Below are 113,440 nucleotides of genomic sequence, written 5' to 3' on the forward strand. Positions count from 1 at the left end.
GCGCGGCGACGGTGGAGTCCATGGAGGCGCAGCTGATCTTGGTGCTCTCCGGCGCCTACATCGGCTACCTGCCCGAGCACTACGCCCAGCCTTGGGTCGACCAGAAGCGCCTGCGGGGCCTGCTGCCGGCCACCTTCGGCTACCAGGCGCCGTTCTCCATGATCCTGCGCCGGGGCCGTGCCCGCGAGCCGCTGATCGTCACCTTCCGCGACCTCCTGCGGGCCCAGTTGAACCTGCACTGAGCTGCCGCTTCGCTGGCGTTTCCCTGACGCTCGTGGGGCGCCTGATCCGTTGATGCCAAAATAATGGCTGGCGCCTCTGGCGGCCTTGCAACCCTGTGCTAGACCTAATTTCTGTGAGTCAGGAAGTACACACGTACCTATCACCAGGGATTTGCGCATGCGCCAGAATCTACCCGTCACCCAGCGTGAAAGAACCTTCCCGGCCACCGAACGCCTGATCTCTACCACCGACCTCAGCAGCAAGATCACCTACTGCAACGACGCCTTCGTCGAGATCAGCGGCTTCTCCCGCGAGGAGCTGGTCGGCCAGCCGCACAACCTGGTGCGCCACCCCGACATGCCGCCCGCCGTCTTCGGCCACATGTGGGACACCCTCAAGCAGGGCAAGCCCTGGATGGGCCTGGTGAAGAACCGCTCCAAGAACGGCGACTTCTACTGGGTCAGCGCTTACGTCACACCGGTGTACGAGAACGGCCAGATGGTCGGCTACGAGTCCGTGCGCTCGCTGCCCACCCGCGAGCAGGTGCAGCGCGCCGACGCCCTCTACGCGCGCCTGCGGGCTGGCAAGGCGCCGGTGCCCTGGATCGAGTACTGGACCTACGATCTGGTCCGTTCCTGGCCGGTGATCCTCGCCACCCTGGTGATCCTCGGCGGTCACTTGCTCATTGGCGGTCCGGCGCTCGTGGGCCTGATGCTGGTGACCATGTTCGCCCTCGGCTCCTACCAGCTCTACAGCAAGCGGCAGACCATCCGCCAGACCCTGGCCGAGCATCCCAAGGCCTTCACCAGCGGCCTGGTATCGCTGACCTATTCCAGCAACAAGGGTGCGCAGGCGCTGCTCGACATGGCCATGATCAGCGAGGAAGCGCGCCTGCAGACGGCCCTCACGCGGCTGGAGGATGCCGGCATCAACGTCAAGCTACGGGCCTCGGACTCCTCCCGGCTGTCACGCTCCAGCGCCGAGTTGCTGGAGCAGCAGCGCTCCGAGACCGACCAGTCCGCCACTGCCATCAACCAGATGGCAGCGACCATCCAGGAGGTCTCGCACAACGTGCAGAACACCGCCCATGCCGCCGAGGAGGCCGACCGCCTGGCGCAGCAGGGGCGCGGCCTGGCCGGGGATAGCCTGAGCGCCATGCAGCACATGGCCAGTGCGGTGAGCGAGATCGGCCAGGCGGTGAACGAGCTGGCCAACTCCACCCAGTCCATCGGCAGCGTGGCCGACGTCATCACCTCCATCGCCGAGCAGACCAACTTGCTGGCGCTCAACGCCGCCATCGAAGCGGCCCGGGCCGGCGAGCAGGGCCGGGGCTTCGCCGTGGTCGCCGACGAGGTGCGCTCGCTGGCCTCGCGCACCCGCCAGTCCACCGAGCAGATCCACCAGATCATCGCCTCGCTGCGCTCCGGTGCCGACCGCGCGGTGGCTACCGCCAACCGGGGCGAGGAAATCTCCCGTGACAGCGTCGGCAGCGTCGAGGCCGTCGGCAAGGCGCTCGATGGCATCAGCCAGGCGGTGACGCGCATCACCGGCATGAGCCAGCAGATGGCCGCCGCCTCCGAACAACAGAGCCACGTGGCCGACGACATCAGCCGGCAGATCACCCGCATCGCCCAGCTCTCCGACCACAGCGCCGGCCAGGCCCAGGAAGGCGCGCAGATCAGCCAGGACCTCGAGCACATGGCCGAGTACCTGCACAGCCTGGCGGAACGCTTCAACCGCTAGCGACCGAGCATGGGCGGGCGGAGCCACGCAGGAGGGCGCGGTTCCCGGGGCAGGGATGCCCCACTTTCCCGAACCCCGCCCCCGTGTCCGTAGGATGGGTCGGGCGGCGCTCCGCGAGCTCTGCGAAACCCATCATCGCGGCGTTTCAGGCACCACAACGTGCCGCGCTCGACGCCGCCCGGTGGAGGTAAAAAGCGACCTCCACCCTACGCAGCGGTCATGCCCTTCGCGATCTTGTGGGCGCGAATTCATTCGCGAAAAGGGCCCACGCCGTGCTCGGCATCCATGGCAAAATCCCCGCCCATGTCCCGCCCCCAATGCCCCCGCTGCCAACGCCCCACCAGCCATTGCCTGTGCCCGCTGATCCCCAGCCTGCCCAGCCGTACCCGCGTGCTCGTCCTGCAGCACCCGAGCGAGGTGGGGCATGCGCTGAACACTGCACGGCTGGCGGCGCTGGGTCTGGAGAACGCCGAGCTGCGGGTGGGTGAGCACTTCCCTGAGCTGGCGGCCGAACTGGCCGACCCGCGCCATGACGCGCGGCTGCTGTTCCCGGGGGACGAGGCCGTGTCGTTGGCGGAGCTGGACGGCAGCGCCGGGCGCCCCGTGCTGCTGGTGGTGCCCGACGGCACCTGGCGCAAGGCGCGCAAGCTGCTGCACCTCAATCCCGCCCTGGCGGCCTTGCCCCGGGTCACGCTGCCGGCCGGCGGCGTCTCCCGCTACCGCCTGCGCAAGGCCCCGGCGCCGGGGGCGCTGTCCACCGTCGAGGCCATCGCCCAGGCGCTGGACCTGCTGGAAGCACCGGCCCGTTTCGATGCCTTGCTCAAACCCTTCGAAGCGTTGATCGAAGGCCAGATCGCCGCCATGGGCGAGGAGACCTTCCAGCGCAACCACGGCCAGCCTCAGGCCGGTTCCCCCGCGCGGGAGAAGCCGTAGGCGCGCTCCACTCGGGCGATGCGCACCTCGAAGGCGCTGTACCAATCCGCCCGGCCCCGTGCCCGCGCCAGGCTGTGTTCGCCCTGGCGCTTCCAGGCGAGGATCGCCGCCTCGCTCTCCCAGTAGGACACCGTGATGCCCAGCCCATCCGCGCCCCGCGCCGACTCCACGCCGAGGAAGCCCGGCTGCTCGCGCGCCAGGTCCACCATGCGCTCGGCCGTGTCGCCGTAGCCGTCATCCGTGGCGGTGCGCAGCGAGGTGAAGATCACCGCGTAGTAGGGCGCCGCCGGCGTCTGGGCGAACGCCTGCCCGTCGCCGCCGCTCATTGGGCGCAGGCCGCGACGAAGGCCGCCACCAGCGCGGGCAGGCGACCGGCGAGGGCGGCACGTTCCGGCTGGAACAGCGTGGCGACGAAGAAGGGATGGCCTTCCAGCTCCACGGCACGCACCTCGCCGCTGGCATCCCGCGCGCTGGCTTTCAGCGGCCCGCCGAGCAGCGCCGCCGCGAACTGCGGGTTGAGCCCGTAGCGGCAGTGGTAGCCCTCGAAGGCCAGCTCCGCACCATAGGCCCGGGCGATGCGCGAGCCGGGTTCCAGGCGCACCGAATCGATGGCTTCCAACAGAGAGCACGACAGCGGCGCGATCACCTGGCGGGCGGCGTCGGGTGCGCTCTCGCCGTGCTCGGCATCGGCCCAGCCCAGCACATTGCGCGCGTACTCCAGCAACGCATGCTGGAAGCCGCCGCAGGTGCCGAGGAAGGGCACGCCGTTGATCCGCGCATGGCCGATGGCACGCAGCGCTGCTTCGGTGTCGCGGTAGGGGCTGCCCGGCACGCACCAGAGGCCGTCGAAACCGGCGAGGGTGGCCGTGTCGAGGGCATCGGTGGCCAGCCAGGTGGGCGCCAGGCCGATGTCCAGTGCCGAAGCGGCCAGGGACAGCGCCTCGGGAATGGCCTGGTGGGCGGTGATTTCGGGATTGCGGTCGCCGATCAGGGCGATGCGCAGGCGGGTGGCGCGGGGGAGGGTGGAAGCCATGTCCGTTCCTTGTCTGCGGCGCGATATGCGCGGTGGCAGACGGACTATATAGTTGCGTCCTGGCACTCAATATTGGCGAAAACACAATTGATCATTGCAGCTGCGCACTATCGCCTGGAGCACGGCGACCTGGCCCTGGTGCTCGCCCTGGTCCGGGGCGGCAGCCTGGCGCGGGCCGCCGAACTGCTCAAGGTGGATGTCTCCACGGTGTTCCGCGCGGTGCGCAAGCTGGAGAAGGCCCTGGGCGAGGAACTGTTCGAGAAGAGCCGCGCCGGCTACCTGCCCGGCAGCACTGCGCTGCTCCTGGCCCAGCAGGCGGAACAGGCCGAACAGGCCCTGGAGGCGGCACGGGTGGCCCTGGAGCAGGGCCGCGAGGTGCTCAACGGCACGGTGCGCCTGACCTGCACCGACTCGGTGTTGCACGGCCTGTTGCTGCCGGCCCTGGCGCGCTTCATGCCCAACTACCCGGCGCTGCACCTGGAGCTGGCCACCTCCAACGACTTCGCCAACCTCAGCCGCCGCGACGCCGACATCGCCCTGCGCCTGACCAACGCGCCGCCGCAGCACCTGGTCGGCCGCTGCCTGGGCCAGGTCGCCTACGGCCTGTGCGCCAGCCCGGCCTACCTGCAGGGGCGCGACACCAGCGACCTGGCCGCCATGGCCTGGATCGCCCCGGACGAATTCCTGCCCAACCACCCCAGCGTGGTCTGGCGTCGCCAGCGCTACCCGGCGCTGGTGCCGGCCTACCGCTGCAACAGCATGCTCTCGGTCGCCGAAATGGCCCGTGCCGGGCTTGGCGTGGCGGCCCTGCCGCGCTTCCTCATCGGCGACGGGCTGCAGGCGCTGGAGGGCGAACTGCCGGATTGCGACACCGCCCTGTGGCTGTTGACCCGTCCGGATTGCCGCGCCCTGCGCTCGGTGGTGACGCTGTTCGACGAGCTGGGTGGCGCCATCCGCCTGGGTCCCTGAAGGCCGGGGTCAGATACCCCAGCGCGCCGCCTTCAGGCTGTCCCCCAGCTGGTGCGGTTGCAGCCGTGCGGGGCGACGCTGGAGGATTTCTAGCAACTGCTGCAGGCCGTCCCCCAGGCGCTGGCGCAGGTCGTCGGCCAGGGTGCCGCCCTGGTCGTCGAAGCTCACCTGGGCGTCGATGGCGAAGATGCCGTGCAGCACCTGCTGCGCCTTGAGGGCCGAGAGCACCGGCTTCAGCGCATAGTCCACCGCGAGCATATGGGCCAGGCTGCCGCCGCTGGCGATGGGCAGCACCGGCTTGTCGCACAGGGCGCGCTCCGGCAGCAGGTCGAGCAGGGTCTTCAGGGCGCCGGAGAAGGACGCCTTGTACACCGGGGTGGCGATCACCAGGGCGTCTGCCGCAGCCACCGCCTCGATCAGCACCTGCACGTCCGGGCTGTCGAAGCGCGCGTGGAGCAGGTCCTCGGCCTTGAAGTCGTGAATGCCGAAATGGCGCACGCTGGCGCCGTGCTCCACCAGCCAGCGCTGGCCGTGGGCGAGGATCACGCCGGAGCGCGAGCGCAGGCCGGGGCTGCCGGCGAGGGTGACGATCCGCATGCTGCGCTCCTCAGGCCGCCTGGCCGGCGGTGGGGGTGTCGTGGCCGGTCAGCTCGGTGAGCAGTTCCTCCTTGAGCGTCTGCAGCAGTGGCGAGGCACGGTCGCGCGGGTGCGGCAGGTCGACCCGGATCTCGTGCTTGATGCGCCCCGGGTGGGAGTCGAGCACGATCACCCGGTCGCCCAGGTAAAGCGCTTCCTCCACGTCGTGGGTGACCATGATCATGGTGCTGCGCTGCTGGATCCAGATGCGCTGCAGCTCGCGCTGCAGGTGCACGCGGGTCAGCGCGTCGAGGGCGCCCAGGGGCTCATCCAGCAGCAGGATCTTCGGCTTGTTCACCAGCGCACGGGCGATGGCCGCGCGTTGCGCCATGCCGCCGGAAAGCTGGTGCGGCCAGGCGTTCTCGAAGCCTTGCAGGTTGACCAGGGCGATGTGCTCGGCCACCAGGCGCTCCTTCTCGGCGGCGCTGAGGCGGTGGTTCTTCAGGGCCAGGGCGATGTTCTCGCGCACCGTCATCCAGGGAAACAGGCGGTGGTCCTGGAACACGATGCCGCGCTCCAGGCTGGTGGCGGCGATGCGCTGGCCGTCGAGGAGGATCTCGCCCTGGTAGTCGTTCTCCAGGCCGACGATCAGCCGCAGCAGGGTGGATTTGCCGCAGCCGCTGGCGCCGACGATGCTGACGAACTCGCCGGGGGCGACCTTCAGGTCGATGCCTTCGAGCACCGGCAGGTCGCGGCCCTCGATGCGGTACTGCTTGCTCAGGCCGCGGATCTCCAGGGCGCCGGGCAGGGTCTGTTGCTGCCCCGTGGGGGCGTGCTGTGCGAGTGCTGTCATGGTCATCAACCTGCGTTCAACGGGTGTTGCGCCAGCGCAGCAGATAGCGCGCCAGGCGGGAAAAGGTAAGGTTCATCAGGTAGCCGAGCAGGCCGATGCAGAGCACCGCGAGGACGATCACTTCCATGCGCGAGCCAGCCTCGGCGCTCATCATCAGGTTGCCCAGGCCGGCCCCGGAGGAGAGGAACAGCTCGCTGCCCACCGCCGTCACCCAGGCGAAGGCCAGGGCGTGCAGCAGGCCGGTGGCGATGCTCGGCAGCGCGGCCGGCAGCAGCACATGGCGGAACTGCTGCAAGGGGTGCAGCTCGAAGACCCGGCCCACCTCGCGGTAGCGCTTCTCCACCTGGGTGAAACCCTCGTAGGTGTTGAGCACCATCGGGTAGAAGGCGGCCAGGGAGACGATCAGCACCTTGGAGAATTCGCCATTGCCGAACCACATGGCGATCAGCGGGATCCAGCCCAGCATCGGCACCTGGCGGATGGCATGGAACAGCGGGCCGATGAGCCGGTCGGCCACCTTCGACAGCGCCATCAGCACGCCCAGGGCGAGGCCTGCGATCACGCCGAACAGCAGCCCGCCGCTGGTGCGCGCCAGGCTGGCGAAGAGGTTGACCAGCAGCTCGCCGTTGCCCAGCAGCTCGACCGCCGCCCGGCCGATGCGGCTCAGGGGGACGAAGGCGTAGGCGTTGGCGGCGTCCTGGCGCGACAGGGCTTCCCAGCCGGCCACCAGCAGCAGCGGCAGCACCAGGCCACGCAGGCGCGGCAGCAATGAAAGGATTCGGGACATAACGGGCTCCTAGCGCGACTGCCAGCGGAACAGGCGGCGTTCCAGCAGGCGGAAAACGAAATCGAGGTTGAAGCCGATCACCCCGGTGACCAGCACGCCGACCATCACCACGTCGATGCGCAGCATCTGCCGGCCCATCTCGATCATCTGCCCCAGGCCGCTGTCGGCGGCCAGTAGCTCGGCGGCCACCAGCACCACCCAGGCGCGGGTCAGGCTGATGCGCAGGCCGGTGATGATCGGCGGCGCGGCGGCGGGGAAGGCCACCTCGCGCACCAGGGTCGGCCAGCTCAGGCGGTACACGTCGGCCACCTCGAAGTAGCTGCGCGGGATGGCCTTCACCCCCTCGCTGGCGGCCAGGGCCACCGGGAAGAACGCGGCCTTGGCGACGATGACGATCTTGAAGGTCTCCTCGATGCCGAAGAACAGCACGAACATCGGGATCAGGGCGATGCTGGGAATCTGCCGCAGGCAGTGGAATAGCGGGCCGCAATAGGCTTCCACCTGCTTCGACAGCGCCATCAGCACGCCGAAGGCCAGGCCGCCGACGGCGCCGAAGCAGAAGCCCAGGCCCAGGCGCGACAGGCTGCCGCCCAGGTGCTCCTGCAGCTCGCCGCTTTGCAGCAGCTCCTCGAAGGCCTGCAGCACGTGCAGCGGCGGGATCAGCAACTGGCGGGGGAACAGGCCGGCCTCGATCACGATGGCCCAGAGCGCGAGCAGCGCCAGGGGCGAGATCAGCCAGGTGAGCGCACCCGGCAGGCGTTTCAGGGTCGCGGTCATGTCAGGCCTCGTTCAGCAGCGAAGGGGCGGGTGCCGGGGGCCGTCGCCGGGCGCGCAGCCAGCAGGCGAGGGCGGTGGCCAGCACCAGGGGAATCCAGCAGAGGAACAGGTTGCCGAGCCCGACCAGGTGGCTGACCAGCCCGCCGAGCATGGCGCCGCCGAAGCCGCCGAGCATGGTGGCGAGGTTGAACAGGCCGGAGATCTTGCTCTTGTCCATGGCGTGGCTGGCCAGTTGCGCCATGTTCACCAGGTGCACCTGGGCCGCGGCGATGCTCAGCAGCACCGCGCCCAGGGCCAGCAGCCAGTAGCCATGGGCCAGGCCCAGCAGGGCCAGGGCCGCCACCGCCGCCAGCAGGCTGGAGCCGTAGGCGAAGGCGCGGCCGCCGAGCTGCACCAGGCGGCCGAGGCCGAACAGGGCGAGCACCGAGGCCAGCCCCTGGATCATCACCAGGCTCACCGCCTGGCCCTGGGTCAGCCCGGCCACCTGCATGGCCAGCAACAGGATGAAGGTGCCGTAGAGGGAGCCGGTGGAGGCGCTGACCGCCTCGATCAGGCAGCTCTCGCTGATCGCCGGGTTGGCCAGCATGCCGCGCACCTCGTCCAGCAGCCCGCCACCGGGTGCGCTGGCGGCGCTCTCGTCGCCGCCGTCCTCGTTCCAGAAGCCCAGGCTGTAGGCGGCCATGGCGCCGAAGCACAGGCCGATCACCACGAAGCCCAGGGTGAAGCTGCCGGTGCCGCTCAGGGCATTGCCCAGCAGCGGGCCGATCAGCCCCATGCCCAGGGTCAGCGCGCCGCGGTACCAGCCGGCCTTGGCGTGGCCGATATGGCGCAGTTGGCGGAGGAAGGCGCTGTTCATCGAAACGATGCGGAAGGGGATGCACAGGCCGATCAGCAGCCGCGCCAGCGCCAGCCACCACCAACTGGCGAACACCGGGATCAGCAGGTTCAGCAGCATCGGCCCGAGGCTGGCGAGGAAGTACACCCGCCGCGCGCCGAAGCGGGCGATGACGAAACCGGCGGGCAGGGTGACGAAGATCATCCCCAGGGACTCCATGGCGGCGATCACGCCGATCTGCATGGAGTTGGCACCCAGCTCCAGCGCATAGAGGGTGGTGACGATCTTCGCCATGCCGATGGTGGCGCCACTGAAGGCGGCCAGCAGCAGGAAATTGAACAGGAAGGCGGACGGGCGCTGGCTCATGGTCGCGCCCCGCATGGCGGGAACGATGCCGTGAAGGGCGAAGGTGGAACAGGTATCGGCTGCATGCGTGGAGTCCTGGGCGAACAGCTGGCAGTCGGTAGCGCAAGGCGCATCGACCGCATGGGCGAGATGACATAGCAGCATGCGTGCCGCTTTTTGATTTCAATTCAAGTCATTGAATTAAAAGGGATTTATTTTGATGGGCGGCGCGATTGCGGATGCCGTGCTGCAAGGCCAGCAGCCCGGTGCTTGCATGGTGTTGCTGGGGCAGCAGTGGGGCGACAGGGTGTTTTTGCCGGTGCCGCGGCGCGGTTTATGGGGGGAACTGTGTGGGCGACGCCTTGGTGCTCGGGGCGAGTCCGCTTGGTGGATAAAAGAGCGTTATCCACCCTACCCAGCGGGGTAGCCCGTGCGGGCAAGATGCATCAGGCGGTGTAGGGTGGACCCCGCTTTATCGGTCCACCAGTCGGGGTCATGCCGGGCTCCGCTGGTGGATGAAAAGAGCGTCATCCACCCTACAGGGGCAACCGCAAGGCCTCGGGATGGGAGGGCTTTTTCTGTAGGGGCGACTTCAGTCGCCAAGCAGCCCGCAGGGTTGCCCGGTGGGCCTTGGGGCAACTCCGTTGCCCTTGGGCGACTGAAGTCGCCTCTACATCGGTTCCGTGCCGCCTGCATCCCCTTCGCGAGCAGAGCTCGCTCCTACGGTGAGGCCCACGCTCATCAACTGTTGCTCCAGCAACACCTGACCAACAGATTGCCTGCTCCAGCAGCCATGAAGTGTTGGGAAAAAACTCTATCTCATTGAATTTAAATGAAATAAAAATCAGGCACGGCTTGTGCTTTGTCTCTTTGCAAGCAAGGTCGCGGGTGTTCGCGATCCAACAGCACGAGCAGAGAGCCATGTCCCAAGACGTCATTTCCGCCCCCTATGCCCTGGGCATTCCGGACGCCCACATCATCCGCAGCGATGCCGAGGCCATCGAGGTCGCCCATCGCGTGGCGGCCTTCCTGCTGGAGGGCGATGCCGAGCGCGACCGCACCCGCGAGGTGCCGCCGGAGGTGGTGGATGTGTTCTCCAACAGCGGCCTCTGGGGCATCACCGTGCCCAAGGTGTTCGGTGGCGCCGAGGTGAGCTACGCCACCCTGGCCGAGGTGATCGCCATCATCTCCGCCGCCGACGCCTCCCTCGGGCAGATCCCGCAGAACCACTACTGCCTGCTGGAAGACATCCGCCTGCAGGGCACCTATGAGCAGAAGCGCGTGTTCTTCGGCCTGGCGCTCAGGGGCAACCGCTTCGCCAATGCCCTGTCGGAAACCGGCGGCAAGAACGTGCAGGACATCCAGACGCGCATCCGCCGCGACGGCGACGCCCACGTGATCAACGGCCGCAAGGGCTACTGCACCGGCTCGCTCTACGCCCACTGGCTGGCGGTGCTGGCCGTGGACGAAGAGGACAAGGGCCAGCTGGCCTTCGTCCAGCGTGGCAGCGCGGGGCTGGTGGTGGTGGACGACTGGTCCAGCATCGGCCAGCGCAACACCTCCAGCGGCACGGTGCTGGCGCAGAATCTGCGGGTGCCGGCCGAGCACCTGTTCCCCACCTACCGCTCCTACGAGAGCCCGACCCTGGCCGGGCCCTTCGCCCAGATCACCACCGCCGCCATCGACGCCGGCATCGCCCGCGCCGCCCTGCGCGATACCCTGAGCTTCGTCCGCGAGCACGCGCGCCCCTGGATCGACGCCGGGGTGGACAAGGCCAGCGAAGACCCGCTCACCCTCATCCAGATCGGCAACCTGGGCATCCGCCTGGAGGCCGCCGAAGCCCTGCTGGAACGCGCCGGCAAGGTGATGGACGCCGCGCGCCCGGCGCCGGACGAAGACAACGTCGCCCTGGCCTCCATCGCCGTGGCCAAGGCCAAGGTGCTGACCACCGAGATCGCCATCGAGGCCGCCAACCGCCTGTTCGAGCTGGGCGGCACCCGTTCCACCCTGCAGCAGCACAACCACGACCGCCACTGGCGCAACGCCCGGGTGCACACCCTGCACGACCCGGTGCGCTGGAAGTACCACATCGTCGGCAACTGGCTGCTCAACGGCGTCAAGCCGCCGCGTCACGACTGGTCCTGAGGCGCGCGCCATGAGCAAGCAGATCCGCCTCAACGCCTTCGCCATGAACACCGTCGGCCACCTGTCCCCGGGGCTCTGGCGCCACCCGCGCGACCAGGCGCGGCGCTACACCGACATTCACTACTGGATCGAGCTGGCGCGCACCCTGGAGCGCGGCAAGATCGACGGCCTGTTCATCGCCGACGTGCTGGGCGTGTACGACGTCTACCACGGTGGCCCCGAGCATGCCCTGACGCACGCCGCCCAGGTGCCGGCCAACGACCCGCTGCAACTGGTGCCGGCCATGGCCGCGGCCACCGAGCACCTGGGCTTCGGCGTCACCGCCTCGGTGTCCTTCGAGCACCCGTACCCCTTCGCCCGGCGCATGAGCACCCTGGATCACCTGACCCGCGGCCGCGCCGGCTGGAACATCGTTACCTCCTACCTGGAGAGCGGCGCACGCAACATCGGCCTCAAGCAGCAGCTCGACCACGCGCAGCGCTACGCCCTCGCCGCCGAGTACCTGGAGGTTTGCTACAAGCTCTGGGAAGCCAGCTGGGAGGATGACGCGGTGGTCGCCGATGCCGAGCGCGGCGTCTATGCCGACCCGGCCAAGGTGCACCCCATCGCCCACAAGGGCGAGCACTTCGAGGTGCCCGGTTTTCACCTCAGCGAGCCCTCGCCGCAACGTACCCCGGTGCTCTACCAGGCCGGCGCCTCCAGCCGGGGCAAGGCCTTCGCCGCCGGCAACGCCGAGTGCGTGTTCGTCGCCGCGCCCACCCGCCACATCCTCCGCAACCAGGTCGCCGACCTGCGCCGCCAGGCCGAGGCCAACGGCCGCAAGGGCAGCGACCTGCTGGTGTTCAACCAGCTCACGGTGATCGTCGCGCCCACCGACGCCGAGGCCCAGGCCAAGCTGCGCGAATACCGCGAGTACGCCAGCCACGACGGCGCGCTGACCCTGATGTCCGGCTGGACCGGCATCGATTTCGGCCAGTACGCGCCGGACCAGGTGCTGCGCCAGGTCGAGAGCAACGCCATCCAGTCGGCGGTGGACGCCTTCACCGCCGCCGACCCGAGCCGCACCTGGACCACCGCCGAGATCGCCGACTACTGCGCCCTGGGCGGCGACGGCCCGCTGCTGGTGGGCTCGCCGCAACGGGTCGCCGACGAGTTGCAGGCCTGGGTCGAGGAAACCGACGTCGACGGCTTCAACCTCTCCAGCATCGTGGCGCCGGAAACCTTCGTCGACATCGTCGACCTGCTGGTGCCCGAGCTGCAGGCGCGCGGCCTGTTCAAGCGCGAGTACGAAACCGGCAGCCTGCGCCACAAGCTGTTCGGCCAGGGTGACCGCCTCGCCGAACCGCACCCGGCGGCGCGCCTGCGCAGAAGGGGCGGGGCATGAACGAACTGCTCGCCAACCTCGACTGGGTGGAGATCGGCCAGGCCTGCATCGACACCCTGACCATGCTCGCCCTGGCCCTCGGCTTCACCGTGTTGCTGGGCCTGCCCCTGGGCGTGCTGCTGTACCTCACCGGCAAGAAGCAGCTGCACGAGAAGCCCGGCTTCTACCGCCTCGCCTCGGCCCTGGTGAACATGCTGCGTTCGCTGCCCTTCATCATCCTGCTGATCGTGATGATCCCGCTGACCACGCTGCTCACCGGCACCTCCCTCGGCGTCGCCGGGGCCATTCCGCCGCTGGTGGCCGGCTGCACGCCGTTCTTCGGGCGCCTGGTGGAAACCGCCCTGCGCGAAGTCGACCGCGGCCTGGTGGAGGCCACCCAGTCCATGGGCGCCAGCACCTGGCAGATCATCTGGCACACCCTGCTGCCCGAGGCCCGCACCGGGCTGATCGCCGCCATCACCGTCACCGCCATCGTGCTGGTGGATTACACCGCCATGGCCGGGGTGATCGGTGGCGGTGGCCTCGGCGACCTGGCCATCCGCTTCGGCTACCAGCGTTTCCAGACCGACGTGATGGTGGTCACCGTGGCCCTGCTGGTGGTGCTGGTGCAGGCCCTGCAGATGAGCGGCGACCGCCTGGTGGTGCGCTACAGCCGTCGTTGAGTCCCTATCCCGCCGGCAGCCGGGCACCGCTGCCGAACACGGCCCCACGTCCGCCCCACGACGGCCAACCCCACATTGCCCCAGGAGCAACACCCATGAAAAAGGCTATCGCAGTACTGGCCGCCGTCGTCGCTTTCTCCGCCCAGGCGGGCGAAAAACTGGTGGTGGGCGCCACCCCCGTGCCCCACGCGGAAATCCTCGAATTCGTCAAACCCACCCTGGCCAAGGAAGGGGTCGACCTGGACATCAAGGTGTTCACCGACTTCATCCAGCCCAACGTGCAGCTGGCGGAGAAGAACCTCGACGCCAACTACTACCAGTACCGCCCGTTCCTCGATGAATTCAACAAGAGCCGCCACACCGACCTAGTGCCGGTGGTGGGCATCCACATCGAGCCCTTCGGCGCCTACTCCACCAAGATCAAGACGCTCGGCGAGCTGAAGGACGGCGCCTCGGTGGCCATCCCCAACGACCCGGTCAACACCGGCCGCGCCCTGGTGCTGCTGCACGAGGCGGGGCTGATCACGCTCAAGGACCCGAGCAACACCCTGGCCACCCAGCGCGACATCGCCGAGAACCCGAAGAAGCTGAAGATCCGCGAGCTCGAAGGCGCGCTGCTGGCCCGCTCGGTAAGCCAGGTGGACCTCGCCTTCGTTTTCGCCAACTACGCCCTGGAAGCCGGCATCGACACCAACAGCGCGCTGATCGTCGAGAAGGGCAAGGACCTCTACGCCGAATTCCTCGTCGCCCGTCCCGACAACCGCGAGGACCCGGGCGTGCAGAAACTGGCCAAGGCGCTGAATTCGCCGGAGGTCCGCCAGTTCATTCTCTCCCGCTACAAGGGCCAGATCGCCCCGGCGTTCTGACTCACCGGCCCCGTGCCGTCGGCCCTCCGGGGCCAGCGGCGCGGGGCGCAATCCGCAACCCAAGGCCACATGCATGACTAACGAAACCGAACCCAAGGTTCTTCGTGATGAAGCGCCACCGCTACTCCCGGCGGCGCTGATCGAGAACGATGCCCAGGCCCTGCTCGCCGCCCACGAAGTGGCGAAGCTGGCCAAGGAAGGGGCTGCACACCGTGACCGCGAACGCCTGCTGCCCTGGCGCGAGCTGGAACGCTTCACCCGGCTCGGCCTGGGTGGCATCCGCATCCCGCGCGCCTATGGCGGCGCCGAGGTGTCCTACGTCACCCTCGCCGAGGTGTTCCGCATCATCTGCGCGGCCGACCCGGCGCTGGGGCAGATCCCGCAGAACCAGTTCGGCCTGCTCAGCGTCATCGAGTGCGTCGGCAGCGAGGAACAGAAGCGCAAGGTCTTCGCCGGCATCCTCGAAGGGCGCCGCCTGGCCAATGCCGGGCCCGAGCGCAACACCCGGCACACCCTGGAGATCAAGGCGCGCATCACCCGCGGCGATGCCGGCCTCGAGGTCAGCGGCGAGAAGTTCTATTCCACTGGCGCGCTGTTTGCCCACTGGGTGGCGGTCAAGGCCATCGACGACAGCGGTGTCGGCGTGCTCTCCCTGGTGGAGCGCGGGGTGCCGGGGCTGGCGATAGTCGACGACTGGTCCGGCTTCGGCCAGCGCACCACCGCCAGCGGCACCGTGTTGCTGGACCGCGCCCCCGTGGCCGACGACCTGGTGTTCCACAACGGCCGCCTGGCCGAGGTGCCGAGCATCCAGGGCGCGCTGTCGCAGCTGATCCAGGCGGCCATCGATGCCGGCATCGCCGAGGCCGCCATCGACGACGCCATCGCCTTCATCCGCGAGCGCTCGCGGCCCTGGGTCGACGCCGGCGTCGAGCGCGCCAGCGAAGAGCTCTACACCATTGCCGAGATCGGCCGCCTGAAGGTCGAGCTGAACGCCGCCAACGCGCTGCTGGAACGCGCCGGGCAGGTACTCGACGAGATCGCCGCCGCGCCCATCGACGCCGCGGCCGCCGCCCGCGCCTCGATCGCCGTCGCCGAGGCCAAGGTGCTGACCACCGAGATCAGCCTGCTGGCCAGCGAGAAGCTGTTCGAGCTGGCCGGCAGCCGCGCCACCCTCGCCGAGTTCAACCTCGACCGCCACTGGCGCAACGCCCGGGTGCACACCCTGCACGACCCGGTGCGCTGGAAGGTCCACGCCGTCGGCAACTACCACCTCAATGGCGCCTTCCCGGCGCGTCATTCCTGGATATGAGGCAGCGCCCATGACCCTCCTGCAACCGCAACAGGGCCCGGCGGTGGCCATCATCCGCGACGACGCCGAGGCCCTGGCCGTGGCCCGGCAACTGGCCGAGGCATTCCGCAGCGGCGCTGCCGAGCGCGACCGCGAGCGGCGCCTGCCCCATGCCGAACTCGACACCTTCAGCCGCTCCGGCCTGTGGGGCATCACCGTGCCCCGCGCGTTCGGTGGCGCCGGGGTGTCCCGCGTCACCCTGGCCCGCGTGGTGGCGATCATCTGCGCCGCCGACAGCTCCATCGGACAGATCCCGCAGAACCATTTCTACGCCCTCGAAGTGCTGCGGGTGAACGGCAGCGAGGCCCAGCAACGGCGCCTGTTCGCCGCCGCCCTGGCCGGCGAGCGCTTCGGCAACGCCCTGGCGGAAATCGGCACGCGCACCTCCAACGACCGCATCACCAAACTGGTCGCCGATGGCGAGAACTTCCGCATCCAGGGCCGCAAGTTCTACTGCACCGGTGCGCTCTACGCCCAGCGCGTGCCGACCCTGGCGGTGGGCGAGGACGGCCACCAGCATTTCGCCTTCGTCGAGCGCAACGCACCGGGGCTTTCGATCGTCGACGACTGGTCCGGCTTCGGCCAGCGCACCACCGGCAGCGGCACCGCGATCTTCGACAACGTGCCGGTGGCCGCCGAGGACGTGGTCTCGTTCCAGGCCGCCTTCGAGCGCCCGACCACGGTCGGCCCCTTCGCCCAGATCCTCCACGCCGCCATCGACGCCGGCATCGCCCGCGAAGCCTATGAAGACGCCTTGGCGTTCGTGCGCACCCGCTCGCGGCCCTGGATCGACGCCGGGGTGGACAAGGCCAGCGACGACCCGCTGGCGATCCACGAATTCGGCCGCCTGGCCATCCGCCTGCATGCCGCCGAGGCCATCCTCGACCGCGCCGGGCGCATCCTCGACGCCGCCACGGCGGAGCCCACGGTGGAGAGCGTCGCCGCTGCCTCCATCGCCGTCGCCGAGGCCCGCGCGCTGACCACCGAGGTGTCGCTCAACGCCGGCAGCAAGCTGCTGGAGCTGGCCGGCACCCGCGCCACCCTGGCCGAGCACAACCTCGACCGCCACTGGCGCAACGCCCGGGTGCACACCCTGCACGACCCGGTGCGCTGGAAGGTCCACGCGGTGGGCAACTACTACCTCAACGAGGTACTGCCACCACGACGGGGGACGATCTGATGGCGCGCAAGCAGATCCTCCTCAACGCCTTCAACATGAACTGCGTGGGGCACATCAACCACGGCCTCTGGACCCACCCGCGCGACCGCTCCAGCGACTACCGCACGCTGGCCTACTGGACGGAGCTGGCGCAGCTGCTGGAGCGCGGGCTGTTCGACGGGCTGTTCCTGGCGGACATCGTCGGCGTCTACGACGTGTATCAGGGCAACGTCGACCTGACCCTCAAGGAGAGCATCCAGTTGCCGGTCAACGACCCGCTGCTGCTGGTCTCCGCCATGGCCGGGGTGACCCGCCACCTGGGCTTCGGCCTCACCGCCAACCTCAGCTACGACGCGCCCTACCTGTTCGCCCGGCGCATGAGCACGCTGGACCACCTCAGCGATGGCCGCGTGGGCTGGAACATCGTCACCGGCTACCTGGAAAGCGCGGCGCGGGCCATGGGCCTGACCCAGCAGGTGGAGCACGACCGCCGCTACGACCAGGCCGACGAGTACCTGGAGGTGCTCTACAAGCTCTGGCAGGGCAGCTGGGAGGAGGGCGCGGTGCTCGGCGACCGCCAGCGGCGCCTCTACGCCCAGCCGGAGAAGGTGCACAAGGTCCACCACCACGGCGAGTTCTACGACGTCGAGGGCTACCACCTCTGCGAGCCCTCGCCGCAGCGCACGCCGGTGCTGTTCCAGGCCGGCTCCTCGGCGCGCGGCCTGCGCTTCGCCGGCGAGCATGCCGAGTGCGTGTTCATCAGCGGCAACAACCGCGAGGCCACCCGCGCCCAGGTGGACAAGGTGCGCGCCGCCGCCCAGGCCGCCGGTCGTGATCCGCAGGCGGTGAAGGTGTTCATGGGCATCAGCGTGATCGTCGCGCCCACCGAGGCCGAGGCCCGCGCCAAGCACGCCGAGTACCTGGCCTATGCCAGCGCCGAGGCGGGTGTCGCCCATTTCGCCAGTTCCACCGGCATCGACTTCGCCGAGTACGGCCTGGACGAGCCCATCCGCCCGGTGAAGACCAATGCCATCGAATCGGCCACCAACAAGCTGCGGGAGAACAGCCTGACCCGCCGTCAGCTCCTGGAGCAGCACGCCCTGGGCGGTCGCTACATCCTCCTGGTGGGCTCGCCGACCCAGGTGGCCGACGAACTGCTGGCCTGGGTCGACGAGACCGGGCTGGACGGCTTCAACCTCACCCGCATCGTCACCCCGGAAAGCTACGCCGACTTCATCGACCTGGTGATCCCCGAGCTGCAGGCCCGCGGCGCCTACAAGACCGCGTATGCCGAAGGCACCCTGCGCCACAAGCTGTTCGGCGCGGGTAACCACCTGCCTGCGGACCATAGGGGTGCCCATGTTGGGGCGAATTCATTCGCCCAGCAGGCCGCAGGCCTGCCTTCCGACCTCTCAGGGAGCGCTGCGCGCTCCTTGGCGACTGAAGTCGCCCCTACACAGTGATTCTCCATTACCCGAGGAATGAACCCATGACCCGATTTACCCTCAAGACCCTCACCCTCGGCCTGCTCCTGGCCACCGGCATCGCCCAGGCCGCCGAGCAGACCCTGAAGGTGGGTACCACCGCCGCCTTCGCCCCGCCCCTGGAAGTGGCGGTGGAAGAGGCCGCCAAGCAGGGCCTCAAGGTCGAGCTGGTGGAGTTCACCGACTGGAACACGCCGAACATCACCCTGGCCAACGGCGATATCGACGCCAACTACTTCCAGCACACGCCCTTCCTGGAGAACGCCAACAAGGAAGGCGGTTTCAAGCTGAAAGCCTTCGCCCCCGGGATCATCAACAACGTCGGCCTGTATTCGAAGAAGTACAAGGCCATCGCCGACCTGCCCGAGGGCGCCAAGGTGGCCATCGCCAACGACCCCATCAACGGCGGTCGCGGCCTGCAGCTGCTGCAGAAGGCCGGCCTGCTCAAGCTCAAGGAGGGCGTGGGCTACAAGGCGACCCTGGACGACATCGTCGACAACCCCAGGCACATCGACATCATCGAGCTGGAGGCCGTGCAGCTGGTGCGCGCCCTGGACGACGTCGACCTGGCCCAGGGCTACCCGCACTACATCCGCCTGGCCGGCACGATCGACCCCAACAGCGCACTGCTCTTCGACGGCATCGAGAACAAGGAATACATCATCCAGTTCGTCACCCGTGGCGATTACCAGGACGACGGCCGCCTGGCGAAGTTCGTCGACGTCTACCAGCACTCGCCGCAAGTCCGCGCCGCCTTGGATAAGGCGCACGGAAGTTTGTACCAGCCCGGCTGGCAGTGATGCCCCTGGAATCCAGGGCTACCGGAGGCACGGTGTCATTGCTGTTTGTGGGAGCGAATTCATTCGCGAAAGGAGCGCGCAGCGCTCCCCGGGCGGCCCTGGCAGTCCTTCGGCCTGCAATCGCGGATGAATCCGCTCCCACAGGTTCTGCGTCGCTCGGCCATTGGAAATCAGCGTGTAGCCCGGGCTTCAGCCCGGGAGCGGCGTGGATCATTCCCGCGCTGAAGCCCGGGCTACTGACTCCCAAGGCTCCTGTTTTCGGGCTTTAAACATATTTTCGAGAGGCCCTTATGGTCAGTTTCAACCGCACTATCAGCCTGGACCTGCCGCACATCCGCCTGCAGGGGCTGGGCAAGGCCTACCAGGGCAACCAGGGGCCGCTGCAGGCGTTGCAGGGCATCGACCTGGAGATCCGCCGGGGCGAGGTGTTCGGCATCATCGGCCGCAGCGGCGCCGGCAAGTCGTCGCTGATCCGCACCCTCAACCGCCTGGAGAAGCCCTCGGTGGGCCAGGTGGTGATAGACGAGGAGGACATCGGCGCCTTCGACGAAAAGCAGCTGGTGCTGCTGCGCCGGCGCGTCGGCATGATCTTCCAGCACTTCAACCTGATGTCGGCCAAGACCGTCTGGCAGAACGTCGCCCTGCCGCTGAAGGTGGCGGGCGTGGCCAAGGCCGATATCGAGCGCAAGGTCGGCGAACTGCTGGCCCTGGTGGGCCTGTCTGAGAAGCGCGACGCCTACCCGGCGCAGCTTTCCGGCGGGCAGAAGCAGCGTGTCGGCATCGCCCGGGCGCTGGTGCACCAGCCGGAGATCCTGCTCTGCGACGAGGCCACCTCGGCGTTGGACCCGGAGAGCACCCAGTCGATCCTGGCGCTGCTGCGCGACATCAACAAACGCCTGGGCCTGACCATCGTGCTGATCACCCACGAGATGGGCGTGATCCGCGAAATCTGCGACCGCGTGGTGGTGCTGGAACGCGGCCGGGTGGTGGAGCAGGGCGAGGTGTGGCGGGTATTCGGTGACCCGCAGCACGAAGTCACCCGCACCCTGCTGGGCACCCTGCGCCACGAGTTGCCGGACGACCTGCAAGGCCGCCTGGCCAACGAACCGGTGGCCGGCGGCGATCTGCTGCTGGACCTGCACTTCACCGGCGCCAGCGGCCGCGAGCCGGACCTGCTGGCCATCACCCAGGCCCTGGGCACGCGGGTGAGCCTGCTGCACGGCGGCATCGACCGCATCCAGGGCCGCGCCCAGGGGCACCTGCTGGTGCGCATCAGCGATGTGGGGCAGGGCGGTGCCTGGGTGCTGGAGCAGGCCCACGGCCTGGCGGACAAGGCGGAGGTGCTCGGCTATGTCGCCCATGCTTGACCGCCTGCTGCAGGGCATTCTCGACACGCTGCTGATGATCGGCGCCTCGTCGCTGATCGTGTTCCTGGTGGGCATCCCCCTGGCGCTGGTGCTGGTCACCACGGGCCCGGGCGGGATCTTCGAGGCGCGTGCGCTCAACCGTTCGCTGGGCAGCGTGGTCAACGTGCTGCGCTCGATCCCCTTCCTGATCCTGATGGTGGCGCTGATCCCCTTCACCCGGCTGATCGTCGGCACCAGCTACGGCGTCTGGGCCGCGGTGGTGCCGCTGACCATCGCCGCCACGCCGTTCTTCGCACGCATCGCCGAGGTGAGCCTGCGCGAGGTGGACTTCGGCCTGGTGGAAGCGGCCCAGGCCATGGGCTGCCAACGCCGCCACATCATCTGGAACGTGCTGCTGCCGGAGGCGCGCCCGGGCATCGTCGGCGGCTTCACCATCACCCTGGTGACCATGATCAACTCCTCGGCCATGGCCGGCGCCATTGGCGCGGGCGGGCTGGGCGACCTGGCGTATCGCTACGGCTACCAGCGCTTCGACACGCAGATCATGCTCACGGTGATCATCCTGCTGGTGGTGCTGGTGACCCTGATCCAGTTCGGTGGGGATCGGCTGGCGCGACTGCTCAACAAACGCTAGAAAAACTGACTGCGTTGCCGCTGCGGCGTTGAGCGGCTGCTAGCCGGGCGAGGGCTCCTCGGGGACCTCGCGCTTCACGTAGCGATGGGCGCCGCAGCGTGTGCAGCGCTGGCAGAGCATGGGCTCGGCGCCCACGTCGGTTTCGTGTCCTTCGGTCCAGCTGCATCCGAACAGAAAACAATGGAGTCGCATGTAACCTCCCGGGGCTCGCCCCGTTCAACCAGGCAGGGGTTGGGGTGCAGTGCATGCGCCTTGTTGTTGTGCGTGTCGGCCAGGGGAGCATCCGCGCTGCGGTCTAGAGCGGACAACCTAAATTGCCGGCGGCGGGCGATCCGCCATTTCAGGGTGTTGCGCATCAGCGGTTCCTCTCGCGGTCCAGCAGGCCTTCCAGCCAGTCGATGAAGGCCCGCACGCGGCGGGGCAGGTGGCGGTGGGCGTAGAGCAGGTTGAGCTCCAGGGGCGGCGCCGGGTAGCCGGGCAGCAGCTCCACTAGGGCGCCGGTGGCCAGGTGCTCGCGCAGGCCCATGCGCGGCGCCTGGATCAGCCCCAGGCCGCCGAGGCAGGCGCCCTCGTAGGCATCGGCGTTGTTCACCGTGAGGTTGCCGGCCATGGGCACCTGGTGGACCTTGCCGCCCATCAGGTACTCGAAGCCGTCGGGCCGCGCGCCGAGCACCGGCAGGTAGTGCACCAGGCGGTGCCGGGCGAGGTCGTCGAGGCTGTGCGGCGTGCCGTGGCGGGCCAGGTACTCGGGGCTCGCGCAGTTGACCATGGGCATGGCGCCGAGGGAGCGCGCCACCAGGGTCTCGTCCACCAGGTTGCCGGCGCGCAGCACGCAGTCGAAGCCCTCGCGCACCAGGTCGACGCGGCGGTCGGTGCCGCTCAGCTCCAGCTCCAGGCCCGGGTGGGCGTCGAGGAACTCCCCCAGGTGCGGCATCACCACCTGGCGGGCGATGCGGCTGGGCATGTCCACCCGCAGGCGCCCGGCGAGCACTTCGCCGTCCTGGCGGAACATGCCTTCCAGCTCGTCCATCTGCGCCAGCAGCGCCTTGCAGCGTTCATACAGCGCCAGGCCATCCTGGGTCGCCTGCACCTTGCGCGTGGTGCGTTGCAGCAGGCGCGCGCCCAGCAACTGCTCCAGCGCCTGCACCTGCTCGGAGACGCTGGAGCGGGGCAGGCCGAGGCTTTCCCCGGCCTGGGTGAAGCTGGACAGCTCGGTGACCCGGGCGAAGGTACGCAACAGCTCGAGCTTGTTCATGGCCCGTTCCCGTTTGTTCGGTTGAGGCGATCAGTATTTCCGATTTCGCGGCGTTTATCAGTATTCGGCCGGACAATAAGCTGGCTCCACTTCCAATCCCCTGAGGAGCTCCACCATGACCCGCAAGATCGCACTCATCACCGGCGCCAGCCGTGGCCTCGGCAAGAACGCTGCCCTGCACCTGGCGGCCCAGGGCGTCGACATCATCGGCACCTACCACAGCAAGGCCGACGAAGCCCAGGCCGTGGCCCGCGAAGTGGAGCGCCTCGGTGGCCGCGCCCGCATGCTGCGCCTGGACGTGAGCGACAGCACGGGCTTCGGCACCTTCGCCGCCCAGGTGGGCGAGACCCTGCAGCAGGCGTTCGGCCGCGAGACCTTCGACTTCCTGGTGAACAACGCCGGCATCGGCATCCACGCCAGCTGCGCCGAAACCACCGAGGAGCAGTTCGACACCCTGGTGAACATCCAGCTCAAGGGGCCGTTCTTCCTCACCCAGAAACTGCTGCCGGTGCTGGCCGACGGCGGCCGCATCATCAACATCTCCACCGGGTTGGCGCGCTTCTCCCTGCCGGGCTACGGCGCCTATGCGGCGATGAAGGGCGGCATCGAGGTGTGGACCCGCTACCTGGCCAAGGAGCTGGGCCCGCGCGGCATCACCGTCAACGTGCTGGCCCCCGGCGCCATCGAGACCGATTTCGGCGGCGGCGTGGTGCGCGACAACAGCCAGGTCAACGACTTCATCGCCGGCAACACCGCCCTGGGTCGCGTCGGCCTGCCGGACGACATCGGCGGCGCCATCGCCATGCTCCTCTCCGACGGCGGCCGCTGGGTCACCGGCCAGCGCATCGAAGCCTCGGGCGGCATGTTCCTCTGATCGCCCCGCCGGGCGGGTGAAACCCGCGTGGCCCGATGCACGGCAGCGTCGGGCCCGACCTGCAGGCCCGGTGGGAGGCTTGGTGGGAGCGAATTCATTCGCGATCGAAGATCAACGGTTGCGTTTCTGGACACCCCGGCGGCGGTCACAGGCAAGTCCGCGCCGGGCATCCTGCCTATGGTGGCCGCTCGATTCCGCCAAGCATGGAGCTCACATGTCCGATTTCATCACCGTCCTGCGCGAAACCTGCCCCGTCCCCGTGGTCGACGCCACCAAATGGAAGCGCATCGGCGGCGACCCGCACACGGTCAACCTCAACGCCTACCTCTCGGCCGACGGCAGCAAGATCATGGGCACCTGGATCTGCACCCCCGGCAAATTCGAGGTGAACTACGAGAAGTGGGAGTTCTGCCACTTCCTCGAGGGCTACTGCATCATCACCCCGGAAGGCGAAGCGCCGGTGCACCTGCGCGGCGGCGACGTCTTCGTCATCGAACCCGGCATGAAAGGCACCTGGGAAGTGGTGGAGACGGTGCGCAAGTACTTCGTCTTCGCCTGATCGCGAAACGATGGGTGCCATGCATGGCACCCAGCTTCCCGGTGTGTAGGGTGGATGACGCTCTTCTCATCCACCAAGCGGAGCCCCAATGGGCGTAAGGGCCGGGCGGCGTTCCGCTTCAGCCCACCACTCTTCTTCGCCGGCTGCCTCAACGTCCTTCGATCATCTTGAACCGTGGGTGCGCACCATCTTCTCGGTGCGCAGCACACCCTACGACGGGGCTGCGAGCTATTCGTAGGATGGGGCGGGCGGTGTTCCACGAGCTCCGCGAAACCCATCATTGCGGTGATTGGCGTGCGTGGGCCTGCATCGTTGCGTTGGGCCTCGCTGCGCTCGGCGCCAACCTACGTCGATCTGCGGCACCATTCTTTCCAGCTTCCAGCTTCCAGCTTCCAGCTTCCAGCTTCCAGCTTCCAGCTTCCAGCTTCCAGCTTCCCGCCGCTTTCCTGCAGGCAAAAAAAGACCGTCGAAGTCGACGGTCTGAAAGGGATGGAGGCCTTGCTGCGGGGGCGGGCCTCCACCGAGCCCTGGGGTTGAATTACTGCGGTACGGTTTTCAATTCGATGCTTTTCAGCCATTTCACGTGGCGCGGGCCGGCGTGGCGGTCGCAGCCGGAGACCAGGGCGATGCGCCCGGCTTCCGGTGGCAGCGCCTCGCCGTGCTGGGCGTAGACCACCAGCACGCCGTCGCCGATCTGGGTGTTGAGCAGTTCGTTCCAGCTGAACAGCGCGATATAGGCGTCGCTGGCATGGGCGATGACGTAGGCGCGCTTCCAGCCCTTGGGGTCGTCGCCGGCCAGCGCGGCCTTCTGCACCAGTTCGCGCAGCAGCACGCCGTGGTAGTCCTTGTACTCGGCGTTGGCCACGTCGCCACCGCAGGCGGCAGCCACGGCCTTGTAGTCGTAGGAGGGCAGGCGCTTGAGGTCGTCGACCGTGAAGCGCAGCGGGTTCTGCACCTCGCCGGTCATTTCCAGGGTGTCGGTCACGTAGGTGCTGGGGTCGTCGGGGACGAATTCGGCGGCATGCAGCGCCGGGCTCAACAGGGCCAGCAGGGCGATGCGCAGGTTAAGTCTCAGGTCCATGGTCAGAACTCGTAGCGCAGGTTGGTGAAGTACTGGCGGCCGGCTTCGGCGTAGCCGTCGGACAGCTCGTAGTCCTCGTCGCCCAGGTTGCTGACACCGGCCTCGACGCTCAGCTCACGGGTCAGCGCCAGGCTGGCCTTGAGGTCGACGCGGGTGAAGCTGGAGACCTTGGCGGTGTCCGAGGACCAGCGCTGGTCGGCGTGCTCGAGCATGGCGATCAGGTGCAGGCGCTCGATGGGCGCGAAGTCGGCCCAGAGGTTGAGCCTGTTGCGCGGGGTGTCGGTGAGGCGGGTGGAAGAGCTGAGGTTGCGCCGCTCCAGGTAGGTGTAGGCGAAGCCGGTTTCCAGCTGTTCGCCCAGCTCCTGGCGCAGGCTCAGCTCGACGCCTTCATGGCGCGCCTTGTTGATGTTCTGCATCTGGTCGCGGCCGGGCTGCACGTTGCGCACGCGCTGGATCAGGTCCTCGATCTCGCTGCGGAACAGCGCCGCTTCCAGCTGGCCGCCGGCCCAGGGCTGGCCCTGGTAGCCCAGCTCGTAGTGGGTGGCGTGCTCGGGGGCGAGGCCGGGGTTTTCGATGAAGGTGCCGAAGCGCAGGGAGTAGCGGTCCTTGAGCGTGGGCAGGCGGCTCTTGCGGGCGATGCTGGCGTAGAGGCGGTGGTCCGGCGCCGGGTCGAAGTAGAGCGCGCCCTGCCAGTTGTTGGCGTGCTGCTCGTCGGGCTTGGCGTAGACGTCGGCGTCCAGCGGCTTGAGGCTGTCGCGGCTGGCGCCGAGGGACAGGTGCCAGCGGTCGGCGAGGCGGATGGTGTCCTCCAGGGCGATGGAGGTGAGGCGATCTTCCAGGCGCTTGGTGGTGCGCACGCCGTCGTCTTCCTCGTGGCGGTCCTGCTTGAGGGCGTACTGCACCTTGATCTGGTGGCCGTCGAGGCGGTCGCTCTGCAGCTGGATGGAGCCGCCGCGGCTGTGGTCGTCGTAGTTGCTGCTGCCGGTGTTGGAGAGCGACTGCGGGTTGTTGCCGCTGGTGGCCAGGCGCGTGTAGGTGGCGTTGGTGTAGCCGTCCAGGCCGTTGGCGTAGTGGTCGGCGAAGGCGCGCACGCGCAGGGTCTCGTAGTCGGTCAGGGCGTGGTTGCCGATGAAGTAATAGCTCTCCTTGTCCCAGTATGGCCAACGCCAGTAGCGCTGGGTGGCGGCCGGGTCGGTGCTCGGCGGCTGGCCTTTCTGGCCGTCCTGGCGCACGTAGCCGAAGGCGTACTCGTCGGTCTCGTTGGGGGTGAGGCCGATCTTCAGCGACTGCTTGCGGTCCTTGAAGTCGGAGTTCTCGCGCTTGTTGCCGTTCTCGCGGACGGTCGGCTCGAAGTCGTCGGAAAGGCGGTAGTAGTCGGCTTCGTCCTGGGAGGCGGAGGCCTGCACGTACCAGCTGCCCTGATTGCTGCCAAGGTTGACGCCACGGCGCAGCAGGCGGCCGCTGCCGGCGCCGAGGCTGACATCGCCCTCGAACTCGCTTACCGGCTTGCGCGTCACCAGGTTGATGGCGCCGCCCAGTGTGTTGGGGCCGTACATGGTCGAGCTCATGCCCTTGGCCACCTGGATCGCCGCGAGGTCGCCGGTGGTGAAGCGGTCGAGGTCGACGTAGCCGTCATAGGGCACGTACACGGGGATGCCGTCGATGAAGATCGGCGCCTGGCGCGAGTCGAAGCCGCGCAGGCTGATGGTCCCCTCGTTGCGTGCGTTGGTGGAGGTGCTGACGCCGCTGAGCAGGCCCAGCGCCTCGGTGACGGTGTGGCGCTCGAAGCGCTGCATGTCATGGGCGCTGACCGAGGAGGAAACCTGGTCGCCGAAGCCGTCGCTGCGGTTGGACGGCGCGCGGATCAGCAGCTCGCCGAGGCTGAACACCTGGCTTTCGGTCTGGCCGGCGGCCAGCAGCGGTGGGGCGAAGACGCTCGGCGTTAGCAGTCCCAATGCCAGGCAGCGGGAGAGGATCTTGTCGTTCATGGATGCTCGCTATGTATTTTTGTATATAGCGATTGCCGTGACTTCTACAGGGTCGGTACGACCGGCAAACGCTTGAGCTCGGGGAATGCGACCGGCGTTGGCTGACCGGCCTTGCGCCGGGAGGGAAGGCCCGGCGAGCCACAGAGTAATCGAGCCGTTTGCGCAGCGCTATATATTTTTATGCATAACGGTTTTGAAGGAGAAAGGGCCGCGAAAACCGGGCCTTCTGGGGGCTCGCCTGGGCGTCCGATCGCGAATGAATTCGCTCCCACAGGGCGGCGCTGCGCGCCGCTTGGCGACTGAGCTCGCCCCTGCGAAGGCCCGGCACGGAGATGACCGTTGTGTAGGGTGGATGGCGCTTTTTTCATCCACCAGGCGGAGTCAAGATCGGCACAGGCTTATGCCGGGGCCTCGCATTGATGGGTTTCGCGGAGCTCGCGGAACGCCGCCCGACCCATCCTAAGGTGATCACCCCAGACTCAAATTCCCCTGCTTGCAGCACCTCATCAACGCCGCTTCAAGCTTGCGATCCGGCATCGCATGGGCGCGCAGGCTGTTGACGGTCTTTTCCACGTAATCCCGGGTGGTGCCGTAGTGCCCGCAGGCCCCGGCGAAGACCTGGGTGAGCACGTGGTCCGGCAGGGCGCCGGCGTAGCAGGGGAGGTTGCGCCGCAGGACGAAGCCCAGGGCCTGCACGCGCTGGCCGTCCGCCAGGTGGCAGTTGAGCCAGCGCGGCTCGTAGCCGGCATCGGGCATTTCCCGTTGCCAGAGGGCGAAAAGGTGTTCGTGCAACTGCTCGTCGGGCAGGCGATAGGCGAAGCCGGCGCAGGAGCCGCCGCGATCGAGGCCCAGCACCAGGCCGGGGGATTCCGGGGTGCCGCGGTGGATCTGCGACCAGAGGTAAAGCCCGCGGTGGTAACCGTGGATGCGCGCGCGGCGGGTTTCCACCGTGGGGCACTCGGGGCGCCAGATCAGCGAGCCGTAGGCGAACAGCCAGACCGGCCCGCCACGGTGGGCCTTCATCGTCGCTTCGAGGGAGGCCAGCAATCCACCGGGGGTCAACCGCACCGGCTGATCCAGCTGGGGCGGGTAGGGCGGGTGAACATCGTGCTGGACTGACATGGATGACGCGTATCTCTCGGTGGTGCGCAACGCTGCTGGGGCCGCGCCTTCGTTGTACCAGTTGCGGGGCCTGTGGAGGAACGGGCAATCGTCGCCTGGGTGTGATTTTTTCGTCGGCAAGGGCCGCTGTTGCTGCCGGGTCAGTTAAACACGCGCTTATCCCCGCTACAAAGGAATGAATAGCGATGCCCTGATAACCAGGGTGCATAAGCGAAATGGGCAACTGTTGCTGGACGAACATCTGATCAGCAGGCTGTCGCTGCAGCGACAGTGGGGCGCTCCGGGGCACGTCGCTAAGCCCCGTGGGACGGGCACCGGGCCTGCTGGCACGAGTGCTGCAATATTCCTTGCAGAAAGCGAAAGCGCAGCCTGACCTTACTCGAAAGAATAAGCACGGCGCGCCGAGCCCACCCATCCAGCGGCAAGGAGCGACACCATGCACACCTTCACCTCGCGGGCCCGCAAGCCCGGCAAACTGGCCCGCTTGTTCGGCCTGCTCGGCGCTTCGGCGGCTCTCGCCTTCGGCCCCTCTGCCGCCCAGGCGGAAGCCCTGCCCAAGGAGCTACGCCTCGACTACGCCTACTACTCGCCCACCAGCCTGGTGCTCAAGCACTTCGGCTGGCTGGAACAGGAGGTGGGCGCCGGCACCCAGGTCAGCTGGGTGCTCAGCCAGGGCAGCAACCGCTCGCTGGAATACCTCAACGGCGGCAGCATCGACTTCGCCTCCACCGCCGGCCTCGCCGCCGTGCTGAGCCGCGCCAACGGCAGCCCGATCAAGACGGTGTACATCGCCAGCCGCCCGGAATGGACCGCGCTCGCCGTGCGCAAGGACTCGCCCATCCAGAGCGTCGCCGACCTCAAGGGCAAGAAGATCGCCGCCACCAAGGGCACCGACCCCTACCTCTTCACCCTGCGCAGCCTGGAACAGGCCGGGCTGAGCAAGGACGACGTCGAGCTGGTGCACCTGCAGCACCCGGACGGCCGCGTGGCCCTGGAGAAGGGCGACGTCGACGCCTGGGCAGGCCTCGACCCGCACCTGGCCGCCAGCCAGGTCCAGGCCGGCTCGCGCATCCTCTACCGCAACGTCGCGTTCAACAGCTACGGCGTGCTCAACGTCACCGAGCGCTTCGCCAAGGAGCACCCGCAGGCCATCGCCACCGTGCTCGGTGCCTACGAGAAGGCGCGCAAATGGGCCCGCGAGAACCCCGAGGAGCTGGCCCAGCTGCTGGCCAAGGAATCCGGCCTGCCGCTGGAGGTGGCGCGCCTGCAACTGTCGCGCACCGACTTCTCCAACGCCCAGCCGGGCCCGGAGCACATCGCCGCGCTCAAGGCCGCTGCGCCGATCCTGGTGACCGAGGAGCTGGTGCGCCGTGGCGTGCAGGTCGAGCAGGTGGTGGACCAGCTGATCGACCCGGCCTTCAGCGCCCAGGCCATCGCCAGGCAGTGATCCGCACGTCCGCCGGGGTGTGCGCACGCCGCCCCGGCATTGGCGCATGCGGGACCACCCCGGCGCCGGGAGCAGAGACATGAGCAAGAGCAAGACCCTGCCGGCGCCCGCCGTCGGCCCCTGGAAACCGACCTTCTCCGGCGTCGCGCTGCGGCGCCGCCTCAAGGGCCTGGCGATCCCGCTGCTGGCCCTCGCCCTGCTGGAGGTGCTGGTGCGCATCGGCTGGGTGCCGTCCTACCAGATGCCCGCGCCCAGCGAGATCTTCCTCACCCTGCGCGACCTCGCCACCGGCTCCCTGTGGAGCCACATCGGCGTCAGCCTGGCGCGGGTGGCGGCGGGCTTCGCCATCGGCGCGGTGCTGGCCCTGGGCGTCGCCGCCTGGGTTGGCCTGAGCCGCGAGGCCGAGGCCTATCTCGAACCCACCTTCGCTGCCCTGCGCGCCATTCCCAGCCTGGCCTGGGTGCCCTTGCTGCTGCTCTGGCTGGGCATCGACGAAACCTCCAAGGTGGTGCTGATCGCCATCGGCGCCTTCTTCCCGGTCTACCTCAACGGCGTGGCGGCGATCCGCAACATCGACCGCAAGCTGGTGGAGGTGGGGCAGATGTACGGCTTCGGTCCGGCGCGCCTGGCCTGGCGCATCCTCCTGCCGGCCGCCTTGCCGGGGCTGTTCACCGGCCTGCGCAGCGGCCTCAGCCTGGCCTGGATGTTCCTCGTCGCCGCTGAGCTGATCGCCGCCACCAAGGGCCTGGGCTACCTGCTCACCGACGGCCGCGAAACCTCGCGGCCCGACCTGGTGCTGGCCTCGATCATCGTCCTGGCGCTGCTGGGCAAGCTCAGCGACGGCCTGCTGGCGGCGCTGGAAACACGGCTGCTGGCCTGGCGCGACGCCTTCGCCGGCCAGGGCGGGGAGGGTTGAACATGAGTGACGCATTGCTGGATATCCAGGTCGAGCGCAAGCAGTTCGCCGGCCATACCGTGCTGCAGAACGTGCAGCTGAAGCTGCAGGAACGCGAGGTGGTCAGCCTGCTCGGCCCCAGCGGCTGCGGCAAGAGCACCCTGCTGCGCATCGTCGCCGGGCTGGAGCGCGACTACGTCGGGCGCACCCTGCGCGGCGAGGGCGAGGTTTCCTTCGTGTTCCAGGAGCCGAGGCTGATGCCCTGGCTGACGGTGGCGCAGAACATCGGCTTCGCCGACGACCGTGGCTACGACCGCGAGCGCGTGGCGCGGCTGATCCGCGAAGTCGGCCTGGAGGGTTTCGACGACGCCTTGCCCAAGCAGCTTTCCGGCGGCATGGCGCAACGCGTGGCCATCGCCCGTGGCCTCTATTCGCGGCCCCGTGTGCTGCTGCTGGACGAACCCTTCAGCGCCGTGGACGCCTTCACCCGCATGAAGCTGCAGGACCTGCTGCTGCAACTGGCGGAGCGCCATACCATCGCGCTGCTGCTGGTGACCCACGACATCGACGAAGCGCTCTACCTGGGCGACCGCGTGCTGGTGATGGGCGCCCGCCCGGGCAACGTGCGCCAGGAGCTGGCCGTGCCCCTGCCGCGCCCCCGCGACCGGCGTGACCCGGAGCTGGCACGGCTCAAGGCCGAGGCGCTGACCGAGTTGCATCTGGCGCATGTGATCTGAGGGGCGGATGTAGGGTGGATGACGCTCTTTTCATCCACCAAACAGGCTCACCGGCGGGCATGGGATTTCCATCGCGGGTTTCACCGGCCTTAGGTCGAGAGCAGGCGGGCGACCACTGTGTGGAAACGGGCTCCGTAAGGGTGGATGGGTGAAGCGTCATCCACCCTACGCAGCGGTCACGTCCATACGCTGGCACATGTGATCGGAGGGCAGATGTAGGGTGGATGACGCTCTTTTCATCCACCAAGCGTGCTCACCGGCGGGCATGGAACTTCCATCGCGGGTTTCACCCGCCCTAGGTCGAGAGCAGGCGGGCGACCACTGTGTGGAAACGAGCTCCGTAATGGTGGATGGGTGAAGCGTCATCCACCCTACGCAGCGGTCACGTCCATACGCTGGCACATGTGATCTGAGGGCGGATGTAGGGTGGATGACGCGCTTTTCATCCACCAAACAGGCTCACCGGCGAGCATGGGATTTCCATCGCGGGTTTCACCCGCCCTAGGTCGAGAGCAGGCGGGCGACCACTGTGTGGAAACGGACTCCGTAAGGGTGGATGGGTGAAGCGTCATCCACCCGCAGCGGTCATGCCCACTTGCCGTCAAACCGTCAACTGCACCACCCGCTCGCCATCGATGCGGGCGTCGTTGCCGCGGCGGTTGACCACCAGTTCGCCGATGGCGATCAGGCGGCTGCGGGTGACGTTGCGGCTGAGGCCGAGGAGGTTGGCGGTGTGCACCTGGTTGCAGTGGCAGTGGCGGTAGGCGGCGCGCAGCAGGGCGTCTTCGACCTTCTGGTGCAGGTCGCCGCCCTGTTCCTCGAACAGGCGCTGGAAGGCGTGGAGCATCTGCGCCTCGGCCGAGCCGTCGTGGCCGCGGGGTTCTTCCGGGCGTTCGATGCGCAGGTTGGAGAGGTGCAGGTCGTCGGCCTGGATCACGCCGTCGCGGCAGATCAGCAGGGTGTGGTGGATGACGTTCTCCAGCTCGCGGATGTTGCCGGGCCAGGAGTAGGTGCGCAGCTTCTGCGCGGCCTCGGGGCTGAGCTCGCTCTGGCCGTAGCCCAGGCGGCGGCTGTATTCGCCGATGAAGTGCCGGGTCAGCGGCAGGATGTCGCCAGGGCGCTCGCGCAGCGGCGAGAGTTCCAGGCTGACGACGTTGAGGCGGTAGTAGAGGTCCTCGCGGAAGTGCCCGGCGTTGATCGCCTTTTCCAGTTGCACGTTGGTGGCGGCGAGCACGCGCACGTCGATGGGGATGCTGCTGCGTGAGCCCAGGCGCACCACCTCGCGCTCCTGCAGCACCCGCAGCAGTTTCACCTGGATGGGCATGGGCAGGTCGCCGATCTCGTCGAGGAACAATGTTCCGCCGTTGGCCGCTTCGAACCAGCCGGCCTTGGCCGCCAGGGCGCCGGTGAAGGCGCCTTTCTCGTGGCCGAACAGCTCGGCCTCCACCAGTGATTCGGAAAAGGCCCCGCAGTTGACCGCCACGAAGGGGCCGTCGCGGCGCGCGCTGAGGTTGTGGATGTGGCGGGCCACCAGTTCCTTGCCGGTGCCGGTCTCGCCGATCACCAGCACGCTGGCCTCGCTCGGCGCCACTTGCTGCAGGTGTTCGAGCAGGGCCTGGGATTTCGGGTCCTCGAACACCTGGGCGGTGGCGCGCACCGAGGTGGCCAGGGCCGGGGAGGGGGGCAGGGTGAGCAGGCCGGAGCCGTTCGGACGGGGTGCTTTCATGAGTAGAAGGTCGGCTGTGGCAGGTTCTGGTTCAGGGCCCAGTCGCCCAGCTCGCGGACCTTGTAATCCACCGGGTCGTGCAGGGTCTGGGTGCGCAGGTTGCGCCAGTAGCGGTCCAGGCGCAGGGCGGCGTGGGTGGAGCGGGCGCCGGTGACCTCGAACATGCGGTTGCACAGTTCCAGGCCGTTGCGGGTGGTGGCGACCTTGGCGGTGGCGATGGCCAGGGCCAGTTCGCCGCGCTGCGCCTCGCCCAGGGCGGTGCCCTGGTTCCAGGCGGCGTCCAGCAACTGGTTGGCGCGCTGGATCAGCGCGCGGGCGCTTTCCAGGCCCACCCAGAAGTCGCCGTAGCGGGCCAGCACGTAGGGGTCTTCGCTGGCGTTCTCGACACCGGAGCGGAACCAGGGGCGGGCTTCGCGCAGGGTGTAGGCGCGGGCTTCCTCGAAGGCGCCCTCGGCGATGCCGAGGAAGATGTTGCTGAAGATCAGCTGGGCGATCAGCGGGCGCAGGCAGGCGAAGGGCGTGCTCAGCGGGCCGGGCTCCAGCAGCAGTTCGTTCTCCTCCACCCGCACCCGTTCGAAGGTGGCGCTGCCGCTGTCGGTCTGGCGCTGGCCCATGTTGTCCCAGTCCTCAGCCAGGCTGATGCCGCTGCGGGCGGTGGGGATGGCGGCGATCAGCAGCTTGCCGCTTTCTTCGTCGAGGCCGGAGGCGATCAGCATCTGCGAATCCAGGGCGCCGGAGCAGAAGCTCTTCTTGCCGGAGAACTCGCGGTAGCCGTTGAAGCGGCGCACCGTGGTGCGGGTGTCCAGCGGGTTGAGGGCGTTGCCCCAGAACCAGCGGTTGCGCGCGGTGAGTTCGAACCAGGGCTGCCACTGCTCGGGGCGGGAGAACAGGCGCACGGTGGCCAGCATCAGGTGCTGGAAGGCGAAGACGTGGGCGATGGAGCTGTCGACGCGGGCGAACTCGCGGACCACGGCGAGGGTGGTCTGCCAGTCGGCGCCGAGGCCGCCGTATTCGCCGGGGATCACCAGCGACAGCAGGCCGCTCTGGCGGATGGCGTCGCGCTCGGCCTTGGGGGTGCCGCCCTTGGCGTCGCGTTCGGCGGCGCTGAGGGCGAAGCCTGTGGCCAGCTCGCGGGCGATCTGCAGCGGCGTGGGGGTGGCGAGATGCTGAGGGGCATTCACGCTCGGGTCCTCTTCTGATGGGGGCTTGTCGGGTGCGCCCCTCCGCACAGGGAGGGGCGGGCGGTTCAGTGGGCGGCGACCTTGGTGGGCAGCACGTCGTTGGCGATCATTTCGCCGAAGGGCCCGGTGAGGTTGGTGACGCCGCGGCCGGCGAGGCTGGCGTAGGGCTCGGGCAGCAGCGGGAACACCAGCTCGGCGAAGCGGTAGGCCTCTTCCAGATGCGGGTAGCCGGAGAAGATGAAGCTCTCGATGCCGAGGTCCGCGTACTCCTTGATGCGCTCGGCCACCTGTTGCGGGTCGCCCACCAGCGCGGTGCCGGCACCGCCGCGCACCAGGCCGACGCCGGCCCAGAGGTTGGGGGCGATCTCCAGGTTGTCGCGGCGGCCGTTGTGCAGCGCGGCCATGCGCCGCTGGCCTTCGGAGTCGAAGCGCGAGAAGGATTTCTGCGCGGCCTCGATGGTCTCGTCGCTGATGTGCTCGATCAGCTTGCTGGCGGCTTGCCAGGCCTCGTCGGCGGTCTCGCGGACGATCACGTGCAGGCGGATGCCGAACTTCACCGTGCGGCCATTGCGGGCGGCGCGCTCGCGCACGTCGGCGATCTTCTCGGCCACGGCGGCCGGCGGTTCACCCCAGGTCAGGTAGACGTCCACCTGCTCGCCGGCGAGGTCGTGGGCGGCGTCGGAGGAGCCGCCGAAGTACAGCGGCGGGTAGGGCTTCTGGATCGGCGGGTAGAGCGCCTTGGCGTTCTGCACCTGCAGGTGCTTGCCCTCGAAGTCCACCGACTCGCCCTGCAGCACGCGACGCCAGATGCGCAGGAATTCGTCGGTCACTTCATAGCGCTCGGCGTGGCTGAGGTGGATGCCGTCGCCACGGTTCTCGTCCGGGTCGCCGCCGGTCACCACGTTGATCAGCAGGCGGCCGCCGGAGAGGCGATCTAGGGTAGCGGCCATGCGTGCGGAGACGGTGGGCGAGATGATCCCGGGGCGGATCGCCACCAGGTAGCGCAGGCGCTCGGTCAGCGGCGCCAGGGCCGAGGCGACCACCCAGGAGTCCTCGCAGGAGCGGCCGGTGGGGATCAGTACGCCGTAGTAGCCGAGGCTGTCGGCGGCCTGGGCCACCTGCTTGAGGTAGGGCAGCGACACCGGGCGTGCGCCCTGGCTGGTGCCGAGGAAGTGGCCGTCGCCGTGGGTGGGGAGGAACCAGAACACGTTCATGGGGCTGTCCTTCAGGCGATCTTCTTGAGGGCGTCGGCGCGGCTGCCGAAGAGGCTGGCGGCACGGTCGGCGGCCAGGGAGATACGGGCCTTCAGCGGCTCGCTGGTGACCTGGTAATCGACGAAGTCGGCCTCGGAGGCGTAGACGCCGATGGGCAGGGTGAGGGCCTGGAAGAAGCTGAACAGCGGGCGCAGCTGGTGGTCGATGACCAGCGCGTGGCGCTCGCTGCCACCGGTGGCGGCGAGCAGCACCGGGGTGTCGATCAGGGCGTTCATGTCGATCAGGTCGAACAGGTGCTTGAACTGGCCCGGGTAGGAGCCGCGGTAGACAGGCGCCGCCACCACCAGCAGGTCGGCGGTCTCGATGGCGCGCAGCTCGTGCTCGACGGTTTCCGGCAGCTCCTTGCGCGACAGCGCGCCGCCGACGGGGCGGGCGATATCGCCGAGTTCGATGATGCGCACGTTGACCGGCAGGTGCTTGCCCAGCTCGGCCACCAGGGCCTGGGTCAGCACCAGGGTGCGCGAGGGGTGGAAGGTGCCGCCGGAGACGGCGACCACGTTGATGGCGTTGCTCATGGGGTTGTCCCTTGTGATGTTGCGCTATGTACAGAGGGACAGAGCAAGGGCCGTACCAAGAGCCGAAGTGTGCGGAAACAGGGCAGTTGGGCGGGTTGGCGGCAGGAAAACCTGCCAGATGGGCAACACTTCTGCTGATCGGGTGTTGCTGGGGAAACACTTTGCAGGGCTGCAGCCATCGCGAATGAATGGGGCGTAGGTCGGGTGAAACCCGACGCCCTTGCACGTGGCCATCGCGAATGAACTCGCTCCTACAGGGATGGAGCAGGGGGGGCTGCGGGGTTGGGGCTGCTGGGTGGAGGTCGCTTTTTACCTCCACCGTGCGGAGTTCGGGGCGACATCGGCCGCATGGGTTTCGCGGTGCTCTACCCATCCTACGAAGGACGGAGGGCAGGAGTGAAAACGCGGGAGGCCGATCGCTCGGGCTCCCGCGTGGGTGTGGCGGTGGGGATCAGAAGCGGGTGGTGAGGCTGACGCCGACGGTGCGCGGGTCGCCGTAGGTGATCACGTACTGGCCGCTGCCGACGGCACCGTTGGGGCGGCCGTGGACCTGGTAGCGGCGATCGGTGAGGTTGTTGACGAAGCCGGTGACGCTGATCTTCTCGTCATGGTTGAACCAGGTCAGGCGGGCGTTGGCCAGGGTGTAGTGGGGCTGGCTCAGGGTGCTGTCGACGCTGCTCTGGCGGTCGGCCAGGAAGTATTCCTTGCCGCGGTAGCTGACGTCGCCGCCGGCCACCAGCTTGCCACCGACTTCCAGCGGGAAGGTGTAGTCGGCGCCCAGGGAGATGACCTGCTCGGGCGAACGCACGAAGCGGTTACCGCTGTAGTCGGCGGTGACCACGCCGGTGTTGGGGTTGACGTTCTTGAAGTCGGTGTACTCGGTGTCCAGGTGCGAGAGGGCGGCACGCAGGTGCAGGAATTCGGTGGGCTGGGCTTCCAGTTCCAGTTCCGCGCCCTTGACCTCGCCGGCGGCGCCGTTGGTCAGGGCGGTGGTGAGGATGCCGTTGTTGACGGTGAGCAGGTTCACCTGGATGTCGCTGTAGTCGTAGTAGAAGACGTTGGCGTTGGCGGTGAGGCGGCCGTCCAGCCACTCCGATTTCAGCCCCAGTTCGTAGGCATCCAGTTCTTCCGGGTCCACCGTGGTCAGGCCGGAGAGGCCGCCGGACAGGCCGGTGTTGAAGCCGCCGGAACGGAAGCCGTGGGCGTAGCGGAAGAACACCCGCAGGTTGTCGTTGATGCGGTATTCCGGGGTCAGGTCGTAGGTCCAGGCGTCCCAGGTCTTGTCCTTCTCGCTGGTGCCGTTGTTGTCGGCGCCGGCGATGGGGGCACCGCTGGCCAGGCGCTGGGTGAGGGTCAGGTCGATGTCCTTCTTCTCCTGGGTCCAGCGCAGGCCGCCGGTCACGCTGAACTTCTCGGTGAAGTCGTAGGTGAGGTTGCCGAACAGCGCGACGCTGTCGGTCTTGTGGGTGTAGGCCAGGTCGCGGTACACGGTGCCGGTCTGGTTGCTGCCGGTGCCGTTCGGGGTGGTCCCCGGGCGCACGTAGCGCAGGGCGTCGCTGTCGAGCTTCTCGTGGAAGTAGTGGGCGCCGGCCAGCCAGCGCAGGGCATCTTCCTGGGGCGAGGCGAGGCGGAATTCCTGGCTGTACTGGTTGTACTCGTTGTCGACGTCGCTGACGCCGTTGACCTCGTAGGGGGTGTAGTCGGCGTCGGTGAGGGCCTGGTTGCGAATGCTGTCGTAGGCGCTGATGGAGGTCAGCTTGTAGCCGCCCAGGTCCCAGTTCAGGGTCAGCGAGGTGCCGTCGTGGTCGAGCTTGTAGTCCTCGTTGACGTTGAGCTGGATCTTGCTGCCATGGGGGCGCACGTAGCCGACGTTGTAGTAGCGGCCCACCGGCAGCGAGCCGTTGCTGCCGTCGCCCTTGTGCTCGCGGCTGTGGATCTTCCACAGGGCTTCCAGGTCCGGGGTCAGCTGGGCGAGGAACTGCAGGCGCACGGCCTTCTTGTTCACGTCACCGTAGGTGTGGTCGTTGGTGAGGTTCTGGGTGAAGCCGTCTCGCTCCTCGGAGTAGACCGCCACCCGCGCGGCCAGGCGCTCGTCCACCAGGGCGCCGCCGATGGCGCCGTTGAGGATGCGTTCGTTCTTGCTGCCGAAGCCGAGGGTGCCGTAGCCGTCGGTGTCGAAATCGGGCTTTTTGGAAATGATGTTCACCGCACCGGCGGTGGTGTTCTTGCCGTACAGGGTGCCCTGGGGGCCACGGAGGATTTCGATGCGCTCCAGGTCGTAGAGCGGGCCGCCGCCGGCGATGGGGGCGTTGAGGTAGACGTCGTCGGCGTAGATGCCCACCGGGTATACGGTGGCGGCGCCGGTGTCGCCGGTGCCCAGGCCACGGATGTACCAGCGCGGGCGGCCATCGCCGTCGGGGTTCTTGGCCGCGGCGTTGGGCACGAAGGTGGTGAGGTCGCCGATGGCGCGCACGCCGTCGGTGGTGATGTGGGTGCCATTGATGGCGGAGACGGTGGTGGGCGTCTCCTGCAGGGTTTCCTCACGGTGCTGGGCGGTGACGGTGACCGTCTTCAGCGCGGTGGTCGGTTGGGCCTTGGCCTTCTTCGCATCGTTCTGTTCGGCGGCGACCAGCGAGCCGCTGGCGGCCAGCAACACGGCCAGCCAGATGCCTCGGGTAATCGGATTGGGTGTGTGCATGTTCTCTCCCCTTTTATATATAAGGCACGGGTCGCCAAATGGGCGGTCGCAAGGCGTGCCATGAATAAGCCAAGAGGGTGAGAGCAGGAGTCGTGCCAGTCTTTTGTTGGGCGGAACGGTTATTTCGTTAAATTCGCAAGATGCTGTTTTTAAAGGATTTTAATGTTTGTTATGGCGCGGATTTGTAACAACTAAGGGCGTATGGGAGTTGGCCGAATCGAGGGCCGGGAGAGGGGCTGGAAAGTGTGCATTGTCGGCAGCAGGAAGTTGCTGGGAAGTTGCTGCTGGAGAAGCAGTCACCCGGGCCTTGCTGCCCGGGCAGCAGCCTTATACGGCGACCCGCGAGGTGGAGCCGATGACCTGTTCCAGCACGCTGAAATCGATCCAGTCGCGCACGTCGAAACGGCGCGGGATGAAGTCCCAGCGGTGGAGGAAATCGGTGAAGTCCTGCAAGGCGGCGATCGAGCGTTCGTCGAGGGTGGTGCGCAGGCGCCGGTGGGCATCCTCGCCGTAGGCGGCGGCGACCCAGTACTCGCTGGTGTTGAGTTCGCGGGCGAGGAAGCGCCGGGTCTCGTCCGGGTTGGCCCAGGCCCATTGCTCGGTGCGCAGCACGGTGTCGACGATGCGCACCGAGGCATCGAAGTGCTCGTGCAGCAGGTGGGTGTCGACGGTCAGGGTGCGCGGCGTGCCGTTGTTGGAGCGGATCAGCGGGTCGGGGTGCGAGCCGGTGTCCACCACCACCTGCAGGCCGAACTCGTTGGCCAGGTGGGCGGCGTGGGCGCCCTTGAGGAAGATGGCGTCGATGTCGCCGCGCAGCAGGCCGATCAGCTCGTTGTTGCGGCGTTTGACGCGGTCCACCCCGAGGCTGACTTCGGCGCCATGCAGGTGGTGCTTCTGCTCGTCGCTGTAGGTGCCGCCGTAGGGATAGTCCACCAGCTCGACGTCCTGTACGGAGAGGCCCTCCAGGCGCAGGGCGTTCTCCAGGCCGCGCAGGGCCTGGGCGCGGGTGAAGTCGATCTGCACGTTGGCCCACTTGGGCAGGCCGAAGCGGCGGTTCTTCAGGTCGCGGATGCTGTTCACCCCGGACTCCGGCGTGGTCAGGATCAGCTGCACCTCGTCGCTCCAGGACAGCCCGACGACGCGGGTCTGCACGCCGCTGGCGTAGGCCCAGATGGCCGGGATGTTGCCGCCGTGGCGTACCGAGTTGGGCAGGTGGTGGTCGTAATGGGCTTCGCGCACCTCGCGCTCGCTGGATTCGCGCAGCGACTGGATGCTGGTGCCGAAGGGGCGGAAGGCCTCGGCCAGGCGGCCGGACTGCACCGCGATGCCGAGCCCGGTGGGGACCGGGCTGTGGGTGTACCAGAGGGTGTCGAGTGGCTTGCTCATAAGTGGCTCGGTTGAGGTCAGTAGAGCCCGGCCGATCAGCCTGCCAGCGCAGTGGCTGCGCGCAGGGAATCCAGCGGTCGGGTATCGATCCAGTCACGCACGTCGAACAGCTGCGGGATGAAGCCCCAGCGGTGCAGGAAGGCGGTGAAGTCCTGCAGCGCGGCGATGGCCTGTTCGTCCAGCTCGGTGCGCAGGCGGCGGTGGGCATCCTCGCCATAGGCCACGGTCACCCAGTACTCGCTGCTGTTGGTTTCGCGGGCGAGGTAGCGGCGGGTGTCGTCGGGGTGGGCGCGGGCCCATTCCTCGGCGCGCAGCACCGCGTCGAGGATGCCTGCGGCGGCTTGCGGGTGCTGCTCCAGCAGGTGGGCGTCGACGGTCAGGGTGCGCGGCGTGCCGTTGTTCGAGCGCACCAGCGGCTCGGGGTGCGAACCGGTGTCGATCACCGTGCGCAGGCCGAAGTCATGGGCCAACTGGGCGGCACTGGCGCCCTTGAGGAAGATGGCGTCCACCTCGCCGCGCAGCAGGCCGACCAGCTCGGCGTTGCGCCCTTCGGCACGGCGCGAACTCACCGGGGTGCCGGCCACCGCCTGCACCGGCTCGTCACTGAAGGTGCCGCCGTAGCGGTAGTCGACGCGCTCCACGTCGGTCACCTCCAGGCCCTCCAGGCGCAGGGCGTTTTCCAGGCCGCGCAGGGCCTGGGCGCGGGTGAAGTCGATCTGCGCGCCGTGCCAGTCGGGCAGGCCGAAGCGGCGGCCCTTGAGGTCCTTGACGCGTTTGATGCCGCTGTCCGGGCGGGTGAGGATCAGCTGCACCTCGTCCGCCCAGGACAGGCCAATGACGCGGGTGTCGCGGCCCTGGGCGCGCGCCCAGATGGCCGGGATGTTGCCGCCGTGGCGTACCGAGTTCTGCAGGCTGTGGTCGAAGTGTGATTCGCGCACCGCCTGCTCGGTGGATTCGCGCAGGGACTGGATGCGCGTGCCCTGGCTGGCCAGGGTCTGCTCCAGCCAGCCTTTCTGCACGGCGATGCCGAGCCCGGTGGGGACCGGGCAGCGGGTGTACCAGAGGGTGTCCAGTTGGCTCATGGTGGGGCTCCGGTCAGGCACGTTGCTTGAGGATGGCGGCGGGGCTGGTGGCGCTGCGCTGATGTACCAGCGGCAGCACTTCCTGGCCGATGCGCAGGGCTTCTTCCAGGTGCGGGTTGCCGGCGAGGATGAAGGTGGAGAAGCCGGCGTCGCGGTATTCCACCAGGCGCTCGGCGATGTTCTCGTGGCTGCCCACCAGGCCCACGGTCGGGCCGGGCTTGGCCTTGGCGAAGCCAGCCCAGAGGTTGGGGCCGAGGATCAGGTCGTCGAAACGGTCGATGTTCTGGTGGTAGGCGGTCTGGCGCGCACCGCCCACCGAGTCGGAGCCGCTGGTGAAGGTCTTCACCAGGGAGCTGGGCTTGCCTTCGAGGCGGTCGAACTGGGCACGCAGGTCGCGCCAGGCGGCTTCCTCGGTCTCGCGGGCGAAGAGGTCCACGCGCAGGCCGAAGCGCACGGTGCGGCCATGCTTGTCGGCCAGCTCGCGCACGCGCTCGATGTGCGGCTTGAGCTTGTCCACCGGCTCGGCCCAGTTGAGGTAGACGTCGGCGTGGCGCGCGGCCACTTCCAGGGCGGCGTCGGAGAAGCCGGAGAAGTACACGCCGGGCTTGCGCTGGTCATGCAGGCCGGGCGGCAGCGCGCCGTTCTCCAGCTGGTAGATGTCGCCGTCGTAGGAGAAGCGTTCGTTCTCCCAGAGGCCCTGGATGATGTCGAGGAACTCGCCGGTGCGCTTGTAGCGCAGGTCGTGCTCGAGGAAGTCGCCATTGGCGCGCTGGCTGGCCGGGTTGCCGCCGGTGATGATGTTCCACTCCAGGCGGCCACGGCTGAGGTTCTGCAGGATGGCCGCCTGCTGCGCGGCGTAGGCGGGCAGGGTCCAGGTGGCCTGGAAGGCGATGAGGAACTTGATGCGGCGGGTCTCCCGCGCCAGGGCCGAGGCCACCACCCACGGCTCGGGGCCGGTGGGCAGCAGGGCGCCTTCGAAACCGGCCAGCTCGGCGGCCTTGGCCACCTGGGCGATGTAGTCGATGTAGCCGAAACCGTCGGGCTCGCCGTTGGGCAGGCGGCCGGGGGCGATGTTGCCCGGGCGGTGCGCGTGGCTGCCACGGTTGTGCTTATCGGTGGACAGCTGCGGTCCGTCGGTGCCCAGCGGCAGGCGCCAGAAGAATTCAGTGCTCATATTCGCTCCTGATGAGGTGGCCGTGGTTCCCGCCGGGGCCGGCGAGCCACGCTGGGAAGGAGCGAGTGCAACCGCCATGCCACGGCCTGCCGGCGGGCCTGTACGCCAGGCGTGGCAAGGGCTGCGTGGGCGTCGGGCGAGGGCGTGGAGCGCCGGGGTGCGTCTCCAGCAACACCCCGCCAGCAGCCGGCTGCTGGGGGCGCAACAGAATCGCCCGCAGTGGGCCGGCGGATGGCCTGGCCGCTGCCGCCAGGCCTTGTGTTTCAAGGGGTTGAAGGAGTCGGCACAAGTCCTGCTCTGCATCGCTGCAACCGCACACTGCGGCGGCAACGGAGCTTCGTTGCAAGACCCCTTGAAGGACGGACAACCCCATGACCCAGACCAGCACCACCCTCGGCAACGCCATCCTCGAACAGGTGGAGCAGGCCAAGCGCGATTTCGCCAAGGCCTTCCGCGTGCTCCAGGAGACCCGCACCCTGACCGCCACCAACACCCTGCAGGCCTACCTGCGGGTACCCGGCACCGACCTGGTGATCGCCCTGCGCGCGCCTTCGCCCTGGGACGACGAGCCGGGCATCCGCGCCTCGGTGGTCAGCTATGACGGCGTGGTCCACCTCGACGAGACCCTGGGCCGCGCCCAGACCCTGAGCGAAAGCCGCGAGGCCGGCAGCGGCAAGCGCTACGCCCAGGTGCTGCGCGAGCGCGCCGAGGTGAATGTGGTGATCCACGTGCACACGCCCTACCTGGGTGGCTGGGCCGGCACCCATCGCGTGCTGCCGCTGCGCTACGCCGCCTCGCAACGGGTGACCCTGGCCCGCGAGCTGCCGGTGTACATCGACCGCCGCCAGCCGGAGCCGGCCTTCATCGTCGACGCCATCAAGGCCAACCCGCATACGCCGGGGCTGCTGGAGGCCAACGGCGGGGCGACCTTCTGGGGAGCCGGCATCCTCCAGGTGGCCAAGTTGGTCCTGCTGGTGGAAGAGGGCGCCTACTTCCAGGCGCTGGCGGAAAACCTCGGCGGCTCCAAGGAGTTCGGCCCCGGCGTGCTGGAGCAGCAATGGAAGATGACCGGCCTCTGGGCCGAGGGGCAGAAGCTGCTGGGCGAGGTGGCCTGACGCGGGCGGCGCGGTGCCCGTTACTGCACGGGCACCGTGGGCGTCGCGGGCGCGACGGTGGCGGCACCGATGGACTCGCTGAACTCGGTGTCGATGAGCACCGTGCGCACCTTGTAGCTGTCGAATTTGCGCGCCTTTACCGGCACCGAGAAGCGCCACGCCTGGCCACCCTCGATACCCTTTGCGCGGAAGGTCTCGGTGTCCACCAGCTTGTCGCCCTGGTAGATGTCGAACACCACCGTGACGGTGGAGAAGGACTTCTCGGTGGTGTTGGCGGCGGTGCCGTTGATGTAGCTGTCGTGCCCGGAACGGGTGAGGGCGAGGTTGCGCACCTTGACGTCATCGGCGAGGGCGCAGAGCGGAACCAGGGCCAGCAGGGCGAGGCAGGATTTACGCAACATGGCGAACGACTCGAGGCCTTAACCTGCCGTTGATACATCGGCGCAAAATCCTTGTCGACTACCGCTCGGCGCCACGTAATTCGAGGCTTACGGCTGCGACCCACGGATGTGCCTGCGGCGTGGGGTGGACCCCGTTTTATCGGTCCACCTTTCGTGCTTGTCGGCTGCTCCGCTGGTGGATGAAAAGAGCGTCATCCACCCTACGGGCTTAGGGCGTGGTCATGAGTCATCGGCTCTGCCTGTGACGATTTGAATTGAGAGCCCTGCAGGATGAACGCGTGTCGTAGGGTGTGCCGTGCGCACCTCCGCGCGGTGCTGCTAGCGAGTCCGAGGTGCGCGCAGCACACCCTACGTCCGAAGTGAGCGGCGGCTGCATGCTCCGAGGTCTGATTGCGCCCCTTCTAGGGGGCCAAAAGCAAAGCCACGTTCTGAGAACGTGGATTTTTACTCGCCTGCTTTGGGTGGGGTGAGCTCGTTAGGCCTTCACCGAGGTGCCAGCCGCGCGGGTGGACCCCGCTTTATCGGTCCACCTTTCGTGTTTGCCGGCCACTCCGCTGGTGGATGAAAAGAGCGTCATCCACCCTACAAGCGTGCCACTGCCAGGCCCAGGAGATGGGGGCGCATGGCACGCCTCGTAGGTCGGGTGAAACCCGACGTCAATGAGCCAGGCCCACTCGCGGGTTGCACCCGCCCTACAGGGCGCTTGGGCTTCGCGCTCGCTATGGGCGTGGTGCAGCAGGGGCTGAAGAGGAGAGGTGTTGCCCCGTGGTGGCGCCCTCGCTCTGCTTGGCGTTGAGGATGGCGGTGTATTCGCCCGGGTCGATGCCGTTGAGGTAGTAGTTGCCGACGTGGTGCAGGCGCCAGCGGATCGGGTCGTGGGTGGTGTGCACCCGCGCGTTGCGCCAGAAACGGTCGAGGTTCCACTTGGTCAGCGAGGCGCTGGCGCCGAGCAGCGAGAAGATGTCGCTGGAGATCTTCAGCGAAGCACCGTCGGAGTGGGCGCGGGCGGTGGCCACCGAGAGGATCAGCTCGTCCTGCAGTTCCTTGTCGTCCGGGGCCTGCTCGTGGCGGTCGAACACCCGCGCGGCATCGCGCAGCAGGGACTCGGCGGCGCGCAGGGCCACGGCGTATTCGCCGATCTGGCGGATGATGTGCGGCTCCTCGTTGGCGCGCTCGACGCCGCTTTCCACCCAGGGGCGGGAATGGTGGTTGAGGTAGTGCACGCCGGCCTGCAGCGCGCCGGCGGCGATGCCTGTGTCGATGGCGGCGTGGAGGATCTGCGGGAAGGTCAGCCCGGTGCGCTTCATCGGGCCTTCGCGGCGGGAGACGAAGCGTTCGTCCAGTTCGATGTTGTCGAAGATCACCGTGCCGCTGACCGAGTTGTTCTGGCCGAAGGCGTCCCAGTCGTCCACCAGGGTCAGGCCGGGGGTGTCGCGGTTGAGCAGCACGCCCACGCCGCCGTCATCGGAGCCGGCGGTGAGGGAGATCCACTCGGCCAGGTAGGCGCCGGTGGAGTAGAACTTGCTGCCGTTGAGGACCAGCTTGCCGTCAGCGCGGCGCTCGACGCGGGTCTTGAGGGCGAACTTGTTCTTGCCGCCGACTTCGGCCAGGGCGTTGCCGAAGCGCTTGCCGGCCAGCACGTCGGCCACCAGGCGGTCGCGCACCGCGTCCGGGTAGCCGGTGAAGATGCCGCGCAGCATCACGTTGTGGATCTGCAGCAGTTGGCCGACACCGCCGTCGGCGACGGAGATGAGGCGCACCGTCTCGACGATGGTTTCCACCGAGGCGCCCAGGCCGCCGAAGGCCTTGGGCACGCCGATGGCGGTAAGCCCGCTGTCGGACAGCAGTTGCGCCTGGCGCCTGGGCAGCTCGCGGTTCTGCGAGCTGTCGGCGGCGATCTCGGCGATCTCCCTGGCCACTTCCTTCGCCACCGCGATGGCATCCGCCTCGCTGCGCAGGATGTTCACCGCCGCGTGCGGCTGCTCCGTGGCGAAATTGCGTTCGGCCGTACTCATGGTTCACCTCTGTGGATTCAAACGTCGCGATACCAGGCCTGTGCCGGGCGCTGTGGGGGGCTTGAGCAGGTTCTATGCCAGAGGTTTCCGGCGGCCCCCGAAGCCTTGCGTGGCGCGGCTTGCACGGGATGCCGTGGCAGCACTGGAGTGGGCCGTTGCTGCTGGGGCAGCAGCGGTGCGGGGGCGGTTGCTCGGCAGGCAGCAATGGCCGCGCAACCCTGCTGGCTGGACAGCAGGGTGGCCGCCGGGGTTTCCAGGCGATCCGCTGCAGGCCATGGAACATGGGGCTTGTGGGCACTGGCACGGGCATTGCGATGGCGGGGCGAATGGCCGTGAAAGGCCGCCATGCCCCTCTTATCTGGAGCCACCATGACCCTAGCCGCCACCGCACCCGCGCAGCCGACCTTCGCCGAGAAGGCGCCGCTGGAGCAGATCTGGTTCACCCGCTGCCCGGTGCCCACCGCCTCCGGTATCGCCTACAAACTCGGCTGGCTGGCCGAGGAGTTCGCCGCCGACGGCCTGCCGGTGGCCACCCTGCAGGAGGCCCGCCAGCTCGGCCACCACCACTACGACCACGAGCTGCCCGGGCTCTTCCGTGAGGGCGGCAACGTGCCGGCCCTGGCCGCCCGCGCCGCCGGGGCGCCGAGCCGGCTGATCGGCCTGACCTGGATCGAGGAATGGCAGACCATCCTGGTCCGCTCCGACTCGGGCATCCGCAGCCCCGCCGACCTCAAGGGCAAGCGCCTGGCGCTACCAGCCTGGGGCGACAGCCGCCCCGGCAGCATCGCCCGGGCCATGAGCCTGCACGGCTACAAGGGCGCCCTGGCCCTGGCCGGGCTGGGCTTCGACGATGTGCAACTGGTGGAGGTGCCGTTGCTGGACCAGGCCGCCGCGCGCACCCCGGAGGAGGGCCTGCAACGCCTTTGGTCGGGCCTCGAACCCCTGGCCCGTGGCGAGCTGGATGCCGTTTACGTCAAGGGTGCCGCCGCTGCCGACGCGGCCCGCCGCCTGGGCCTGGTGGTGGGTGTCGACCTCGACTTGGTGGACCCGCGCCAGCGCATCAACAACGGCACGCCCCGGCCGATCACCGTGCACCAGGAGCTGCTCGACGACCATTTCGACCTGGTGGTGCGCTTCCTCGCCCAGACCCTGCGCGCCGCCGAGTGGGCCGCCGACAACCGCGATGACCTGTACGCCATTCTCGAAGTGGAGACCCGTGCCGGTCGCGAGGGCGTGGCCGAAGCCTACCGCGGTGATTTCCACACCACCCTGGCACCGGACCTCTCCGCCCAGCGCCTGGAATTCCTCGGCATCCAGAAGAACTTCCTCAACCTGCACGGCTTCCTCGAGCGCGATTTCGACATCGCCGATTGGGTCGATGCCCGTCCGCTGCAGGCCGCCCAGCAACTGCTGGCCCGGCGCCGCGCCTGATACCGCGCCGGGCCATGACCCGTGCCGCTGCGTGCACCCCCTTCAATGCAATCAAGGACACGAACATGGCTGTGAAGATTCTCTGGTACCTCACCACCCCCGATGGCCCCTATCCCTGGGAGGCCGAAGGCCGCTGGAAGAGTGATTTCCAGCACCTCAAGCAGATCGCCGTGACCGCCGACCGCCTCGGCTACTACGGCTCCCTGCTGGGCTCCAGCCCCAACGAGAGCCTGGCGGTTTCCGCCGCGCTGATCGACGCCACCGAGCGTTTGCGCTTCCTCGTCGCCCAGCACCCGGGCGAGCTGTCGCCGGCGGTGCTGGCGAAGTGGGCGCTGACCTTCGACCAGTTTTCCAACGGCCGCCTGCTGTTCAACGTGGTCAATGGCAGCGACGCCAGCCTGGCCACCTACGGCATCCACTACGGGCATGACGAGCGCTACGACTTCAGCCTGGAGTACTGGCGTGCCTTCCAGAGCATCTACGCCGGCGAGACCGGGGGCTACGACGGCCGCTACGTCAAGCTCGCACCGCGTCAGCCGGGGGCCGCCAGCCACCCGCTGGGCGGCTGGCACCCGCCGAAGCAGAAGCCCGGCATCCCGCTCTGGGGCGCCGGTACTTCCGGTCCGGGCGTGGCCCATTCGGTGCAGTTGCTGGACGTTTACCTGAGCTTCGCCGACACCCCGCCGAAGCTGGGCGAGAAGTTCGCCCGGGTGGCGGCCGAGGCGACGAAGATCGGCCGCGAGCTGACCTTCGGCACGCGCCTGCAGGTGATCGTCCGCGAGACCGAGGAGGAGGCCTGGGCCCATGCCGAGAAGCTGCTGCAGCGCGCCTCCATCGAGACCGCGCGCAACGCCATCCTGCGCCAGCTGCCGCCCGGCGAGACCCTGGACAGCTTCGTCAGCGATGACCCGCAGATCCAGCGCAACCTGGAGAGCATCCGCGCCGGGCGCCTGCCCAGCGCCCGCGAGCTGGAGATCTACCCCAACATGTGGGTCGGCCCCAGCCTGTTCGGCTTCAACATCCTCGGCCCGGCCGCCGGCACCTACCTGGTGGGCAGCACCGAGCAGGTGGCGGAGCGCATCCGCGAGTACGAACGCCATGGCACCTCGGCTTTCATCCTCTCGGGCTTCCCGCTGATCGATGAGGCCCAGCGCGTGGCCGACCTGCTGTTCCCGCTGCTGGAGCTGGACCACGGCTTTGAGGTGCCGCAACTGGGCGTGACGGCGCGGGCGCCGGAGGTGGAGCAGGTCTAGGGAGGGGATGTCCCGGGCTGAGGCCCGGGCCATCTGTGGAGGCGACTTCATTTGAACGTGGGGAACCGTGCGCAGCGCCGCACGGTGCTTCCGGCGGGTTCCAGGTGAGCGCAGCACATCCTAGGTCCGGAGTGAGCAACGAAGGCAAAGCCACGCGCCAAGGCCGTGGCTGCCTGCTCGCCTGGCGGCCCCAAGGGCGGCCAGGCGGATGTTCAAGCCCCGGCCGGGCCGCCGTTGACGGCGCGCAGTTCGATGGGGGCGTCGGTGCTTTTCACCAGGGCCGCGCGTTCGCCACGGAAGTGCGGCAGCACGTGTTCGCCCAGGCGATAGGCCTCTTCCAGGTGCGGGTAGCCGGCGAGGAAGAACAGGCCGATGCCCAGTTCGTTGTACTCGCGGATGCGCGCCACGACGTTGGCGTAGCTGCCCACCAGGGCGCAGCCCGGGGGGATGCCGATGTAGCCGAAGCCGGCCCAGACGTTGGGGTGGATGAAGAAGTCGTCGTACTGCGGGGCGGCGTCCTTCTCGGCGTAGCCGTGCTCGTAGCTGAGCTTGCGCGCGGTGCGCAGGCCGGCGTGGGCGGCGACGGCCTTGACCGCGCCACGGGCGACGCCTTCGTCGAAGAAGCGCTTGGCTTCGGCCTGGGCTTCTTCCTCGGTCTCGCGGGTGATGACATCGATGGACAGGCCGAAGCGGATGTCGCTGCGGCCGTACTTGAGGGCGCGTTCGCGCACGTCGGCGATCAGCGCGCGGACCTCGTCCGGGTGCTCGGCGCGCATCAGGTAGTAGTCGGCGTGCTTGGCGGCGAATTCACGGGCGGGGATGGACGAGCCGGCGGTGCAGATCAGCGGCAGCTCGGCCTTTTTCAGCGGGCCGCGCAGGCCACCGCCGTCGGCCTTGTAGTAGACGCCGTCGTAGTGGAAGTTTTCGTTGTGCCAGTAGCCCTTGACCACGTCCATGAATTCGATGGCGCGGGCGTAGCGGTCGTCGTGGCCGCTGTAGTCGCCGACCTGGCGCTGGATGGCGTCGGAGCCGCCGTTGATGATGTTCCACACCAGGCGGTTGCCGGTGGCGCGCTGGTAGGTGGCGGCCTGCTGCACGGCGACCCAGGGCGTGTAGTGATAGGGCTGGAAGGCGGTGACGAACTTCAGCGTGCGGGTTTCGCGGGCCAGCAGCGAGCAGACCGTCCAGGGCTCTTCGCCGGTGGGGGCGTTGACCATCAGCGCGCCGCCGAAGCCGTTGATTTCGGCGGCGCGGGCGATCTGGCCGAGGTAGTCGATGTAGGTGAAGTGGTCGCCGACGGCGAAGCCGGAGACCGCCCCGGTGCTGGGGCCGCCGCGGTGCCAGTCGCCACGGTTGCGCGGGTCGCCCGGCAGGTATTGGGTTTCGCCGTGCAGCGGCAGGCGGGTGAAGAATTCGATGCTCATGGGGTTCCTCCTTGGATTCAGTCGCGGGCGCTGATCTGGCCCTTGAGGCTGGGCCAGTAGTCTTCGAGGTGCAGGTCGATCAGGGCCTGGTTGGTGAAGCGGGTGGCGAGGGACTGGCCGATATCGACGTCCTCGCGGATCAGGCGGTTGTCCAGGGCGTAGCGGGTGAGGGCCTGGTAGTGGGCCTTGAGCTGCTGGTCGCTCTTGGGCGCCCAGCGGTCCTTCCAGGCGACCGGGTCGCCCTGGTCGTCGCGGCGCAGGACGCTCTCCGGGGTGCCGGCGCGGGAGGAGAGCTGGTAGTAGGCGTCCTGGTTCTGCTCCTGGGAGATCCACCAGGCGGCCTTGACCCAGGCGGTGGCGAGCAGCTGGGTGACGTCGGGATGGCGCTGGATGAAGTCGTCGGTGCCCCAGAGGTCGGAGACCAGGCGCCAGTCGTTGGAGCCCTGCTTGGTGGACCAGATGATGCGGCCCACGCCCTTGTCTTCGAGCAGGTAGGACTCGCTGAGCAGCACGGCGGCGTCGACCTTGCCGGCGGAGACGGCGGCGGCGCCGACCTGGGGGTTGAGGTTGGCGATCTTGAAGTCGGTCAGGGCCAGGTTCTTGCTGGCGAGGAAGTTGCTGAAGGCGAACTCCCAGGGGCGGCCACGGTGCAGGGCGATGCGCTTGCCCTTGAGGTCTTCGATGCTCTTGGCGTCGGAGTTGGCCGGCACCACCAGATAGACGTTGTTGCCGTTGCCGCCGGGGACGATCAGCTTGCCGGGCACGCCACCGGCGGCGCCGATGACCGAGGGCAGGTCGCCGCGCACGGCGAAGTCGATGCTGTTGTTGGAGAAACCTTCGTTGATCTGCGGGCCGGCGCCGGCGTGGGGGAGGGCGATCCAGTCGAGCGTGATGCCGCGCTTGTCGAGCTCGGCGGCGAGCCAGCCGTCTTCGATGACGCGCCCGGGGATGCCGCCGAATACCGGCTTGCCGCCCTGGGTGTAGGCGACGATGGCGATCTTCACCGAGGCGGGGGCCTCGCTGGCGAACGCGCCGAGGCTGAAGGCCAGGGCTGCGAGGGCCACCAGGCTGCTGCGCCAGATTCTGTTCATGGTTCCACTCCTTGCAATGCGGGCCGGTGAGCCCGGCTGATGGAGCGGCGGGAGCAGGATGCATGCCATGGAACGGGCGATAGGCCTTGGCGCCAGTGGTGGCGCGGGCTTCGCCGTGCAGGCGGTGTGGCGGGGCGGCCGCTGCATTGCTGGTGTCGACGCAGGGGGCTGCTGACGCGTTGCTGCTGCAGCAGCAATCTGCCGCCTTATATCTTTTATGGAATATATAAATGCTAATTAATAATTTTTTAGTCTATTCGGATTGATGCACTATGGCGGCGCGCCCATCTCTGCCAGGAATGCATCATGTCGCTGCTCACCCACCCCAATGCTCGCGAGCTGACCAAGTCCGTGCGTGCCACGGTGCTGGTCTTCAAGGACCCGCGCTCGCAGGAGCTGCTCAACCGTATCGAGCGGCTGGCGCCGAGTGAGGCCAATGCCCTGATCATCGGCGAGACCGGTACCGGCAAGGAGCTGGTGGCCCGCCATATCCATCATCTCAGCCGACGCGGCAAGGAGCCCTTCGTGGCGGTGAACTGCGGCGCCTTTCCCGAATCCCTGGTGGAGAGCGAGCTGTTCGGCCACGAGAAGGGCGCCTTCACCGGTGCCACCAACAGCAAGGCCGGCTGGTTCGAGGCGGCCAACGGCGGCACGCTGTTCCTCGACGAGATCGGCGACCTGCCGCTGAACATGCAGGTGAAGCTGTTGCGCGTGCTGCAGGAGCGCGAGGTGGTGCGCCTGGGTTCGCGTACGCCGATCCCGATCAACGTGCGCCTGGTGGCGGCGACCAACGTCAACCTGGCCGACGCGGTGGTGGCGGGGCATTTTCGCGAGGACCTGTTCTACCGCCTGCACGTGGCGACCATCCGCCTGCCCCCGCTGCGCGAGCGGCCGGGCGATATCCTGCCGCTGGCCGAGTTCTTCCTCGAGGAGCATTGCCAGCGCCTGGGCTACAACCGTGCCTCCCTGAGCGTGGAAGCCGAGCGCAAGCTGCTGACCCACAGCTGGCCGGGCAACATCCGCGAGCTGGAGAACGCCATCCACCATGCGCTGCTGGTGTGCCGCAACCAGCAGGTGCAACCCAATGACCTGCACCTGGTGGACATGCGCCCCGCCGGCGTGCGCCACGACGCTCACCAGGGCGTGCTGCCCGGTCCGGCCGCGCCGGTGGACCTGGAGGCGGCGCTGACGGCGCTGTTCGAACAGAATCGCCCGGACCTTTACGAGCACATCGAGGAGACGGTGTTCCGCACCGCCTACCGCTTCTGCCACGGCAACCAGTTGCAGACCGGGCGGCTGCTGGGCATCAGCCGCAATATCGTGCGGGCACGGCTGGAGAAGATCGGCGAGCTGGAAGTGAGCCCGAGGAGTGCGCGTATCGCCTGAGTGGCGGCAGGAATTCCCGGGCTGAAGCCCGGGCTACGGACGGATGGACGAGAGAGGGGCGCAACGAAGGTTGTGCCCCTTTTTTATGGGGGGGCGGGGAGGTGCTGGGGGCGTGATGGGTTGGTGCGCATATCAATGTGAGGATTCGAGCGAAGAAAGTTGGAGCAACCGCCAAACGCCCCTTCCCAGAAGGCCGAGCGAATCGTCGTGTAAGGGGTTGAGCGACATGGATGTCGCGAGAGCGATGTCGGGCCAGGGATGGCCCGTCAGCGCGTGCCCCTGGAACGATGATGGAGAGAGGGAAGTCTGGCTTCAGCCAGACCCGTATGGAGGGGCGAGCCTCTTTGGTTTCTTTCTTGGCGACTGAAGAAAGAGACTCGCCCGGGGGGCGAAACCAGAAGCATCACCAGAACTCAGCAATCAGCTGGGCTCAAGTCCTCTAGCAATACTCCACGCAGGCAGAGCCAATGAATTCGCTCCTATGAGGGCGGCAGCGAGCTGCAATCATCTACGTTGGAACATGGGTGCTTGAAATATCGAACAGTCGGTGCGTATTTTGTGCACGCCGCCATTCCGGCGTGACCGCAGTACCCACAAGGATAATAAGCATGACTACCGACGGCCCAGGTTCCCTCGCAGAACGACTGGCAGGCATCGACGAGATCGAGTGCGTCACCCCCGACCTGAATGGGGTGATGCGGGGCAAGGTGATGACGGGCGAGGGCTTCCTTTCCGGCCGCCGGCTGCAATTGGCGCGCGGCGTGTTGCTGCAATGCATCATGGGGGGCTACCCGGCGGCGAAGTATTACGGCAGCGACGATGGCGACCTGGCCCTGGTGGCCGAGCCGAGCCAGGTGCACCGCCTGCCCTGGAGTTCCAACCCCCGCGCCCTGGCCATCTGCGATGCCCAGGAGCTGGATGGTCGCCCCTCCGGCCTGTCGACTCGCGGCCTGCTGCGCCGCGTGCTGGAACGCTATGCGGCCCATGGCTGGGCGCCGGTGGTGGCGACCGAGCTGGAGTTCTTCGTCTTCGCGCCCAACCCCGATCCGCACCAGCCGTTCCTGCCGCCGCTGGGCCTGGACGGGCGCCGCGAGGATGGTTGCTCGGCTTTCAGTGTGACCTCCAACAACGGCCTGCGGCCGTTCTTCGAGGAGGTGTATGCCTGCATGGAGCTGCTGGGCATGCCCCGCGATACCTTCATGCACGAGATGGGCGTGAGCCAGTTCGAGATCAACCTGCTGCACGGCGATGCGCTGCTGCTGGCGGACCAGACGTTCCTGTTCAAGCACATGCTCAAGGAGGTGGCGCTCAAGCACGGGGTGACGGTGGTGTGCATGGCCAAGCCGCTGGCGCATACGCCGGGCAGCTCGATGCACATCCACCAGAGCGTGGTGGAGATCGACGGCGGGCGGAATATTTTCAGCGATGGGGCGGGCGAGGCGACCGATGCCTTCTACCATTTCATTGGCGGGCAGCAGGCGGCGATGGCGGATTTCACCGGGCTGTTCGCGCCGAACGTGAACTCCTACCAGCGTCTCTGTCATCCTTACGCGTCGCCGAACAATGCTTGCTGGTCCCACGACAACCGTGCGGCGGGGCTGCGCATTCCGGCCAGTGCGCCGGTGGCGCGGCGGGTGGAGAACCGCCTGCCCGGCGCCGACGCCAACCCGTACCTGGCCATTGCGGCCAGCCTGGCGGCGGGGTTGCACGGCATGGAACAGCGGATCGCGCCGAGCGCGCCCATGCAGGGCGAGTTCGATATTCCCGAATCCCTGGTCCTGCCTTGTACCCTGCATGCCGCTCTGGAGCGTCTGAAACGCAGTGATCTGGCCCGGGAACTGTTCGGGGATGAGTTCATCGAAGGCTACATCGCCACCAAGACGATGGAGCTGAGCAGCTTCTTCGACCAGATCACCCCCTGGGAGCGCCGCGTGTTGGCTGCCCAGGCGTAGCATCCCCCTTGCGGGCCGCGCGTTGCGGCCCGCCCTGTTCAAGGAGCGCATGGAAAGCCAATGGGTCGTGTCTTGAAGTCGTTTCGTGCCCTTTACTTCGCCACGCTGCTGATGCTGATCGGCTCCGGCCTGCTGAGTACCTACCTGGGCCTGCGCCTGGCCGCCGACAAGGTGGACGGGCTCTGGGTGGGCGCGCTGATGGCGGCCAACTACCTGGGCCTGATCCTCGGCGGCAAGCTGGGGCATCGGCTGATCGCGCGGGTGGGGCATATCCGCGCCTATGTCGCATGCGCCGGGCTGGTGACGGCGGCGGTGCTGGGGCATGGCCTGATCAACTGGCTGCCGGCCTGGCTGTTCATGCGCATGCTGGTGGGCCTGGGGATGATGTGCCAGTACATGGTCATCGAGAGCTGGCTGACCGAGCAGGCGGAGGCCGGCCAGCGTGGCCAGGTGTTCGCCGGCTACATGGTGGCCTCCTACCTCGGCCTGGTGCTGGGCCAGTTGGTGCTGGTGCTGCACCCGGGGCTGGGCCCCGAGCTGCTGATGCTGGTGGCGATGTGCTTCGCGCTGTGCCTGGTGCCGGTGGCGGTGACCCGCAAGATCCACCCCGCGCCCTTGCACCCGGCGCCCCTGGAGCCGCGCTTCTTCATCAAGCGGGTGCCGCAGTCGATGACCACGGTGCTGATCTCCGGCCTGATGCTGGGTTCCTTCTACGGCCTGGCGCCGCTCTATGCCACGCGCCAGGGGCTGAGCACCGAGCAGATCGGCCTGTTCATGGGCTTCTGCATCCTCGCCGGGCTGCTGGTGCAGTGGCCGCTGGGCTGGCTGTCTGACCGCCACGACCGCGCCATGCTGATCCGCACCATCGCCGCGCTGCTGGTGCTGGCGGCGCTTCCCCTGGCGCTGATGCCGCAGGTGCCGATGGAGATGCTGTTCCCCATGGGCTTCCTGGTGTGCATGCTGCAGTTCACCCTCTACCCGCTGGCGGTGGCCTTCTCCAACGACCATATCGAGGCGGAGCGGCGGGTTTCGCTGACCGCCATGCTGCTGATCACCTTCGGCGTGGGCGCGAGCATCGGCCCGCTGGTGACTGGCGCGTTGATGAAGCAGGTGGGGCCGAACATGTTCTATGCCTTTGCCAGCGTCTGCGCCCTGGTGCTGGTGCTGCGGGTACGGCCCGACAAGGTCACCGGCCTGCACCGCGTCGACGAGGCGCCGTTGCACCACGTGGCGACCCCGGAAGTCAGCTCGCCCCTGGTGGCCGCCCTCGACCCGCGCGTGGACGAGCAGGTGGTGCACGACCAGATGGGCGGCGACAGCTTCACTCCACCGCCTCCGGCGCCTGAGGAGCCCCGTCCCAGCTGAGGGTGACAGGTACTCCCTGCGGCCCCGTTGGTACCCCGGGGCCGGCCGTTCCAATCGTTACAGGCAGACGCCATGACCCACGGGCAGATCCTGGGGCGTGGCGGCCTGCGCCCCATGAAAACGGCTGCCAGTGCTGTGGGCGCTGGGTCGGCTGGAGGCTTGTAGGGGGTGTGTCGAGAGGGGAGGCGCCGGTCGCGGAGGCGAGCGGCGCGGGAGGACTAGAACAGGTCGTCCTTGTCGAAGCGGCGGGCTTCGCGCTGCAGCTGATAGACGAAGCGCTCGATCAGGCGTTGCTCCTGGCCGCTGGAGCGGTAGAAGCGCATGCCGACGAAGGTCATGTCGAGCTTCTCGTCATAGCTGGCATGGCGCAGCTCGACGGCGGCGACCAGGGTGCCCACCGGCAGCTGGGCGCTGAGGCGTTCGTAGACCTGGCCGGCTTGCAGGCGGCTGGTGAGGTCACCGGAGAAGCGCAGTTTGCAGCCGGTGGCGGAGATATCCAGCATGTGCCCAGGCAAGCCCTTGGACAGTTTGTCGCCGGCCAGTTCGATGACCACCAGCTGGCTGAGCATCAGCGGCGCGCGGAAGGCGTTGCGGCGCTGGTGGTAGATCACCTCTTCGGGCAGCGGGCACCAGTAGCAGGCGTCGCCTTCGAACTCACCGACACGGACCGGCTGCGGGCATTCCCAGGCGATGCGCACGCCATCGCGGAAACCTTCCACACGGAAACTTTCACCGTTGCGCAGGAAGCGCTCGCCATCGTTGGGAATCATCTCGTCGAGGGCCAGCAGCTTCTTGTCCTTGTCGATCTCGACCAGGTAGCTCTGGAAGCGCTGGCTGCGCTCGTGGAAGGTGATGATCAGCGGGTCGTGGTTTTGCTGCAGCAGACGAAGATTGGCGTGAATCTCCACCGGTGCCTTCAGCACCTTGGGCGGTTGCGGCCCATCTTCTTCGATAAACGCATTGGACACGGTCCAGGACTCTCCAAGCACGAAAGACTTCCGGCACTAGCATACTGGCAATTTGCCGGTAATGTCGTCGTGCCGTTGTTGTTATCAGGCCTGGCTAAGCGGGCGCTGTCGCTGGATTTTAGCGGCACCGCCACGGCTGTCATAGAGGCTGGGCGCATCCTGACCGCGGAGAATCGCCAAGGTGCTGCCAACCGAGGCCTGGTTCGCACGAATCAGCCGGCCATTGCGCTGGTTGGCGTTCTGGCACTGCTCGAGCACGGCGCTCAGTTCTTCGCTGCGGGCAATGAGATCGGCCCCCAGTGGCGAGGTTTCGGCGAGGGTGTGCAGGCCGGTGCGGTCGGCGCTGAGGCCAAGGGCCACAAGTGCTTCGGTGCGCTGCTTGCCATGGGCATCGAGCAGGGCGAGCAGGGGCTGCTTGTCGGCGAGGATTTTTTCGAGGTGGCCCAGGTCACGCTCGGTGAGGGCCTTGAATTCGGTATCGATCAGCTCAAGCAACTGCTGGGCGTGGCCGATATCGTGGGTGAACAGGTCGAGCAGGATAGTGTCTTGCATCGCGGGCTCTGGGGATTGGGCGTCCAATATCCCCAGCGCTGCCCTGAGACTAGCGCTGGGATTCGAAGTCGAGCAATTTGCTGGCCACGCGCTGACTGTCTACCTGATAGGAGCCGTCGGCAATGGCCTGTTTCAGTTTTTCGACGCGTTCCTTGTCCACGGTGGGCAGGTCACGCAGTTTGTCGGTGGCTTTCTGCAGGTTCTGCGCATCGCTGCTCAGCTGCACGTTTTCACCGGTCTTGGCGGTCTTGGCCGCATCGGCACTGGCCGTTTGCGACGGAGTCGTGGTCGAGCCTGCGACGGCTTCGTTCTTGCCGCCGGACTGGGCATTGCTCGTACGGCCCGTACCGGGCGGCGTAGCGGCGTTATTCAGCCGGTTGAAGTCGATGACCATGATGCAAAACCTCTGGGTGTTTGGACGCTTACCGACGCTATCGGCCATGCGGAAATAAACTTTAGGGCAAATTTCCGATTTTTTTTCGGCCCCCGGAAGCGACGTAGAAACGGCACTCTACACGAGATGGCGTATTTGCATACAAGACTCGTGCCTAACCAAGGTTACATCGCCACCTCGACCTGGCCGGGCCCGGTGACCCGCGCCTTGACCACTCGCTTGGACTGCAGGTTGCGCACCCTGATCTGCTGCCCGGGGGAGCCGTCGGAGAGTGCCTCGCCGGGCATGCGCACGCTGATGCTGGTGCTCTTGGCGATGATCACCACCTGGTCTCCCTTGCGGATCACCTCGGCCATTTCCAGGTGCACCGGCGCCAGCACCTGGTCGGCGACCACGGCGCGGGTGAGCTTGTAGCCCTCTACCTGTGCCGGGTCGGTCAGGTAGCCCTGGTTGAGCAGGCCCACCTCGCGTTCCACCAGGTTGTAGTCGTCCGCACTGACGACTGCCCCACGGCGCAGCGGACGGGCTACTACTATTACTTCGCGGAACAGCCGGACCTGCGCGGGGACGTAGACGCTCCATGGCGTGCTGCCTTCGCAGCGCACGCCGACGGTGACCCGACCGATGGGTTGTGCCGGGCTTTCGAGTGTGACCGTCAATTCCCTGTCGCAGGCCGCCAGGCGCAACCTGGGGTCGAGCCGGTTGATCTGGATGTCGTAACGACCGGGGATATTGTTGGTCTGCAGATAATCCTCCACCGTGAACTCAAGAAAGCCTTGGGTGGAGCCGATAAGGACTTCGGGCGATGTGAGTTCCTCCGCCGAGGCGCTGTTGTGGCCGAGGCAGAACAAAACAGGTAAAACGACCTTAAAAAGGTGGCGGCGTTGTGCCATCGTGTGTCGGAAAATCGTCGTCATAGCGTTCATATCAAGATCAAAAGCAAGGCCCGTGCCGCCTGCTACTCTAAGGCGAAGCGTGCTGAAGCTAATAACGGGAGAGTCCTGGCATGGCCGGTGTATTGGATTCGGTTAACCAGCGTACGCAACTGGTCGGTCAGAACCGGCTGGAGTTGCTGCTGTTCCGGCTGGATGGGACCCAGCTATACGGGATCAACGTGTTCAAGGTGAAGGAGGTGCTGCAGTGCCCCAAGCTCACCATCATGCCCAAGTCGAGCCCTGTGGTTCGCGGCGTGGCCAATATCCGTGGGGGCACCATCCCGATTCTCGACCTGGCCATGGCCACCGGTCGACGTGGCCTCGATGACCTGAAGAACAGCTTCGTCATCATCACGGAATACAACACCAAGGTGCAGGGGTTCCTGGTGCGCTCGGTGGAGCGCATCGTCAACATGAACTGGGAGGAGATCCATCCGCCACCCAAGGGCACCGGTCGTGAGCATTACCTGACCGCGGTTACCCGGGTCGACAAGAACCTGGTGGAGATCATCGACGTGGAGAAGATCCTCGCCGAGGTCGCACCGACTTCCGAAGTGATTTCCGAGGGCGTGATCGACCAGAACACCCAAGCCAGTGCCGTGACCAAGCGGGTGCTGATCGTCGACGACTCGTCGGTGGCCCGCAAGCAGCTGATCCGTTGCCTGGAGACCGTCGGCGTCGAGGTCACCGCGCTCAACGATGGCCGGCAGGCATACAACTACCTGCATGACCTGGTGGAGCAGGGCAAGGCGCCGGAGAAGGAGCTGTTGATGATCATCTCCGACATCGAGATGCCGGAAATGGACGGTTATACGTTGACGGCGGAGATCCGAGGCGATGCGAGAATGCAGAAACTGCACATCCTCCTGCATACTTCGCTTTCCGGCGTGTTCAACCAGGCGATGGTGAAGAAGGTCGGCGCGGATGATTTCCTCGCCAAGTTCCGACCCGATGACCTAGCTGCACGTGTGATCGAGCGGATCAGAATCGCGGATGGCGGCTGAGGGATGATTCCCCCAGGAAACAGATATGAATGAGGCGGGCCTAGTGTCTTCAGGTAACTTGGATTTCGAGCAGTTCCGGATCTTCCTGGAAAAAACCTGCGGCATCCTGCTGGGAAGCAACAAGCAGTACCTGGTATCCAGCCGCCTTAACAAGCTGATGGAACAGAACGGCATCAAGTCGCTGGGTGAGCTGATACAGAAGATCCAGGGTTCCCCGCGTGGCGGCCTGCGCGAGCAGGTCGTCGATGCCATGACCACCAACGAGACCTTGTGGTTTCGCGACACCTATCCCTTCGAGGTGTTGAAGAGCCGGGTGCTGCCGGAAATGATCAAGGCCTCGCCGAACCAGCCGCTGCGCATCTGGTCGGCCGCCAGTTCCTCCGGGCAGGAGCCGTTCTCCCTGTCCATGGCGATCGACGAGTTCGAGAAGGTCAACCTCGGCCAGCTCAAGGCCGGCGTGCGCATCGTCGCCACCGACCTGTCCAGCTCGATGCTCGCCGCCTGCAAGGCCGGCGAGTACGACAGCCTGGCGATGGGGCGCGGGCTTTCCCAGGAGCGCCTGACCCGCTACTTCGACCCCAAGGGGCCGGGGCGCTGGGTGGTCAAGCCGGCGATCCGCAACCGTGTCGAGTTCCGTGCGCTGAACCTGCTGGACAGCTACGCGGCGCTGGGCAAGTTCGACATCGTGTTCTGCCGCAACGTGCTGATCTACTTCTCCGCCGAGGTGAAGAAGGACATCCTCACGCGCATCCACGCGACGCTGAAGCCCGGTGGCTATCTGTTCCTCGGTGCGTCCGAGGCGCTCAATGGCCTGCCGGAGCTGTACCAGATGGTGCAGTGCAGCCCGGGGATCATCTACAAGGTCAAATGACCGGGTAGCGCGACATGGGAAAGGGAGGCGAAAGCCTCCCTTTTTATTGGCCTGCTTTATTTGCCTGCGGGCGGGCTCAAACCAGTGTGCGGGTGACGTTGATATTGCCCTGGGTGGCGTTGGAGTAGGGGCAGACCACATGGGCCTTGTCGACCAGGTCCTGGGCCACGGCCTTGTCGATGCCGGGCAGGGAGATGCGCAGTTCCACTTCGATGCCGAAGCCGGTGGGCAGGGTGCCGATGCCGACTATGCCTTCGATGGAGGCGTCGTCCGGCAGGCTGACCTTCTGCTTGCCGGCGACGAACTTGATGGCGCCGAGGAAGCACGCCGAGTAGCCGGCGGCGAACAGCTGCTCCGGGTTGGTTCCTTCGCCGCCCGCGCCACCCAGCTCCTTGGGCGTGGTGAGTTTCACATCCAGTACTCCATCGGACGATACGGCACGGCCTTCACGGCCACCGTAGGCTTCGGCGTAGGCGCGATACAGGGCTTTTTCGATGGGCATTTCGATCTCCTCGGGTTCGTCGATCAAGGGGCGATGGCGGCGTTGCACAGCGGCTGCCGCCAGACGGAAACCAAAGCCTAGACCACGCAGATGAAAGGAGAGGGCGGGGCGGCAATCACCGCTGCCGGCCATTGCCGCTCAGCGGCAAGACCGCTCGTCCGCGTTGCCGCCGGCACCGGCAAAAGCGGTAACGCCTTGCCGTTGCCGCCTCGGTTGCGCTGCGGATTTATCGCAAGCTATTGAAAATAAAGAGATTTATAAGTTGGCACAGCCTTTGCTGAATGTCATGCAGGTAAACCGACATTGCCAGCCGGCAAAGGTTAGAGACATGAGCATCAGCTTCGAAAGCGCCCTCGGCATCCATGAAAAGGCCCTCAGCTTCCGCACCCAGCGTGCCGAAGTGCTGGCCAACAACATCGCCAACGCCGACACGCCCAACTACAAGGCGCGTGACCTGGACTTCAAGGCTGTGCTCCAGCAGCAGGTGGAGAACAGCAAGGGCACCTTCCATGCCAACCTGACCAACCAGCGTCACATCGCTGCCGAAGGCGCCAGCCTGTTCGACGAAAGCCTGAAGTACCGGATTCCGTTCCAGCCCTCGATCGACCAGAACACTGTCGACCTGCAGCAGGAACAATCGACCTACACCGAGAACTCCATGCAGTTCCAGGCCAGCTTCACGATGCTCAATAGCAAATTCAAAGGGCTGGTCGCTGCCCTGCGCGGCGAATAAGGGAGAACACCACCATGTCACTGTCCAGCGTCTTCAACATTGCCGGCACCGGGATGAGCGCCCAGAGCACTCGCCTGAACACCATCTCCAGCAACATCGCCAACGCCGAGACGGTGTCCTCCAGCCTCAACCAGACCTACCGCGCCCGCCACCCGGTGTTTGCCACCATGTTCCAGAGCCAGCTCAACAGCGAGAGCGGCAGTGGCAGCAGCTCGCTGTTCGCCGGCGAGGACGAATCCGGACGTGGCGTGCAGGTGCTGGGCGTGATCGAAGACCAGAGCGCGCTCACCCCGCGCTACGAGCCGAACCACCCGGCCGCCAACGCCGACGGCTACGTGTACTACCCCAACGTCAACGTGGTGGAGGAGATGGCCGACATGATTTCTGCCAGCCGTGCCTTCCAGACCAACGTCGAAATGATGAACACCGCCAAACAGATGATGCAGCGCGTGCTGACCCTGGGTCAGTGAGTGCGTGAGGGAGCGACCAGATGAGCGTTGACGTAGGCGCCACTACCAGTACCTCGGTACTGGACCAGTACAAACTCAAGGACACTGCCAAGACCAAGGAGCTGGGCAAGGACCAGTTCCTTCAGTTGCTGGTGGCACAGATGAATAACCAGAACCCGCTGGACCCGCAGACCAACAGCGAATTCGTGGCGCAGCTCGCCCAGTTCAGTACGGTCGAGGGGTTGGACAACCTGAACAAGAGTGTGAACACCATTCTTTCCAGCACCCAGTCGTCCCAGGCGCTGCAGGCTTCGTCCCTGGTCGGTCGCAAGGTCATCGTCACCACCAACAAGGCGGTGGTGGACACCAGCGAGACCATGAAGGGCAGCGTCAACCTCACCGGCGCCAGCACCAACGTCTACGTCAACGTGCTGGACAGCAAGGGCAACGCCGTCAACCGCATCAACCTGGGCGCCCAGAGCGCCGGCCAGGTCAGCTTCATGTGGGACGGCAAGGATTCGAGCGGCAACGTCGCGCCCAACGGCACCTACACCTTCCAGGCCGAGGCGGCCATCGACGGCAAGACGGTGGCGATGTCCACCAACCTGCCGGCGAACGTGGACAGCGTCACCCTCGGGCTGAACGGCGGCGAGATGACGCTCAACCTCGCCGGGCTGGGCAGCGTCGCACTCTCCAAGGTCAAGGTCATCGGTCAATAATCGTCGGCGGCGCCGGCGTTACAGGAGCATCCCATGTCTTTCAATATCGGACTCAGCGGCATCCGCGCCGCCTCCAGTGACCTCAATATCACTGGCAACAACATCGCCAACGCCGGCACCGTGGGCTTCAAGCAGTCCCGTGGCGAGTTCCAGGACCTGTACTCGGCGTCCGTGCTCGGCTCCGGTAGCAAGACCATCGGCAGCGGCGTGCTGCTGGGCAACGTCGCCCAGCTCTACAACCAGGGCACCATCGACTACACCGAGAACGCCCTGGACCTGGCGGTGAACGGCAACGGCTTCTTCATCACCAGCAACAACGGCGCCATCAGCTACACCCGGGCCGGCTACTTCGGCACCGACAAGAACGGCAATATCGTCGACAACAACGGCTATCGCCTGCAGGGCTACTCGGTGGATGCCAACGGCGCGCTGCAAAGCGGTGTGGTGGGCGATCTGGTGATCCAGACCAACAACCAGCAGCCCAAGGCCACCACCACCATCACCCAGCCGTTCAACCTGAACTCCACCAACACGGTGCCCACCAAGACGCCGTTCGACCCGGCCGACCCGACCACCTACAACTCGTCGACCTCGGTGAACATCTATGACGCCCAGGGCAACGCCCACGTCATGACCCAGTACTTCGTCAAGTCGGCCACCCCGGTCAACACCTGGACCATGAACGTGCTGATCGACGGCCGCAGCCCGACCAACCCGGCCAGCACCGCGCCGATGAGCACCACCGTGGGCTTCACCACCTCCGGCCAGCTCGACACCAGCACCTTCACCAACACCGGTGGCTTTGCGGTCAATGCCGACGGCACCCTGGGCATCACCGGCTGGGTGCCGGCGCAGTCCAACGGCGCCACCCCGCCGGTATGGAGCGCCAACGGTGCCGCTGCCGCGCCGACCATCAGCTTCGATATCCGCGGCTCGACCCAGTTCTCCAACGCCTTCGCGGTGACCAAGGTCGCCCAGGACGGCTACACCACCGGCCAGCTGTCGGGCCTGGAGATCGACGACGAGGGCAACATCTTCGCCCGCTACACCAACGGCCAGTCGAAGATCCAGGGCCAGGTGGTGCTGGCCAACTTCGCCAACGTCCAGGGCCTCACCCCGGTGGGCAAGACCTCCTGGGTGCAATCATCGGAGTCCGGCGAGCCGGTGATCGGCACCCCGCGTTCCGGCACCCTGGGCGCGCTGCAGTCCGGCGCCCTGGAGGCGTCCAACGTGGACATCTCCACCGAGCTGGTCGACCTGATCGTGGCGCAGCGCAACTACCAGGCCAACGCCAAGACCATCGAGACCGAGAACGCGGTCACCCAGACCATCATCAACCTGCGTTGAGTGGTGTTTGCCGCCCGGCTCATCGGGCGGCAAACACCTTGCCGCTGGCGGCAGCCCCTCGCCGCCACGGCATTCGAAGGCCCTTTGCTCGGGCCTTTTTCTTTTCTGTTTTTCCTTTGTAATCAGTATCTTGTGGTTGTTTTTCGGGTTCTGGCACAGCAATTGCTGAATAGCCTGCAAAGAGTCAGCGGGCGTCAAAAGCCCACTCGGAGAACCCCATGGACAAGATGCTGTACGTCTCCATGACAGGCGCCAGCCAGAACACCCTGGCCCAGCGTGCCCACGCCAACAACCTGGCGAACATTTCCACCACCGGCTTTCGTCGCGACTACGAACAGGCGCGCTCGATGCCCGTGTTCGGCGAAACCTTCCCGGCGCGGGTCTACGCCATGAGCGAGCGCCCCGGCACCGACTTCACCCCCGGCCCCATGCAGGAGACCGGTCGTGACATGGACATCGCCATCGGTGGCCAGGGCTGGATCGCCGTGCAATCCGCCAATGGCAGCGAAGCCTACGTGCGCACCGCCAGCCTGCAGGTGGATGCCCTCGGCCAGCTGCGCACCGGCAACGGCTTGCCGGTGATCGGCAATGCCGGCCCCATCGCCATTCCCCCGGAGCAGAAGGTGGAGATCGGCGCCGACGGCACCATCAGCATCCGTGCCCTGGGCGAGGCCCCCAACGTGATGGCCGAGGTCGACCGCATCAAGCTGGTCAACCCCGATCCCAAGCAGCTGGAGAAAGGCACCGACGGCCTGATCCGCCTGAAGAGCGGCCAGCCGGCCGGCGTGGACGGCACCGTCCAGGTCACCTCCGGCTTCCTCGAAGGCAGCAACGTCAATGCCGTGGAAGAGATGACCGCGATCCTCTCGCTGTCCCGCCAGTTCGAACTGCACGTGAAGATGATGCGCACCGCCGAAGACGATGCTTCGGCGATGGCACGGGTCATGCAACTCAGCTAATTACCAGTACGCGGCGCCATGAAACCGGCGCCCGAGGAGAACGAAGATGCTTCCGGCACTCTGGGTCAGCAAGACGGGCCTCGCGGCTCAGGACATGAACCTGACCACCATTTCCAACAACCTGGCGAACGTGTCGACCACGGGCTTCAAGCGTGATCGCGCCGAGTTCGAGGACCTGCTGTACCAGATCCGCCGTCAACCCGGCGCCCAGAGCAGCCAGGACAGCGAACTGCCCACCGGCCTGCAGCTGGGTACCGGTGTGCGCATCGCCGGCACCCAGAAGATCTTCACCCAGGGCAGCCTGCAGACCACCGAGCAGCCGCTGGACCTGGCGGTGAACGGCCGCGGCTTCTTCCAGATCCTGATGCCGGACGGCACCGTCGCCTATACCCGTGACGGCAGCTTCCACCTGAATTCCGACGGCCAGGTCGTCACCTCCCAGGGCTATGCCCTGGAGCCGGCCATCGTGCTCCCGGCTGAGGTGCAGACCTTCACCGTGGGCGAGGACGGCACCGCGTCGGTGACCACCTTCGGCAACCCCACGCCCCAGGTGATCGGCAACATCCAGACCGCCGACTTCGTCAACTACGGCGGCCTGCAGGCCATCGGCAACAACCTGTTCCTGGAGACCGCCTCCAGCGGCGCTCCGCAAGTCGGTACCCCGGGCCTGACCGGCCTGGGCAACGTGCTCCAGAACACCCTGGAAAACTCCAACGTCAGCGTGGTCGAGGAGCTGGTGAATATGATCACCACCCAGCGCGCCTACGAGATGAACTCCAAGGTCATCTCCACGGCCGACTCCATGCTTGGTTTCCTCTCGCAGAACCTGTAATACCCCCGAGGTAAGTTGTCATGAACCGGCTGATCCTTCCTGTCTCGCTGCTCGCCGCCCACCTGCTCACCGGGTGCGTCGCGCCGGCCGCCAAACCGAACGATCCCTATTACGCCCCTGTCCTGCCGCGCACGCCCATGCCCGCCGCGCAGAACAATGGCTCCATTTATCAGGCCGGCTTCGAAACCAACCTCTACGACGACCGCAAGGCGTATCGTGTGGGTGACATCATCACCATCACCCTCAACGAGCGCACCCAGGCCAGCAAGAACGCCACTTCGCAGATCCAGAAGGACAGCACCGCCAACCTCGGGCTGACCTCGCTGTTCGGCGGCGGCGTGCGGGTCGACAACCCCAGCACCGGCCTCAATCCGCTCAAGGCGGAGAACCTGTCCATGGACGTCGGCTACAGCGGCAGCCGCGACACCAGCGGCAACTCCCAGGCGGGGCAGAGCAACAGCCTCAGCGGCTCCATCACCGTCACCGTCTCCGAAGTGCTGCCCAACGGCATCCTCGCCGTGCGTGGCGAGAAGTGGATGACGCTCAATACCGGCGACGAGCTGGTGCGCATCGCCGGCCTGGTCCGCGCCGATGATATCGGCACCGACAACAGCGTCTCCTCCAACCGCATCGCTGATGCGCGCATCACCTATTCCGGCACCGGCGCCTTCGCCGATGCCAGCCAGCCAGGATGGTTCGACCGCTTCTTCATGAGCCCCCTGTGGCCGTTCTGAGCAGGTAATTGCGAAGATGAAACGACTGACCGCTGCCCTTTGCCTGTTGCTCGCCGCCACGGCCGTTCATGCCGAACGCCTGAAGGACCTGGCGAGCATTCAGGGCGTGCGTAACAACCAGTTGATCGGCTACGGCCTGGTGGTGGGCCTCAACGGCACCGGCGACCAGACCACCCAGACGCCCTTCACCCTGCAGACCTTCAACAACATGCTGGCGCAGTTCGGCATCAAGGTGCCGGCCGGCTCCGGCAACGTGCAGCTGAAGAACGTCGCGGCGGTGTCCATCCATGCCGACCTGCCGCCCTTCGCCAAGCCGGGCCAGGCCATCGACGTGACCATCTCCTCCATCGGCAACGCCAAGAGCCTGCGCGGCGGCAGCCTGCTGATGGCGCCGATGAAAGGCATCGACGGCAACGTCTACGCCATCGCCCAGGGCAACCTGGTGGTGGGCGGCTTCGACGCCGAGGGCAGCGACGGCTCGAAGATCACCGTCAACGTTCCGTCGTCCGGCCGCATTCCCGCCGGCGCCACGGTCGAGCGTCCGGTGCCCAGCGGCTTCGACCAGGGCAACTACCTGACCCTGAACCTCAACCGCCCGGACTTCACCACCGCCAAGAACATCGTCGACAAGCTCAACGAACTGCTCGGCCCGGGCGTCGCCCAGGCCCTGGATGGCGGCTCGGTGCGCGTCACCGCGCCCATGGACCCGAGCCAGCGCGTCGACTACATGTCGGTGCTGGAGAACCTCGAGGTGGAAGCCGGCCAGGCGGTGGCCAAGGTCATCATCAACTCGCGTACCGGCACCATCGTCATCGGCCAGAACGTCAAGGTGCAGCCGGCCGCCGTCACCCACGGCAGCCTGACCGTGACCATCACCGAAGACCCGATCGTCAGCCAGCCCGGCGCCCTGTCCGGCGGGCAGACCGCCGTGGTGCCGCGCTCCAAGGTCAATGCCGACCAGGAAGCCAAGCCGATGTTCAAGTTCGGCCCCGGCACCACCCTGGACGAGATCGTTCGCGCGGTGAACCAGGTGGGCGCGGCCCCGTCCGACCTCATGGCCATCCTCGAGGCGCTGAAGCAAGCTGGCGCCCTCCAGGCCGACCTGATCGTGATCTGAGGAGGCGACCATGGACTCCAAGTTTTCTGCCGGCCTCGGGGGCTCCAGCCCCGTCGACTCGGGCGCCTATACCGACCTCAACCGCATGGCCCAATTCAAGGTGGGCAAGGGCCGGGACAGCGACGAGAACATCAAGAAGGTCGCCCAGGAGTTCGAGTCGCTGTTCCTCAACGAAATGATGAAGGCCATGCGCTCGGCCAACGAGGTGTTCGCCGAAGGCAACTTCCTCAACAGCAACGAGAGCAAGACCTACCAGGACATGTACGACCAGCAGCTGGCCGTGACCATCTCCAAGGGGCAGGGCATCGGCCTGTCCGACGTGCTCACCCGCCAGCTGTCGAAGAACAAGGGCGCGTCTAAGTCCACCGGGCCCAACCCCTTCGCCCAGGTGGCCGAGACCAACGGCATCAGCTGGCCGCAGAAAGGCAGCAAGCTCGAAGCACCGGCTGACGGTCGCGACGACTCCAAGCTGCTGGCCATGCGCCGCATCAGCCTGCCGGGCAAACTCACCGACCGCCTGCTGGCCGGCATCGTGCCGTCCGCCAGCGCCGGGGAGGGCGCAGCAGCCCAGGCGGCCCAGGCGGCCGTCGCGCAGAACCAGGCCCTGGCGGGTGCCGACTGGGTGCCGGCCAAGTCCTATGGTGCGCCGGAGAGCGGCGCCACGCGGGTGGACGGCAATGACGCGGTGATCGGCCGGCGCATCGCCCAGCCGCCGCTGGCGCCGGGCAAGTCGGCCTTCCGTTCGCCCCAGGAATTCATCGACACCATGCTGCCCATGGCCCAGGAAGCGGCGAAGAGCATCGGCGTCGACCCGCGCTACCTGGTGGCCCAGGCCGCCCTGGAAACCGGCTGGGGCAAGTCGATCATCCGCCAGCAGGACGGCAGCAGCAGCCACAACCTGTTCGGCATCAAGTCCCACGGTTGGGACGGCCAGTCGGCCCGCGCCCTGACCACCGAATTCAAGGACGGCCAGGCCGTCAAGGAAGCGGCATCGTTCCGCGCATACGACTCCTATCAGCAGAGCTTCCACGATTATGTGAACTTTCTGCAGGGGAACGATCGATATCAAGAGGCACTGGAAGTAACCGACAAGCCTGAGCGATTCGTCCGCGAACTGCAGCAGGCCGGCTACGCGACCGACCCGCAGTACGCGCGCAAGGTCGCCCAGATCGCCCGGCAGATGCAGACCTATCAGGCTGTAGCGGCGGGCGATGCGGTGGTGCCGCGTTCATGAGGATGAGACATGGCTGACCTGTTATCCATCGGACTGTCGGGCCTGCGTACGTCGCAGACCGCCCTGACGGTGACCGGACACAACATCAGCAACGTGAACACCCCCGGCTACTCGCGGCAGCAGGCGGTGCAGCAGACCAACGTCCCGCAGTTCACCGGCGGCGGCTACATCGGCTCCGGCAGCCAGGTGGTCGACGTGCGCCGGCTGGCCAGTGAATTCCTTACCTCGCAATTGCGCACTGCCACCAGCCAGAACAGTGAGCTGCAGACCTTCAAGAGCCAGATCGAACAGCTCGACGGCCTGTTGTCCAACACCACCACCGGCATCAGTCCGGCGTTGAAGAGTTTCTTCACCTCGCTGCAGACCGCGTCCCAGGACCCATCCTCGGTGGCCGCACGCGAGGCGGTGCTGTCCCAGGCCAAGGGGCTGGAAGACGCGTTCAACACGCTCTACGACCAGCTGGACAAGCAGAACAGCCAGATCAACGACCAGCTCGGCGCGCTGACCACTCAGGTCAATTCCCTGGCGGCCAACGTGGCCAACTACAACGATGCAATCGCCAAGGCCCGCGCCAGTGGCGCCGAGCCCAACGACCTGCTGGACGCCCGCGAAGAAACCATCCGCCAGATTTCCGAAATGATCGGGGTCAAGACCCTGGAGCAGAACGACGGCAGCGTCAGCCTCTTCGTTGGCACCGGCCAGCCCCTGGTGGTGGGCAACACCGCCTCCACGCTGCGCGCCAAGCCCGGTGTCGACGACCCGTCGCGCTACCAGATCGACCTGGTCACCGGCGGTGTGTCGCAAACCATCACCACGCAGATTTCCGGCGGCGAGATGGGCGGCCTATTGGCCTACCGCGATACCACGCTGGACCAGTCGTACAACAGCCTTGGCCAGTTGGCGATCACCATCTCCGACACCATCAACAAGCAGCTGGGGCAGGGCCTGGACTCCGCCGGTCGCGCCGGCAGCCCACTATTTGGCAACATCAACGACCCCCAGGACGCCTCGCTGCGGGTGCTGTCGAACGTCAACAACACCGGCACCGCCAGCGCGGCGCTGAACATCACCGATACCAGCAAGCTGGGCACCAGCGACTACCGACTGGATTACGACGGCACCAACTTCACCGCCACGCGCCTGTCCGACAACGCGCCGATGACTGTCTCGGTGACCGGTACCGGGCCGTACACACTGAGCTTCGCCGATGCGGCGGGCAACAGTCAGGGCTTCCAGGTGCAGATGAGCACCCTGCCGGCGGCCAACGATCGTTTCACCCTGCAGCCGACCCGGCGCGGCGCCACGGATTTCGAGAGCACGCTGAAGTCGTCCGACCAGCTGGCCTTCTCCGGCTCGGCGCGGGCCGAGGCGACCACCAACAACCGGGGCACGGGCACCATCGGCCAGCCCGGGCTGGTCAGCGGGCCGTCGCCCATCGACATCACCGACCTGCAGGACCTGTTCGGCGCCAATGGCATTTCGCTGACCTTCGATGCCGCCACCAACACCCTCAACGGTACCCTGCCGGCCGGCGCGACCCTGAGCTACGTCTCGCCTTCGACCACCGCGCTGACCCCGGGGCAGACCAACACCCTGCGTCTGAACTACACCGACCCGTCGACCAACAACAGCTACACCTACGAATTCACCATGGGTGGCACGCCGCAGAGCGGTGACAGCTTCAGCCTGGCCTTCAACAACAAGGGCACCGGCGACAACCGCAACGCCCTGGCCCTGGTCGGCCTGCAGACCAAGCCGGTGGTCGGCAACGGCACCACCGGCGCCACCTACACCGACGCGTACAGCGGGCTGGTGGAGCGGGTCGGTTCGCTGACCGCCCAGGTGCGGGTCAATGCGGATGCCGGCGAGGCGGTGCTGAAGCAGGCGCAGGAAAACCGTGATTCGCTATCGGGCGTGAACCTGGACGAAGAGGCGGCGAGCCTGATCCAGTTCCAGCAGTACTACAATGCCAACGCCCAGGTCATTCAAGTTGCGCGCGCGTTGTTCGATACATTGATCGGCGCCTTCAATTAAAGGCTGATGTGACATGAGAATCTCGACTATCCAGGCTTTCAACAACCAGGTCGCGGGCTTGCAGAAGAACTACGGGAACGTGACCCGGACCCAGGAACAGATCAGCACCGGCAAGCGCATCCTTACGCCTGCCGACGATCCGGTGGCCTCGGTGCGTCTGCTGCAATTGAGCCAGGAGGAATCCCTCAATGGGCAGTACAAGTCGAACATCACGGCGGCGAAGAACAGCCTGAACAGCGAGGAGAGCATCCTCAATTCCATTGGCAACGTGATGCAGCGCATCCGCGAGATCGCGGTGGAGGCGGGCGACGGCGCCCTGGACTCCACCGACAAGGCCTCCCTGGGCACCGAGCTGCAGCAGCGCGAAGACGAGCTGATGAGCCTGCTCAACAGCAAGGACGCCAGCGGCAAGTACCTGTTCTCCGGCGCCCAGGCCGACACCCAGCCCTTCGTGCGCAACGCCGACGGCACCTACAGCTATCAGGGCGACGAAGGTCGCCGCGAGGTCCAGGTGGCGAGCAGCACCTTCCTGGCCCTGGGCGACAACGGCAAGGACCTGTTCGAGAACGTGTTCAACGCCAACCGTGTGACCACCTCGAAGAGCGCGACCGGCACCGGCAGCACCGCGAGCATTTCCCAGGGCCTGGTGATCGACAAGACCGACTACGACACCGTGTTCCCCGCCAGCAACCCGCCGGCGGCGACCGATGCGATCGGCATCCACTTCCTCGATTCCCAGCGCTACGTGGTCTACGACCCGGCCACCCTGCCGGTGGGCTATGACTGGAACACCTACAACCCCGCCACGCCGCCCGCCGGGCAGCTGGCCACCGGGGCCCTGGACACCAACTCGCAGACCTCCGACTTCATCACCTATGGGGGGGTGAAGGTGCAGATCGACGGCACTCCCGTCGCCGGTGACGACTTCTCCGTCAACCGCAAGCCGGACGCCGAGAAGCGCAGCCTGCTCAATGTGGTTTCGGACCTGCGCAAGGCGCTGCAGTCCTCCGCGGACACCCCCGAGGGCAACCGGCAGATCCGCGACGCCGTGGCGGTGGCTACTTCCAACCTCGACGCGGTCAACACCAAGGTGCTGGGCGTGCAGGGTTCGGTGGGTGCGCGCCTCAACACCCTGGACACCACCGAGGGCTTCGTCGATGACGTGAGCCTGGTGAACAAGTCGGTGCAATCCTCCCTGGAAGACCTCGACTACGCCGAGGCCCTGTCGCGCCTGACCATGCAATCCACCATCCTCCAGGCGGCGCAGCAGAGCTACGTGAAGATCAGCGGCCTGAGCCTGTTCAACTTCCTCAACTGACCCCGCCGTCGCCTGACCCCTTGCCGACCCGCCTTGCATTTCAACGGGTTGGCACCATGCTTGCTTTGGGTCTCGACATCAAAAGCGAGTGCCATAAAACTGTCGGCAATAAAGGCAGCGCGCTCATCCGGCGCAGGGCCGGCTGATATGGGCAGGGGAGAGCAGCATGTTCGATGGCAAGTCCGTATTCGTTTCCGGGGGCACCGGCTCGTTCGGTCGCGCGTTCATCCGCACCCTGCTGGCGAACTACCAGCCCAAGCGGGTGGTGGTGTTCTCCCGCGATGAGCTCAAGCAGTACGAGATGCAGCAGGAGTTCAACGCCCCCTGCATGCGCTATTTCCTGGGTGACGTCCGCGACGCCGAGCGCTTGCAGCAGGCCATGCGCGGCATCGACCTGGTGGTCCACGCCGCCGCCCTGAAGCAGGTGCCGGCCGCCGAATACAACCCCACCGAATGCATCCGCACCAACGTCAGCGGTGCCGAGAACATCATCAACGCCGCCCTGGCCAACGGCGTGCAGAAGGTGGTGGCGCTGTCCACCGACAAGGCCTCCAGTCCGGTCAATCTCTACGGCGCCACCAAGCTGCTGAGCGACAAGCTGTTCGTCGCCGCCAACAACATCACCGGTGACCACCAGACCCGATTCGCCGTGGTGCGCTATGGCAACGTGGTCGGCTCGCGTGGCTCGGTGCTGCCGTTCTTCCGCCGCCTGCTCGCCGATGGCGCCCGCGAGCTGCCCATCACCGACCCGCGCATGACCCGCTTCTGGATCACCCTCGACGAGGGCGTCGACTTCGTCCTGCGCAGCTTCGAGCGCATGCACGGTGGCGAGCTGTTCGTGCCGAAGATCCCCTCCGCGCGCATCACCGACATGGCCGAGGCCCTGGCGCCCGGCATGCCGCACAAGCTGGTGGGCATCCGTCCCGGCGAGAAGCTGCACGAGATGATGATCTCCCGCGATGACAGCACCCACACCTTCGAATTCGACCGGCACTTCGTCATCGCCCCGTCGATCACCTTCAACACCGAATACGACTACACCCGTGATGGCCTGGGTGGCCAGGGCGTGGCGGTGGAAGAGGGCTTCGAATACGTCTCCGATAGCAACCCCCACTACCTGAGCGTGCCCGAGCTGCGCCAGTTGGCGGACACCTGGGCCTGACCATGATTCCTTATGGTCGGCAGAACATCTCCCAGGCGGATATCGACGCGGTGGTGGACACCCTGCGCTCCGACTGGCTCACCCAGGGGCCGGCGATCGAGCGCTTCGAACAGGCCGTTGCCCAGCGCTGCCAGGCTGGTCATGGCGTGGCCGTGAGCAACGCCACCGCCGCGCTGCACATCGCCTGCCTGGCCCTCGACCTGGGGCCGGGCGACCGGCTCTGGACCAGCCCCAACACCTTCGTCGCCAGCGCCAACTGCGGCCTGTACTGCGGCGCGCAGGTGGACTTCGTCGACATCGACCCGGCCACGCTCAACCTCGACGTTGGCCAGTTGGAAGCCCGCCTGGAGCGCGCCGAGCGCGACGGCACCCTGCCCAAGGTGGTCATCCCCGTGGCCTTCGCCGGGCAGAGCTGCGACATGGCGCGCATCGGCGAGCTGGCGCGGCGCTACGGCTTCCGGGTGATCGAGGATGCCTCCCACGCCATCGGCGCCAGCTATGGCGGTCGGCCGGTGGGCTGCTGCGAGCATGCCGATATCACCGTGTTCAGCTTCCACCCGGTAAAGATCATCACCACGGCGGAGGGCGGCCTGCTCACCACCAACGACCCGCAGCTGGCCGAGCGCCTGCGCCGCCTGCGCAGCCACGGCATCACCCGGGACCCGGCCGCCATGACCGGGCCCAGCGAAGGCCCCTGGTACTACCAGCAGCTGGAACTGGGCTTCAACTACCGCATGACCGACCTGCAGGCCGCCCTCGGCCTGTCCCAGCTGCAGCGCCTGGACGCCTTCGTCGCCCGTCGCCGGCAACTGGTGGCCCGTTACGGCGAGCTGCTGGCCGGCTTGCCCCTGAGCCTGCCGCAGCTGCAGGCGGGCGCCGAGCCGGCCTGGCACCTGTACCCGGTGCGCCTGCGCCTGGAGCGCCTGCAGCGCAGTCACCGTGAGATATTCGAGGCCCTGCGCGGCGCCGGTATCGGCGTCAACCTGCACTACATCCCGGTGCACCTGCAGCCCTATTACCAGCAGCTGGGCTTCGCCCCGGGTGACTTCCCCGAGGCCGAGCGCTACTACGCCGAGGCCCTGAGCCTGCCGCTGTTCCCCGACCTGACCGACGACCAGCAGGACCAGGTGGCGAGCACCCTCGCCAGCGTCCTGCAGTGACTGGAGAAACCCGTGCGTGAGCTGACCGAGCAAGAACGATTCTGGCAGGGCGAGTTCGGCGACCAGTACGTCGACCGCAATGACGGTGATGTGCCCGTGGCCAGCGCCACGGCCTTCTTCGCCCAGGCCCTGCGCCGGGCGGGGCGCATCGACAGCCTGCTGGAGCTGGGCACCAACCGGGGCCTCAACCTGCGCGCGCTCAACCGCCTATTACCCCAGGCGACGCTGCTGGGCGTCGAGCTCAACGCCAAGGCCCGGGAGATCGCCCAGGGCCTGGGCATCGCCGAGGTATGGCACGGCTCGCTGTTCGACTACCCGGTGCAACAGCAGGTGGACCTGGCCTTCACCCGTGGCGTGCTCATCCATCTGTCGCCGGAACTGCTGCCCCAGGCCTATGCCAAACTCCATGAGGCCAGCCGCCGCCATGTGCTGATCGCCGAGTACTACAGCCCCTCGCCGGTGGAGATCAGCTACCGCGGCCATGAGGGCAAGCTGTTCAAGCGCGATTTCGCCGGTGAAATGCTCGACCTGTACCCCGACCTGCAGTTGGTCGACTACGGCTTCGTCTATCGGCGCGACGTCAATTTCCCGACCGACGACATCAACTGGTTCCTTCTGGAAAAACGCCCATGAGCAAGGTCGCCATCATCCCCGCGCGCGGCGGTAGCAAGCGGATTCCGCGCAAGAACATCCGGCCCTTCCAGGGCCAGCCGATGATCGCCTACTCCATCCGCGCGGCCCTGGCCTGTGGCCTGTTCGAGCGCGTGGTGGTGAGCACCGATGATGGCGAGATCGCCGATGTGGCTCTGGCCCTGGGCGCCGAGGTGCCCTTCGTGCGCCCGGCCTCCCTGGCCGATGACCATGCCGGCACGGTCGAGGTCATCCAGCACGCCCTGCGTGAACTGGCCGCCGCCGGCTACCACCCCGACTACGCCTGCTGCCTCTACGCCACCGCGCCCTTCGTTTTGCCGGAGAAGCTCCGCGAGGGCTTCGAGCTGTTGGCTGCGCGCGCGGACAAGGACTACGCCTTCACCGTCAGTGACTATGCCGCGCCGGTGCAGCGCGCCCTGCGGGTGAATGCCGATGGCGGCGTCGAATCGCTCTACCCCGAATACCAGCAGACCCGCTCCCAGGACCTGGAACGCGCCTACCACGACGCCGGGCAGTTCTACTGGGGCCGGGCTGCCGCCTGGGCCGAAGGCAAGGCGCTGCACGGTTCGCATTCCCTGCCACTGGTGCTGCCGCGCTATCTGGTCCAGGACATCGACAACCCTGAAGACTGGCACCGCGCCGAACTGATGTACGCCAGCCTCCTGCTGGAGGGGGACATCTGAAATGCGCGTGCTGTTTCGCGCGGATGCCTCACTCAGCCTGGGTTATGGGCACGTGATGCGTTGTCTGACGTTGGCGAAGGCGCTGCGTGAGCTCGGGGCGGAGTGCCATTTCGCCAGCCGTGCCCTGTGCGGCGGCCTGGGCGCGCGGATAGCCGAGGATTTTCCACTGCACGAGCTGCCGGCCACCTATGCCGGGGAACAGACCAGCGGCCTGGCCGAGGCGCCGATCCCGGAGAAGGAAGACCTGGACCACCTGGGCACGGTGCTGGAAGGGCAGCGTTTTGACTGGGTCGTGCTTGATCACTACGGCCTGGGCATGCAGTGGGAACGCGCTGCCCAGACCTTCGCACCCCGCCTGCTGGCGATCGATGACCTGCCCCAGCGCCGCCATTGCGTCAATGCGCTGCTGGACCAGAACCTGCTGGCCGATGAGGCCGAGGCGTATCCGCCATCGCGCGGAGAAGAGCCCGCCATCAGGCTGTTCGGGCCTGGCTACGCACTGTTGCGTCCGGAGTTCGCCCGCTATCGCCGCAAGCCCCGGCCAGCCGCAGACGGCAAGCCCAGGCTGTTGCTGTTCTTCGGCGGCGGGGAGGGCAGCCGCGCGTTGCCCGGCGTCGTGCGCGAGCTGCTGCCGTTGCCGGTTTCCATCGACGTGGTGGTGGGCGGGGCTTCGGCTGCACTGGCCGAGTTGTGCGCGCTGGCGGCGGTCGAGCCCGCCTTGCGTCTGCACGTCGACACGCAGGAGATGGCGGCGCTCATGTGGCACGCCGATCTCTATCTGGGCGCGGGTGGTTCCGTCACCTGGGAGCGCGCCTGCCTGGGCTTGCCCGGTGTGGTGGCCGCCTTCAGTGAGAACCAGGTGTCGATCGGGGTGGCGGGCGAGCGAGCGGGCATCCAGCGCTACCTGGGAATGGCCGATGCACTGCCTGGCAGCGCCTGGCGTGATGCCGCAGCTGACCTGCTCGCCGACACCGGGGTTCTGCACGGCATGCGCACCCGTGCCGCGGCCCTGTGCGATGGCGCCGGTGCCGAGCGGGTGGCCCGCATGATGTTCGAAGCCGGAGGCGCCGATGCGCATTGATGTCCTGTGTTCCGACCCGCGACACCCCATCCTGCCGGGGCTCGTCCAATGGTGTGATGCCCATGGGGCGACCCTGCACAGCGACATGGGCACCCTGGAGGGCGGCGATTTCCTCTTTCTGATTTCATGCCAGCAACTGATAGGCCCGGCCTTGCGCGCGCGTTATCGCCACACGCTGGTGCTGCATGCCAGCGACCTGCCGGCTGGGAGGGGCATGTCCCCCCATGTATGGCAGGTACTGGAAGGGGCAGGGCGGATCACGGTCACCCTGCTGGATGCGGCCGACCCGGTCGACTCCGGCGATATCTGGCAGCAGCTGGCGTTCACCCTGGATGGGCACGAGCTGTGCGACGAGATCAACGCCCGCCTGTTCGCTGCCGAGTTCGAGCTGATGGAGTGGGCGCTGGCCCATTGCGACAGCTGTGCCGCACGCCCCCAGGCAGGCGAGCCGAGCCATTACCGTCGGCGCCGGCCCGAAGACAGCCGGATCGACCCCCACAAGCCGCTGGCGGAGCAGTTCAACCTGTTACGGGTCGCCGACCCTGAGCGTTATCCGGCGTTTTTCGAATTGCACGGTCATCGCTACGAGATCGTGCTGCGCAAGGTAGGAGAGGTGGAATGACTTCTTTCATGATTGGTAAGCGTCACATCGGTGAAGGTCATCCGCCGTTCGTCATTGCCGAGATGAGCGGCAACCACAACCAGTCCCTGGAACGCGCGCTGGCGCTGGTCGACGCGGCCGCGGACGCCGGTGCCCACGCCCTGAAGCTGCAGACCTATACCCCGGACACCATGACCCTGGACCTGGACGAGGGCGACTTCCACATCGGCGACCCCGACAGCCCCTGGACCGGTACCTCGCTCTACCGCCTGTATGGCGAGGCCTATACGCCCTGGGAGTGGCACGAGCCGATCTTCCAGCGCGCCCGGGAACGTGGGCTGGAGGCCTTCTCCACCCCGTTCGACGCTTCGTCGGTGGACTTCCTCGAGTCCCTCGGTGTGCCGGCGTACAAGATCGCCAGCTTCGAAAACACCGACCTGCCCCTGATCCGCCGCGTGGCGGCCACCGGCAAGCCGTTGATCATCTCCACCGGCATGGCCTCCCTGGCGGAAATCCAGGATTGCGTCGAGGCGGCGCGGGGCGCGGGTTGCCAGCAGCTGATCCTGCTCAAGTGCACCAGCACCTACCCGGCCAGCCCGAGCAACACCAACCTGCGCAGCATCCCGCACATGCGCGAGCTGTTCGGCTGCGAGATCGGCCTGAGCGACCACACCCTGGGTGTCGGCGCCTCGGTGGCGGCGGTGGCCCTGGGGGCCCGCCTCGTGGAAAAACACTTCACCCTGAGCCGCGCCGACGGTGGTGTGGATTCGACCTTCTCCCTCGAGCCGGCCGAGCTGGCGTCGCTGGTGGCCGAGACCGAGCGGGCCTGGCAGGCCCTCGGCCAGGTTCACTTCGGGCCGACGCCGGCCGAGCGCAAGTCGCTGGTATTCCGTCGCTCCCTCTATGTGGTACGCGACATGGCCGCCGGCGAGCCGTTCACCCCCGACACCGTGCGCGCCATCCGACCCGGCTTCGGCCTACCGCCCAAGCACCTGGATGAGGTGCTGAACTGTGTCGCCAGTGAGCCGCTCAAGCGTGGCCAGGCCCTGGCATGGCGGCACCTGCTCGGGGGCGATCGATGAGTCGGGTGTGCATCCTCGACTACGGCTCGGGCAACGTGCGTTCGGTCGCCAACCTGTTCGCCACCCTGGCGGAGACCCAGGTGTCCAACGACCCGGCGGCCATCGCCGATGCCACTCACCTGGTGCTGCCCGGCGTGGGTGCCTATGGCGCGGCCATGGCGCGCATCCAGGGCAGCCTGCCGATGGAGGCCGTGCGCGAGGCGGTGTTCACCCAGGGCAAGCCCTTCCTCGGCATCTGCGTGGGCATGCAGGTGCTCAGTGACGAGGGCATGGAATTCGGTGCCACCGCCGGGCTGGGCTGGATTCCCGGCCGGGTGGAGCGCCTGGAGGCCCCCGGGCTGCCGCTGCCCCACGTGGGCTGGAACGATATCCGCGAGGCGCGGCCGCACCCCTTGCTGGCCGGGCTGGAAGGCACGCCGGACTTCTATTTCGTGCACAGCTACGCCTTCCAGGCGGCGGAGCCTGGCGACGTCATCGCCACGGTGGAGTACGGCAGCCGCTTCGCTGCGGTCATCGGCCGGGATAACGTGCTGGGCGTGCAGTTCCACCCGGAGAAGAGCCAGCGTGCCGGTGCGCAGCTGCTGAAGAACTTCCTGGAGCTGGCATGAAGAAGAAACGCCTGATCCCCGTCCTACTGTTGAAGAACGGCCAACTGGTGCAGAGCAAGCGCTTCTCCCGCCACCAGGTGCTGGGCAACCCCTCGGCGGCGGTCAAGCGCCTGAGCGACTGGGCGGCGGACGAGCTGATCTACCTCGACATCAGCCGCGACGACCATTACGACATGGGCCGCGATGACCTGGGCAGCGGCAACCTGCGCGACATCGACGCCATCGTCGCCGAGGTGGCGCGGGCCTCCTTCATGCCCATCACCCTGGGTGGCCGCATCCGCAGCCTCGACGATATCGCCCGGCGCCTGGCCACCGGTGCCGACAAGGTGACGCTGAACACCGCCGCGCTGGATAACCCCGGCCTGATCGAGGCGGCCAGCCGCGAGTACGGCTCCCAATGCATAGTCGTGTCCGTGGACGTGGCCCGGGAGGAGGGCGGCTACCGGGTCTTCGCCGAAGGCGGCAAGCGCCCCACCGAGCGCTTCGTCGCCGACTGGGCGAGCGAGTTGCAGGCGCGCGGCGCCGGCGAGGTGATGATCAACTCCATCGAACGCGATGGCGCCCGCCAGGGGTACGATCTGCAACTGCTGGACATCGTCTGCCAGCAGGTGAGCATCCCGGTGATCGCCCTGGGTGGCGTGGGCGAGTGGGAGCACCTGGCCCAGGCCCTGGAGCAGACCGGGGTGGACGCCGTGGCCGCCGCCAACGTCTTTCATTACACCGACCAGAGCGTCTATCTGGCGCGCCAGTATCTATTCGATCGCGGGCTCAATGTGCGCAGCCCGCAATTGCTGAGTCTTTAGGAGAGTTCCGTGGAATATTGCAGCCGCTGCGTGTACCCGAGGGCCAGCGTCAACCTGATGCTGGATGAGCACGGGGTCTGTTCGGCCTGCCAGGTGGCCGAGCAGTTCGCCCAACTGACGGACAGCTTCTGGGACGAACGCCGCAAGCGCTTCGAACGGGTGCTGGAGGAAACCGGCGCCGGCAAGCGCAACGACAACTACGACTGCATCATCCCCGTCAGCGGTGGCAAGGACAGCTACTACCAGGCCCATGTGATTGCCGCCCAGTACGGCCTCAAGCCGCTGCTGGTGACCTACCACGGCAACAACTACCTGCCCGAGGGCGACTATAACCGCGACCGCATGCGCCATGTGTTCGATGCCGACCACATGGTCTTCGGCCCCAGCGTCGAGGTGCTCAAGCGCCTCAACCGCCTGTGTTTCCGCAAGATGGGCGACATGAACTGGCACGCCCACTGCGGGATCATGACCTACCCCATCCAGATCGCGGTGAAGTTCGACATTCCGCTGATCATCTGGGGCGAGACCGCCTGGGACATCTCCGGGATGTTCGACCCGGACGACTACGTCGAATTCAGTGCGCGGGTCCGCCATGAGCACGCCCTGCGTGGCTTCGAGTGGCACGACATGCTCGACGACCCGGCCGAGCCGCTGCGCGAGAAGGACCTGCTCTGGGCGCGCTACCCGGGCGATGCGGAGATTCTCAAATCCAAGGTACGTGGCATCTACATCGGCAACTTCTTCCCCTGGGACGCCAACCAGCACACGCGCCTGGTGCAGGAGAACTACGGCTGGAAGATGGCGGACAAGCCCTTCGAGCGCACCTACCGGCAGATGTCGAACCTGGACGACCGCTACGAGAACGGCGTGCACGACCTGCTCAAGTTCATCAAGTTCGGCTACGGCCGGGCCTCCGACCATGCCTCCAAGGACATCCGCGCCGGCTACATGACCCGCGAGGAGGGCGTGGAGATCGTGCGCAAGATGGACCACGTGGTGTCCAGCGACCTGCAGCACTGGCTGGACTACGTGGGCCTGACCGAGCGCGAGTTCTGGGAAGTGGCCGATACCTTCCGCTCGCCGCGCGTCTGGTGGATCGAGGACGGCCAGTGGTGGAAGGACAATATCTGGGGCGAAGCCAGCGCCTACGGGCCGGTGCACCTGCCGGAAGACCAGCAGCAGAAATACCGCCGGGCCAACTGAGCAACGGGAGGAGGGGACATGAAAGAAGACGACATCCGACCTTCCCGCCTGCAGGCGGGGCAGCGCGTGGCCCTGCTGCGCGACATCGCCATGCTGCTGGCGCGCAACGACGAGTTCGTCGAGGCGGCCTGCCCGGCGTGCGGTTCCCGCGAGGCACGCTTCAAGTTCGAGAAGAATGGCTTCCGCTACCAGGACTGCCAGGCCTGCACCACCTTCTACGTCAACCCGCGACCGGGGGAGGCGCTGCTCGGCGACTTCTACCGCAGCAGCGAGAACTACGCCTATTGGGCGCGGCACATCTACCCGGCGTCCGCCGCCGCACGCCACCAGTCGGTGATCGTGCCGCGCGTGGAGCGGGTGCTGGAGCTGTGCCATGAAGTCGGCCTGCCGTTCGGCGAGATGCTGGAGATCGGCGCCGGCTACGGCTCCTTCTGCAGCGAGATGCAGCAGCGCGGGTTGTGGCGGCACATCGTCGGCATCGAGCCCACGCCCGACCTGGCGGGCATCTGCCGCGAGCAGGGCTTCGAGGTGGTGGAGTCGCGGGTCGAGGATTTCGCCGCTACGACCGACCGCCGCTTCGACCTGATCGTCGCTTTCGAGGTCATCGAGCACCTGTTCGACCCCGGCCAGGTGGTGGCCAGCCTGGAATGCCTGCTGCGCCCGGGCGGGGTGCTAATCCTCACCTGCCCCAACGGCGCCGGCTTCGATGTGCAGCAACTCGGCCCCGACAGCCCCTGCGTCGATCACGAGCACCTCAACTACTTCAATACCCGTTCGCTGCCCCTGCTGCTGGAGCGCCACGGCCTGGCCACGCTGAAGTGCATCACCCCCGGCAAGCTGGACGCCGAGCTGGTGCGCAAGGGCATTGCCGCCCAGGGACGCGAGGGGCAGCTCGAGCCCTTCCTCCATGAGGTGCTGTTCGAGCGCTGGGACGAGCTGGGCGCTGCCTTCCAGCGCTTCATCGCCGATGCCGGCATGTCCTCCCACATGTGGGTGATGGCCCGCAAGCCGGGCGCTGCCGATGTCTGACTACGAGGAGTTCGCCCGCGCCCTGCGCCAGACCTACCAGGACAACGGCTTCGCCCTGATCAAGCAGCTGCTGTCGCCTGAGGTGGCGCAGCGGCTGCGCAAGGAGCTGGCGGTGCTGTTCGAGCGGGAGCCGCGCTATGCCGGTGACATCTACGACAACCCCGGCCTGGGCGACATCCGCATCGACGTGTTCAACCGCTATCCCTCGGTGTGGAAGGCGATCTTCGACAGCGAGATCCTCGCCGTGCTGAAGATCCTCCTGGGCGAGGACTTCGTGGTCCTGCCGGAGACCGCGTTGCACCGCAAGGGCTATGGAACCTGGCATAAGGACACCGACTCCCAGCAGAAGGCCGGGCATCGATTCCATTGGGAGCCGGACTGCGACATTGTGCAGATCGCCTTCTATCTCCAGGCCAATACGCCCGAGCACGGTGGCGGCCTGGAGGTGATCCCCGGGTCCCACCGGGTGGACATGCGCTGGTACGAGGAGAGCCAGAAGGGCCTGCGCGTGCTGAGCGAGGCGGGGGACATGGTCATCTTCAACACCCGCCTCGATCACAAGGCCTGCTGGCCGGTGCAGCCGGTGCCCGAGGGCCAGGAAAAGTACGCGGTGTTCTTCATGGCGTCGCGTAACAACGATCACGCGCGGCGCTACATCGACTTCATCCGTGGCCGGCCGGGCTACCTTTTCATGGATGGCTTCAGCTATCCGGCCGCGCTGCAGAGCCTTGCGCGCCAGGCAGGTGTCAACTTGCTGGTGTGAATCTTGCTGCAGCGCGGGATACGTCAATTTTCCGTTCAGGTCGGGCCGCCCGCCGGGCCGCCTGAACCGCTTCCAGACAGGTAGGTTATGGTCGGACTCGTGCTCCCCTCCTCGATGCAAGGCAAGCCCGTGTGGCGCAAGTTGCTGCCCACAGGCTTCAGCGGGTTCGACCCCGAGCAGCCGTGCGGCTACTGGCCCCTGCTCTGGCAGCGCTGGCTGGGCTACCGCGAAAGCGATGCGGCGTTCGGTGATTTCCTGACGTTCCTCGAGTCCCTGCCCAGTGGCCCGGCCCTCGACAGCGAGGCCCTGGCGCAGCAACTGCAACCGCACCTGGCACGGCCGCGCAACCGCTTCTTCCTGTTCATCCTCTGGTTCTTCCGCGAGGGGCCCCGGCCCACGCCGCTGGCCGAGTTGCCCGACCTCGAGACGTTGCTCGGGGCGGAGCACTGGGCGCACTTCACGCGCTGGCACCGCAAGTACCACACCGACTTCGTGGCGCTGGAGTGCCTGCTCGCCTGGCAGCAGCAGCCGGAGGTTCGCGCTGCCTACCTGTATCGCGGCGTAGAACTGCAGGGCGTGCTGGATTACCCGGCCTTCCCGCGCATTCTCGATTCGCTGTTCCACGCCTTCACGGACGAGTGATACCCATGTCCCAGCCCTTGCGCGCGATCATTACCCAGCTCTGGACCAAGAACGTTCCGTTGCTGGAGCAATACCTGGCCGACTACGGTCCCCGTACCGTCCTGACCTTCCAGGGCTGCGTCACCCCCGAATTCGAAAGCATGCTGGAACGCCACGGCAGCGACGTGGTGCTCATCGACTCATTGCTGGAAAGCATGGTCACCGCCACCACCGAGACCTTCGACGAACGGGCCGCGTTGCCCTTCAGCGATACCGTGCGCCAGGGCATCCAGCCGCAGCTCGAGGCCGCCGGCCTGACCTGGGAGGACTGGGTGCGCACCCTGCAGGACGTCGCCACCCGCACGCTGCCGGTGTCCTTCGCCCTGGTGGACGCGCTGGACCGCCTGGCGACCCTGTATGAGATCGAGCTGATCGCCGTCAACGAAGACTGGATGTTCGGCTCCAAGACCCTGGTGGCCTGGGGCAAGGCGCGGGGCATCCCCAGCCTGCACGTCGAGCACAACCCGACCCTGTGCTACCCCTACACCGTCCACGACCAGCAGAACGCCGACCGGATGGTGGTGTGGAGCGAAGACAGCCGCCGCCTGTACGGCGACGCCGGCTACGACACCGAGCGCCTGCAGGTGATGGGCCTGCCGCAGTTCGACGACCTCTTCGCCGTGCGTGGCGAACGCCAGGCCAGCCGTGAAGCGCTGTGCGCGGAGATGGGCCTGGACCCGTCCCTGCCCATCGTCGTGCTGGGCACCACCCTGCTGGCCGAGCATGCGCTGCCGCCTGAGCTGAACATCGATGAGCAGGTGCTGCGTGCCTACCTCGGTGCGATCGGCACCCTGGGCAAGGGCGTGCAGGTGGTGATCAAGGGGCGCAGGCCCCAGGGCCGTTTCGGCGCCGAGCAGGTGGCCGTGCTGGCTGCCGAGTACGGCCTCACGGCCGCTGACTACCGGTACGCCGATGGCGCCCCGCTGCCGTTCCTGCTGTCGGCAGACGTGCTGGTGGCGGTGGATTCCGGCCTGCAGGTGGAGGCGATGCTGGTGGGTACGCCGGCACTCAACCTGATGACCGAGACCGGCTTCTTCTATGGCCCCGGCCTGGTGCCGGGGCAGGGCGTGGACACGGTGGACGGCGATGAGCTGGCGCCCGCCATCCGCCGACTGCTGGACGACACGGAGCACCGGCAGCGCATGCTCGAGCGGGCCAATGCCTGCATCGAGCAGTTGCCTCGGGGTTCCACCGCGGCCATCGCGGCGTTCATGTCGCAGTTGGCGTTGCGCACGCCGCGCCGCCTACAGGCCAGCGATCAGTTGATGGACTGGCTGGAATCCGCTGCGCCGACCGGCAATGCGCTGAGGATCATCCTCGACCACCTCGCCGCTCACAGTCCCCGGGCACCGCAGCTGGGCGTCCTGGTGCTGGACCGCCAGGGCAGCCTTGACGATGTGATCACCACCGTGGGCAGCCTTGCGCAAAGCCGCTACCCGGAGCTCGTGCCGATGCTGGTGAGTGCCAATGCCGAAGTCGTCGGTGAGGCGAACATCCCCGCCCGGCTGGTGCAGGACGGCAGCCATGTCGAGGCGATCAACGAACTGGTGGCGGGCGCGGACCTGGACTGGATACTGGTGGTGGATGCCGGAGTGGCGTTCACCTCCACCGGCCTGCTCGCCATCGCCCAGAGGGTCGCCTCCGACCCGCAATGCCGAGCGCTCTATGCCGATGAGTTCCAGCTGACCGAGCTGGGTGCGCGCGGGGCCTGCTTCAAGCCTGACTTCAACCTCGACCTGCTGCTCAGCTTCCCCCTCAGCCTGTGCCGCTACTGGTTCATCCGTGCCGACGTATTCCAGGCCGAGGGCGGTTTCGACCCGATCTTCGCCGATGCCATGGAGCTGGAATTCATCCTGCGCCTGGTGGAGCGGGACGGCCTGGTGGGCCTGGAGCATGTCGACGAGGTGCTGCTCACCAGCCGGGTACCGCAGTTGCGTGCCAACCCGGTGGAGCAGGTGGCCATCGAGCGCCACCTCGAGCAGCGCGGTTACCAGGCGCGGGTGGAGAGCTTCCTGCCGGGGCGCTACCGCATCGATTACGGCCATGAGGTCGGGCCGAAGGTCTCCATAGTCGTGGCGGTGCGTGACCATCTGCCGCTGTTGCAGCGCTGCGTGGACAGCCTGCTGGAGAAGACCCGCTACGGCCATTACGAGCTGCTGCTGGTGGATTGCGAGAGCCAGGAGCCGGCGACCCGCCAGTGGCTGGATGGCGTCGAGGCGCTGGACAGCGAGCAGGTCAAGGTCTGGCGCTTCGCTGGCGAGCTGAATTATTCGGCGATGGTCAACGCGGTGGCGATGTCGGTGGAATCCGACTACCTGCTGCTGCTCAGCCATGACGTGCGCATCGTGCACGAGGACTGGCTGGAGCAACTGCTCAACCACGCGCTGCGCCCGGAAGTGGGGGTGGTCGGCGCCAAGGTGCTGGACGCCACGGGCTGCATCGAGCAGGCGGGGATCATCCTCGGCCTGCACGAGGTGGCGGGGCGCACCTTCGTCGGTGAACCGGGCGATGCCGCCGGCTATATGAATCGTTTGCAGGTTCCCCAGAACTACAGCGCGGTGGGCTCGGCGTGCATGATGGTGCGGCGCGAGGCGTTCATCGCGGTGGACGGCATGGATGCGGAGCGCCTCGGTGCCTTCTATGGTGATGTCGACCTGTGCCTGCGCATCCGCGCGTCCGGGCTGCTCAACGTGTGGACGCCAGACTGCGTGGTGATGCGCGACGGCATCGACCTGCCGGTGCTGGCCATCGATGGCGCCCTGGCGCGCCAGGCGGCGTTCAAGGCCGAGCGCGAGCAGATGCTGCAGCGCTGGCTGCCGGTGCTGGCCCGCGACCCGGCCTATAACGCCAACCTGTCCCTGTCCGGCCATGGCTTCGGTTTCGAATACGGCACGCGGCGCGTGCGTCATCCGCTGCTGCCCCAGGTGCTCTGCTACCCGGCGGACGCCACCGGCTGCGGCCACTACCGGATTCGCCAGCCACTGGAGGCGCTGCGCGAGGCGGGCCTGGTGGAGGGCACGTTCAGCGGCACCCACCTGACCCCCGTGGAGCTGGAGCGCTTCGGTGCACAGACGGTGGTGTTCCAGCGGCAGATCATGGACCCGCAGATCGAGGGCATGCGCGAAGTGAAGGCGCTGTCCGGGGCATTCCGCGTCTATGAACTGGATGACTACCTGCCCAACCTGCCGCTCAAGAGCGCGCACCGGGAAACCATGCCGCGCGACGTGCTCAAGTCGTTGCGCCAGGCGGTGGCGCTCACCGATCGCTTCGTCGTTTCCACTGCGCCGCTGGCCGAGGCCTTCGCCGACCTGCACAGCGATATCCGCGTGGTGCCGAACTGCCTGCCGTTGCCCTGGTGGGGCAATCTGCGCAGCCGGCGCCGCCGTGGCAGCAAGCCCCGGGTGGGCTGGGCGGGCGGCAGCAGCCACCAGGGTGACCTGGAGCTGATCGCCGATGTGGTCCGCGAGCTGGCGGGGGAGGTGGAGTGGGTGTTCTTCGGCATGTGCCCGGAGAAACTCCGGCCCTACGTGCACGAGTTCCATATCGGCGTGCCGATCGAGCTGTATCCGGCCAAGCTGGCCAGCCTGGACCTCGACCTGGCCCTGGCGCCGCTGGAGCAGAACTTGTTCAACGACTGCAAGAGCAACCTGCGCCTGCTGGAATACGGCGCCTGTGGCTTCCCGGTGATTTGCAGCGACGTGCTCTGCTACCGCGGCGACCTCACGGCGACGCGGGTGAAGAACCGTTTCAAGGATTGGGTGGACGCCATCCGCATGCATTTGAGCGACCTCAAGGCCTCCGCCACCGCCGGCGACACCTTGCGTGCCCAGGTGCTGGGGAACTGGATGCTGGACGGGGAGAACCTGGTGCGCTGGCGCGCCGCCTGGTTGCCGGATTGACCGTTTGGCGCTCACCGACGAACGGCGTGGCAAAAGGCTAAACCTTCGCTATGCCTGCCGATAACACTGGTACGAACACTGTTCGCGGCTGCTCGGCAAGCCCAAAGAGAAAAAATTTCAAATTTCTCCTAAAGCTCCACCGGCAAGCGCCGATAAACAGTTCGAATGCGAATTCTAGGGGCACCTGAGCAGCAGGTCCTGAAGGTCGCAAAGCTCAGGTAAATACTAGGTACTTCGGGAGACGCCAAATGGCACTTACAGTCAATACCAACATTGCTTCGCTCAACACTCAGCGCAACCTGAACGCATCGTCCAACTCGCTGAATACCTCGCTGCAGCGTCTCTCCACTGGTAGCCGTATCAACAGCGCCAAGGACGATGCCGCCGGCCTGCAGATCTCCAACCGTCTGACCAACCAGATCAGCGGCCTGAACCAGGCGACCCGCAACGCCAACGACGGTATCTCCCTGGCGCAGACCGCTGAAGGTGCACTGCAGCAGTCCACCAACATCCTGCAGCGTATCCGCGACCTGTCCATCCAGGCAGCCAGCGGCTCGAACAGCGACGCCGACCGCGCCGCCCTGCAGAAAGAAGTGACCGCGCAGCAGGCCGAACTGTCCCGTATCGCTGAAACCACCACCTTCGGTGGTCGCAAGCTGCTGGACGGCACCTTCGGTACCACCAGCTTCCAGGTCGGTTCCGATGCCTACCAGACCATCGACGTGACCCTGAAGGATGCGTCCTCCTCCAAGCTGGGTTCCTACCAGGTCGGTGGCGGTGCTTCCACTTCCGCGGCCGGTGCCTCGGCATCCGGTACCACCGTTGCAGGTAGCGTGGTTGCAGGTAGCGGTGGCGCGTTCGGCTCCGGCACCATCACCGTGGTCGGCAACGGCCAGACCAAGGACGTGGCCATCGCTGCGACCGACAGCGCGAAGAGCATCGCCCAGAAGTTCGACGGTTCGATCGCTGGCATGACCGCCACCGCCCGTACCGTGATCGAGGCCGATGTGAACTTCACCTCCGGTGCCGCCACCTTCAACATGACCGTTGGTTCCAACACCGTGCAGATGGTCGGTGTGACCTCCAACGAAGACTTCGCCAACCAGATCAACTCCAACGCCGGTAAGCTTGGCCTCACCGCCAACTACGACTCGAAGAACGACAAGGTCACCATCACTTCGGCAACGGGTGAAACGATCGAGTTCGGCGCCAAGGCTGGTAGTGCTGCTGGCACCATCGACGTCAAGGTTCAAGGTAACGACGGCACCTACGGCGCTAGCGCAGACGTGTCGGCAGCAGGCGGCGGCAAGGCCTTCGGTTACGTGCAGCTGGACTCCCCGGTGTCCTTCGCAGTGACCGGCGATACCGCCACCGTGTTCGGTGCCAACTCGTCGACCCTGAACACCGTCGCCAACGTCGACATCTCCACCGCCGACGGTGCCCAGCGCGCCCTGGCAGTGGTCGATAGCGCCCTGGCAGCGATCGACTCCCAGCGTGCCGACCTCGGTGCTGTGCAGAACCGCTTCGATAACACCGTAGCCAACCTGCAGAACATCTCCGAGAACGCCGACGCTGCCCGTAGCCGGATCAAGGACACCGACTTCGCAGCTGAAACTGCGAAACTGTCCAAGAACCAGGTTCTGCAACAGGCCGGTACTGCGATCCTGGCCCAAGCGAACCAGCTGCCGCAGTCGGTTCTCAGCCTGCTGCAATAACGCAGGAAGAGCGCCCAGCAACAATGGGGGGAAGGGGATGACCCTTCCTCCCATTTGGCCATTGTGAGGTATGAAAAATGGATATCTCGAACATTACGTCGGTCGGTGCCCTGCCCAGGTTGGCCAAGGACCCCGTCGCCAGCGTAACGCCCGGCCAGGAGGCCGCCAGGAAGGCAGCGCCCGCCAGCCCTGCGGTCAGCAGCGCCGATGCAGACGCCCAGTCCCAGGCACAGGGGGGCAACCTGGAATCGGCTGTCGCTGATATCCAGTCTTTCGTCCAGACCGTCAAGCGCGGCCTGGATTTCAACGTTGACGATTCCAGCGGCGAAGTCGTGGTGAAGGTCATCGATACCGATTCGGGCAAGCTGATCCGGCAGATCCCCTCCGAGGAATTGCTAAAGCTCGCTGAACGGCTGGAAGACATCCGCAGTCTGATGTTCGAGGCCAAGGCTTGAGTTGGTACGTTTCTTGAGTACCAATCTCATGATCGTTCCTGGAAGGGAACTCGGGACGTTTTTTTGACGGAGGTGTGAGATGGCTACCACCATCGGTACTGTTGGATCTGGACTCATCGATATCGATGCCACTGTAAAAGCGCTGGTGGCCAACGCCCGTGCGCCCAAGCAGACGCAGCTCGATAACCTCGAGACGAAATCCACGACCAAGCTCACCGCCCTCGGCTCCCTCAAGAGCGCCGTCAGTGAATTCCAGAGCGCCATGGCGTTGCTCAACAGCCCCACCAGTTTTCTGGCGCGGACCGCAACCTCGTCCAACACCGCCGCGCTGAACGCCACCGCGACCGCGAGCGCGGTTTCCGGCAGCTACAAGATCAACGTCACCCAGCTGGCCGCGGGCAGCAAGATCGCTTCCGCCGCCTTCGACACCGGCGCCACCACGGCCTTCAACGAAGGCTCGCTGGATATCAAGGTTGGGGGTGACAAGGCGCTGACCATCGCCGTCGACAGCACCAATAACACCCTCTCCGGTATCCGTGACGCCATCAACAAGCAGGGCGCGGAGAAGGGCATCAGCGCCACCATCGTGACTGACAGCCAGGGTTCGCGCCTGGTGCTGAGCAGCAGCAAGATGGGTGACGGCAAAGACATCACCATGACCGGCACCAGCACCTCGGGCAGCAATACCGACCTGAGCAAGCTGAACTTCCCCGGTCCTACCCTGAATCCCTCCGACTTCGGCTCGACTGCCGAGTACGACGCCGCAGTCGCCAAGGCCGGCAAGACCCTGTCCACCGCCCAGAGCGCCAAACTGACCGTGGACGGTCTGAATGTGGTGAGTGACTCCAACACCGTCACCACCGCGATCGATGGCATCACCCTGAATCTGACCGCCGAGACCGAGGCCAACAAGCCGCTGACGCTGACCGTCGGGCAGAACAGCAGTGCGGTCAAGACCAACGTGCAGAACTTCGTCACCGCGTACAACAAGATGGTCAGCACCATCAGTTCGCTGACCAAGGTCACCCCCGTCGAGGGCAGCGACCCGGTCGTCGCCGCACTGGCGGGCGACTCCACTGCGCGCGCACTCTTGTCTTCCATGCGCAGCGAGCTGGTCACCCCCAGTGGTGATGGGTCGGTCAAGGCGCTGGCCAGCCTGGGTATCACCACCAAGCAGGACGGTACCCTGGACCTGAATGCCGCCAAGCTGGACAAGGCCATCGCCACCGATTACCAGGGCATCTCCGATTTCTTCACCGGCGATAACGGCCTGGCCAACCGCATGACCGCCAGCGCCAAGCCCTATACCGACTCGGCCGGTGTGATCGAGCAACGCAGCAAGGTGCTGCGCGACACCATCAAGAGCGTCGACAAGCAGCAGGAATCCCTCGACCTGCGCATGAAGTCTCTGCAGACCCGCCTCTACAAGCAGTTCACCACCCTGGACACCCTGCTGGCGCAGATGCAGGGCACCAGTGACAGCCTCACTTCGCAGCTCGACGCCCTGCCTGGCCTGACCAAGAAGAACTGACCGAACCTGAAGTTTGGTCAGCTCGCGTCTTAATGACGAAAAATGCTCAGCAGGAGGCTTAAAGCTCCCGTGAAACCAGCCGATATTATGGATATCGAAGAAACACCGGTTCACGAGGAGTTGCGAAATGAGAGCGATGTTGGCCATGAAGCAGTATCAGCAGGTGAACGTGCAGGCTCAGGTGTCTGACGCCAGCCCGCATCGTTTGATCCAGATGCTGATGGAAGGCGGCCTCGAACGCATGGCGCAGGCCCAGGGTGCGATGATGCGCGAGCAGGGTTCGCTGAAAGGCGAGCTGATCAGCAAATCCATCGGTATCATCGGCGGCCTTCGCGAGGCGCTGGACCCGTCCCGCGGTGGCGAAGTCGCGTCCAACCTCGACCGCCTCTACGAATACATGATCGCGCGCCTTATCCACGCCAACAAAGCCAACGACCCTGCAGTGCTCACCGAAGTGGCCGGCCTGTTGCGTGAAGTGAAGTCCGGCTGGGATGCCATTGCGCCCTGAGTAGGAGAGCAACATGAGCCACATCATGCTCAAGCAGATCGAAGAAACCCGCCTGGCCCTGGTCTCCGCATTCGAGAGCCAGGACTGGGAGAGCGTGAGCCAGCTCGACCGCCAATGCCGCGATCAGGTGAACGTCGCCATGCTCGATTGCGCCGACATCGAGGAGGGCCTGCGCACGCAACTGGAGGCCCTGATCGACGTCTACCGTCGCCTGACCGAATCCTGCGCCCAGCAGCGCGACCAGGTGGCCAGCGAGCTCAGTAATCTCGTCCGCTCCAACCAGGGTGCCAAGGTCTATCAGCTGTTCGGTTGATGGCACCCCGATTCGGCACTGATGGCATATCGGTGCTGCATCCTCAGTCTCTTAGGCTTTCTGTCGATCTCCTCAAAAAAAGCACGCCATAAATTTGACTCTGTTCGCTTTTTTGACTTTACTAGTGGCCAATTGCCGTTGCCAATCGCGATTTTGATGGCACCGGCTGCCCTTATGCCGCTCTAACGTGGCATCAGTCCTCGAGCAAAGACCAGAACAAGCATGTGGCGTGAAACCAAGATTCTGCTGATTGACGACAACAGCGATCGCCGCCGTGATCTGGCGGTCATTCTGAACTTTCTCGGCGAAGAGCATCTGGCCTGCGCCAGCCGCGACTGGCGTGACGCCGTCGGCGCGCTGAGCGCCACCCGTGATGTGCTTTGCATCCTCCTGGGCGATGTCGAGTCCAAGGGCGGCACCACCGAGCTGCTCAAGCAGGTCGCCACCTGGGACGAGTTCCTTCCCGTGCTGCTGATCGACCAGGCGGTGCCGGCCGACTGGTCCGACGAGGTCCGCCGCCGCGTGCTGGCCAGTCTCGAGATGCCGCCCAGCTACAACAAGCTGCTGGATTCCCTGCACCGCGCCCAGGTCTATCGCGAGATGTACGACCAGGCCCGCGAGCGCGGCCGCCAGCGCGAGCCGAACCTGTTCCGCAGCCTGGTGGGCACCAGCCGTGCCATCCAGCAGGTGCGGCAGATGATGCAGCAGGTGGCCGATACCGACGCCAGCGTGCTGATCCTCGGCGAGTCGGGCACCGGCAAGGAAGTGGTGGCGCGCAACCTGCACTACCACTCCAAGCGCCGCGATGCGCCCTTCGTGCCGGTCAACTGCGGCGCCATCCCCGCCGAACTGCTGGAAAGCGAGCTGTTCGGCCATGAGAAGGGTGCCTTCACCGGTGCCATCACCAGCCGTGCCGGGCGCTTCGAGCTGGCCAACGGCGGCACCCTGTTCCTCGACGAGATCGGCGACATGCCGCTGCCGATGCAGGTCAAGCTGCTGCGCGTGCTGCAGGAGCGCACCTTCGAGCGCGTGGGCAGCAACAAGACCCAGAACGTCGACGTGCGCATCATCGCCGCCACCCACAAGAACCTCGAGCAGATGATCGAGACCGGTGGTTTCCGCGAGGACCTCTACTACCGCCTCAACGTCTTCCCCATCGAGATGGCCCCGCTGCGCGAGCGCGTTGAGGACATCCCGCTGCTGATGAACGAGCTGATCTCGCGCATGGAGCACGAGAAGCGCGGCTCCATCCGCTTCAACTCCGCCGCCATCATGTCGCTGTGCAACCACGATTGGCCGGGCAACGTCCGCGAGCTGGCCAACCTGGTGGAGCGCATGGCGATCATGCATCCCTATGGCGTCATCGGTGTGACCGAGCTGCCGAAGAAATTCCGCCACGTGGACGACGAGGACGAGCAACTGGCCGCCAGCCTGCGCGAAGAGCTCGAAGAGCGCTCCGCCATTGGTGCCGGCCTGCCCGGCGTCAGTAGCCCGGCGATGCTTCCGCCCGAGGGGCTGGACCTCAAGGACTACCTGGGCAACCTGGAGCAGGGGCTGATCCAGCAGGCGCTGGACGATGCCGCCGGTGTCGTGGCCCGTGCTGCCGAGCGTTTGCGCATTCGCCGCACCACCCTGGTGGAGAAGATGCGCAAGTACGGCATGAGCCGTCGCGACGACGAAATGGCAGAAGATTGACGCTGATTTCGTAAATACCTGTTTTAAAAGGGTATTTTTTTAGGCACGGGTATTGCTATGTCTCTCTCGACTGACCGTCTCCTGACGGTTTGCCGAGCGAGAGAGAACCATGACCGCCAGTGCCAGCCCATCGCAGAAACCTGAGTCCGCCAGTGCGGCGCCCGTAGAAGAGGCCGGCAGAGCCAGCCTCGAACAGGCGTTCGCCATGTTCAACCAGATGTCCAACCAGCTGAGCGAGTCGTACAGCCTGCTGGAGGCACGGGTGACCGAACTCAAGGGGCAGCTGGCCCTGGTCAGTGCCCAGCGCATGCAGGAGCTGGCCGAGAAAGAGCGCCTGGCCCTGCGCCTGCAAAGCCTGCTTGACCTGCTGCCCGGTGGCGTCATCGTCATCGATGGCCAGGGCGTGGTCCGTGAAGCCAATCCCGTGGCGCGCAGCCTGCTCGGCAAGCCGCTGGTGGGGATGCTCTGGCGCGAGGTCATCGCGCGCAGCTTCGCTCCGCGCAAGGACGACGGTCACGAGATCTCCATGAAGGATGGGCGTCGCCTGTCCATCGCCACCCGTTCCTTGAACGGCGAGCCCGGGCAACTGGTGCTGCTCGCCGACCTCACCGAAACCCGTCTCCTGCAGGATCAGCTGGCCCGCCACGAGCGGCTTTCTGCCCTGGGGCGCATGGTCGCGTCCCTGGCCCATCAGATCCGTACGCCGCTCTCCGCTGCGCTGCTCTATGCCAGCCACCTCACCGAGCAGGTGCTGCCGGTGGAGCAGCAACAGCGTTTCGCCGGCCGCCTCAAGGAGCGGCTGCACGAGCTCGAACACCAGGTGCGTGACATGCTGATCTTCGCCCGTGGCGACCTGCCGCTGCCGGATCGGCTGAAGCCGGTGATGCTCTTCGCCGCGCTGCGCTCGGCCGCCGAATCCCATGTCACCGGCCTTTCGGTGCGCTGGCAATGCGACGCCAGCGGCGGCGAGCTGCTGTGCAACCGCGACACCCTGGTGGGGTCGCTGCTCAACCTCATCGAGAACGCCATCCAGGCCTCCGGCCGCGATGTGCGCCTCAAGATCCACCTGTACAGCCGCGACGGCACGTTGCGCCTGTGTATCAGTGACAACGGCCCGGGCATGGATGCCGCTACCCTGGCTCGCCTGGGCGAACCCTTCTTCACCACCAAGACCACCGGAACGGGCCTCGGCCTCGCGGTGGTCAAGGCGGTGGCGCGCGCACACCAGGGCGAGTTGCTGCTCAGCTCCCGCCCGGGTCGTGGCACCTGCGCCACCCTGGTCCTGCCGTTGCTTGGCACGGCACAGCCGGTAATTCAGGAGTAACCCCATGACCGTCAAAGTTCTGTTGGTCGAAGACGACCGTGCCCTGCGCGAAGCGCTTGCCGACACCCTGATGCTCGGCGGCTACGACTTCCGCGAAGCGGACTGCGCCGAAGCGGCCCTGGTGGCCCTTGGCGAAGAGCCCTTCGGCATGATGATCAGCGACGTCAACATGCCCGGAATGGACGGCCACCAGCTGCTCGCGCTGGTGCGCACCCGCTATCCGCAACTGCCCGTGCTGCTGATGACCGCCTATGGCGCCGTCGAGCGCGCGGTGGATGCCATCCGCCAGGGTGCTGCCGACTACCTGGTGAAGCCCTTCGAGCCTCGTGCGCTGCTGGAGCTGGTCGAGCGCCATGCCCTGGGGCGCGCCACGGCCGGTGAAGGGGAGGGGCCCGTGGCCCAGGAGCCGGCCAGCCTGCAATTGCTGGAATTGGCCGCCCGTGTCGCCCGCAGCGACTCCACCGTATTGATCTCCGGTGAGTCCGGTACCGGTAAGGAAGTGCTCGCGCGCTACATCCACCAGCAATCGCCGCGCTCGGCCAAGCCCTTCATCGCCATCAACTGTGCGGCGATCCCCGACAACATGCTCGAGGCCACCCTGTTCGGTCACGAGAAGGGCGCCTTCACTGGCGCCATCGCCGCCCAGCCCGGCAAGTTCGAACTGGCCGACGGCGGCACCATCCTCCTCGACGAGATTTCCGAGATGCCCCTGGGCCTGCAGGCCAAGCTCCTGCGCGTGCTGCAGGAGCGCGAGGTGGAGCGGGTCGGCGCACGCAAACCCATAGAGCTGGATATCCGCGTGCTGGCCACCACCAACCGTGACCTGGCCGGCGAAGTGGCGGCGGGGCGCTTCCGTGAAGACCTCTACTACCGCCTCTCGGTCTTCCCCCTGGCCTGGCGCGCGCTGCGTGAGCGCCCGGCCGATATTCTTCCCCTGGCCGAGCGCCTGCTGGGCAAGCACGTCAAGAAAATGAACCATGCCCCGGTGCGTTTCTCCGCCGAAGCGCGGCATGCGCTGGTCAGCCACCCCTGGCCGGGTAACGTGCGCGAACTGGACAACGCCATCCAGCGGGCGCTGATCCTCCAGCAGGGCGGCCTGATCCAGCCTCACGACCTGTGCCTCACCGCGCCCATCGGCATGGCCGTGGCGCCGGTATCGGTACCCTTGAGCCCGATTGCTGCCGTCGTTCCGGCTCCGGTCGGCCTGCCCGTCAATCCTGCCGCGCCCATTGCGGACGCCGCAGGCGCGCTGGGCGAAGACCTGCGTCGCCACGAGTTCCAGATGATCATCGACACCCTGCGCTCCGAGCGCGGCCGCCGCAAGGAAGCCGCCGAACGCCTGGGCATCAGCCCGCGCACCCTACGCTACAAGCTCGCCCAGATGCGCGACGCGGGGATGGATGTGGAGGCGTATTTGTATGCCAGCTGACGCTGGGAGTCGCGCTAGCGCTTGAGCGGCAAGCTGCAAGCTGCAAGAAATCTGGCCTACTCACCCCGAGTGGGCCTGCTCCTGCCTGCTACTTGAAGCTTGCCGCTTGAAGCTTGCAGCTCTCCACCCCCACCTTGGCACCCTTGTTGCAACCTCCCCCACAAAGACCGCTCTAGCGTCAAAAAACTGCGGTCGCGGAGGAATGTGATGAGCCAGGGTGTCGAATTCAATCGCCTGATGTTGGAAATGCGCTCCATGCAGATGGAGGCCATGGCCCGTACCAAGCCCGTGGTCAGCGCTACGCCCGAGGTCAATGCGCCGAGCTTCTCCGACATGCTCGGCCAGGCCGTCAACAAGGTGAACGAAACCCAGCAGGCGTCCAGCCAGCTCGCCACCGCCTTCGAGACGGGGCAGAGCGGTGTCGATATCACCGATGTGATGATCGCCTCGCAGAAGGCCAGCGTGTCGTTCCAGGCCATGACCCAGGTGCGCAACAAGCTGGTCCAGGCGTATCAAGACATCATGCAGATGCCGGTTTAAGGGCAGGGTTGAGAAATGGCAGACGCGGCAACCGCTAACGTTCCGGCCCCGGCGGGCGAGCAGGGCGAGAAGAAACCCCTCTTCGGCCTGGCATTCCTGGAAAACCTTTCGCAGATGAGCATGCTGCGCCAGATCGGCCTGCTGGTCGGCCTTGCCGCCAGCGTGGCGATCGGTTTCGCCGTGGTGCTCTGGTCGCAGCAGCCGGACTACCGTCCGCTCTACGGCAGCCTGAGCGGCATGGATGCCAACCAGGTGATGGAGGCGCTCAACGGCGCCGACATCCCCTACAAGATCGAGCCCAACTCCGGCGCCCTGCTGGTCAAGGCCGACGATGTGGCCCGCGCTCGCATCAAGCTGGCCGGCGCCGGTATCGCGCCCAACGACGGCAACGTCGGCTACGAGATCCTCGACCAGGAGCAAGGCCTGGGCACCAGCCAGTTCATGGAAGCCACCCGCTACCGCCGCGGCCTGGAAGGCGAGCTGGCGCGCACCGTTTCCAGCCTGAACAACGTCAAGGGTGCCCGCGTGCACCTGGCCATCCCGAAAAGCTCGGTGTTCGTCCGTGACGAGCGCAAGCCCAGCGCCTCGGTGCTGGTCGAGCTGTACCCGGGCCGCTCCCTGGAGCCGAGCCAGGTGATGGCCATCGTCAACCTGGTCGCCACCAGCGTGCCGGAACTGGAGAAGGGCCAGGTCACGGTCGTGGACCAGAAGGGCACCTTGCTGTCTGACCAGCAGGAGCTTTCCGAGCTGTCCATGGCGGGCAAGCAGTACGACTACACCCGCCGCATGGAAGGTCTGTTCACCCAGCGCGTGCACAGCATCCTGCAGCCGGTCCTGGGCAATGGCCGCTACAAGGCCGAAGTCTCGGCGGACGTCGACTTCAGCGCGGTGGAGTCCACCGCCGAGATGTTCAACCCCGATCAGCCGGCACTGCGCAGCGAGCAGAAACTCAACGAAGAGCGCCAGGCCGGCTCCGGCCCGCAGGGTGTGCCCGGCGCGCTCTCCAACCAGCCCCCGGGCCCGGCCAACGCGCCGCAGCAGGCTGCTCCGGCAGCCGCCGCACCGGCCGTGGCACCCGGCCAGCCGATCCTCGACGACAACGGCCAGCAGATCATCGACCAGGCCACCGGCAAGCCGATGCTGGCGCCGTACCCGACCGACAAGCGTGACCAGACCACGCGCAACTTCGAGCTGGACCGCTCCATTAGCTACACCAAGCAACAGCAGGGTCGCCTGCGCCGGCTTTCCGTCGCCGTGGTGCTGGACGACCAGGTCAAGGTCAACGCCCAGGGCGAGACCACCCATGTGCCCTGGACCGCTGACGAGATCGCTCGCTTCACCCGTCTGGTACAGGACGCCGTGGGCTTCGATGCCAGCCGTGGCGACAGCGTCAGCGTGATCAACACGCCGTTCGTCGGCGGTGGCGACGAGGTGATCGAACTGCCGTGGTACGAGCAGGTCTGGTTCCAGATGCTGACCTCGGGTCTGAAGCAGCTGTTCCCGGCGTTGCTGATCCTGATTCTGGTGTGGTTCGTACTGCGCCCGGTGCTCAACAACATCTCCGGCGGCGGCAAGGGCAAGGACCTGATGGGCGGCGGTCGCGACGGCGATGTCGAACTGGGCGAAATGGGTGGGTTGTCCGGCGAGCTGTCCGATGATCGGGTGAGCCTCGGCGGGCCGCAAAGCATCCTGCTGCCGAGCCCGAGCGAGGGGTATGATGCACAACTGAACGCGATCAAAAGCCTGGTAGCCGAAGACCCGGGTCGCGTGGCCCTGGTAGTCAAAGAGTGGATCAACGCCGATGAGTGATAACCGCGCTCCCAAGCTGACCAAGGTGGACAAGGCCGCCATCCTCCTGCTTTCCCTCGGCGAGACCGATGCCGCGCAAGTGCTGCGCCACATGGGCCCGAAGGAAGTGCAGAAGGTCGGCGTGGCGATGGCGCAGATGCGCAACGTGCACCGCGAGCAGGTCGAGCAGGTGATGGGCGAGTTCGTCGAGATCGTCGGCGACCAGACCAGCCTGGGCGTCGGTGCCGACGGCTATATCCGCAAGATGCTCACCCAGGCCCTGGGCGAGGACAAGGCCAACAACCTGATCGACCGTATTCTGCTAGGCGGCAGCACCAGCGGCCTGGACAGCCTGAAGTGGATGGAGCCGCGCGCCGTGGCCGACGTCATCCGCTACGAGCACCCGCAGATCCAGGCCATCGTGGTCGCCTACCTCGACCCCGACCAGGCCGGCGAGGTGCTCAGCCACTTCGACCACAAGGTGCGCCTGGACATCATCCTGCGCGTGTCCTCGCTGAACACCGTGCAACCTTCCGCGCTGAAGGAACTCAACCTGATCCTCGAGAAGCAGTTCGCCGGCAACTCCAGCTCCACCCGCACCACCATGGGCGGCGTGAAGCGCGCGGCGGACATCATGAACTTCCTCGACAGCTCGGTGGAGGGCCAGCTCATGGACTCCATCCGCGAGGTGGACGAGGACCTGTCCGGCCAGATCGAAGACCTGATGTTCGTCTTCGACAACCTGGCGGACGTCGACGACCGCGGCATCCAGGCGCTGATGCGCGAGGTGTCTTCCGATGTGCTGGTGCTGGCCCTCAAGGGCTCGGACGAAGCGATCAAGGAGAAGGTCTTCAAGAACATGTCCAAGCGCGCCGCCGAACTGCTGCGCGACGACCTCGAAGCCAAGGGCCCGGTACGCGTCAGCGACGTGGAGACCGCGCAGAAGGAAATCCTCACCATCGCCCGCCGCATGGCCGAAGCCGGAGAAATCGTGCTCGGTGGCAAGGGCGGCGAAGAAATGATCTGAGGCGCGCCCGATGGCTACCAAGGAAGCACAGAGCGAGCTGATTCGCGCCAAGGATGTGAACGCCTTCGATCGCTGGTCCCTGCCCAGCTTCGATCCCGAAGGCCCTGCCGTGGTCGCCGAGGAGCCGGACGAGCCCGCCCAGCAGCCGGACGCGCCGGCGATGGCCGAGGCCGCGCCGGCCACGGAAGCCCCGCAGGCCGTCGAGGATGTCGAGCCGGAGGCCGTCAAGCCGCTGACGCTCGATGAGCTGGAAGCGATCCGCCAGGACGCCTACAACGAAGGCTTCGCTACTGGCGAGAAGGACGGCTTCCATGCCGGCCAGATCAAGGCGCGCCAGGAGGCCGAGGTGGCCACCAATGCGCGCCTGGAGTCCCTGGAAAGCCTCATGGGCCAGCTCATGGCGCCCATCGCCGAGCAGGACCAGCAACTGGAAGAAGCCATGGTGCACCTGGTCGGGCAGATCACCCGGCAGGTCATCCAGCGCGAGCTGGCGATGGACTCCACCCAGATCCGCCAGATCCTCCGCGAAGCGCTCAAGCTGCTGCCCATGGGCGCCAGCAACCTGCGCATCCACATCAACCCGCAGGACTTCGAGTTGGTGAAGGCCTTGCGCGAACGCCACGAAGAAACCTGGCGCATCCTCGAAGACGAGACCCTGCTGCCCGGCGGTTGCCGCATCGAAACCGAACACAGCCGCATCGACGCCAGCATCGAGACGCGCATGACCCAGGCGCTGAAGCAGCTTTTCGACCAGCAGCGCGAACAGAAGGTGCACACGCCACCGGCCGATATCGCCCTCGACCTGAGCCCGCCGGAACCGCCCCATGCGTCTTGAGCGGACCAGTTTCGCCAAGCGCCTCGGCGGCTACGCCGATGCCGTGCAACTGCCCACCCAGCCCGTGGTGGAAGGGCGCCTGCTGCGCATGGTCGGCCTTACCCTGGAAGCCGAAGGCCTGCGCGCCGCCATTGGCAGCCGTTGCCTGGTGATCAACGACGACAGCTACCACCCGGTGCAGGTGGAAGGCGAAGTCATGGGGTTCTCCGGCAACAAGATCTACCTGATGCCGGTGGGCAGCCTCGCCGGCATCGCTCCCGGCGCCCGCGTGGTGCCGCTGCCCGATACCGGCCGCCTGCCCATGGGCATGTCCATGCTCGGGCGGGTACTCGACGGCGCCGGCCGTGCCCTGGACGGCAAGGGCGGAATGAAGGCCGAAGACTGGGTGGCGATGGACGGCCCGGTGATCAACCCGCTCAACCGTGACCCCATTTCCGTGCCGCTGGACGTCGGCATCCGCTCCATCAACGGCCTGCTCACCGTCGGCCGTGGCCAGCGCCTTGGCCTGTTCGCCGGCACCGGCGTGGGCAAGAGTGTGCTGTTGGGCATGATGACTCGCTTCACCGAGGCGGAAATCATCGTCGTCGGGCTGATCGGCGAGCGGGGCCGCGAGGTCAAGGAATTCATCGAACACATCCTCGGCGAGGAGGGCATCAAGCGCTCCGTGGTGGTCGCCTCGCCCGCGGACGACGCGCCGCTGATGCGCCTGCGTGCCGCCATGTACTGCACGCGCATCGCCGAATACTTCCGCGACAAGGGCAAGAACGTCCTGCTGCTGATGGATTCGCTGACCCGTTTCGCCCAGGCCCAGCGCGAGATCGCCCTGGCCATCGGCGAACCGCCGGCCACCAAGGGCTACCCGCCCTCGGTGTTCGCCAAGTTGCCCAAGCTGGTGGAGCGGGCTGGTAACGGCGAGAAGGGCGGCGGCTCGATCACCGCCTTCTACACCGTGCTTTCCGAGGGTGACGACCAACAGGACCCCATCGCCGACGCCGCGCGGGGTGTGCTCGATGGCCACTTCGTGCTGTCACGGCGCCTGGCGGAAGAGGGCCACTACCCGGCGATCGATATCGAGGCGTCCATCAGCCGGGTCATGCCCCAGGTGGTCAGCCCCGAGCACATGAAGATGGCCCAGCGCTTCAAGCAGCTGTGGTCGCGTTACCAGCAGACCCGCGACCTGATCAGCGTCGGCGCCTATGTCGCCGGCGGCGATGCCGACACCGACCTGGCCATCGCCCGGCAACCGGCCATGGCCAAATACCTTCACCAGGGGCTCAACGAAAGCGAGCCGTTGGCACAGAGCGTCGAGCGCCTCGCCGCGGTGCTGAACACCGGCAGCGCGGGTTGATGAACCATGGCCCGTGACCGCGCCGCGCGCCTTGCTCCTGTCGTGGACATGGCGCAGAAAGCCGAACGCGATGCCGCCCGCCTGGTCGGGCATTGCCAGGGGTTGCTGGGCCAGGCCGAGGGCAAGCTCGGTGACCTCGAACGCTTCCGCTCCGATTACCAGCAGCAGTGGATCACCCAGGGTAGCCAGGGTGTGTCCGGCCAATGGCTGACCAACTACCAGCGCTTTCTTTCGCAATTGGAAACGGCCGTCGCCCAGCAGACCCAGAGCGTGGCCTGGCATCGCGACAACCTGGCCAAGGCGCGGGAGGCCTGGCAGCAGCGCTACGCGCGGCTGGAGGGCCTGAAGAAGCTGGTGCAGCGCTACATCGATGAGGCGCGTGCGATTCAGGACAAGCGCGAGCAGAAACTCCTAGATGAGCTCTCGCAACGCCTCATCGGGCGCGAGGAACGCTAAATCGCGGTTGCCGAGGCTCCAGGCGGGTGCTAAATCTTCTGCACGCGTTTACATTTCTGATCAAGGAGTCTTGCATGGCCATCACCTCGCTGCCTTCGAGCGACGGGCAAGAGCTGACCATCGTCATCCAGGGACGTTTCGATTTCGGGGCTCACCAGGAATTTCGCGACGCCTACGAGCGCGTGAGCATCAACCCCAAGCGCTACGTGGTCGACCTCAAGGGCACCACCTACCTCGACAGCTCCGCCCTGGGCATGCTGCTGTTGCTGCGTGACCACGCCGGTGGCGACAGCGCGCAGATCCGCCTGGTCAACTGCAACCCCGACGTGCGCAAGATCCTCGCCATCTCCAACTTCGAACAGCTGTTCCAGATTGCCTGACACCGCCATGTCGGCCCGCCTGTCCATCCTCATCGCCGAGGACAATGCGGCCGACCGCATGCTGCTTTCCACCATCGTCAACCGCCAGGGCCACCGTGCCCTGACGGCCGCCAATGGCCTGGAAGCCGTCGCGCTGTTCCAGCAGGAGCAGCCCGACATGGTGCTGATGGACGCGCTGATGCCGGTCATGGATGGCTTCGAGGCGGCACGGCGGATCAAGCAACTGGCGGGCGAGGAGCTGGTGCCGATCATCTTCCTCACCTCGCTCACCGAGAACGAAGCGCTGGTGCGGTGCCTGGAAGCCGGTGGCGACGACTTCCTCGCCAAGCCCTATAACCGCGTCATCCTCGAAGCCAAGATCAAGGCCATGGACCGCCTGCGCCGCCTACAGGAGACCGTCCTGCACCAGCGCGACCTGATCGCCAAGCACAACGAGCACCTGCTCACCGAGCAGCGCGTGGCCAAGGCGGTGTTCGACAAGGTGGCCCACTCCGGCTGCCTCAACGCCTCCAATATCCGCTACCTGCAATCGCCCTATGCGTTGTTCAACGGCGACCTACTGCTGGCCGCCTACAAGCCTTCCGGTGGCATGCATGTGCTGCTGGGCGACTTCACCGGCCACGGCCTGCCGGCGGCCATCGGGGCCATGCCCCTGGCCGAAGTCTTCTACGGGATGACCGCCAAGGGCTACGCCATGGCCGACATCCTCCGCGAGATGAATGCCAAGCTGAAGCGCATCCTGCCGGTGGGCGTGTTCTGTTGCGCGACCCTGCTCAATCTCAGCTTCCAGCGGCGTGTGCTGGAGGTGTGGAACGGCGGCTTGCCCGACGGCTACCTGCGCCGCGCCGATGGCGGCCCGGTGGTGCCGCTGGTATCGCGGCACCTGCCGCTCGGGGTGCTGGAGCCGGCCCAGTTCGATGACAAGTACGAGGTCTACCCGATTGATGTCGGCGACCGCGTGTTCCTCTGGTCCGATGGCGTGCTGGAAACCTGCAACGAGGCCGGCGAGCTGTTCGGTGACGAGCGCCTGCGGCGTGTTTTCGCCAGCAATACCGCGCCGGAGCAGCTGTTCGACGAGATCCAGCGCACCCTGGCCGCCTTCCGGGGCGAAGCCCAGGACGACGTCAGCATGATCGAGGTGACCCTGGTCGAAGACCTCGAGCAGCGCCCGCAGCTGGCGTTCACCGACAGCGGCCAGCTGAGCCCGCTGGACTGGTCGGCCAGCTTCGAATTCCGCGCCCAGACCCTCAAGCGCTTCAACCCCTTGCCCTTCCTCCTGCAGTTGCTGCTGGAGGTGCAGGGCCTGCGCGACCAGGGCGGGGCGCTCTACACCGTACTCGCCGAGCTTTACTCCAACGCCCTGGAGCACGGTGTGCTGGGCCTGGACTCCGCGCTCAAGCGCGATGCCCGTGGCTTTGCCGAGTACTACCGCGAGCGCGCCACGCGCCTGGCCGGGCTCGAGCACGGCCATGTGCGCATCCACCTCGAGCTGTTGCCGGTGGGCGAGGAGGGCGGGCGCCTGCTGGTGCGGGTCGAGGACAGCGGCAAGGGCTTCGATGCCCGGGCGGTGCTGGAGCGGGATATCGATACGTCGAGCCTGAGCGGACGTGGCCTGACGCTGGTCAGACAACTTGCCGCGCGCTGCGACTTGCCGGAGGATGGCAGGGGCATCCGCGTGGAGTTCGTCTGGCCACGCCCATCCTGATTCCCATCGTGTCGTTCAAGGAGTGATCCGGTTGTCCGATCTGCATATCGACAATGGCGTACTGGCCGCTTTGCAGGAAGTCATGGAAGACGAGTACCCGGTGTTGCTGGACACCTTCCTGGTCGACTCGGAGGAGCGTGTACGCCTGCTCCACCAGGCCTGCGACCAGCAGGACGCCCAGGCATTGCGCCTCGCCGCGCACAGCTTCAAGGGCAGCTGCAGCAACATGGGCGCGCCCTTGCTGGCGACCCTGTGCAAGCAGTTGGAGGAAAGCGCCCGACGCGAGCGCCTGGAAGACGCGCCGGACCTGGTCGAACGCATCGAGCGGGAGTTCGCCATCGTGCGCATTCTGTTCCGCTCCGAGCGCCAGCGTCACAGCTTCTGACGCGCTGATTTCCTTCGCGGCCGAAACTTGGCCCGCCCCTTGCAATCCCCCTGGCACGAACCAACCCCTCAGCGGAGAGTGCCCATGCCCGTTGCCCCCGATATTCTTCTGCAGGCGAACCCTGGCGTGAAGACGAAAGTGCAGGCGGCAAAAACCCAGGTCAAGACACCGGAACCCGTCAAGAACGCGGCTCCCAGCTTTGCCCAGGTGTATGCGAAGGAGCAGCAGGCCAAGCCTGTAGAACGAAACGAGCCGGCTGCCAAGCCCGCCCGCGACAAGCCCGATGACACCCGCAAGGCGGACGATTCGGCGGACAGGCCGGCCAATGACAACACCGGCAAGCCGTCGACGGTTGCCGATAGCGGCAACGACTTGCCGGCCGACCGCGACAGCGGGAAGGGCAGCGGCAGTGGTGGCGATACCCCTGACGACAGTGTGGCCGCCAGCGACGGTACCCAGCCCGAAGACCCGGTCATCGACCCGTTGCTGCTGATGGCCATGAGCGGCCAGATCGCGCCGCCGGTGGTCGAGCCGCCTGCGCCGGAAGTCACCTTGCCGACCGGCTTGCCCAGTGTCGCGCCTGCTACCCAGGGCACCGCCACGCTGGAGGTCGATGCCCAGGCAGATCCGCTGCAAGGCTTCGCCGGCATGCAGATCGGCCTGCAAACCGAGGGTGAGGGCGACCAGGTGCAGGTGGCGACCACCACCACCGTCACCACGCAGAATTCGGCCAATGCCGGGCAGAACTTCGCCAGCGCCCTGGCCGCCTTCGGCGACAAGACGGCGGAAACGGAAGAGGTCCCGGTGGATGTCGAACTTCCAGTGGCGGAACTCTCCGAGCAGCTCACCCAGGGCCTGGGCGAGAGCAAGTCGGAGATCCGCAGCGAAGTCCTCGACAGTCGCCTCAATGCCATCGGCCAGACGCTCAGCCAGCAGTCGGCCCTGGCCCAGCGCACGCCGGCCCTGGTGCCCGGCCAGCCGGTGGCGATGAACCAGGGTGGCTGGAGCGAAGCGGTGGTCGATCGGGTCATGTGGCTGTCCAGCCAGAACCTCAAGTCGGCCGAAATCCAGCTCGACCCGCAAGACCTGGGGCGCCTGGAAGTGCGCATTAACATGGGCCAGGACCAGACCCAGGTGACCTTCGCCAGCCCCAACGCCGGAGTGCGTGAGGCGCTGGAAGGGCAGATGCACCGCCTGCGTGACATGTTCTCCCAGCAGGGCATGAACCAACTGGATGTGAACGTCTCCGACCAGTCCCTGAACCGTGGCTGGCAGGGGCAGCAGAGCAACGAGGGCGGCAGCGGTCGCGGTAACGGCGGCGGCTCGCACCTGGGCGGTGGCGGCGACGAGGAGATCGCCGTCGGCATCAGCGAGATACGCAGCCCCACGGCAACTGGCGGGCGCGGTCTGGTGGACTACTACGCCTGATCCGCATCCCCGCAATCGTCATGTTCTAGACTGAAGGCGCCCGGTGGCTGAACGAAAAGCCACCGGGCGCCTTTTTTCGTGGGTGACAGGCGCCAAGGACACTGGTATATCCGCTGCGGCGTTTGGTGAGAAGCTGGCATAACACTTGCTCTCAACCCATTGAATGCGGGCATTAACCCGATCAGCGACGGAATTTTGGCATGGCGAAGAAAGAAGCGAAGGCGGATGCGGGCGGCGACGAAAAGCCCGCCGGCAAGAGCAAGCTCAAACTGATCATCCTGCTGACCGTGGTGCTGCTGGTGGTCGTGGGCGCCTCGGTCGGCGCGACCTGGTTCCTGCTGGGCCGCGGTGGCGACGCCAAGAAGGATGACAAGAAGGACGAGGCCGCCGCCGAGCACGCTGCTCCGGTCAAGCAGATCGCCTTGTACGAGCCCCTGGCTCCGGCCTTCGTGGTCAACTTCAACCAGAACGGCCACCAGCGCTACATGCAGGTCACCGTGGCCCTGATGGGCCGCGACAAGGCCGAGATGGATGCGCTCAAGGAGCACATGCCGGTGGTGCGCAACAAGCTGGTGATGCTCTTCTCCAGCCAGACCTTCGACACCCTGGTCACCCCGGTGGGCAAGGAGATGCTGCGCCAGCAGGCCACCGCGACCATCCAGGAAGTGGCCAAGGCGCAGACCGGCAAGGTGGCGGTCGAGCAAGTGCTGTTCACCAATTTCGTATTGCAGTAGCAGGGGAGACCCATGGCAGTCCAAGACCTGCTTTCCCAGGACGAGATCGACGCGCTGCTCCATGGCGTGGACGATGGCCTGGTCGAGACCGAGAACGAGGCGGAACCCGGGAGCGTCAAAAGCTACGACCTGACCAGCCAGGATCGCATCGTCCGTGGACGCATGCCGACCCTGGAGATGATCAACGAGCGTTTCGCCCGCTATACCCGCATCAGCATGTTCAACCTGCTGCGCCGTTCCGCCGATGTGGCGGTAGGGGGCGTGCAGGTGATGAAGTTCGGCGAGTACGTGCACTCGCTGTACGTCCCCACCAGCCTCAACCTGGTGAAGATGAAGCCGCTGCGCGGCACCGGCCTGTTCATCCTCGACGCCAAGCTGGTGTTCAAACTGGTGGACAACTTCTTCGGCGGTGACGGCCGTCACGCCAAGATCGAGGGCCGCGAATTCACCCCCACCGAACTGCGCGTGGTGCGCATGGTGCTGGACCAGGCCTTCGTCGACCTGAAGGAAGCCTGGCACGCGGTGATGGACGTGAACTTCGAGTACATCAACTCCGAGGTGAACCCGGCGCTGGCCAACATCGTCAGCCCCAGCGAAGTGATCGTCGTCTCCACCTTCCACATCGAACTCGATGGCGGTGGCGGCGACCTGCACATCACCATGCCCTATTCGATGATCGAGCCCATCCGCGAGATGCTCGACGCCGGCTTCCAGTCCGATGTCGACGACCAGGACGAGCGCTGGATCAAGGCCCTGCGCGAGGACATTCTCGACGTCAGCGTGCCGGTCGGCGCCACCGTGGTGCGCCGCCAGCTGCGCCTGCGTGACATCCTGCACATGCAGCCGGGCGACGTGATTCCGGTGGAAATGCCCGAGCACATGATCATGCGCGCCAACGGCGTGCCGGCCTTCAAGGCCAAGCTGGGCGCCCACAAGGGCAACCTGGCCCTGCAGATTCTCGATCCGATCGACCGTCAGCGCTGACGGTCGACCCACACCCTATTTGAGCCAGCCGAGGTCAACCGATGGCAGACGAAGAAAGCACCACCCCCGAGGAACAGGCGCTCGCCGATGAATGGGCGGCGGCCCTGGCCGAGGCGGGCGACGAGGCCAGCCAGGACGACATCGACGCACTGATGAACCAGGGCGGCGGAGCGGCGGCACCGGCCAACCCCCGGGCACCGATGGAAGAGTTCGGCAGCATGCCGCGCTCCAATGCGCCGGTGAGCCTGGATGGCCCCAACCTCGACGTGATCCTCGACATCCCGGTGTCCATCTCCATGGAAGTGGGCAACACCGACATCACCATCCGCAACCTGCTGCAGCTCAACCAGGGCTCGGTGATCGAGCTGGACCGCCTGGCCGGCGAGCCGCTGGACGTGCTGGTCAACGGCACGCTCATTGCCCATGGCGAGGTGGTGGTGGTCAACGAGAAGTTCGGCATCCGCCTGACCGACGTGATCAGCCCCAGCGAACGCATCAAGAAACTGCGCTGACGCCATGGGACGACTCCTGCTCGCGCTGTTCTGCCTGCCCCTGACGGCGTTCGCCGCAGAGCCGGCGGCAATCGCCGCATCCGCCACCCCGGTCGCCGTCGCCGCGCCTGCCGTGGCTGCCGCTCCGGTGGTCAATGCCGGGGGCGGCGTCGCCGCGCAGCTCGGGCAGCTGACTATCGGCCTGTTGCTGGTGGTCGGCGTCATCTTCGTGCTCGCCTGGCTGTTGCGTCGGGTGCAGCAGATGGGCCCCCGTGGCGGCCAGGTGATCAAGCTGGTCTCCAGCCAGGCGCTGGGCCCGCGTGATCGGCTGGTACTGGTGCAGGTGGGCGGCGAGCAGATCCTCCTGGGCCTCACGCCCGGGCGCATCACCCCGTTGCATGTGCTCAAGGAACCGGTGCACATGCCCGACGCCGAGCCTGCTACTCCCGAATTCGCCCAGCGCCTGATGGAGCTGCTGGGCAAGGACAAGGACAAGAGCTGATGGGTTACTGGCGCATCCTGATCGCCCTGCTGCTGGCATTCGCGGCACCCCTGGCGCTGGGCGCCGACGACCCGTTGTCGATCTCCGCCATCACCCTGTCAACCAACGCCGAAGGCCAGCAGGAGTACTCGGTCAGCCTGCAGATCCTGCTGATCATGACGGCGCTGAGCTTCATCCCGGCGTTCGTCATGCTGATGACCAGCTTCACGCGGATCATCATCGTATTCTCCATCCTGCGCCAGGCGCTGGGCCTGCAGCAGACGCCGTCGAACCAGATCCTCACCGGCATGGCGCTGTTCCTGACGATGTTCATCATGGGGCCGGTGTTCGACCAGGTGAACCGCGACGCCCTGCAGCCCTACCTCAACGAGCAGTTGCCGGCCCAGGAGGCGATCAAGCGCGCCGAGGTGCCGGTGAAGAACTTCATGCTGGCGCAGACCCGCTCCAGTGACCTGGAGCTGTTCGTGCGCCTGTCCAAGCGCACCGACATCCAGTCGCCCGACGCCGCGCCGCTGACCATCCTGATCCCGGCCTTTATCACCTCGGAGCTGAAGACCGCGTTCCAGATCGGCTTCATGATCTTCATCCCGTTCCTGATCATCGACCTGGTGGTGGCGAGCGTGCTGATGGCGATGGGCATGATGATGCTGTCGCCGCTGATCATCTCGTTGCCATTCAAGATCATGCTGTTCGTGCTGGTGGATGGCTGGGCGCTGATCATCGGCACCCTGGCCGGAAGCTTTGGAGGGGTTTAGCCATGACACCCGAAGTCGCCGTCGACCTGTTCCGTGAAGCGCTTTGGCTGACCTGCGTCATCGTCGGCATCCTCGTGGTGCCCAGCCTGGTGGTGGGCCTGATCGTCGCCATGTTCCAGGCCGCCACGCAGATCAACGAACAGACCCTGAGCTTCCTGCCGCGCCTGTTGGTGATGCTCATCTCGCTGATGTGGGCCGGGCCCTGGCTGACCCGGGAGCTGATGGAGTACATGACCAACCTCTACCACAACATCCCCATGTTGATCGGCTGACATGCTGGAGCTGACCACATCGCAGATCGGCGGCATGGTCGGCAGCTACCTGTTGCCGCTGTTCCGCATCGCCTCGCTGCTGATGACCATGCCGCTGATCGGCACCCAGCTGGTGCCGACCCGGGTGCGGCTGTACCTGGCCCTCGGCATCACTGCGGTGATCGCCCCTTCGCTGCCGCCCATGCCCCCGGTGGACGCTGTCACCCTGCAGGCCTTCCTACTGATCGCCGAGCAGATACTGGTGGGGGCGGTGATGGGGTTCGCCCTGCAGCTGTTCTTCCATGCCTTCGTCGTCGCCGGGCAGATACTCGCGGTGCAGATGGGCCTGGGCTTCGCTTCCATGGTCGACCCCACCAACGGCGTTTCGGTGCCGGTGATTGGGCAGTTCTTCACCATGCTGGTGACCTTGCTGTTCCTGGCCATGAATGGCCACCTGGTGGTGTTCGAGGTGCTCGCCGAGAGCTTCGTCACCTTGCCGGTGGGCGGGGGGCTGATGGTCGAGCACTACTGGACCCTGGCCACCAAGCTGGGCTGGGTGCTCGGCGCCGGCCTGCTGCTGGCGCTGCCGGCGATCACCGCCTTGCTGGTGGTCAACATCGCCTTCGGCGTGATGACCCGCGCCGCGCCGCAATTGAACATCTTCTCCATCGGCTTCCCGCTGACGGTGGCCCTGGGCCTGGTGATCATCTGGATCGGCATGGCCGACATCCTCTCCCAGTACCAGCTTCTCGCCACCGACGCCTTGCAGCTCCTGCGCGAGCTGGCGAGGGCGCGCTGATGACCTCCCACTGCGGCTGCATGCCGCCCATTACCCGTCCCGGTCGGTTAGCCGGGCCTTCTGCCGAGGTGCGCCATGGCAGAAAGTGAGAGCGGGGCGGACAAAAGCGAAGAACCCACCGCGAAACGCCAACAGGAGGCGCGAGAGAAGGGGCAGATAGCCCGTTCCAAGGAGCTCAATACCCTGGCCATCACCCTGGGTGGGGCAGGGGGCGTGCTGGCCTCCGGCGGCGGCCTGGCGGACATGATGATGCGCATGATGCAGGCCAACTTCACCCTGTCCCGCGAAGCGCTGATGGACGAGCGCAGCATGGCGCTGTGGCTGTTGCAGTCGGGGCAGATGGCACTCTCGGCCGTTACCCCGTTGCTGGTGACGCTGCTCATCGTCTCGCTTGTGGCGCCCATCTCCCTGGGGGGCTGGCTGTTCTCCTTCGAGGCCCTGGCGCCGAAATTCAGCCGCATGAACCCGCTGTCCGGCATCAAGCGCATGTTCTCCATGCACGCGGTGGTGGAGCTGCTCAAGGCGCTGGGCAAGTTCGGGCTGATCCTGATGGTGGCGCTGATGGTGCTGTCTTCGGATGCCGACGACCTCCTGTCCATCGCCCACGAGCCCCTGGAGCAGGCCATTCTGCATAGCGTCCAGGTGGTGGGCTGGAGCGCGCTCTGGCTGGCTTGCGGGCTGATCCTCATCGCCGCCATCGACGTGCCGTATCAGCTCTGGGACAACAAGCAGAAGCTGATGATGACCAAGCAGGAAGTGCGCGACGAGTACAAGGACAGCGAGGGCAAGCCCGAGGTCAAGTCGCGTATCCGTCGCATGCAGCGGGAGATGGCCGAGCGCCGCATGATGTCCGCCGTGCCCGAGGCCGACGTGGTGATCACCAACCCGACGCACTTCGCCGTGGCCCTGAAGTACGACCCGGCCAAGGGCACCGCGCCGCTGTTGCTGGCCAAGGGCAACGACTTCACCGCGCTGAAGATCCGCGAGATCGCCCAGGAGAACAAGATCACCGTGTTGGAATCCCCGGCCCTGGCGCGGGCGGTGTTCTACTCCACCGAGCTGGACCAGGAAATCCCCGCCGGCCTGTACCTGGCGGTGGCCCAGGTACTGGCCTACGTCTACCAGCTCAAGCAATTCCGCGCGGGCAAGGGCAAGCGCCCTGCGCCCTTGACGGAGCCGCCGATCCCCGCTGACCTGCGTCGCGACGACTGACCCTGCGCTGCCCCTGCCTGTAGGCAAAGGTCGCCGCGCACCCCTCTGCACCGCCACCTCCGGGAAGTTGGTGAGTTTCTTGCACAAGCTCTGCTGCGCGCATCCGCGCGTCAAAAGATTGAATGGGCGAGGGCTGTGTTTCGCCACTGCTTGAGGGTAGAGATTTGGATCGTTCGCAACTGATCGGCAACGTGCGCGGCAATGTCGCCAGCCTGTCCCGGGGCAACCTGGGGGTGCCGCTGCTGGTGCTGATCATGCTGGGCATGATGACGTTGCCGGTGCCGCCGTTCCTTCTGGACGTGTTCTTCACCTTCAACATCGCGCTCTCCATCGTGGTTCTGCTGGTCAGCGTCTACGCCCTGCGCCCGCTGGACTTCGCGGTCTTCCCCACCATCCTGCTGGTCTCGACCCTGCTGCGCCTGGCGCTGAACGTGGCCTCCAGCCGCGTGGTACTGCTCCACGGCCAGGACGGCCACGACGCCGCGGGCAAGGTGATCCAGGCCTTCGGTGAAGTGGTCATCGGCGGCAACTACGTGGTCGGTGCGGTGATCTTCGCCATCTTGATGATCATCAACTTCGTGGTGGTCACCAAGGGTGCCGGCCGTATCTCCGAGGTGAGTGCACGTTTCACCCTGGACGCCATGCCCGGCAAGCAGATGGCGATCGACGCCGACCTCAACGCCGGCATCATCGACCAGGTCGAAGCCAAAAAGCGCCGCGCGGAAGTCTCACAGGAAGCCGACTTCTACGGTTCCATGGACGGTGCCAGCAAGTTCGTCCGCGGTGACGCCATCGCCGGCCTGCTGATCCTCTTCATCAACCTGATCGGTGGCATGGCCATCGGCATCATCCAGCACGGCCTGACCTTCGGCGACGCCGGGCGCATCTACTCCCTGCTGACCATCGGTGACGGCCTGGTGGCGCAGATCCCCTCGCTGCTGCTGTCCACCGCCGCTGCGATCATGGTGACCCGTGTTTCCAGCTCCGAGGACATGGGCCAGCAGGTCAACCGCCAGATGTTCGCCTCGCCCAAGGCGCTGGCCGTCTCCGCCGCCATCCTCATCGCCATGGGCCTGGTCCCGGGCATGCCCCACGTGTCCTTCCTCGGCCTCGGCCTGATCGCCGCTGGCGGCGCCTGGTGGATCTGGCGCAAGGGCCAGAAGGAGAAGGAAGTGGCTGTGCAAGAAGCGCAGCGCCAGCAGGAACTGCTGCCGGCCCAGCGTGCCCCGGAAACCAAGGAGCTGGGCTGGGACGACGTCACCCCGGTGGACATGGTCGGCCTGGAAGTCGGCTACCGCCTGATTCCCCTGGTGGACCGCAACCAGGGTGGCCAACTGCTCACCCGCATCAAGGGCGTACGCAAGAAGCTGTCCCAGGAGATGGGCTTCCTCAT

The 113,440-nt window shown here is 66.6% G+C and carries 108 protein-coding genes and 1 pseudogene (2 of these 109 cut by a window edge); 80 read left to right on the forward strand and 29 right to left on the reverse strand.

Annotation, left to right across the window (positions count from 1 at the left end; genetic code table 11):
- The 4 genes and pseudogenes from PI990_RS10965 to PI990_RS10975 all read left to right on the forward strand — a co-directional run.
- Positions 1-242 carry the 3' end of a LysR family transcriptional regulator gene (locus PI990_RS10965; protein ID WP_271660612.1) on the forward strand. 652 nt of this gene lie to the left of the window's left edge, so only the last 242 of its 894 coding nucleotides appear in the window; the start codon falls outside the window, past its left edge; its stop codon occupies positions 240-242.
- Positions 243-399: 157 nt separating this feature from the next.
- Positions 400-684, forward strand: a pseudogene (locus PI990_RS31545) (PAS domain-containing protein); the annotation flags it as partial.
- Positions 685-933: 249 nt separating this feature from the next.
- Positions 934-1,965, forward strand: a complete 1,032-nt coding sequence (locus PI990_RS10970; RefSeq protein WP_374981891.1) for a methyl-accepting chemotaxis protein — start codon at positions 934-936, stop codon at positions 1,963-1,965.
- Positions 1,966-2,268: 303 nt separating this feature from the next.
- A complete protein-coding gene (locus tag PI990_RS10975; protein ID WP_271660614.1) occupies positions 2,269-2,898 on the forward strand; it encodes a tRNA-uridine aminocarboxypropyltransferase in 630 nt (209 codons plus the stop codon).
- Here the strand turns inward: PI990_RS10975 and PI990_RS10980 are convergent.
- Together PI990_RS10980 and PI990_RS10985 are read right to left on the reverse strand one after the other, a co-directional pair.
- Entirely contained in the window at positions 2,865-3,224 is a 360-nt protein-coding gene (locus PI990_RS10980) for an antibiotic biosynthesis monooxygenase family protein (protein WP_271660615.1), read from the reverse strand. The two genes, PI990_RS10975 and PI990_RS10980, sit on opposite strands and share 34 nt — an antisense overlap.
- Positions 3,221-3,931: a CTP synthase C-terminal region-related (seleno)protein gene (locus PI990_RS10985; protein ID WP_271660616.1), complete on the reverse strand. Its 711-nt coding sequence runs from the start codon at positions 3,929-3,931 to the stop codon at positions 3,221-3,223. The genes PI990_RS10980 and PI990_RS10985 overlap by 4 nt, the downstream gene beginning before the upstream one ends.
- Positions 3,932-4,018: 87 nt before the next feature.
- Here PI990_RS10985 and PI990_RS10990 point away from each other — a divergent pair, with 87 nt between their 5' ends.
- Positions 4,019-4,900 (forward strand): LysR substrate-binding domain-containing protein, encoded by an 882-nt coding sequence (locus PI990_RS10990; protein ID WP_271660617.1) that lies wholly within the window; start codon positions 4,019-4,021, stop codon positions 4,898-4,900.
- A 9-nt stretch (positions 4,901-4,909) separates the two neighbouring features.
- On the opposite strand, the gene ssuE is transcribed toward PI990_RS10990, so the two are convergent.
- The 5 genes from ssuE to PI990_RS11015 are packed head-to-tail and all read right to left on the reverse strand — an operon-like array spanning position 4,910 to position 9,238.
- Positions 4,910-5,497: an NADPH-dependent FMN reductase gene (ssuE, locus tag PI990_RS10995; protein ID WP_271660618.1), complete on the reverse strand. Its 588-nt coding sequence runs from the start codon at positions 5,495-5,497 to the stop codon at positions 4,910-4,912.
- A gap of 10 nt (positions 5,498-5,507) precedes the next feature.
- On the reverse strand, positions 5,508-6,329 hold the full coding sequence (locus PI990_RS11000) for an ABC transporter ATP-binding protein (protein ID WP_031289083.1): 822 nt from the start codon (positions 6,327-6,329) through the stop codon (positions 5,508-5,510).
- A gap of 16 nt (positions 6,330-6,345) precedes the next feature.
- On the reverse strand, positions 6,346-7,116 hold the full coding sequence (locus tag PI990_RS11005) for an ABC transporter permease (protein WP_271660619.1): 771 nt from the start codon (positions 7,114-7,116) through the stop codon (positions 6,346-6,348).
- 9 nt (positions 7,117-7,125) lie between these two features.
- Positions 7,126-7,893: an ABC transporter permease gene (locus PI990_RS11010; protein ID WP_271660620.1), complete on the reverse strand. Its 768-nt coding sequence runs from the start codon at positions 7,891-7,893 to the stop codon at positions 7,126-7,128.
- Between the two features lies 1 nt (position 7,894).
- Complete coding sequence (locus PI990_RS11015; protein WP_271660621.1) at positions 7,895-9,238, reverse strand: MFS transporter; 1,344 nt, start codon at positions 9,236-9,238, stop codon at positions 7,895-7,897.
- A gap of 756 nt (positions 9,239-9,994) precedes the next feature.
- On the opposite strand from PI990_RS11015, the gene PI990_RS11020 reads away from it, so the two are divergent.
- The 10 genes from PI990_RS11020 (at position 9,995) to PI990_RS11065 (ending at position 20,922) form a co-directional block, all read left to right on the forward strand.
- Positions 9,995-11,218 (forward strand): SfnB family sulfur acquisition oxidoreductase, encoded by a 1,224-nt coding sequence (locus PI990_RS11020; RefSeq protein WP_271660622.1) that lies wholly within the window; start codon positions 9,995-9,997, stop codon positions 11,216-11,218.
- Positions 11,219-11,228: 10 nt separating this feature from the next.
- Positions 11,229-12,602, forward strand: a complete 1,374-nt coding sequence (locus PI990_RS11025; RefSeq protein WP_271660623.1) for an LLM class flavin-dependent oxidoreductase — start codon at positions 11,229-11,231, stop codon at positions 12,600-12,602.
- Positions 12,599-13,264 carry a methionine ABC transporter permease gene (locus PI990_RS11030; protein ID WP_271660624.1) on the forward strand — a complete coding sequence of 222 codons (666 nt, stop codon included), beginning with the start codon at positions 12,599-12,601 and terminating at the stop codon, positions 13,262-13,264. The genes PI990_RS11025 and PI990_RS11030 overlap by 4 nt, the downstream gene beginning before the upstream one ends.
- Positions 13,265-13,359: 95 nt before the next feature.
- On the forward strand, positions 13,360-14,130 hold the full coding sequence (locus tag PI990_RS11035) for a MetQ/NlpA family ABC transporter substrate-binding protein (RefSeq protein ID WP_263402187.1): 771 nt from the start codon (positions 13,360-13,362) through the stop codon (positions 14,128-14,130).
- Positions 14,131-14,203: 73 nt separating this feature from the next.
- Complete coding sequence (locus PI990_RS11040) at positions 14,204-15,439, forward strand: SfnB family sulfur acquisition oxidoreductase (protein WP_271660625.1); 1,236 nt, start codon at positions 14,204-14,206, stop codon at positions 15,437-15,439.
- Between the two features lie 10 nt (positions 15,440-15,449).
- Entirely contained in the window at positions 15,450-16,658 is a 1,209-nt protein-coding gene (locus tag PI990_RS11045; RefSeq protein WP_271660626.1) for an SfnB family sulfur acquisition oxidoreductase, read from the forward strand.
- The gene (locus PI990_RS11050; RefSeq protein ID WP_271660627.1) at positions 16,658-18,100 is read left to right on the forward strand and encodes an LLM class flavin-dependent oxidoreductase; all 1,443 of its coding nucleotides are present in this window, start codon (positions 16,658-16,660) and stop codon (positions 18,098-18,100) included. The genes PI990_RS11045 and PI990_RS11050 overlap by 1 nt, the downstream gene beginning before the upstream one ends.
- Positions 18,101-18,126: 26 nt before the next feature.
- A complete protein-coding gene (locus PI990_RS11055) occupies positions 18,127-18,921 on the forward strand; it encodes a MetQ/NlpA family ABC transporter substrate-binding protein (protein ID WP_271660628.1) in 795 nt (264 codons plus the stop codon).
- Between the two features lie 290 nt (positions 18,922-19,211).
- A complete protein-coding gene (locus tag PI990_RS11060) occupies positions 19,212-20,288 on the forward strand; it encodes a methionine ABC transporter ATP-binding protein (protein ID WP_271660629.1) in 1,077 nt (358 codons plus the stop codon).
- Positions 20,272-20,922 (forward strand): methionine ABC transporter permease, encoded by a 651-nt coding sequence (locus PI990_RS11065; protein ID WP_021222800.1) that lies wholly within the window; start codon positions 20,272-20,274, stop codon positions 20,920-20,922. Before PI990_RS11060 ends, PI990_RS11065 begins: the two co-directional genes overlap by 17 nt.
- A gap of 39 nt (positions 20,923-20,961) precedes the next feature.
- Here PI990_RS11065 and PI990_RS31445 read toward each other — a convergent pair whose 3' ends face one another.
- Both PI990_RS31445 and PI990_RS11070 read right to left on the reverse strand, forming a co-directional pair.
- Positions 20,962-21,114, reverse strand: coding sequence for a PSPA7_2676 family Cys-rich small protein (locus PI990_RS31445; RefSeq protein ID WP_286672668.1), 153 nt, complete (start codon positions 21,112-21,114; stop codon positions 20,962-20,964).
- 163 nt (positions 21,115-21,277) lie between these two features.
- Complete coding sequence (locus PI990_RS11070) at positions 21,278-22,177, reverse strand: LysR family transcriptional regulator (protein WP_271660630.1); 900 nt, start codon at positions 22,175-22,177, stop codon at positions 21,278-21,280.
- 115 nt (positions 22,178-22,292) lie between these two features.
- On the opposite strand from PI990_RS11070, the gene PI990_RS11075 reads away from it, so the two are divergent.
- Entirely contained in the window at positions 22,293-23,051 is a 759-nt protein-coding gene (locus PI990_RS11075; protein WP_021222798.1) for an SDR family NAD(P)-dependent oxidoreductase, read from the forward strand.
- 214 nt (positions 23,052-23,265) lie between these two features.
- Positions 23,266-23,610: a cupin domain-containing protein gene (locus tag PI990_RS11080; RefSeq protein WP_021222797.1), complete on the forward strand. Its 345-nt coding sequence runs from the start codon at positions 23,266-23,268 to the stop codon at positions 23,608-23,610.
- A 538-nt stretch (positions 23,611-24,148) separates the two neighbouring features.
- Here PI990_RS11080 and PI990_RS11085 read toward each other — a convergent pair.
- The 3 genes from PI990_RS11085 to PI990_RS11095 all read right to left on the reverse strand — a co-directional run bounded on the left by PI990_RS11085 (position 24,149) and on the right by PI990_RS11095 (position 27,801).
- The gene (locus PI990_RS11085; protein ID WP_271660631.1) at positions 24,149-24,691 is read right to left on the reverse strand and encodes a molybdopterin-dependent oxidoreductase; all 543 of its coding nucleotides are present in this window, start codon (positions 24,689-24,691) and stop codon (positions 24,149-24,151) included.
- Between the two features lie 2 nt (positions 24,692-24,693).
- Positions 24,694-26,679, reverse strand: a complete 1,986-nt coding sequence (locus PI990_RS11090; RefSeq protein ID WP_271660632.1) for a TonB-dependent receptor plug domain-containing protein — start codon at positions 26,677-26,679, stop codon at positions 24,694-24,696.
- Positions 26,680-27,147: 468 nt separating this feature from the next.
- Positions 27,148-27,801: a gamma-glutamylcyclotransferase gene (locus PI990_RS11095; RefSeq protein WP_271660633.1), complete on the reverse strand. Its 654-nt coding sequence runs from the start codon at positions 27,799-27,801 to the stop codon at positions 27,148-27,150.
- Between the two features lie 436 nt (positions 27,802-28,237).
- On the opposite strand from PI990_RS11095, the gene PI990_RS11100 reads away from it, so the two are divergent.
- From PI990_RS11100 to PI990_RS11110, 3 genes are all read left to right on the forward strand, one after another.
- A complete protein-coding gene (locus PI990_RS11100) occupies positions 28,238-29,248 on the forward strand; it encodes an aliphatic sulfonate ABC transporter substrate-binding protein (RefSeq protein ID WP_271660634.1) in 1,011 nt (336 codons plus the stop codon).
- A gap of 79 nt (positions 29,249-29,327) precedes the next feature.
- Positions 29,328-30,164, forward strand: coding sequence for an ABC transporter permease (locus PI990_RS11105; RefSeq protein ID WP_271660635.1), 837 nt, complete (start codon positions 29,328-29,330; stop codon positions 30,162-30,164).
- Positions 30,165-30,166: 2 nt separating this feature from the next.
- The gene (locus PI990_RS11110) at positions 30,167-30,880 is read left to right on the forward strand and encodes an ABC transporter ATP-binding protein (RefSeq protein WP_271660636.1); all 714 of its coding nucleotides are present in this window, start codon (positions 30,167-30,169) and stop codon (positions 30,878-30,880) included.
- 601 nt (positions 30,881-31,481) lie between these two features.
- Here PI990_RS11110 and PI990_RS11115 read toward each other — a convergent pair.
- From PI990_RS11115 to PI990_RS11150, 8 genes are all read right to left on the reverse strand, one after another.
- Positions 31,482-32,606, reverse strand: a complete 1,125-nt coding sequence (locus PI990_RS11115) for a sigma-54 interaction domain-containing protein (RefSeq protein WP_043245788.1) — start codon at positions 32,604-32,606, stop codon at positions 31,482-31,484.
- Positions 32,603-33,787 carry an acyl-CoA dehydrogenase family protein gene (locus PI990_RS11120; RefSeq protein ID WP_271660637.1) on the reverse strand — a complete coding sequence of 395 codons (1,185 nt, stop codon included), beginning with the start codon at positions 33,785-33,787 and terminating at the stop codon, positions 32,603-32,605. The genes PI990_RS11115 and PI990_RS11120 overlap by 4 nt, the downstream gene beginning before the upstream one ends.
- 65 nt (positions 33,788-33,852) lie before the next feature.
- Positions 33,853-35,001 carry an FMNH2-dependent alkanesulfonate monooxygenase gene (gene ssuD, locus PI990_RS11125; protein ID WP_271660638.1) on the reverse strand — a complete coding sequence of 383 codons (1,149 nt, stop codon included), beginning with the start codon at positions 34,999-35,001 and terminating at the stop codon, positions 33,853-33,855.
- A gap of 11 nt (positions 35,002-35,012) precedes the next feature.
- Positions 35,013-35,576: an FMN reductase gene (gene msuE / locus PI990_RS11130; RefSeq protein ID WP_271660639.1), complete on the reverse strand. Its 564-nt coding sequence runs from the start codon at positions 35,574-35,576 to the stop codon at positions 35,013-35,015.
- 451 nt (positions 35,577-36,027) lie between these two features.
- Positions 36,028-38,274 carry a TonB-dependent receptor gene (locus PI990_RS11135; protein WP_271660640.1) on the reverse strand — a complete coding sequence of 749 codons (2,247 nt, stop codon included), beginning with the start codon at positions 38,272-38,274 and terminating at the stop codon, positions 36,028-36,030.
- A 327-nt stretch (positions 38,275-38,601) separates the two neighbouring features.
- Positions 38,602-39,660 carry an ABC transporter substrate-binding protein gene (locus PI990_RS11140; protein WP_271660641.1) on the reverse strand — a complete coding sequence of 353 codons (1,059 nt, stop codon included), beginning with the start codon at positions 39,658-39,660 and terminating at the stop codon, positions 38,602-38,604.
- Between the two features lie 35 nt (positions 39,661-39,695).
- Positions 39,696-40,742 (reverse strand): ABC transporter substrate-binding protein, encoded by a 1,047-nt coding sequence (locus PI990_RS11145; RefSeq protein WP_271660642.1) that lies wholly within the window; start codon positions 40,740-40,742, stop codon positions 39,696-39,698.
- A 13-nt stretch (positions 40,743-40,755) separates the two neighbouring features.
- Entirely contained in the window at positions 40,756-41,916 is a 1,161-nt protein-coding gene (locus PI990_RS11150) for an LLM class flavin-dependent oxidoreductase (RefSeq protein WP_271660643.1), read from the reverse strand.
- Positions 41,917-42,287: 371 nt separating this feature from the next.
- Here PI990_RS11150 and PI990_RS11155 point away from each other — a divergent pair, with 371 nt between their 5' ends.
- On the forward strand, positions 42,288-43,031 hold the full coding sequence (locus PI990_RS11155; RefSeq protein ID WP_271660644.1) for a class II aldolase/adducin family protein: 744 nt from the start codon (positions 42,288-42,290) through the stop codon (positions 43,029-43,031).
- Between the two features lie 20 nt (positions 43,032-43,051).
- Here the strand turns inward: PI990_RS11155 and PI990_RS11160 are convergent, their stop codons facing one another.
- On the reverse strand, positions 43,052-43,432 hold the full coding sequence (locus PI990_RS11160) for an FxLYD domain-containing protein (protein ID WP_271660645.1): 381 nt from the start codon (positions 43,430-43,432) through the stop codon (positions 43,052-43,054).
- Between the two features lie 719 nt (positions 43,433-44,151).
- Complete coding sequence (locus PI990_RS11165; RefSeq protein ID WP_271660646.1) at positions 44,152-45,447, reverse strand: acyl-CoA dehydrogenase family protein; 1,296 nt, start codon at positions 45,445-45,447, stop codon at positions 44,152-44,154.
- 369 nt (positions 45,448-45,816) lie between these two features.
- On the opposite strand from PI990_RS11165, the gene PI990_RS11170 reads away from it, so the two are divergent.
- A complete protein-coding gene (locus tag PI990_RS11170) occupies positions 45,817-46,878 on the forward strand; it encodes an ABC transporter substrate-binding protein (protein ID WP_271660647.1) in 1,062 nt (353 codons plus the stop codon).
- 65 nt (positions 46,879-46,943) lie between these two features.
- Entirely contained in the window at positions 46,944-48,131 is a 1,188-nt protein-coding gene (locus tag PI990_RS11175; RefSeq protein ID WP_271660648.1) for an LLM class flavin-dependent oxidoreductase, read from the forward strand.
- A gap of 212 nt (positions 48,132-48,343) precedes the next feature.
- On the opposite strand, the gene PI990_RS11180 is transcribed toward PI990_RS11175, so the two are convergent.
- A complete protein-coding gene (locus PI990_RS11180) occupies positions 48,344-49,555 on the reverse strand; it encodes an LLM class flavin-dependent oxidoreductase (RefSeq protein WP_271660649.1) in 1,212 nt (403 codons plus the stop codon).
- A gap of 17 nt (positions 49,556-49,572) precedes the next feature.
- Complete coding sequence (locus tag PI990_RS11185; RefSeq protein ID WP_271660650.1) at positions 49,573-50,646, reverse strand: ABC transporter substrate-binding protein; 1,074 nt, start codon at positions 50,644-50,646, stop codon at positions 49,573-49,575.
- A 306-nt stretch (positions 50,647-50,952) separates the two neighbouring features.
- Between PI990_RS11185 and PI990_RS11190 the strand changes: the two genes are divergently transcribed.
- The 3 genes from PI990_RS11190 (at position 50,953) to PI990_RS11200 (ending at position 55,349) form a co-directional block, all read left to right on the forward strand.
- The gene (locus tag PI990_RS11190; RefSeq protein WP_271660651.1) at positions 50,953-52,032 is read left to right on the forward strand and encodes a sigma-54 interaction domain-containing protein; all 1,080 of its coding nucleotides are present in this window, start codon (positions 50,953-50,955) and stop codon (positions 52,030-52,032) included.
- A 710-nt stretch (positions 52,033-52,742) separates the two neighbouring features.
- Positions 52,743-53,984: a glutamine synthetase family protein gene (locus PI990_RS11195; protein WP_271661290.1), complete on the forward strand. Its 1,242-nt coding sequence runs from the start codon at positions 52,743-52,745 to the stop codon at positions 53,982-53,984.
- 60 nt (positions 53,985-54,044) lie between these two features.
- Positions 54,045-55,349, forward strand: a complete 1,305-nt coding sequence (locus tag PI990_RS11200; RefSeq protein WP_021220636.1) for an MFS transporter — start codon at positions 54,045-54,047, stop codon at positions 55,347-55,349.
- 218 nt (positions 55,350-55,567) lie between these two features.
- Here PI990_RS11200 and PI990_RS11205 read toward each other — a convergent pair whose 3' ends face one another.
- The 4 genes from PI990_RS11205 to flgA all read right to left on the reverse strand — a co-directional run bounded on the left by PI990_RS11205 (position 55,568) and on the right by flgA (position 58,189).
- The gene (locus tag PI990_RS11205; protein ID WP_271660652.1) at positions 55,568-56,317 is read right to left on the reverse strand and encodes a flagellar brake protein; all 750 of its coding nucleotides are present in this window, start codon (positions 56,315-56,317) and stop codon (positions 55,568-55,570) included.
- A gap of 84 nt (positions 56,318-56,401) precedes the next feature.
- The gene (locus PI990_RS11210) at positions 56,402-56,869 is read right to left on the reverse strand and encodes a flagella synthesis protein FlgN (protein WP_043245560.1); all 468 of its coding nucleotides are present in this window, start codon (positions 56,867-56,869) and stop codon (positions 56,402-56,404) included.
- A 49-nt stretch (positions 56,870-56,918) separates the two neighbouring features.
- Positions 56,919-57,263: a flagellar biosynthesis anti-sigma factor FlgM gene (flgM, locus tag PI990_RS11215; RefSeq protein WP_021220633.1), complete on the reverse strand. Its 345-nt coding sequence runs from the start codon at positions 57,261-57,263 to the stop codon at positions 56,919-56,921.
- Positions 57,264-57,427: 164 nt separating this feature from the next.
- Positions 57,428-58,189, reverse strand: coding sequence for a flagellar basal body P-ring formation chaperone FlgA (gene flgA, locus PI990_RS11220; protein WP_043245561.1), 762 nt, complete (start codon positions 58,187-58,189; stop codon positions 57,428-57,430).
- Positions 58,190-58,269: 80 nt separating this feature from the next.
- On the opposite strand from flgA, the gene PI990_RS11225 reads away from it, so the two are divergent.
- Both PI990_RS11225 and cheR read left to right on the forward strand, forming a co-directional pair.
- Positions 58,270-59,202: a chemotaxis protein CheV gene (locus PI990_RS11225; protein WP_021220631.1), complete on the forward strand. Its 933-nt coding sequence runs from the start codon at positions 58,270-58,272 to the stop codon at positions 59,200-59,202.
- Positions 59,203-59,245: 43 nt separating this feature from the next.
- Positions 59,246-60,073 carry a protein-glutamate O-methyltransferase CheR gene (gene cheR / locus PI990_RS11230; protein WP_031288173.1) on the forward strand — a complete coding sequence of 276 codons (828 nt, stop codon included), beginning with the start codon at positions 59,246-59,248 and terminating at the stop codon, positions 60,071-60,073.
- A gap of 76 nt (positions 60,074-60,149) precedes the next feature.
- Here the strand turns inward: cheR and PI990_RS11235 are convergent, their stop codons facing one another.
- A complete protein-coding gene (locus PI990_RS11235; RefSeq protein WP_031288170.1) occupies positions 60,150-60,575 on the reverse strand; it encodes an organic hydroperoxide resistance protein in 426 nt (141 codons plus the stop codon).
- Positions 60,576-60,903: 328 nt separating this feature from the next.
- On the opposite strand from PI990_RS11235, the gene flgB reads away from it, so the two are divergent.
- The 52 genes from flgB to flhA form a co-directional block, all read left to right on the forward strand.
- Entirely contained in the window at positions 60,904-61,308 is a 405-nt protein-coding gene (gene flgB / locus PI990_RS11240; RefSeq protein WP_043245562.1) for a flagellar basal body rod protein FlgB, read from the forward strand.
- Positions 61,309-61,322: 14 nt separating this feature from the next.
- Positions 61,323-61,778, forward strand: coding sequence for a flagellar basal body rod protein FlgC (gene flgC / locus PI990_RS11245; protein ID WP_021220627.1), 456 nt, complete (start codon positions 61,323-61,325; stop codon positions 61,776-61,778).
- Between the two features lie 20 nt (positions 61,779-61,798).
- Entirely contained in the window at positions 61,799-62,476 is a 678-nt protein-coding gene (gene flgD / locus PI990_RS11250) for a flagellar hook assembly protein FlgD (RefSeq protein WP_271660654.1), read from the forward strand.
- 33 nt (positions 62,477-62,509) lie between these two features.
- The gene (gene flgE, locus PI990_RS11255) at positions 62,510-63,823 is read left to right on the forward strand and encodes a flagellar hook protein FlgE (protein ID WP_271660655.1); all 1,314 of its coding nucleotides are present in this window, start codon (positions 62,510-62,512) and stop codon (positions 63,821-63,823) included.
- A 218-nt stretch (positions 63,824-64,041) separates the two neighbouring features.
- Positions 64,042-64,782 (forward strand): flagellar basal body rod protein FlgF, encoded by a 741-nt coding sequence (locus tag PI990_RS11260; RefSeq protein WP_263402022.1) that lies wholly within the window; start codon positions 64,042-64,044, stop codon positions 64,780-64,782.
- A gap of 46 nt (positions 64,783-64,828) precedes the next feature.
- Positions 64,829-65,614, forward strand: coding sequence for a flagellar basal-body rod protein FlgG (gene flgG, locus PI990_RS11265; RefSeq protein WP_021220623.1), 786 nt, complete (start codon positions 64,829-64,831; stop codon positions 65,612-65,614).
- Positions 65,615-65,634: 20 nt separating this feature from the next.
- Positions 65,635-66,348 (forward strand): flagellar basal body L-ring protein FlgH, encoded by a 714-nt coding sequence (gene flgH / locus PI990_RS11270; protein ID WP_184488951.1) that lies wholly within the window; start codon positions 65,635-65,637, stop codon positions 66,346-66,348.
- 7 nt (positions 66,349-66,355) lie between these two features.
- Positions 66,356-67,465, forward strand: a complete 1,110-nt coding sequence (locus tag PI990_RS11275; RefSeq protein WP_423499370.1) for a flagellar basal body P-ring protein FlgI — start codon at positions 66,356-66,358, stop codon at positions 67,463-67,465.
- 10 nt (positions 67,466-67,475) lie between these two features.
- Positions 67,476-68,699: a flagellar assembly peptidoglycan hydrolase FlgJ gene (flgJ, locus tag PI990_RS11280; protein WP_271660657.1), complete on the forward strand. Its 1,224-nt coding sequence runs from the start codon at positions 67,476-67,478 to the stop codon at positions 68,697-68,699.
- Between the two features lie 9 nt (positions 68,700-68,708).
- On the forward strand, positions 68,709-70,733 hold the full coding sequence (flgK, locus tag PI990_RS11285; RefSeq protein ID WP_271660658.1) for a flagellar hook-associated protein FlgK: 2,025 nt from the start codon (positions 68,709-68,711) through the stop codon (positions 70,731-70,733).
- Positions 70,734-70,746: 13 nt separating this feature from the next.
- Complete coding sequence (flgL, locus tag PI990_RS11290) at positions 70,747-72,051, forward strand: flagellar hook-associated protein FlgL (RefSeq protein WP_271660659.1); 1,305 nt, start codon at positions 70,747-70,749, stop codon at positions 72,049-72,051.
- 166 nt (positions 72,052-72,217) lie between these two features.
- On the forward strand, positions 72,218-73,213 hold the full coding sequence (gene pseB / locus PI990_RS11295; RefSeq protein WP_021220617.1) for a UDP-N-acetylglucosamine 4,6-dehydratase (inverting): 996 nt from the start codon (positions 72,218-72,220) through the stop codon (positions 73,211-73,213).
- Between the two features lie 2 nt (positions 73,214-73,215).
- Positions 73,216-74,373 (forward strand): UDP-4-amino-4,6-dideoxy-N-acetyl-beta-L-altrosamine transaminase, encoded by a 1,158-nt coding sequence (gene pseC, locus PI990_RS11300; RefSeq protein ID WP_271660660.1) that lies wholly within the window; start codon positions 73,216-73,218, stop codon positions 74,371-74,373.
- Between the two features lie 12 nt (positions 74,374-74,385).
- A complete protein-coding gene (locus PI990_RS11305) occupies positions 74,386-75,006 on the forward strand; it encodes a pseudaminic acid biosynthesis-associated methylase (protein WP_271660661.1) in 621 nt (206 codons plus the stop codon).
- Entirely contained in the window at positions 75,003-75,707 is a 705-nt protein-coding gene (gene pseF, locus PI990_RS11310; protein ID WP_271660662.1) for a pseudaminic acid cytidylyltransferase, read from the forward strand. The genes PI990_RS11305 and pseF overlap by 4 nt, the downstream gene beginning before the upstream one ends.
- A gap of 1 nt (position 75,708) precedes the next feature.
- Positions 75,709-76,788: a UDP-2,4-diacetamido-2,4,6-trideoxy-beta-L-altropyranose hydrolase gene (gene pseG, locus PI990_RS11315; protein WP_271660663.1), complete on the forward strand. Its 1,080-nt coding sequence runs from the start codon at positions 75,709-75,711 to the stop codon at positions 76,786-76,788.
- Positions 76,778-77,410, forward strand: coding sequence for a formyltransferase family protein (locus PI990_RS11320; protein WP_271660664.1), 633 nt, complete (start codon positions 76,778-76,780; stop codon positions 77,408-77,410). The genes pseG and PI990_RS11320 overlap by 11 nt, the downstream gene beginning before the upstream one ends.
- Positions 77,407-78,471, forward strand: coding sequence for a pseudaminic acid synthase (pseI, locus tag PI990_RS11325; protein ID WP_271660665.1), 1,065 nt, complete (start codon positions 77,407-77,409; stop codon positions 78,469-78,471). Before PI990_RS11320 ends, pseI begins: the two co-directional genes overlap by 4 nt.
- Positions 78,468-79,079, forward strand: a complete 612-nt coding sequence (gene hisH / locus PI990_RS11330) for an imidazole glycerol phosphate synthase subunit HisH (protein WP_263402034.1) — start codon at positions 78,468-78,470, stop codon at positions 79,077-79,079. Before pseI ends, hisH begins: the two co-directional genes overlap by 4 nt.
- The gene (gene hisF / locus PI990_RS11335) at positions 79,076-79,882 is read left to right on the forward strand and encodes an imidazole glycerol phosphate synthase subunit HisF (RefSeq protein WP_271660666.1); all 807 of its coding nucleotides are present in this window, start codon (positions 79,076-79,078) and stop codon (positions 79,880-79,882) included. The genes hisH and hisF overlap by 4 nt, the downstream gene beginning before the upstream one ends.
- Before the next feature lie 9 nt (positions 79,883-79,891).
- Positions 79,892-81,085 (forward strand): N-acetyl sugar amidotransferase, encoded by a 1,194-nt coding sequence (locus PI990_RS11340; protein ID WP_271660667.1) that lies wholly within the window; start codon positions 79,892-79,894, stop codon positions 81,083-81,085.
- An 18-nt stretch (positions 81,086-81,103) separates the two neighbouring features.
- Positions 81,104-82,114, forward strand: coding sequence for a class I SAM-dependent methyltransferase (locus tag PI990_RS11345; protein ID WP_263402037.1), 1,011 nt, complete (start codon positions 81,104-81,106; stop codon positions 82,112-82,114).
- Complete coding sequence (locus PI990_RS11350) at positions 82,107-82,877, forward strand: phytanoyl-CoA dioxygenase family protein (protein ID WP_263402038.1); 771 nt, start codon at positions 82,107-82,109, stop codon at positions 82,875-82,877. Before PI990_RS11345 ends, PI990_RS11350 begins: the two co-directional genes overlap by 8 nt.
- 129 nt (positions 82,878-83,006) lie before the next feature.
- Positions 83,007-83,519 (forward strand): hypothetical protein, encoded by a 513-nt coding sequence (locus PI990_RS11355; protein WP_271660668.1) that lies wholly within the window; start codon positions 83,007-83,009, stop codon positions 83,517-83,519.
- Between the two features lie 5 nt (positions 83,520-83,524).
- Positions 83,525-87,457, forward strand: a complete 3,933-nt coding sequence (locus tag PI990_RS11360; protein ID WP_271660669.1) for a glycosyltransferase — start codon at positions 83,525-83,527, stop codon at positions 87,455-87,457.
- A 248-nt stretch (positions 87,458-87,705) separates the two neighbouring features.
- Positions 87,706-89,172 carry a flagellin gene (locus tag PI990_RS11365; protein ID WP_271660670.1) on the forward strand — a complete coding sequence of 489 codons (1,467 nt, stop codon included), beginning with the start codon at positions 87,706-87,708 and terminating at the stop codon, positions 89,170-89,172.
- A 77-nt stretch (positions 89,173-89,249) separates the two neighbouring features.
- Complete coding sequence (locus tag PI990_RS11370) at positions 89,250-89,627, forward strand: flagellar protein FlaG (RefSeq protein ID WP_271660671.1); 378 nt, start codon at positions 89,250-89,252, stop codon at positions 89,625-89,627.
- 79 nt (positions 89,628-89,706) lie between these two features.
- Complete coding sequence (fliD, locus tag PI990_RS11375) at positions 89,707-91,158, forward strand: flagellar filament capping protein FliD (RefSeq protein WP_271660672.1); 1,452 nt, start codon at positions 89,707-89,709, stop codon at positions 91,156-91,158.
- Positions 91,159-91,285: 127 nt separating this feature from the next.
- Entirely contained in the window at positions 91,286-91,666 is a 381-nt protein-coding gene (fliS, locus tag PI990_RS11380; protein WP_263402044.1) for a flagellar export chaperone FliS, read from the forward strand.
- A 13-nt stretch (positions 91,667-91,679) separates the two neighbouring features.
- A complete protein-coding gene (locus PI990_RS11385) occupies positions 91,680-91,979 on the forward strand; it encodes a flagellar protein FliT (RefSeq protein WP_184488937.1) in 300 nt (99 codons plus the stop codon).
- A 222-nt stretch (positions 91,980-92,201) separates the two neighbouring features.
- Positions 92,202-93,674, forward strand: a complete 1,473-nt coding sequence (locus tag PI990_RS11390) for a sigma-54 dependent transcriptional regulator (protein WP_021220599.1) — start codon at positions 92,202-92,204, stop codon at positions 93,672-93,674.
- Positions 93,675-93,783: 109 nt separating this feature from the next.
- Positions 93,784-94,998, forward strand: a complete 1,215-nt coding sequence (locus PI990_RS11395) for a sensor histidine kinase (RefSeq protein ID WP_021220598.1) — start codon at positions 93,784-93,786, stop codon at positions 94,996-94,998.
- Between the two features lie 4 nt (positions 94,999-95,002).
- Positions 95,003-96,427: a sigma-54-dependent response regulator transcription factor FleR gene (gene fleR / locus PI990_RS11400; protein WP_271660673.1), complete on the forward strand. Its 1,425-nt coding sequence runs from the start codon at positions 95,003-95,005 to the stop codon at positions 96,425-96,427.
- A 207-nt stretch (positions 96,428-96,634) separates the two neighbouring features.
- The gene (gene fliE, locus PI990_RS11405; RefSeq protein ID WP_021220596.1) at positions 96,635-96,967 is read left to right on the forward strand and encodes a flagellar hook-basal body complex protein FliE; all 333 of its coding nucleotides are present in this window, start codon (positions 96,635-96,637) and stop codon (positions 96,965-96,967) included.
- 15 nt (positions 96,968-96,982) lie between these two features.
- Positions 96,983-98,776: a flagellar basal-body MS-ring/collar protein FliF gene (gene fliF, locus PI990_RS11410; protein ID WP_271660674.1), complete on the forward strand. Its 1,794-nt coding sequence runs from the start codon at positions 96,983-96,985 to the stop codon at positions 98,774-98,776.
- Positions 98,769-99,782 (forward strand): flagellar motor switch protein FliG, encoded by a 1,014-nt coding sequence (gene fliG / locus PI990_RS11415; protein ID WP_021220594.1) that lies wholly within the window; start codon positions 98,769-98,771, stop codon positions 99,780-99,782. The genes fliF and fliG overlap by 8 nt, the downstream gene beginning before the upstream one ends.
- 10 nt (positions 99,783-99,792) lie before the next feature.
- Positions 99,793-100,617, forward strand: coding sequence for a flagellar assembly protein FliH (fliH, locus tag PI990_RS11420; protein WP_021220593.1), 825 nt, complete (start codon positions 99,793-99,795; stop codon positions 100,615-100,617).
- Complete coding sequence (gene fliI / locus PI990_RS11425; protein WP_021220592.1) at positions 100,607-101,965, forward strand: flagellar protein export ATPase FliI; 1,359 nt, start codon at positions 100,607-100,609, stop codon at positions 101,963-101,965. Before fliH ends, fliI begins: the two co-directional genes overlap by 11 nt.
- Before the next feature lie 6 nt (positions 101,966-101,971).
- Complete coding sequence (gene fliJ / locus PI990_RS11430; protein WP_021220591.1) at positions 101,972-102,421, forward strand: flagellar export protein FliJ; 450 nt, start codon at positions 101,972-101,974, stop codon at positions 102,419-102,421.
- Between the two features lie 74 nt (positions 102,422-102,495).
- Complete coding sequence (locus tag PI990_RS11435) at positions 102,496-102,801, forward strand: STAS domain-containing protein (RefSeq protein ID WP_021220590.1); 306 nt, start codon at positions 102,496-102,498, stop codon at positions 102,799-102,801.
- A 7-nt stretch (positions 102,802-102,808) separates the two neighbouring features.
- Positions 102,809-104,506 (forward strand): fused response regulator/phosphatase, encoded by a 1,698-nt coding sequence (locus PI990_RS11440; protein WP_271660675.1) that lies wholly within the window; start codon positions 102,809-102,811, stop codon positions 104,504-104,506.
- 31 nt (positions 104,507-104,537) lie between these two features.
- Positions 104,538-104,891, forward strand: a complete 354-nt coding sequence (locus PI990_RS11445; protein ID WP_021220588.1) for an Hpt domain-containing protein — start codon at positions 104,538-104,540, stop codon at positions 104,889-104,891.
- 84 nt (positions 104,892-104,975) lie between these two features.
- Positions 104,976-106,319, forward strand: coding sequence for a flagellar hook-length control protein FliK (locus tag PI990_RS11450; protein WP_271660676.1), 1,344 nt, complete (start codon positions 104,976-104,978; stop codon positions 106,317-106,319).
- A 200-nt stretch (positions 106,320-106,519) separates the two neighbouring features.
- Entirely contained in the window at positions 106,520-107,053 is a 534-nt protein-coding gene (fliL, locus tag PI990_RS11455) for a flagellar basal body-associated protein FliL (protein WP_184488929.1), read from the forward strand.
- A gap of 12 nt (positions 107,054-107,065) precedes the next feature.
- On the forward strand, positions 107,066-108,037 hold the full coding sequence (gene fliM / locus PI990_RS11460) for a flagellar motor switch protein FliM (protein WP_021220585.1): 972 nt from the start codon (positions 107,066-107,068) through the stop codon (positions 108,035-108,037).
- Between the two features lie 41 nt (positions 108,038-108,078).
- Positions 108,079-108,549, forward strand: coding sequence for a flagellar motor switch protein FliN (gene fliN / locus PI990_RS11465; RefSeq protein WP_021220584.1), 471 nt, complete (start codon positions 108,079-108,081; stop codon positions 108,547-108,549).
- Positions 108,550-108,553: 4 nt separating this feature from the next.
- A complete protein-coding gene (gene fliO / locus PI990_RS11470; protein ID WP_271660677.1) occupies positions 108,554-109,030 on the forward strand; it encodes a flagellar biosynthetic protein FliO in 477 nt (158 codons plus the stop codon).
- A complete protein-coding gene (gene fliP, locus PI990_RS11475) occupies positions 109,030-109,785 on the forward strand; it encodes a flagellar type III secretion system pore protein FliP (protein WP_021220582.1) in 756 nt (251 codons plus the stop codon). The genes fliO and fliP overlap by 1 nt, the downstream gene beginning before the upstream one ends.
- A 2-nt stretch (positions 109,786-109,787) precedes the next feature.
- Positions 109,788-110,057: a flagellar biosynthesis protein FliQ gene (fliQ, locus tag PI990_RS11480; RefSeq protein ID WP_021220581.1), complete on the forward strand. Its 270-nt coding sequence runs from the start codon at positions 109,788-109,790 to the stop codon at positions 110,055-110,057.
- Position 110,058: 1 nt separating this feature from the next.
- Complete coding sequence (fliR, locus tag PI990_RS11485; protein WP_271660678.1) at positions 110,059-110,835, forward strand: flagellar biosynthetic protein FliR; 777 nt, start codon at positions 110,059-110,061, stop codon at positions 110,833-110,835.
- Between the two features lie 75 nt (positions 110,836-110,910).
- Positions 110,911-112,047 carry a flagellar biosynthesis protein FlhB gene (gene flhB / locus PI990_RS11490; RefSeq protein WP_271660679.1) on the forward strand — a complete coding sequence of 379 codons (1,137 nt, stop codon included), beginning with the start codon at positions 110,911-110,913 and terminating at the stop codon, positions 112,045-112,047.
- A gap of 164 nt (positions 112,048-112,211) precedes the next feature.
- Positions 112,212-113,440, forward strand: partial view of a flagellar biosynthesis protein FlhA gene (gene flhA, locus PI990_RS11495; protein WP_021220578.1) — the 5' portion only. 895 nt of this gene lie beyond the right edge of the window; 1,229 of the gene's 2,124 nt are visible here — the first part of the coding sequence; it begins with the start codon at positions 112,212-112,214; its stop codon lies off the right edge, out of view.

It is taken from the genome of Pseudomonas sp. TUM22785 (genome assembly GCF_028198105.1).
GTDB lineage: Bacteria > Pseudomonadota > Gammaproteobacteria > Pseudomonadales > Pseudomonadaceae > Metapseudomonas > Metapseudomonas solani.

Bases quoted from the DNA above. Each gene is read 5' to 3' on its own strand.
- PI990_RS10970 (WP_374981891.1), top strand. From the start codon at position 934: ATGCTGGTGACCATGTTCGCCCTCGGCTCCTACCAGCTCTACAGCAAG.
- PI990_RS10975 (WP_271660614.1), top strand. From the start codon at position 2,269: ATGTCCCGCCCCCAATGCCCCCGCTGCCAACGCCCCACCAGCCATTGC.
- PI990_RS10980 (WP_271660615.1), bottom strand. From the start codon at position 3,224: ATGAGCGGCGGCGACGGGCAGGCGTTCGCCCAGACGCCGGCGGCGCCC.
- PI990_RS10985 (WP_271660616.1), bottom strand. From the start codon at position 3,931: ATGGCTTCCACCCTCCCCCGCGCCACCCGCCTGCGCATCGCCCTGATC.
- ssuE (WP_271660618.1), bottom strand. From the start codon at position 5,497: ATGCGGATCGTCACCCTCGCCGGCAGCCCCGGCCTGCGCTCGCGCTCC.
- PI990_RS11000 (WP_031289083.1), bottom strand. From the start codon at position 6,329: ATGACAGCACTCGCACAGCACGCCCCCACGGGGCAGCAACAGACCCTG.
- PI990_RS11005 (WP_271660619.1), bottom strand. From the start codon at position 7,116: ATGTCCCGAATCCTTTCATTGCTGCCGCGCCTGCGTGGCCTGGTGCTG.
- PI990_RS11010 (WP_271660620.1), bottom strand. From the start codon at position 7,893: ATGACCGCGACCCTGAAACGCCTGCCGGGTGCGCTCACCTGGCTGATC.
- PI990_RS11015 (WP_271660621.1), bottom strand. From the start codon at position 9,238: ATGCTGCTATGTCATCTCGCCCATGCGGTCGATGCGCCTTGCGCTACC.
- PI990_RS11020 (WP_271660622.1), top strand. From the start codon at position 9,995: ATGTCCCAAGACGTCATTTCCGCCCCCTATGCCCTGGGCATTCCGGAC.
- PI990_RS11025 (WP_271660623.1), top strand. From the start codon at position 11,229: ATGAGCAAGCAGATCCGCCTCAACGCCTTCGCCATGAACACCGTCGGC.
- PI990_RS11030 (WP_271660624.1), top strand. From the start codon at position 12,599: ATGAACGAACTGCTCGCCAACCTCGACTGGGTGGAGATCGGCCAGGCC.
- PI990_RS11035 (WP_263402187.1), top strand. From the start codon at position 13,360: ATGAAAAAGGCTATCGCAGTACTGGCCGCCGTCGTCGCTTTCTCCGCC.
- PI990_RS11040 (WP_271660625.1), top strand. From the start codon at position 14,204: ATGACTAACGAAACCGAACCCAAGGTTCTTCGTGATGAAGCGCCACCG.
- PI990_RS11045 (WP_271660626.1), top strand. From the start codon at position 15,450: ATGACCCTCCTGCAACCGCAACAGGGCCCGGCGGTGGCCATCATCCGC.
- PI990_RS11050 (WP_271660627.1), top strand. From the start codon at position 16,658: ATGGCGCGCAAGCAGATCCTCCTCAACGCCTTCAACATGAACTGCGTG.
- PI990_RS11055 (WP_271660628.1), top strand. From the start codon at position 18,127: ATGACCCGATTTACCCTCAAGACCCTCACCCTCGGCCTGCTCCTGGCC.
- PI990_RS11060 (WP_271660629.1), top strand. From the start codon at position 19,212: ATGGTCAGTTTCAACCGCACTATCAGCCTGGACCTGCCGCACATCCGC.
- PI990_RS11065 (WP_021222800.1), top strand. From the start codon at position 20,272: ATGTCGCCCATGCTTGACCGCCTGCTGCAGGGCATTCTCGACACGCTG.
- PI990_RS31445 (WP_286672668.1), bottom strand. From the start codon at position 21,114: ATGCGACTCCATTGTTTTCTGTTCGGATGCAGCTGGACCGAAGGACAC.
- PI990_RS11070 (WP_271660630.1), bottom strand. From the start codon at position 22,177: ATGAACAAGCTCGAGCTGTTGCGTACCTTCGCCCGGGTCACCGAGCTG.
- PI990_RS11075 (WP_021222798.1), top strand. From the start codon at position 22,293: ATGACCCGCAAGATCGCACTCATCACCGGCGCCAGCCGTGGCCTCGGC.
- PI990_RS11080 (WP_021222797.1), top strand. From the start codon at position 23,266: ATGTCCGATTTCATCACCGTCCTGCGCGAAACCTGCCCCGTCCCCGTG.
- PI990_RS11085 (WP_271660631.1), bottom strand. From the start codon at position 24,691: ATGGACCTGAGACTTAACCTGCGCATCGCCCTGCTGGCCCTGTTGAGC.
- PI990_RS11090 (WP_271660632.1), bottom strand. From the start codon at position 26,679: ATGAACGACAAGATCCTCTCCCGCTGCCTGGCATTGGGACTGCTAACG.
- PI990_RS11095 (WP_271660633.1), bottom strand. From the start codon at position 27,801: ATGTCAGTCCAGCACGATGTTCACCCGCCCTACCCGCCCCAGCTGGAT.
- PI990_RS11100 (WP_271660634.1), top strand. From the start codon at position 28,238: ATGCACACCTTCACCTCGCGGGCCCGCAAGCCCGGCAAACTGGCCCGC.
- PI990_RS11105 (WP_271660635.1), top strand. From the start codon at position 29,328: ATGAGCAAGAGCAAGACCCTGCCGGCGCCCGCCGTCGGCCCCTGGAAA.
- PI990_RS11110 (WP_271660636.1), top strand. From the start codon at position 30,167: ATGAGTGACGCATTGCTGGATATCCAGGTCGAGCGCAAGCAGTTCGCC.
- PI990_RS11115 (WP_043245788.1), bottom strand. From the start codon at position 32,606: ATGAAAGCACCCCGTCCGAACGGCTCCGGCCTGCTCACCCTGCCCCCC.
- ssuD (WP_271660638.1), bottom strand. From the start codon at position 35,001: ATGAACGTGTTCTGGTTCCTCCCCACCCACGGCGACGGCCACTTCCTC.
- msuE (WP_271660639.1), bottom strand. From the start codon at position 35,576: ATGAGCAACGCCATCAACGTGGTCGCCGTCTCCGGCGGCACCTTCCAC.
- PI990_RS11135 (WP_271660640.1), bottom strand. From the start codon at position 38,274: ATGCACACACCCAATCCGATTACCCGAGGCATCTGGCTGGCCGTGTTG.
- PI990_RS11140 (WP_271660641.1), bottom strand. From the start codon at position 39,660: ATGAGCAAGCCACTCGACACCCTCTGGTACACCCACAGCCCGGTCCCC.
- PI990_RS11145 (WP_271660642.1), bottom strand. From the start codon at position 40,742: ATGAGCCAACTGGACACCCTCTGGTACACCCGCTGCCCGGTCCCCACC.
- PI990_RS11150 (WP_271660643.1), bottom strand. From the start codon at position 41,916: ATGAGCACTGAATTCTTCTGGCGCCTGCCGCTGGGCACCGACGGACCG.
- PI990_RS11155 (WP_271660644.1), top strand. From the start codon at position 42,288: ATGACCCAGACCAGCACCACCCTCGGCAACGCCATCCTCGAACAGGTG.
- PI990_RS11160 (WP_271660645.1), bottom strand. From the start codon at position 43,432: ATGTTGCGTAAATCCTGCCTCGCCCTGCTGGCCCTGGTTCCGCTCTGC.
- PI990_RS11165 (WP_271660646.1), bottom strand. From the start codon at position 45,447: ATGAGTACGGCCGAACGCAATTTCGCCACGGAGCAGCCGCACGCGGCG.
- PI990_RS11170 (WP_271660647.1), top strand. From the start codon at position 45,817: ATGACCCTAGCCGCCACCGCACCCGCGCAGCCGACCTTCGCCGAGAAG.
- PI990_RS11175 (WP_271660648.1), top strand. From the start codon at position 46,944: ATGGCTGTGAAGATTCTCTGGTACCTCACCACCCCCGATGGCCCCTAT.
- PI990_RS11180 (WP_271660649.1), bottom strand. From the start codon at position 49,555: ATGAGCATCGAATTCTTCACCCGCCTGCCGCTGCACGGCGAAACCCAA.
- PI990_RS11185 (WP_271660650.1), bottom strand. From the start codon at position 50,646: ATGAACAGAATCTGGCGCAGCAGCCTGGTGGCCCTCGCAGCCCTGGCC.
- PI990_RS11190 (WP_271660651.1), top strand. From the start codon at position 50,953: ATGTCGCTGCTCACCCACCCCAATGCTCGCGAGCTGACCAAGTCCGTG.
- PI990_RS11195 (WP_271661290.1), top strand. From the start codon at position 52,743: ATGACGGGCGAGGGCTTCCTTTCCGGCCGCCGGCTGCAATTGGCGCGC.
- PI990_RS11200 (WP_021220636.1), top strand. From the start codon at position 54,045: ATGGGTCGTGTCTTGAAGTCGTTTCGTGCCCTTTACTTCGCCACGCTG.
- PI990_RS11210 (WP_043245560.1), bottom strand. From the start codon at position 56,869: ATGCAAGACACTATCCTGCTCGACCTGTTCACCCACGATATCGGCCAC.
- flgM (WP_021220633.1), bottom strand. From the start codon at position 57,263: ATGGTCATCGACTTCAACCGGCTGAATAACGCCGCTACGCCGCCCGGT.
- flgA (WP_043245561.1), bottom strand. From the start codon at position 58,189: ATGAACGCTATGACGACGATTTTCCGACACACGATGGCACAACGCCGC.
- PI990_RS11225 (WP_021220631.1), top strand. From the start codon at position 58,270: ATGGCCGGTGTATTGGATTCGGTTAACCAGCGTACGCAACTGGTCGGT.
- PI990_RS11235 (WP_031288170.1), bottom strand. From the start codon at position 60,575: ATGCCCATCGAAAAAGCCCTGTATCGCGCCTACGCCGAAGCCTACGGT.
- flgB (WP_043245562.1), top strand. From the start codon at position 60,904: ATGAGCATCAGCTTCGAAAGCGCCCTCGGCATCCATGAAAAGGCCCTC.
- flgC (WP_021220627.1), top strand. From the start codon at position 61,323: ATGTCACTGTCCAGCGTCTTCAACATTGCCGGCACCGGGATGAGCGCC.
- flgD (WP_271660654.1), top strand. From the start codon at position 61,799: ATGAGCGTTGACGTAGGCGCCACTACCAGTACCTCGGTACTGGACCAG.
- flgE (WP_271660655.1), top strand. From the start codon at position 62,510: ATGTCTTTCAATATCGGACTCAGCGGCATCCGCGCCGCCTCCAGTGAC.
- PI990_RS11260 (WP_263402022.1), top strand. From the start codon at position 64,042: ATGGACAAGATGCTGTACGTCTCCATGACAGGCGCCAGCCAGAACACC.
- flgG (WP_021220623.1), top strand. From the start codon at position 64,829: ATGCTTCCGGCACTCTGGGTCAGCAAGACGGGCCTCGCGGCTCAGGAC.
- flgH (WP_184488951.1), top strand. From the start codon at position 65,635: ATGAACCGGCTGATCCTTCCTGTCTCGCTGCTCGCCGCCCACCTGCTC.
- flgJ (WP_271660657.1), top strand. From the start codon at position 67,476: ATGGACTCCAAGTTTTCTGCCGGCCTCGGGGGCTCCAGCCCCGTCGAC.
- flgK (WP_271660658.1), top strand. From the start codon at position 68,709: ATGGCTGACCTGTTATCCATCGGACTGTCGGGCCTGCGTACGTCGCAG.
- flgL (WP_271660659.1), top strand. From the start codon at position 70,747: ATGAGAATCTCGACTATCCAGGCTTTCAACAACCAGGTCGCGGGCTTG.
- pseB (WP_021220617.1), top strand. From the start codon at position 72,218: ATGTTCGATGGCAAGTCCGTATTCGTTTCCGGGGGCACCGGCTCGTTC.
- pseC (WP_271660660.1), top strand. From the start codon at position 73,216: ATGATTCCTTATGGTCGGCAGAACATCTCCCAGGCGGATATCGACGCG.
- pseF (WP_271660662.1), top strand. From the start codon at position 75,003: ATGAGCAAGGTCGCCATCATCCCCGCGCGCGGCGGTAGCAAGCGGATT.
- pseG (WP_271660663.1), top strand. From the start codon at position 75,709: ATGCGCGTGCTGTTTCGCGCGGATGCCTCACTCAGCCTGGGTTATGGG.
- PI990_RS11320 (WP_271660664.1), top strand. From the start codon at position 76,778: ATGCGCATTGATGTCCTGTGTTCCGACCCGCGACACCCCATCCTGCCG.
- pseI (WP_271660665.1), top strand. From the start codon at position 77,407: ATGACTTCTTTCATGATTGGTAAGCGTCACATCGGTGAAGGTCATCCG.
- hisH (WP_263402034.1), top strand. From the start codon at position 78,468: ATGAGTCGGGTGTGCATCCTCGACTACGGCTCGGGCAACGTGCGTTCG.
- hisF (WP_271660666.1), top strand. From the start codon at position 79,076: ATGAAGAAGAAACGCCTGATCCCCGTCCTACTGTTGAAGAACGGCCAA.
- PI990_RS11345 (WP_263402037.1), top strand. From the start codon at position 81,104: ATGAAAGAAGACGACATCCGACCTTCCCGCCTGCAGGCGGGGCAGCGC.
- PI990_RS11350 (WP_263402038.1), top strand. From the start codon at position 82,107: ATGTCTGACTACGAGGAGTTCGCCCGCGCCCTGCGCCAGACCTACCAG.
- PI990_RS11360 (WP_271660669.1), top strand. From the start codon at position 83,525: ATGTCCCAGCCCTTGCGCGCGATCATTACCCAGCTCTGGACCAAGAAC.
- PI990_RS11365 (WP_271660670.1), top strand. From the start codon at position 87,706: ATGGCACTTACAGTCAATACCAACATTGCTTCGCTCAACACTCAGCGC.
- PI990_RS11370 (WP_271660671.1), top strand. From the start codon at position 89,250: ATGGATATCTCGAACATTACGTCGGTCGGTGCCCTGCCCAGGTTGGCC.
- fliD (WP_271660672.1), top strand. From the start codon at position 89,707: ATGGCTACCACCATCGGTACTGTTGGATCTGGACTCATCGATATCGAT.
- fliS (WP_263402044.1), top strand. From the start codon at position 91,286: ATGAGAGCGATGTTGGCCATGAAGCAGTATCAGCAGGTGAACGTGCAG.
- PI990_RS11385 (WP_184488937.1), top strand. From the start codon at position 91,680: ATGAGCCACATCATGCTCAAGCAGATCGAAGAAACCCGCCTGGCCCTG.
- PI990_RS11390 (WP_021220599.1), top strand. From the start codon at position 92,202: ATGTGGCGTGAAACCAAGATTCTGCTGATTGACGACAACAGCGATCGC.
- PI990_RS11395 (WP_021220598.1), top strand. From the start codon at position 93,784: ATGACCGCCAGTGCCAGCCCATCGCAGAAACCTGAGTCCGCCAGTGCG.
- fleR (WP_271660673.1), top strand. From the start codon at position 95,003: ATGACCGTCAAAGTTCTGTTGGTCGAAGACGACCGTGCCCTGCGCGAA.
- fliE (WP_021220596.1), top strand. From the start codon at position 96,635: ATGAGCCAGGGTGTCGAATTCAATCGCCTGATGTTGGAAATGCGCTCC.
- fliF (WP_271660674.1), top strand. From the start codon at position 96,983: ATGGCAGACGCGGCAACCGCTAACGTTCCGGCCCCGGCGGGCGAGCAG.
- fliG (WP_021220594.1), top strand. From the start codon at position 98,769: ATGAGTGATAACCGCGCTCCCAAGCTGACCAAGGTGGACAAGGCCGCC.
- fliH (WP_021220593.1), top strand. From the start codon at position 99,793: ATGGCTACCAAGGAAGCACAGAGCGAGCTGATTCGCGCCAAGGATGTG.
- fliI (WP_021220592.1), top strand. From the start codon at position 100,607: ATGCGTCTTGAGCGGACCAGTTTCGCCAAGCGCCTCGGCGGCTACGCC.
- fliJ (WP_021220591.1), top strand. From the start codon at position 101,972: ATGGCCCGTGACCGCGCCGCGCGCCTTGCTCCTGTCGTGGACATGGCG.
- PI990_RS11435 (WP_021220590.1), top strand. From the start codon at position 102,496: ATGGCCATCACCTCGCTGCCTTCGAGCGACGGGCAAGAGCTGACCATC.
- PI990_RS11440 (WP_271660675.1), top strand. From the start codon at position 102,809: ATGTCGGCCCGCCTGTCCATCCTCATCGCCGAGGACAATGCGGCCGAC.
- PI990_RS11450 (WP_271660676.1), top strand. From the start codon at position 104,976: ATGCCCGTTGCCCCCGATATTCTTCTGCAGGCGAACCCTGGCGTGAAG.
- fliL (WP_184488929.1), top strand. From the start codon at position 106,520: ATGGCGAAGAAAGAAGCGAAGGCGGATGCGGGCGGCGACGAAAAGCCC.
- fliM (WP_021220585.1), top strand. From the start codon at position 107,066: ATGGCAGTCCAAGACCTGCTTTCCCAGGACGAGATCGACGCGCTGCTC.
- fliN (WP_021220584.1), top strand. From the start codon at position 108,079: ATGGCAGACGAAGAAAGCACCACCCCCGAGGAACAGGCGCTCGCCGAT.
- fliO (WP_271660677.1), top strand. From the start codon at position 108,554: ATGGGACGACTCCTGCTCGCGCTGTTCTGCCTGCCCCTGACGGCGTTC.
- fliP (WP_021220582.1), top strand. From the start codon at position 109,030: ATGGGTTACTGGCGCATCCTGATCGCCCTGCTGCTGGCATTCGCGGCA.
- fliQ (WP_021220581.1), top strand. From the start codon at position 109,788: ATGACACCCGAAGTCGCCGTCGACCTGTTCCGTGAAGCGCTTTGGCTG.
- fliR (WP_271660678.1), top strand. From the start codon at position 110,059: ATGCTGGAGCTGACCACATCGCAGATCGGCGGCATGGTCGGCAGCTAC.
- flhB (WP_271660679.1), top strand. From the start codon at position 110,911: ATGGCAGAAAGTGAGAGCGGGGCGGACAAAAGCGAAGAACCCACCGCG.